The sequence below is a fragment of the Burkholderia sp. MSh2 genome, assembly GCF_000731655.1.
In the GTDB taxonomy this organism is placed as follows: Bacteria; Pseudomonadota; Gammaproteobacteria; order Burkholderiales; family Burkholderiaceae; genus Burkholderia; species Burkholderia paludis.
Window position 1 is genome coordinate 56,828 of record NZ_JPGM01000020.1, and the last position, 91,972, is coordinate 148,799.

Genomic DNA, 91,972 nt, shown 5'->3' on the forward strand with positions numbered 1-91,972 from the left:
GTCGGTCAGCGCGTCGCGCACCAGCAGCACGCGCCGGAACGCCGCGTTCGTCAGCGCGCCGACGAGCGCGGCCGCGATGCAGGCCACGATCACGATGGCCACGAGCGTCGTCGTCGCCACGGCCCGCATGCCGGCCGTCACGTCCGCCTGATCGAGCGCCATCACGAGCGACCAGTCGGTACCGGCGATCGTGCGGGCGCGCAGCAGCTTGGTCACGCCGTCCACCTCGACCGCCACCGGCTCGGTCACGGTCTGCAGCCCGGCGAGACGCTCGGGCGTCAGCGCCGGCGACAGCTCCGTGGCCGGTTTCATGATCAGGTCCGTCTTCGCGCCGGCGATGAGGCGCCCGCTGCGGTCGACCAGGAACGCGAAACTCGCGGGCGTCGGATGCATCGACGCGACGATCGCGCTGGCGCGCTCCAGGTAGAGGCTCGCCGCCAGCACGCCCTTCAGCGCGCCGCCCCGGACGACCGGCGCCGCGAACGCGAACGCCGGCTTGCCGGTCGTCGCATCGCGGTACAGCGCGGTGACGACCAGCCGGCCGGCGTCGACGGCCTGCCGGTACCACGGCCGCGCGGTCGGATCGTATCCGGGCGCAAGCGGGACGTTCGAGAACGCGGTGCGGTCCGGCAGGCCGAGCGTCAGCACCTGGAAGCCGCCCGACTTGCCGAGCAGCGTCAGCGCCGGCACCGGATCGCCTTCGCCGACCGCCAGCGTGTCCGCGAGCGCCTGGGTCTGCTGCGCCCGGCTCGCGATCCACTCGTCGAGCGCCAGCGCATGGCCGGCCAGAACCGACTGCAGGTTCCGGTCGATGGTTTCGTCGTTGTGGCGCTTGACGACCTCGTAGACGAGGCCTCCCGTGACGGCGAGCGCCGTGACGACGATGGCGACGCAAGTTGCCAGGATTCGGGTGCGAATGGATGACAGCATGGTGACGGCGATCTCCGGTTGCGCGTTGTTATCGAACAGTCAAATGAGTACGCAAACGGATTTAACGACCTGCCGCCCCGCGACTTGAGGTTTGACAGGTCAGACCACTCAAAAAAAGTGGATGCCCCCGGCCACGGCCCCGGGAATCAATACCCCCGACGGGTTAACACGCCGGCAGGATGGGAAACCGGCGGGATCGGCGCATACTGGGCCCTCCTTGCCCACCCCTTCCGGCGCCCCGGCGACCGGCCCCAGCGACATCGCCCATGAAACTGAAGCTCGACATCGTCCAGCTCGCCGGCCGCGACGGCGACACGCACTACAACCTGCAGCGCACGCTCGAGGCGATCGCGACCTGCGCGCCCGGCACCGACATCGTGATGTTTCCGGAAGCGCAACTCACCGGCTTCCTCGATCCGTCGAACCTCGCCGAAGTCGCCGAGCCGCTCGACGGCCCGAGCGTCGGCGCGGTCATCGCGGCCGCCCGTGCACGCGACGTCGCGGTCGTGGTCGGGCTGATCGAGAACGACGGCGGCCGCTTCTACAACACGACCGTGTTCGTCACGCCGGACGGCGTCGCGCTGCGCTACCGCAAGACGCACCTGTGGGTCAGCGAGCGTGGCGTCGTGCTGCCCGGCGACCGCTACGCGACGCTCGAATGGCGCGGCGTGCGGATCGGCCTGCTGATCTGCTACGACAGCGAATTCCCCGAAACCGGCCGCGCGCTTGCCGCCCTCGGCGCACAGGCGATCCTCGTGACCGACGGCAACATGGAACCGTACCGCTACGTCCACCGCACGTCGGCAACGGCGCGCGCGATGGAGAACCAGGTGTTCACGGTCGTGGCCAATCGGGTGGGCGGAAGCGCGCACGATGTCGTGTTCGCCGGCGGCAGCCTCGCGGCCGATCCGTTCGGCAACCTGATCTTCGAAGCCGGCGCTGCCGAATCGCGCCATGCGGTCGAACTCGATTTCGACCAGCTCGCCGCGGCGCGCGCCGTCTACGACTATCGCGACGACCAGCGCCTGCACATCGCCGGCGAACGCATCGAGCACGCGGACGGGCGCCGCGAACTGCTGATTCCGTAACGGACCCCGGCCCGCGCCGGGCAGCAACGCCCGCCGTCACGCCGGTCAAGTCGGGCACGTCGACCGCCGGCAGCGCCGAACCGGCCGGCCTGGCGTTGCCGTGCGCGCCGGGCGCGAGCGAGCGCATGACGCGGCCGCCGAGCGCATCGCACACCATGCCATTGAATGCGCCGAGCGCCGGCAATCCAATTCATCACGCACGGCATCGCCGCGCACGATGCCCGCGCGCCATTGCTTCGCCGCCTGCACATCCGGATTCCAGATGCGTGCGCAGACGATCGGAATGATGCGGAACGGCGCGCGTGAAGCGCACGCCCTGACGGAAAACGGCGGTGCGCCCGGCGCTTACTCGGCGGCCGGATCGATCTGCAGCGATTCGCCGATCGCATAGAAACTGCCGCCCGCGATGTAGTGCAGGCTGCGCAGCTCGGGATCGGCCGACTCGAAATGCCAGTGGCCGTCGCGAAACACGCGCGTGTCCGACCACGCCGCGACCACCTCGCCGATGAACAGGTCGTAGGCCTGCTGGTTGTGCGGCTCGGGAATCAGCCGGCACGCGAGCCAGGCCGAGCAGCCGGCGACGAACGGCAGGTCCTGGCCTTCGATGTCGAACAGCGTGACGCCCGCGTCGCTCAGCTTGGTCGGCCGCTCCGCGAGACTGTGGCTGCCGACCGCGTGCGTCAGCCGGATTTGCGCGGCCGTCGGCACCTGGATCACGAACATGCCGCTGCGCTCGACGAACTCGCGCGTCTTCGCGGACTTGTCGAGCACGACCGTCAGCTTCGGCGGCATGAAATCCAGCCCGCACGCCCACGCGGCAGCCATCACGTTGTCGACGCCGTCGTGACGGGCCGATACGAGCACGGTCGGGCCGTGATTGACAAGGCGGTAGGCTTTCTTCAGCTCCACCGGAGCGATGTGACGGTCCATACGGGTTCCTTGGAGAACGGCGCGCACGGCGGGGTGCCGTGCGGCGCGACGCCGGCCCGCGCGCCTGTGCGCGGCGCGGCCGAAGCCGGCATTCTCGCACCCAACTTCGATCGGCGCAGCGCGGTTACTTCGCGAACAGCTGGCCGATGTCGCGGAACGCCTTGAATTCGAGCGCATTGCCGCACGGATCGAAGAGGAACATCGTCGCCTGTTCGCCGACCTGCCCCTGGAACCGCACGTACGGCTCGATCACGAACGTCACGCCGAACGACCTCAGCCGCTCGGCCAGCGCTTCCCAGCTCGCCCAGTCGAGCACGATCCCGAAATGCGGCACCGGCACGTCGTGGCCGTCGACGGCATTCGTGTGCGCGCTTTCCTGCGACGCGGTCTTCGGATGCGCATGGATCACGAGCTGGTGCCCGTAGAAGTCGAAGTCGACCCATTGCGCGCTCGAACGCCCCTCCTCCAGCCCGAACACGCGGCCGTAGAAATCGCGCGCGGCCGGCAGGTCGTAGACCGGGATCGCCAGGTGAAACGGGGAAAGACCCATGGTTGCCTCGTGATGGAACGCTCGCATGACGCGAGGACGGCACCATGGTAGACAACGTCGAGCAAAAATAAAATCAATATATAGTTGGCTGATTCACAAATGGAATCGATGAATGATCCGCGAACTGAAAACCCTCGTCGCGGTCGCCCGGGAAGGCACGTTCGCGGCGGCCGGCAACCGCATCGGGCTGACGCAGGCGGCCGTGAGCGCGCAGATGCAGCGTCTCGAAGCCGAACTCGGCTTCGCGCTGTTCGACCGGCAGGGCCGCTCGGCGCGCCTGAACGAGAGGGGCCATCACGTGCTCGACCAGGCGCAGGCGCTGATCGGCCTGTACGAGAGCCTGAGCTCGACGGCCCCCGGCTCGCCGGCCGCCGTGCGCGTCACGATCGGCGCGATCGCGTCGGTGCAGAACGCCCTGCTGCCGGCCGCGCTCGCCGATTTCCATCGCCGCCATCCGGCATGCCGCACGCGCGTGATACCGGGGCTGTCGATCGAACTGGTCAACCGGGTCGACGCGGGCGACATCGACATGGCCGCGATCATCCGGCCGCCGTTCGCGCTGCAAAGCGACCTGCACTGGACGACGCTCGCGCAGGAGCCGTTCCGGCTCATCGTGCCGCGCGGCGTGACGGGCAAGGACTGGGCCGCGCTGCTGGCAAGCGAGCCGTTCGTCCGCTACGACCGCGCCTCGTTCGGCGGCCGCCAGGTCGATCGCTTCCTGAAGAAGATGCACATCGCGGTGCGCGACACATGCGAACTCGACGAGCTCGATGCGATCGTCAAGCTGGTCGAGCACGGCGTCGGCGTCGCGATCGTGCCGCAGACCGCCGCGTATCGCCGCTGGCCGGCGGGTGTGCGCGCGATCGATCTCGGGCGCCACACATTCCACCGCGACATCGGGCTCGTGCATCGCGCGCCGCACGCGATGTCCGAGCCGGCGCAGGCGCTCGCGCGGCTGATCGAAGCGGCGGCGCGGCGGCGCGGGTCGCCGCGGGCCGCGAGGCCGGCGTAAGCGTGCGCGCCGCCGCTCAGCGCCGCCCGGCCGCCCAGTCGACGGCCGCGTCGAACAGCGCGATCCCGGCCGGCGACAGGTTCGCGAACGTGTCGTTGTCGAGGAAGAACATCACGCGGCTGGCCGGCGCGAGCGCTTCGCAGTCCATCGTCGCGCCCTTCTCGTACGCGAAGATCGCGGCCTTCCCGGGTTGGCCGTACACGGTCGCGATCGCGATCGCGCCGAGCCCCGGCTCATCGGCGCCTGCCTGCCGTACACGTTCGTCGCGCCGGCCGGCAGCCCGGCCGAGATCCGGTGCGGCGCATCGACGAGCCACAGGCAGCGCTCCTGGCCCGTTTCGCCGAAGTCGACGTCATGACGCTTGCCCGTCATCGCGAGATCGTCGAGCAGGTCGTTTTCCCAGGTCACGAGCGACCCGGCATCGCGGGCGCAGCCGGGCGCGCGGCTGCGCCGATATGTGAGACGGATGGAAACCATGATCGGGAAGTCGGTGGACGATGGGCCAGTGCTGCTTTCACTTCCCATGTCACGCGAACCTCGAAAAACAGCTCGGGCCGGCGTCGATTTTTTCGCCACGCTCACGAACGGGCCGGCACGACCGTCGCCCAGTAACGCGTCACGTAGCGGACGTCGATCGGCAACGTCGCCTTCAGCGTGTCGAGCACGCGCGCGGGATCGTCGAGCGGATAGGTACCCGACACGCGCAGGTCGGCCACGGCCGCATCGCAGCGCAGGCTGCCGCGACGATAGCGGTCGAGCTCGGCGACGAGGTCCGCCAGCCGCATGTGCGACGCGACGAGCATGCCGTCGGTCCATGCGGACGCGGACGCATCGAGCGGCGCCGGCGCGCCGATCGCGGCGCGCGTGAAATCCGCGCCCTCGCCCGCCGCGATCACGCGCGTACCGGCCGCCGCATCGACGGGCCGCACGCGCACCGCGCCGGCGAACACCTCGAGATGCGTCGCGCCGTCGCGCTGCCGCACCGCGAAGCGCGTGCCGAGCGGCTGCAACTCGCCCTGCGCGGTCGCCACGACGAGCGGCCGCACGGGCGCGCGATCGTCGTGGCCGCTCGTCACCATGATCGTGCCGCGCAGCAGGCGCAGGCTGCGCACCGCATCGTCGAAGCGCACGTCGAGTGCCGTATCGGTATCGAGCACGACGACCGTGCGATCCGCGAGCGTCACCGTGCGCCGCTCCCCGAGCGCCGTGCGCAGGTCGGCCGGCCAGATCGCCGCGCGCCGCGCGGGCTCCGCCATCCATTCGGCACCGCCCGAGAACAGCAGGACGATCAGTACCTTGATGACCGCCTCGCGACGCCCCTCGCGCGCCGGCAACAGCGCCGCGCGCGCGGCCTGCGGGTCGAGCCCGGCCGCCAGCCGGCCGAACCCGCGCTGCATTGCTTCGATATGTCGCCATGCCGCGTCGTGCGCCGGATCCTCCGCGCGCCAGCGCGCGAGCGCGGCGACGAACGCGTCGTCGGTGCGGCCGGCCTGCCGGTCGACCCACCATTCGACCGCGCGGCGCGCAACGTCCTGCGGCACGGCCGGCGCTCCCGGGGCGGCCATCGGTCAGGCCGCCATCGCGAAGAAGCACTGCGTGCCGGCTTTCACGAGATAGCGCTTCGCCGTTGCGAGCGACACGCCGAGCTCGCGTGCGATCTCCGCCTGCGTGAGGCCGTCGAGCTGCGCAAGCAGGAACGCGCGCTTCGCCGCGAGCGGCAGGCCGTCGAGCATCCGGTCGATTTCGAGCAGCGTCTCGAGCACGACGGCCCGCTCCTCGGGCGACGGCGCATATGTCAGCGGGCGCTGCGCGAGCGCGTCGAGATACGCGCGCTCGATCTGCTCGCGCCGCCAGTGGTTGCTCGGCACGCGCTGCGCGACCGTCGTCAGGAACGCGCGCGGTTCGTCCGCGCCGATCGGCTCGTCGCGCGCGAGCAGACGCATGAACGTGTCGTGCGCCAGATCGGCCGCGCGGTGCGCGCAACCGAGCTTCCGGCTCAGCCAGCCGCGCAGCCACGCGTGGTGGCCGGCATGGAGGGCGTCGATTTCTCGATGGAGAGACAGCTTGTCAGCGGACATGGCCGGGTTCCGGAGGCGCAGGCGTCAACGATTTTGTAAATGCGAATGATTATTATATACAAAAGTAAGCTTGCGCCTGCGGTTTCGATGCGCGACGACGACGGTGCGGCGCGGCCGGCGACGCCACCGCGCCGTCGCGCCGTCGCGAGCGACGAGTCATGCCGCTAACACATCCCTTACAGCCCGGTCGATTCAATTCGTTCAATAATCATTTGACGGATCGATAACAATATTCCGGCCGCCGTCGTTTTCCCGGAAATCGCGGGAAATTATCTCGGGATCTGCAAGACCTCATTCAAAAAATGGCGCAATGAAAAATCATTGATGCGCGATTGCCAACAATTCAAATCCTTCAATGGCGAATTCCGGAGGAGATCCCTGTCTTCATCAGGCTACAAGAGAGAATTTCATTTTTGCCGTTTCAGGCGGCCTCGGTAGTCTCCTGCCATTCCGGATCACGAACACCAACGAATGCGCAAGGAGATGAAATGAAACGCACGGCCCTCTCGCTGATTTCGCTCGCGTCATGCGCGACGATACCCGTCGCGCATGCGCAGTCGAGCGTCACACTGTATGGCGTGATCGACACGTCGCTCACCTACGTGAACCATGCGCAGGGCAACGACAACGCGTGGATGCTCGGCAACAGCAGCGCGGGCAACCTGGCAGGAAGCCGCTGGGGCGTGAAGGGCACCGAGGATCTCGGCGGCGGGCTGAAGGCGCTGTTCCAGCTCGAGGACGGCTTCGACCCGAGCAACGGCCGGCAGGGCCAGGGCGGCCGCCTGTTCGGCCGGCAGGCGTTCGTCGGCCTGACGAGCGACCGCTACGGCACGCTCACGTTCGGCCGCCAGTACGATCCGCTCATCGATCTCGTACAGGGCATCACCGCCGACAACACGCTCGGCAGCGTGTTCGCGACGGCGGGCGACGTCGACAACTACGACAACAGCTTCCGCGTCGACAACGCGGTGAAATTCACGTCGGCCGTGTATGGCGGCCTGCAGTTCTCGGCGATGTATTCGTTCGGCGGCATCGCCGGCAGCACGGGCGCCGCCAATTCGTATTCGGCTGCCGTGTCGTACAACAACGGGCCGTTCAGCGTCGCGGGCGGCTACTTCCACGCGACCAACAGCCCCGCGTCGAACGGCCTGCGCAGCGACTGGGCCAGCTCGTCGGACGGCACGTTCGACGGCCCGGTCAACAGCGGCTACGCGAGCGCGCACTCGATCGGCATCGCGCGCATCGCGGGCCAGTACGCCGCCGGCCCGTTCACGTTCGGCGTCGGCTACAGCAACGCGCAGTACCGCCGCGACGCCAGCTCGGCGTTCGGCTCGAACGAGCACTACGACACGGGGCAAGGCTTCGTGAACTACCAGGCGACGAACGCGCTGCTGGTCGGCCTCGGCTACAGCTACACACGCTCCGGCGGCGATACGTCGGCCACCTATCACCAGGTCTCGGCCGGCGCGGACTACACCCTGTCGAAGCGCACCGACGTCTACCTGAGCGCTGCGTATCAGCACGCAAGCGGCCGGACCGGCGACGGCCAGGGCGGCTCGATGGCCGCGCAGGCGTCGATCGGCTCGTACGGCTATGCGGGCACGAGCTCGCAGACGATGGTCAATCTCGGCCTGCGTCACCGCTTCTGATCCGCAACGGCCGGCCGCGCGGCCGGCCGGATCCGCGTCGAACGGCATGGCGGTTTCGGCCGCCGAGGTTTTTCGCACGGCCTTTCATTGCCCTTTTCCCTTTTATTGCTCTTTTCGGCCGTTGCCCTTTTCGGCCTGAAAACCGGTTGCCGTGAAATTTCCGACGTATTTGATTCAACCCGGTTTTCCCGGCACGCATGACCTTGTGCGCCGTTATTCCCGGCGCCGCCATTAAGCCGGCATTCGCCGAAACAACCGGGCATTCTTGCCGATTGCGCGTTGCCGCTCCCCTCACCGGACACGATTCCGATGCGTCGCAAGCGCACCGGCAAATGCAAAGGAAAGTTCGACGCGAGCCATTTACCTGCCCGCTATGGCAAACTTCGCGTCTGCGTAATTTCCTTGCACCGGGCGGCCGGATTCCGCCCCATCCTGCCATGCCGCGTCAGACCACCTGTTCGATCAGCCACGAAACGCTGAAAATCGCCTCGACGATCGCAATGTCGTGCGTGCTGCACGGCGTCGCGCGGGCCGATTGCCTCGACGACGCGGCCGCGTTCCAGCACGTGAGCGTCAGCCTGATGCGCGGGATCGCGCAGGTCGAATCGGGCATGAATCCGAACGCCGTCAACACCAACACCAACGGCACGGTCGACATCGGCCTGATGCAGATCAACAGCACGTGGCTGCCGACGCTCGCGCGCGAAGGCATCACGCGGGAAAGCCTGTTCGACGCATGCACGAATGCCTATGTCGGCGCATGGATCCTGTCGCAGAACATTCGCCAGCTCGGCCCGAACTGGAACGCAATCGGCGCGTACAACTCCGCGTCGCCCGACAAGCGCCTCGCCTATGCGCGCAAGGTCTATGATGCAATCCGGACCATGCCGGATTCGCCGGATACTCCCATGCCCATCCTTCCACCTTCCTTTACGCCGCCGCAGCAGGCACAGGCGTACAACCCGTTCGCGAGCCTGAGCGTGTCCGCCCCGCAGCAGATCACCCGCCCGCGCACGATCTCGCCGGCCGCGCCGCCCCCTCAACCGCCGCAGGGCGGCCCCGCCGGCCCGGCCGGCACGTACAACTTCGGATGGACGGTCACGGGGGCGGACCAGGCCAAGCCGACCCAGGTCTTCGACGACGGTGCGCGGATCTACGTGCAGTTCAGCGACATGAAGCACGTGCCGGCGATCTTCACCGAGACGTCGGCCGGGCGCGTGCTGATGTCGTGGGAACTGCAGTTTCCGTATGCCGTCCTGACGCGCCCCGCGCAAACGTTAATCTTCCAGCTCGGGCCGTTCGAGGCGCGCGCGCAGCGCGGCGCGGGCGGCGACGCCGGCATGACCGCTCAGGCCGGCGCGACCGGCGCGACGACGGCCGCGGGCGCCCCCGCGACGAAGAAGCCGGGCAACGCGGCAGCGAATGCGGCAACGACGACGGCGGCCAGTCCGCCGGCAAAACGCACGGCATCGGCCGATGCGCTGTGGTATCTGAATACGCCGTCGACGTCGGGAACGGCCACGACCGCGAACACGGCGAACACGCCGACGCCCTCGCCCGCGTCGAACGCGCCGGCCACATGGCCCACCGCGGTGACGTCAGCCACGCCGCCCGCCGCCACGCCCCAGGCGCCGGCCGCGACGCCGCCGGCCACGCGCGTCAGCACCGACGCGCTCTGGTATATCTCGAAGTAACCCGCGGGCCGGTACGACGGTCCCGTGCGCGCGGGCCCGGTTGCTCACCCGCGCCGCACCCAGATCACCTTGCCGTCGCGAATGCCGAGATTGCGGCGTTCCTGACGGTAGTCCATCGTCCCCGGCAACGCCTTGCCGTCCCGCTCGAGCACGCGCCACAGGCAGCCGTCCAGTTGCGCCGCCGCGTCCGCCTCGGTCGTTCCGACCAGCGCATCGTCCGGCCCCGCGTCCGCCTTGCACGCCTGCCCGCCATTCGTGGGCGGACCGCCCGCGCTCGTGTTCTTCGCGTCCATGTTCGCGCATCCCGCAAACGTTGCGCTCGCAACCAGTGCCGTCAGCATCGCGATCGTCTTCTTCATCGGTTTCTCCCTTTCGTGCCCGGCGGAACGCGGGCGATGCGCCGGCCGAGCGGGCGGCGCATGGGCGACGGCTGCCGTCGCACGAAGCCAGGTCGGCTCGGCGCACCCCGGCCGCGACTCCGGCATTTGAGCCGTAGCCGTAGCCGTAGCCGTAGCCGTAGCCGTAGCCGTAGCCGTAGCCGTAGCCGTAGCCGTAGCCGTAGCCGCCAGCATGTTACCGCACGCGGCACGGCGCCACGGTGCGTGCATGCGGCATGCGCGCCTGCCGCGGCAATCCGCTCAGAACTTGTAGGTGGCGCCGGCGATCCCGTAGTAGTTGCTGCGCGACTGGACGATCGGGCTGTCGCCGTAGCGGCCGAGCAGCCGGGTCACGCCGCCGGTCGCGTGCACGGACCAGTGCCGCGACAGCGTCCAGTTCCACGCGACCGCCATCGATGCGCTGTCGATCCCGCCGCTCGTCGAATACGGCCGGAACCGGCTCGTCATCGACTGTGCGTCGGTCACTCCGTAGAACGTCTGCGTGTAGCGCCCCGAGCCCGCGTGTACGGTACCCGTCACGACGATCTCGTGCTGCGAGGTCTTGAAGACGGGCACCGCGAGATCGACGTGGCCCGACACGCCGCGCGACGTGTGCGTCACCGGCGTATCGATCGTGACGCTCAGTTCGGCCGCGTCGAACAGCGTCACGCCCGCGCGCACGCCGACCAGCACCGAGCCCGGAATCCGGCCCATGCCCTTCAGGTAGTCGGAGCCCGGCAGGTCGAAGCGGTTTTCGTCCGCACGGCCGGCGTCGTAGCTCACGGCCGCCGACACGAACACGCCGTGCGGCAGGTTCAGCTTGTAGCCCGCCCCCTCGGTGCTGTCGATGAAGAAGCCGTTGCCGAAGAGCGCGGAGAACGACGGCGCGACGACGCCGCGATACTGGTTGCTGCCCTGGTAGCGCGGCGCGAAACCGCCCCCGAGCGACAGCGAATACTGGTTTTCCGCATGGGCGGCGGCGGCGAGGGTCAGCCCGGCAAGCGGCATGCAATAGCGGTAACGGCGAAGGATTGGGCGCACAATATTGAGATAAGAGTGACGGAGCCCGCAGTCTAGGTGCCGCCTTGCGCCAAGACTGTCCCGAATCTGCGCAGAATCTGTGCTCAATTGTGTTCGATTGTCCGAGATTGTCGTACCCGTCCCCCGGCCCTCCACGCGCCGGATAGAATTTGCGTGCCGCGCCGCCCTCCGCCTGCCGGGCGGTGAGATCGCGCGTGCATTCTGAGGAGACCATGAACGACAATCCGCTCAAATACCGCGTGCTGCTGATCGAGGACGACGACCGCCTCGCGCAGCTCGTCCGCGAATACCTCGACGGCTATGAATTCGCGGTGACGGTCGTACGGCGCGGCGACCTCGCCGTCGCCGCGGTGCGCGAGCACCAGCCGGCCCTCGTGATACTCGACCTGATGCTGCCGAACCTCGACGGGATGGAGGTGTGCCGGCGCATCCGCGCGTTCACCAATATCCCCGTGCTGATCCTCACCGCACGCGCGGATGTCTACGACCAGATCGCGGGCCTCGAGACGGGCGCCGACGATTACGTGACGAAGCCGATCGAGCCGCGCGTGCTCGTCGCGCGCGCCCGCGCGCTGCTGCGCCGCGCGCAGCCGGCCGCCGCGGAAGCGCCTGCCGTCGCACCCACGGCGCTGGTGTTCGGCGAGCTGACGATCTCGCCGCCGAACCGCACCGTCACCTGGCGCGGCGAGCCGGTCGACCTGAAGACCGCCGAATTCAACCTGCTGCTGATCCTCGCGCGCGCGGCCGGTACCGTGCTGAGCCGCGACGATATCCTGAAGCAGTTGCGCGGGATCGAGTTCGACGGGCTCGACCGCTCGGTCGATTCCGGCATCTCGAAGCTGCGCCGCCGTTTCGAGGATGCGTCGTCGGAGCCGCACAAGATCAAGACGATCTGGGGCCGCGGCTACCTGTTCAGCCCTTCCGCGTGGGACGAATAAATGCTGCGTCCGTTGATCAGGCTGTACCTCGTCGTGATCCTGTTCGTCGGCGCGTCGATCATGTTCATCCAGCTGACGTTCGACCGGATCTTCTACGAGCGCGTCGCGCAGGCGCAGCGCGACTCGCTGTCGACCTACGCGTTCGTGCTCAACGACTACCTCGAACGCCATCCGGGCGGGCAGCGCGCGCTTGCGCTGCGCGAACTCGCGCAACACGGCAACGAGGGATTCGGCTTCATGTCGATGCCCGCCGCCCGTGCGCAGCTGAGCGGCACGCCGCTGCGCGATCTCGATGCCGGCCGCATCGCGATCAGCTACAACGGCAAGGACTACTACATGCCGCTCGCCGACGGCTCCGTGCTGCACGCGCGGCCGAACGAAGCTCCCGATCTCGACATCAAGATCTACGCGTACCTGCTGCTCGCGCTCGGCACGCTGTTCGCGGTCGTGCTGTGGCTGCACTATCACTGGCGCGACCTGCGCAAGCTGCGGGACGCCGCGCACGCGTTCGGCGCCGGCACGCTGTCCACGCGCGTGAAGCTGTCGGGCAAGTCGAACATCTTCGAACTGTCGCAGCAGTTCAACGACATGGCCGAGCGCATCGAGGCGTCGATCAAGCAGCAGCGTGAAATGATGCACGGCATCTCGCACGAACTTAAGACGCCGCTCGCACGGCTCGAATTCGGGCTCGCGCTGCTCGCCGAACCCGACGAGACGGGCCGCATGCGCGAACGCCGCGACGCGCTGCGGCGCGACGTGCGCGAGCTCGACGAGCTCGTCACCGAATTGCTGACGATCGGCCGGCTCGAACAGGGGGCGAGCCAGCTCGCACCGATGGAAGTCGGCATCGATGCGCTGATCGACAGCGTCGCCGGCAGCGTCGCGAACGACGTTGCCGATCGCGGCATCGCGCTCGACGTGTCGACGCTCCACGCGCCCGCGACCCATGTGTGCGACCCGAAACTCGTCGCCCGCGCCCTGCTGAACCTGATCCGCAACGGCGCGCGCTATGCGTCGCGCACGGTGCTGCTCGCCGCCGAAAGCGACCGGGCCGGCGCGCTCGTGCTGAGCGTCGACGACGACGGCCCCGGCGTTCCGGTCGCCGAACGCGCCCGCGTGTTCGAGCCGTTCCAGCGGCTCGACTCCAGCCGCGACCGGCAGACCGGCGGATTCGGGCTCGGCCTCGCGATCGTGCGACGCGTCGCGCAGGTACACGGCGGCGACGTGCGGCTCGAGGATTCTCCGCTCGGCGGCGCACGCTTCGTGATCACGCTGCCCGCGCGAACGCTGCCGGAAGGTCTCTTCGACGTGACGGGCGCGCTCGTCCATTCAAACGCGCCCGGTCGCGGTACGGGCACGGCCATGCCGCGGCCATAAAGCGTGCGACGGGCGCCGCTGCCGCCCTCGCTTGATCGCCTGATCGCTTGAGCACTTGAGCACCTGCCCCAAGCCGCCGCATGCGCCCCACTCACCGGCGCCGCAGCAGCGCGACGAAGAACAGGCTGCCGAACATCGCGGTGACGACGCCGATCGGCAGATCCTCCGGCGCCGCGAGCGTACGGGCGGCGACATCGGCCCACACGAGCAGGATCGCCCCCGTGAGCGCGGCCACCGGCAGCAGCCTGCCGTGCTCGGCGCCGACGACGCGACGGCACAGATGCGGCGTCACGAGCCCGACGAAGCCGATCGCGCCGCTCACCGCGACCATCGCCCCCGTCGCGAACGACGCGACGACGAACACCTCGCGCCGCATCCGCGCGCTCGGCACGCCGAGCGCGGCCGCCGCGACATCGCCCGACATCAGCGCGTTCAGTTCACGACGCCGCGCGTACAACGCGCCGCCGGCAAGCACCGCGCACACGGCCGGCACCGGCAGCAGATCCCAGCGCGCGAGCCCGACGCCGCCGAGCATCCAGAACAGCACCGACGACGCGGCGCGCTGATCGCCGAGATACAGCAGCAGGTTGCCGAACGCGGCCATCATGAACGACACCGAGACGCCCGCGAGCAGCAGCCGGTCCGATTCGAGCCGGCCGCGCCGGTAGGCGAGCGCGACGACGCAGGCGGTCGCCGCGAGCGCACCCGCAAAGGCGGCGGCCGACAGCGTAAACGGGCCGAACGCCGCCCCGGCCAGCACCGTGACCGCGACGGCGCCGAGCATCGCGCCCGCGCTCACGCCGAGCAGGTGCGGATCAGCCAGGCGGTTCGCGGTCGCCGCCTGCAACGCGACGCCGACCGCCGCCAGCGTCGCGCCGACGATCGCGGCCAGCAGCGCACGCGGCATGCGGATCAGCCACACGATGCTGTCGTCGCCCGCGGCGGCCGCGAACCCGCCGGCCGCGCCGAACGCCGACGCGACGTGCGCGGCGACGATCCGCACGGCAGCCGGCATCGCGATCGGCGCCGGCCCGAACGCGGCCGACACGACGATCGATATGGCCAGCAACAACGCCAGCGCAGCCACCGTCGTGCGCAGGCCGGGCCGCGTCGCCCGCACCGGCACGCTCATCGCGCGGGCCCGGCGAACGCGGCCGGATAGAAGGCGCGCGCGAGCGTCTCGACGGCCGCGACGTTCTCGGGGCCCGGCGTCGCCGCATCGTACGGAACCACGACGAAACGCCGGTCGCGAATCGCGGCCACGCGCGCGAGCGACGGCTGGCTCAGCAGGAACTGCTGCTTCTGCCCGGCCGTCACCGCCGAGTAGTCGACGATCACGATCACCTGCGGATCGCGCGCGACCACGCTTTCCCAGCTCACCTGCGTCCAGCTGCGCGGCACGTCGTCCATCACGTTGCGCGCGCCGGCCGCCGTCAGCAGCGCGGTCGGCATCGCGAGCCCGCCTGCCGTCATCGGCTTGTCGGTGCCGCTGTCGTAGACGAACACGCGCAGCGGCGCCGGGCGCCCGATCGCGCGCGACACCGCCGCGAGACGCGCACGCATCGCGGCGACGACCTGCGCGGCGCGCGCCTCCACGCCGAAGATCCGGCCGAGATTGTCCAGGTCGCGAAACACGTCGTCGAACGACGCGGCCGACTGCTTCATCACGTGCGAACACGATTCGGTCAGCTCATACGTCCGGATGCCGAACGGCGCGAGGGTCGCGGGCGTCACCGGTCCGCCGACGTGCATCCCGTAGTTCCAGCCCGCGAGATAGAAGTCGGCGCGCGCGGCGGCCAGCACCTCGAGCGACGGATACTGGCTCGCCAGTTCGGGCACGCCGCGCAGCGCGTCGCGCACGTGCGCGGTGCCCGTCTTCCAGCCCCCGATGCCCGTGTAGCCGACGAGCCGGTCCTTCAGGCCCAGCACGAGCATCATCTCGGTCAGGTTGACGTCGTTGCTGACCGCGCGCGACGGCGCGCGCTCGAACGTCACGTCGCGATCGCAGCTGCGCACGGTGACGGGATATGCCGCCGCGTGAACGGCGGCGCAACCGAGCGCCGCGGCAACGAGCAGCCGGCGGGATACGGCGGACAAGGCGGGAAAGCAGAGCATGGCGGTCATTCCGGATGAAGCGGCGTGATGCGCGGCCGGCCCGTGACGGGGTGGCGGTCGACGAGCGCGGCGACGCCGAACACGTCGCGCAGCAGCGCGTCGGTCAGCACGTCGGCCGGCGCGCCGGACGCGACGATCCGGCCGTGCGCGAGCACGTGGAGCCGGTCGCAATACGCGGCCGCGAGATTGAGGTCGTGAATCGTCGCGAGCGTCGCGATGCGCAGGCGTCGCACGCGCGCGAGCAGTTCGAGCTGATGCCGCAGGTCGAGGTGATTGGTCGGCTCGTCGAGCAGCAGCAGCTCGGGCTGCTGCGCGAGCGCGCGGGCCAGCAGCGCGCGCTGCTTCTCGCCGCCCGACAGCGACGCGAAACGCTGCGCGCGACGCTCGACGAGACCGACGTCGCGCAGCGCGGCGTCGACGATCCGGCGATCGTCCGCCGATTCCCCGTCGAGTGCCCGCTGGTGCGGCGTGCGGCCCATGCCGACCAGCTCGTCGACCGTCAGCCCGAAATCGTCCGGCGTCTCCTGCTGCAGCACCGCGATGCGCTGCGCGACCGCGCGCGGCCGCATGCGCCACACGTCCCGGGCGTCGAGCGCGACGCGGCCCGCGTCGGGCCGGGCGTAGCGGAACACGCAGCGCAGCAGGCTCGTCTTGCCGCTGCCGTTCGGGCCGATCAGCCCGACGAACTCGCCTTCGGCCACGCTCAGCGTCACCGAATCGAGCACGGCGACCGCGCCGCCGGGGGACCAGCTCACGCGTTCGATGTCGAGCATGTGCGCCACGGGATCTTCGCCTCGCTCAGAAACGCATCGTCGCGACGAGCTCCGCCGAGCGCGACGGACCGAGCAGCCATTGCTCGCCGCCGTTCGACGTCGTCACCGCATACGTGCGGTTCGCGAGATTGCGCAGGTACAGCGCCAGCTCGGTGCGCGACGTCGGCTGCCAGCGCAGCGATGCGTCGAACACCGTGTACGACGGCACCTGCACGCGGTTCGCGTCGTCGCCGTACGTCGCGCCGACGTAGCGCATGCCCGCATTCGCCTGCCAGCGCTCGGCGAACGCCCAGCCGAGCCACAGGTTCGCCGTCTGCTGCGGCACGCCGGACGGCACGTTGCCGGCGCGCGACACGATCGCGCCGCCGACCTTCTGGTCGAACACGTCGTAGCGCGCGCGCAGCAGCGCGACGTTCGCATCGATCGTCCAGCCGTACGGCAGCCGGGCGCCGCCCGTCAGTTCGGTGCCGCGCGACGACTGCCTGCCGACCTGCTGGCGCAGCGCCGGATTGAACGGATCGGTGCTGAGCAGGTTGCGCTTCGTGATGTCGTATACGGCGAAGGTCCAGTACGCACGGCCGTCGAGCAGCGTCTGCTTGACGCCCGCTTCCCACTGTTCGCCGGTCGCGAGCCGGTAGCCCGCCTGCGACGCGGACAGCGTCACGAGCGAGCCGAGCCCCTCCGCGCCCGTGGTGTACTGCGCATACGCGCTGAGCGTCGGCGCGACCTCGAACACGAAGCCCGTGCGCCAGCCGACGTTCGCGAATCGCTTGTCGAAGCCGGCGCCGGTGGCCGCCTGCTCGCGGCTGAACGCGATGTGGTCGTAACGCAGGCCGCTCACCCACGCGAGCCGCGGCAGCACCTCGAGCCGGTTCTCGGCGAACACCGCGGCCTGCCGCGCCCGCGTGCTGAACTGCGGCACCGTCGGGTCGGGGCTCGCGAACACGCCGGGATCGAAGCCGTGCGCGGCCACGGTCGATTCGCCGCCGTACGGCGAATTGTTGGTGCCGTCGAACGTGATCTGGCTGAATTCCGTCCCCACGACGAAGCGGTTCGCGCGGCCGAACAGCGTGCCGTCGACGCGCGCGCTCAGCCGGTCGCCGATCTGCCGCTGGTGGTGGCCGATGTCGAGATAGTCGCTGCGCGTCACCTGTCCGGTGGCGGGTTCGAGCACATACGATTCCGCATTGCGCCAGTGGCGGTTCGACGTCAGGTAGTAGAGCTGGTTGTCGATCGTCACGCCGGCCGTCGGCCGGTAGCTCGCCGACAGTCGCGTCCACTGGTCGTAGTACGCAATCGTCGCATCGCCGACGTTGTAGTTGAGCTTGCGCAGCGACGGATCGAGCACGCCGTTCGGCGCCGGCACGCCGTAGTACGTCGCCGGCATCTGGCGGCCGTAGTCGTAGTCGAGCGTCAGCGTGAAGCGCGGGCTCACGTCGAACTTCAGTGCGCCGCCGACCGCCGTCGTATGCGTGTCGGCTCGCGCCGCGAGGCCGTTGGCGCGCGCATCGCTCGCGTAGAAGCGGTACGACAGCCGCGGGCCGAGCGCGCCCGTCGTGTCGACCGCGACGCGCTTCGCGCCGTCGGGGCCGACACCGACCTGCAGCGTCGTCTCGCGGGCCCGCTGCGGCCGCTTCGGCACCACGTTCACGACGCCGCCGATCGCCCCTTCGCCGTACAGCACCGACGCCGGGCCGCGCAGCACCTCGATGCGCTCGACCGACCAGGTATCGAACGGAAACGTGATCGTGCCGGCGGCCGGCATGAGCCGCACGCCGTCCAGCAGCGTCATCACCGATTCCTGCCCGCTGAAGCCACGCACGCTCAGTGCGGTGCCGCCGGTGCCCGGCGCCATCGCGCTCGCAAAACCGGCCGTGCGCGTGACCGCGTCGAGCACCGTGCGATCGCCGCGCGCCTCGATCGTGTCGGCCGTCACCGTCTCGACGCTCGCGGGCGTGTCGAGGCTCGCGAGCCCGAGCCGCGAGCCCGTTTCGAGCGGCAGCGTCAGCGGATCGGGCGGCGCCGTGCGCGCGGCGACGCTGATGGCGGGCAGCGTGTGGCGTTCGTCCGGTGCCGGCGCCGCCGTTTCGGCGGCCAGCGCGCCGGAGGTCGCCATCGCGCAACCCAGCAGGGTCGCGCATCCGTGCGCGGCGTGCGCGCGCCAGCCCCCGTCGTCGCGACGCGACGGGGCATGCCGTCGTGCGTCGCGAGTCCGCATGTGTTTCGTCTTCGTCACTTCGTATCGGTCGTCGTGTGGTTCCATCGCCTGCGGCCTGGCCTCCCCTGCAACCGCGGCCAGCCGGCGACGCAAACGTCGGATGATACGTTATATCAAATGAATCGTCAGGGTTTTGTCAGGAATCGCGGCCCGATGCGCCCGGTGTAACCGCGAACATGCATCGCCCTATCAGTTTCTCTGCAATCGTTCAGTACTCCAGCACACTTTCAAACGATTCCCGTACCCCGGTGAATGGACTGGCAGCGCCCCGGATGCGCATCGCTGCCGACAACGACGACGCCGCACATGCGATACCGGAATCGCACGCACCCGTCCGGCATGCGACTCGCGGCCCCTGCGCGAGGGCCCCGCCGCATCCGCCGCATTACGCCCCGTTACCCCGCCGGACGCCACCCGCATCGCATCGAGCCGCGCCCGCGCGGCGCCTGCCCGCTACCGCCGGCCGAATTCCGCGGCGACGTTTGCTTACACACCGCAAAGGCTTTTCATCATCGACCCCGTTAGCCTTGAATCACCGCGCAAACGATCGTTCCGCGCCACCCGATCCAACCTTCGATACGCTGGACTGCTCATCATGAAAACACTCACCGCCCGTCGCGAAGCAAGCGCCCCGTACCGTCGCATCGCATTCATGCTGGCCGCCTGCGGCGCCGTCGTGGCAGCCTGGTGCGGCGACATCGCGCCGGCCGCCGCGCAAGTCGTGGTGCTCGCGCCGCCCGCGCCGGTCTATGAAGCCGCACCGGCGCCGCGCGCCGGCCATGCCTGGGCACACGGCTACTGGGGCTGGCAATACGGCCGCTACGTCTGGGTGCCCGGCCACTGGAACGAGGTCGAACGCCGCGTCGTGGTCGCGGCGCCCGCCCCGCCGGTCGCCCCCGTCGCGCAGGTGATGCGGCTGTCCGCCGACGCGCTGTTCGCGTTCGATCGCGGCGATCTCGCCGACATCCTGCCGGGCGGTCGCGCCGACATCCGCGAGATCGCGGCGAAGCTGGACGCCACCCGCATCGGGCGCATCGAAGTGCGCGGCTACACCGACCGGCTCGGCGCGTCGGCGTACAACAAGCAGCTGTCGCAGCGGCGCGCGGACGCGGTGAAGGCGCTGCTCGTCGAGCAAGGCATTCCGGCCGACCGCATCGACGCGCGCGGGCTCGGCGAACAGGATCCGATCACGCAGTGCACCGACAATCAGTCGCACGATCGCCTGGTCGCGTGCCTGCAACCGGATCGCCGCGTCGAGATCGTGACGTTCGCGCACACGGACGACCGCTACGCGCCGCCGCCGCGGTCGTGACGCGCGCCGCGCCCGGCCGGCGCGGCGAACCCGCCTACAGCGGAAAGCTGAACTGCACCCACAGCTTGTCGCCCTGCGACCGGTTGCGCACCGCGAACTCGTGCTGGTACTTCACGACCACGCCCGAAGCCGGCCCCCACATGTAACGCAGTTGCGGGCCGATGGCGACCGACTGTCCGCGAAAGCCGTCCGACGCGACCTTCACGCCGTCCTGCGTATCGTCCGTGAACTGCTTCAGCACCGTGCCCTGCACGCCGAGCTGCACGCGCCGGTCGATCGAATAGCCGATCAGGTAGTCGAGCACCGCCACTGCGCCCGAGTGGTACTGCGTCGCGTGGTTCGGCGAATTCAGCTCCAGCAGCGTGGTCGTCGAGATCTCCCAGTCGCGGCCCGGAAACCACGTCGTGCTGACGTACGGCAGGAACGCATAGGTGTTCAGCCCCGGGTTCGCGATCCGGTTCACCGCATACGCGCCGGTCGGCACCGCGAACGACGGCGAGAAGAACGCGAAGAAGGTCTTCGATGCGTTCGCGTAGTTGATCATGAGCGGCTCGAGGATCACGTCGCCGAGCGACGTATGATTGCCGGTGCCGCCCGGCGTCGACAGGTGCAGATGCACGATCGGCACGATCGCGCTGCTCGACAGCGAGAACGGCCCGAGCGTCGCGTCCCAGGTATGGACGACGCGCGGCGTTTCCGCGACCAGGCTCAGGTGGAAACCCGGCACCGCGCTGCCGCCGTCCGGCCCGGCGAAGCGGTTCGACGTGTAGTAAAGCGAATAGTTGAAGTACTGCGTGCCGCCCGGCGGCGGCAGCAGCCCGTTCATCACCGTGTTGACGCCGAACGGATAGCTGATCTGCCCGCCTTCGGTGGCCGATGCCGGAACGTGAACGGCTCCGGCGATCAGGAGTGCCAACGGCACCCGTCGCAATGCGTGTTTCATGTCGTCTCCAAACCGGATTGTTGTCGTGTGATCGCGAGCCGCACACTGCCGGCCCGGGGAGACGGAATGTAAAACGCCAGGCGGCGGCGAAAAAGCCGACGCCCGGGAGAACAGTTCTCCGTTACGCGGAGAAATGGGCCGCGGTGCGGCGCGGGCGCGCGCTCAGCCGCCGACTTCCTGCCATTTGCGCGCGAGGCCGAGACGCTCGAAGCGCTCGATCAGGAACTCGGTGAAGACGCGGATCTTCGCCGGCTGGTGACGGCGGCTCTGGTACGCGATATTGACGGTCAGCGCCGGCAGTTGCCAGTCGGTGAGCACCGGCACCAGCTTGCCCGCGACGATATCGTCGTGAATGATGTAGAGCGGCTGGATCAGGATGCCGAAGCCGGCGAGCGCGGCCGCGCGGATCACCTGCCCTTCGTTCGCATCGAGCACGCTCTTGATCGTGACCGACTGCTTCTTCGCGCCCTGGCGAAAATGCAGCACGTACGGATCGTTCGCGAGGTTGTAGACCAGCATCCGGTGGGAGCCCAGCGCGTCGGGGGTCGCGGGCGCCCCGTGCTTCGCGAGATACCCGGGCGACGCGGCCAGCACGCGCCGCGTCTCGGCGAGCTTGCGCACGGTGATGCCCGAATCGGCCTCGTGCTCGCGCGTGCGGATCGCCACGTCGATGCCGGCCTCGATGAAATCCGGATAACGGTTCGCCGCGACGATCTGCACGTTCAGGTTCGGGTAACGCCGATGAAACTCGGGCAGCGCCGGCGCGATGTAGATCGACGCGAACGACACCGATGCCGTCACCCGCAGCGTGCCGGCCGGATTGACGCTCGCCTCGTTGACCGCCGCGTCCGCCTCCGCCATCTCCGTCAGGATCGCCACGCAGCGCCGGTGGTACTCGTGCCCCGCATCCGTCAGCCACAGACGGCGCGTGGTCCGCTCCACGAGCCGCGCCGCCAGGCGCTCCTCCAGCGCGTTCAGGCAGCGGCTCGCCGCCGCGCTCGACATGCCGAGCCGCTCGGCGGCCTTCGACAGGCTGCCCAGTTCGGCCACCTGCACGAAAAATTCGATCTGCGTCCACTTGTCCATACGTCCGATTATTCCACCCAGCGGAGAACAAAACTCCTTTCAACCATCTTTTTTACGGCTTCGGGAGGAATTAATGTTACGTCAACGCGCCATCGAACGACATCAGGAGACAACCCCAATGCGCAATCTCAACGAAGACACCATCACGCAGGCCGTGATCGCGTCGCTGCGCGGCTGCCGCGACGAGCGGCTGCGTACCGTGATGACCAGCCTGGTCCAGCACCTGCATTCGTTTGCCCGCGACACCCGGCTCACCGAAGCCGAATGGCAGGCCGCGATCGAGTTCCTGACGGCGGTCGGCCACATCACCGACGACAAGCGCCAGGAGTTCATCCTGCTGTCCGACGTGCTCGGGCTGTCGACGCTCGTCACCGCGCAAAACCATGCGAAACCGGCCGGCTGCACGGAGGCGACCGTCTTCGGCCCGTTCTACGTCGAAGGCAGCCGCGAGTTCGGGATGTTCGACGACATCGCGAACGGCGCGTGCGGCGCGCCCTGCTTCGTATCGGGCCACGTGCGCGGCATCGACGGCACGCCGGTGCCGCACGCGTCGCTGGAAGTCTGGCAGGCCGACGAGGACGGGCACTACGACGTGCAGTTGCCGGCCGACGACGGGTCCGTCACGCATCGCGCGCGCGGCCGGCTGCGGACCGGCGCGGACGGCCGCTACGCATTCCGCTCGATCCTGGCCGAGCCGTATCCGATCCCGCACGACGGCCCCGTCGGCGCGATGCTCGAGGCGCTCGGCCGCCATCCGTGGCGCCCCGCGCACCTGCATTTCATGATCGAGGCGCGCGGCTACGAAACGCTGATCACGCACGTGTTCCGCGACGGCGACCGCTATCTCGACTCGGATGCGGTGTTCGGCGTCCGCTCGACGCTCGTCGCCGACTGGGTCCGGCACGCGCCGGGCACCGCGCCCGACGGCTCGCGCATGGACACGCCGTTCTACACGCTCGATTACGACTTCGTGCTGAATCCGTCGGAGCGTGCCGCATGATCCGCCACGTCGTGATGTGGAAGGTTGCCGGCGAGACCGATCGCGAGCGCGCGGCGGCGCGCACCGACGTGAAGGCGGCCTTCGAGAGCCTGCGCGGCCGGATTCCGGGCATGACGCACCTCGAGGTCGGCGCGGATTTCAGCGCGGCCGACTACGCGTGCGATCTCATTCTCGTGGCCGAATTCGAATCGCGCGCGGCGCTCGACGCCTATGCGACGCACCCTGAACACGAACGCGTGCGCGATGCGCTGACGGGCTTGCGCATCGCGCGCCACCAGGTCGACTACGCAACGGAGTAACGGCGACATGAACTTCATCTACCAGGCGCGTCCCGCACGCGTGATCTTCGGCGCGGGCAGCCTGCAGCATCTCGAACGCGAAGTGCTGGAACTGGGTGCGCAGCGTGCGCTCGTGCTCTGCACGCCCGAGCAGCGCGACCTCGCGCAACGCATCGTCGAGCGCCTCGGCGCGCGCGCCGCCGGGCTGTACGACCGCGCGACGATGCACGTGCCGATCGAAATCGCCCGGGACGCCCAGGCCTTCGCCCGGTCGCACGAGGCCGACTGCGCGATCGCGATCGGCGGCGGCTCGACGATCGGCCTCGGCAAGGCGATCGCGCTCGAAAGCAGCCTGCCGATCCTCGCGATCCCGACGACGTACGCGGGCAGCGAAATGACGCCGATCTACGGCCTGACCGAAGGCGGCGTGAAGCGCACGGGTTCCGATGCGCGCGTGCTGCCGAAAACGGTGATCTACGATCCCGAGCTCACCGTCACGCTGCCCGTCGAGCTGTCGGTGACGAGCGGCATCAACGCGATCGCGCACGCGGCGGAAGGCCTGTACGCGAGCAACGCGAATCCGGTCATGAGCCTGATCGCGGAAGAAGGCATCCGCGGTCTTGCGCGCGGGCTGCCCGGCGTGCGCAGAAACGCCGCCGATCCCGGCGCGCGCAGCGATGCGCTGTACGGCGCGTGGCTGTGCGGAATGGTGCTCGGCAACGTCGGCATGGCGCTGCATCACAAGCTGTGCCACACGCTCGGCGGCAGCTTCAATCTTCCGCATGCGCAGACCCATACGGTCGTGCTGCCGCACGCGCTCGCGTACAACGCGGCGCACGCGCCGGACGCGCTGCAGCGCATCGCCCGTGCGCTCGGCACGACCGACGCGGCGTACGGCATCCATGCGCTGGCGCGCGACAACGGCGCCCCGGTCTCGCTGAAGGCGATCGGCATGCAGGAGGCCGACCTCGACCGGGCGGCCGATCTCGCGGCCGCCAACCCGTACTGGAACCCGCGTCCGATCGAACGCGACGGCCTGCGCGCGCTGCTGCAGGACGCCTTCGACGGCAGCCCGCCCCGCCCGGCCGTGCGCTGACCCCGACGCACCCCACCCCAAAAAACGAACCCATCATGGAGACAACCCACATGAATTCCGCCCCGAGCGCCCACTGTGACGGCAACGTCGAACCCTGCGACGTCGCCATCGTCGGCTACGGCCCGACCGGCCTCGTCGCCGCCTCGATGCTGGGCCGCGCCGGCCATCGCGTGATCGTCCTCGAGCGCTGGCCGACGCCCTACGGCCTGCCGCGCCTCACGCACATCGACGGTGAAACCGCGCGCATCGTGCAGGCCAGCGCCGACGTCGATCACGCGCTGCGCCACGCGAAGGCCGTCGACACCTACCACTACCGCGACGCGAACGGCGACCTGCTGCTGGAACTGAACTGGACCGGCCGCGCGTGCGGCTACCCCGCCCATATCTCGATCTACCAGCCCGACATCGAGGATGCGATCGACGCACGCGCCAGCACCTTCGGGAACGTGACGATCCTGCGCGGCTGGGAAGTCGAGACGCTGCAGCAGGACGACGACGGCGTGACGCTCACCGCCCACCCGTGGCGCGGCGGTCAGGACGCGCAATGGACCGGCCAGCCGCGCACCATTCGCGCGCGCTACGTGATCGGCGCGGACGGCGCGAACAGCTTCGTGCGCCGCACGCTCGGCATCGAACGCTCCGATTTCGGCTACAACGAGCGCTGGCTCAACCTCGATTCGGAGAACCGGCGCGAGCTCGGCGACGCCTGCTCGCGCACGACGATCTACTGCGATCCGGCCCGCGCGTACATGCACATGCCGATCGGCACGAAGCGCACGCGTTTCGAGCTGCGCGTGCTGCCGAACGAATCGACGGCCGACTGGGAAACCGAAGCAGCCGGCTGGAAGTGGCTCCACGATCACTACGGCTACGGGCCGGACGACCTGACGCTGCTGCGCCACGTCGTCTACACGTTCGAGACGCGCATGGCCGAACGCTGGCGAGTCGGCCGCGTGCTGCTCGCGGGCGACGCCGCGCACACGATGATGCCGTACATGGGACAAGGCGCGTGCTCCGGCATGCGCGACGGCATCAACCTCGGATGGAAGCTCGACCTGGTGCTGAGCGGGCGCGCGTCCGCCGACCTGCTCGACAGCTACGAGGCCGAGCGGCGCCCGCACGTGACCGCGATCACGCAGATGTCGCTGTTTCTCGGGCAGGTCGTCAACGAGGACGATCCGCGCAAGGTGGCGGAACGCGACGCGGCGTTCCGCAGCGGCACCATGCCGCCGATGCCGCCGTTCCCGAAGATCGGCCACGGCATCGTCCATGCCGAATCCGACGGCACGCTGCTGCCGGCGACCGGCGCACCGGCTCCGCAAGGGCGCGCACGGCGCGGCGCGGCCGAGGGCCGCTTCGACGACGTCGTCGGCCAGGGGTTCCAGCTCGTCACGCGCGAGCATCCGTCCCGCCATCTCGACGACGCGCAACGCGCGTTCCTCGCCCGGCTCGGCTGCCACGTGGCCGTGCTGGCCGACGACGTATGCGCGCCGGACGCGGTGGTCGATCTCGACGGCGAACAGCACGCGTTCATGAACGCGCACGGCATCGCCGCGTATCTCCGGCGCCCCGATTTCATCGTGTTCGGTTCGGTGGCCGACCTGCGCGACCTCGGTGCGCTCGTCGATGCGCTGCGCGACACACTGCACTGGTCCGCGGCTTCGGCGGACGTCACCCATGCCTCATGAAGGAGATTTACGCATGACGACCGAACTGTCACCGTTCGCGCTGTCGCTGCAGCGCGCGATGCCCGTCACGCGCCTGCTCGATTGCGGGATGGACTACGCGGACGCGATCGCGCTGCACGCACGCACGTCGGCCGGCGAACCGTGGGACGTCGCGGCCGAAGCGCTGGCCGACGCGCAGCTCAGGCGCGCCGCGCAGGCGGCAGATGCCGGCCACCTGGTCACGGCCGCCGACGCGCAGGCGATGGCCATCGCGAACCTGCTGTTCGCGCAGATGGCGTTCAACCACGACGAACCGCGCAAGCGCGCGCTCTATGCGCGGCTCGTCGACGCGTCGCACGGCCTCGCGCGCTGGTCGGACAAGCGGATCGAACGGGTCGAGGTCCCGTTCGGCGACGCGCACCTGATCGGCTGGCTGGTGCGACCGCCGACCGAACGCGTGCGCGGCACCGTGATCGTGTTCGGCGGCCAGAGCGGCTGGGGCTTCGCGTACTGGCCGATCGCACGCGCGCTCGCCGCGCGCGGCATCGCCACGCTGCTCGCCGAAGGGCCCGGCCAGGGCGAGACGCGGCTCGAACAGCGGATCTTCGTGGACGTCGACATACGCGCCGCCTACCAGCGCTTCGTCGATCATCTGGCCGGCCGCGCGGCCGGGCCGATCGGCATCTGGGGCAACAGCATCGGCGGCTTGTGGGCGGCGTCGACCGCCGCCGGCGACCGGCGGATCGCGGCCTGTTGCGTGAACGGCGCGCTGGCCGCGCCGACGCTGCTGCCGTTCCGCACGTTCGTCGAACAGGCGGCGGCGATGCTCGGCAACGACGATCCCGATGCGGTCGCGGCGAACTTCGCGCGCATGCGCTTCTCGCCCGAACACGATCGCATCGCGTGTCCGCTGCTGGTCCTGCACGGCGGTGCGGATCCGCTGATCCGGCTCGACGACCAGCAGCCGTTCCTCGACGCCGCGACGTCCGGCGATGCGACGCTGAAGGTCTGGCCGGACGGCGAGCATACGATCTACAACCACGCGTCCGAGCGCACCGCGTTCGTGTGCGACTGGTTCGTCGAGCGGCTGGCGCGCGCGTGACGCGACGCGGCGGCGGGCCGCGCTACTGCGCGCCGCCGCCGACCTTGAACGCCGGCAACTGCTGCCCGAGGCGCGCGCCCATCGCCGCGCCGAGCGCCTGCAGCGCATTGAACGGCCGAATCATCACCTCGAATTCGACGATCCGCCCGTCGTCGTCGAAGCGGATCATGTCGATCCCCTTCAACGCCTTGTCGCCGACCGACGCGCTGAACTCCAGCACGACGTTGCGGCCGTCGTCGGTGACGAACTGGCGGTGATACGTGAAATGCTCGAGGATCGTGATCACCGTGCGCAGCGCCATCAGCAGCGCGGGCGCCGGGCCGTACGGCCCGAACGCCATCGGCGAGCGGAACACGGCGTTCGGGTGAACGATCGATTCCAGCGCGCCGAAGTCCTTGCGCTCGATCATCGCATGCCACGCGTCGAGCGATTTCGCGACGGCGGGTTGAAGGTGCTGCGGTGAATGCGTCATCGAAGTCTCCTGTCTCGTCGGACGGAAAAACACCGGATCGGTGTCAGAGGGTCGCGGCAAGCGTCGTGCCCTGGTGGATCGCGCGCTTCGCGTCGAGTTCCGCCGCTTCGTACGCACCGCCGATCACGTGGACCTTGCGCCCGGCGGCCTCGAGCTGCACCGCCAGTTCGCGCAGCGGCTCCTGCCCCGCGCAGATCACGACGTGGTCCACCGGCAGCGTCTGCTCGACGCCGTCGATCGTCACGTGGAAGCCGTCGTCGTCGATGCGCCCGTACGTGACCGACGACGACATCCCGACGCCGCGCGCCTTCAGCGCCGTGCGATGGATCCATCCGGTGGTCTTGCCGAGCCCGTCGCCGACCTTCGACGCCTTGCGCTGCAGCAGATGCACGCGCCGCGCCGCCGGTTCGGGCCGCGCCCGACCCAGGCCGCCGGCGTTCGCATACGACGGATCGACGCCCCACTCGGCAAAAAACTGCTGCGCGTCGGCACGCTCGCCGTCGCCGCGATGAACGAGGTATTCCGCGACGTCGAAGCCGATTCCGCCGGCGCCAACGATCGCGACGTCGTCGCCCACCGCCTTGCCGTCGCGCAGCACGTCGAGATAGCCGAGCGCCTTCGGATGCCCGATGCCGTCGATCGGCGGCGTGCGCGGCACGATGCCCGTGGCGATCACCACTTCGTCGAACCCGCCCTGCAGCAGCATCCCGGCGGTTGCGCGCGTGTTCACGTGCAGCGTGATGCCGCGCAGTTCGATCTGTCGGCGGAAATAGCGCAGCGTTTCGTTGAACTCCTCCTTGCCCGGCACTTTCTTCGCGATGTTGAACTGGCCGCCGATCTCGGCGGCGGCTTCGTACAGCGTCACCGCATGGCCGCGCTCGGCCGCCGTGACCGCGAAGCCGAGGCCCGCCGGCCCCGCACCGACCACCGCGATCCGCTTGCGCTGCTGCGCGGGCCGAATCACCAGCTCGGTTTCGTGGCAGGCGCGCGGATTCACGAGGCAGGACGTGATCCGGCCGCTGAACGTATGGTCGAGGCACGCCTGATTGCAGCCGATGCACGTGTTGATTTCGTCCGCGCGCCCTTCCCGCGCCTTGCGGACGAATTCGGCATCGGCGAGGAACGGCCGCGCCATCGACACCATGTCGCAATCGCCGTCGGCGAGCAGCCGCTCGGCGACTTCCGGGGTATTGATCCGGTTGGTCGCGACGAGCGGGATGCCGACCTTGCCTTTCAGTTGTCGCGTCACCCACGCGTATGCGGCGCGCGGCACCTTGGTCGCGATGGTCGGGATGCGCGCTTCGTGCCAGCCGATGCCGGTATTGAGGATCGTCGCGCCGGCCGCCTCGATCGCCTGCGCGAGCCGGATCACCTCGGCCAGCGTCGAGCCGCCTTCGACGAGGTCGAGCATCGACAGCCGGTAGATGACGATGAAGTTCGCGCCGACGCGCTCGCGCACCCGCCGCACGATCTCGACCGCGAAGCGGATGCGGTGCTCGTAGGCGCCGCCCCACGCGTCATCGCGATGGTTCGTGCGCGCGGCGATGAATTCGTTGATCAGGTAGCCTTCCGAGCCCATGATCTCGACGCCGTCGTAACCCGCGTGCTGCGCCAGCGCCGCGCATCGCACGAAATCAGCGATCGTCTCGTCGACTTCATCGCCGCTCAACGCATGCGGCGTGAACGGGTTGATCGGCGCCTTCAGCGCACTGGGCGCGACGAGCGCCGGATGATACGCATAGCGCCCGAAGTGCAGGATCTGCAGCGCGATCCTGCCACCTTCCGCATGCACCGCGCGCGTCACGACGCGATGGCGCTCGGCTTCCGCCTCTGTCGTCAGCATCGCGCCGCCCGGCGCCGGACGGCCGCGCTCGTTCGGCGCGAAGCCGCCCGTGACGATCAGGCCGGCCTCGCCGCGCGCGCGCTCCGCGTAAAACGCCGCCATCCGCTCGAAGCCGTTCGGCGCCTCCTCGAGGCCGACGTGCATCGACCCCATCAAGACGCGGTTCCTGAGCGACGTGAAACCGAGTTCGAGCGGGGTCGTCAAATGCGGATAGCGGGCAGTCATGGGGCGTCTCCATTTTTTATGCAACAAGTTGCACGGATGGTAGCTCGTCGCATTTGTTTATGCAACATGTTGCATAAACAGGCTTGCGTGCTTGCGCCGCGACCGCGATATGGCAAGATGCGGGGCATTGCGCCGCCGCCTCCGATCCGACATGTCCTTGCCCCACGCCCTTCTCACCGCGCTCGCCGAACGCCCCGGTTCGGGGTCCGAGCTTGCCGACCGCTTCGACCGCTCGATCGGCTATTTCTGGCAGGCGACCCATCAGCAGATCTATCGCGAACTGGGCCGCCTGGAGGAAACGGGCTGGATCGAATCGCTTCCGGCCGAATCGGGGCGCGGCCGCAAACGCGCGTACCGGATCCTGCCGGCCGGCAAGAAGGAGTTGCGGCGCTGGATCGCCGAACAGGAAGATCCGACGCCGCTGCGCGAAGCGTTGATGGTGCGTCTGCGGGCGGAAGCGGTGCTCGGCCCGGCCGGGCTCGAGGACGAGATCAGGCGACGCATCGCCCTTCATCAGGAGAAACTCGATCTGTACCTGCAGATCGAGGCGCGCGATTTTTCGGCGGAGGCCGATTCGCGCGCGAAGCGCCTTCAGCACCTCGTGTTGCAGGCCGGCATCGCGAACGAGCGCTTCTGGGTCGAGTTTTCGCAGCACGCGCTCGACACGCTGCGTCTGCCGAAGGATTGAACCTGCGTCGGGCATGCGTCGGCGGCCCGACGCATGCCAGGATCACGCGCCGGGCAGGATCACCACCTTGCCCTTCACCTGCCGGTTCGCCATGCGCGCGATCGCGTCGGCCGCACCGGCCAGCGCCACCCGCTCGGTGATCGCGGGCCGTACCTTGCCCGCCGCGAACCATTCGGCAAGCTGGCGCATGTTCGCGGCATGCTGCGCGGGATCGCGCCGCACCGCGTCGCCCCAGAACACGCCGAGGATGTCGCGCTCCTTGAGCAGCGCGAGGTTCAGCGCGATCTTCGGGATCTCCCCGGCCGCGAAGCCGACCACCAGGAACCGGCCGCGCCACGCGGTCGCACGCAGCGCCGCTTCGCTATAGGCCCCGCCCACCGGATCGTAGACGACGTCGGCGCCGCGCCCGCCGGTCAGTTCGTCCACGCGGCGGCGCAGGTCCTCGGTCGCATAGTCGATCGTGTCGTCGGCGCCCGCTTCGCGGCACAGCGCCAGCTTGTCCGCGCTCGACGCCGCCGCGATCACGCGCGCGCCGAGCGCCTTCGCGATCTCGATCGCCGCGACCCCGACACCGCCCGCCGCGCCCAGCACGAGCAGCGTCTCGCCGGCCTGCAGCCGCGCGCGCTGCTGCAACGCGTGCAGCGACGTGCCGTATGCGAGCACGAGCGCCGAGCCCTGCTCGAACGTCATGCCCGGCGGCAGCGCGGCGATCTGGCGCGCGTCGGCCACGCACTGCTCCGCGAACCCGCCGTGCCCGGTAAACGCGACCACGGCATCGCCCGGCCGCCACGCGGTCACGCCTTCGCCGATCGCGTCGATCACGCCGGCAAACTCGGCGCCGGGTGCGAACGGCAGCGCCGGCTTCACCTGATACAGCCCCTGGACGATCAACGCGTCGGGGAAATTGAGCGACGCCGCCTTCACCTGGATCCGGACCTGGCCGGCGGCCGGTTCGGGAAGCGGCACGTCCTCGATGCGCAGGCTGTCGATCGGGCCGAATGCGTTACACAACAGGGCTTTCATGCGTTTCCGTCTCCTTGCCCGGCCTCGCCGGGCATCGATGATGTAGCCTGCGGATCTCCCGCGCGCGGCCGGTTCACGACAAGTACGCGATACCGCCGGAAGCGGCAGCGGCGAACTGCTTCCGCATTCCCGGGGATTGGCGATGCAACGTTCAGAACCACGCGTCGCGCATCTCGAGCGTCGTCGTGTCGACGCTCGACAGCAGATCGAGCTGCGCGTCCACCTTCGGCAGTTCCCAGCGGAAGAAATAGCGGGCCGCCGCACGCTTGCCGTCGTGGAAATCGCCGTCGTGCCCATGCGCGGCGAGCGTCACGTCGAGCCACAGCCAGGCGACGACGAGATGGCCGAACGCTTCCAGATAGACGCTCGCGTTCGCGAGCCGCGCCGGCGGCTCGTCGATCGCGCCCAACTGCCGCGTGACGTCGCCCAGCCGCGCCCAGCGCCGCGCCAGCGCATCGGCAAACTCGCGCGTGCCGGCATCCGGCGCCCGCGCGCGTTCGACGGTTGCCTCGATCCGCGCGTCGAGCGCGCGCAGCAGCGCGCCATCGTCCTGCGTGACCTTGCGGCCCAGCAGGTCGAGCGCCTGGATCCCGTGCGTGCCTTCGTGAATCGGATTCAGGCGGTTGTCGCGGTAGAGCCGCTCGACCGCGTAGTCGCGCGTATAGCCGTAGCCGCCGTGCACCTGGATCGCGAGGTCGTTCGCGGCGAGACACCACTGCGACGGCCAGCTTTTCGCGATCGGCGTCAGGATGTCGAGCAGGCGCCCGGCTTCGGCGCGCACCTCCGGGTCTTCATGCGCACGGACCTCGTCGACCCGCTTCGCGCAATACAGGATCAGTGCGAGACCGCCCTCGACGTAGGACTTCTGCGCGAGCAGCATGCGACGCACGTCGGGATGCGCGACGATCGGCGCCTGCGGCGCCGCCGCATCCTTGCCGGCCGGCCCGAGCGGACGCCCCTGGGGCCGGCTGCGCGCGTAGTCGAGCGCGTGCAGATAACCGGTGTAGCCGAGCGCCACCGCGCCCGCGCCGACCCCGATGCGCGCCTCGTTCATCATGTGGAACATGTACGCGAGGCCGTGGTTCGGCTTGCCGATCAGATAGCCGATCGCGCCTGCCCGCCCTTCCGGACGGTAGCGCGTGCCTTCGCCGAAGTTCAGCAGGCAGTTGGTCGTGCCGCGATAGCCCATCTTGTGGTTCAGCCCGGCGAGCACCACGTCGTTGTGCTCGCCCCGCGCGCCTTCGCTGGCGCCCGGCAGGTACTTGGGCACGATGAACAGCGAGATGCCGCGCGTACCGGGCTGCAAGCGGCCGTGTTCGTCGGGAATCTTCGCGAGCACGAGATGGACGATGTTCTCGGACAGCTCGTGTTCGCCGCCCGAAATCCACATCTTGTTGCCGGTCAGCCGATAGCGCGGGCCGAGCGGCGAGTCGCATTCGAAATCCGCGCGCGTCGCGATGTCGGACAGCGACGAGCCGGCTTGCGGCTCGGACAGGCACATCGTGCCGAGAAAGCGCCCTTCCAGCTCCGGGCGGGCGAACGCATCGATCTGCGCGCCGCTGCCATGCGCGACGAGCAGGTTCGCGTTGGCGGCGCTCAGGAACGGATACGCGGCCGTCGCGATGTTCGCGGCCTGGAAGTACAGGAACGACGCGGCTTCGACGAGCTTCGGCAACCGCATGCCGCCGAGCGCCTCGTCATGGCCCGCGGCGATCAGCCCGGCGTCCGCGAAGGCCCGCACCGCCGGTGCGACCTCCGGGATCAGCGTCACGCGTTCGCCGTCGAAATGCGGCTCCTCGCGATCGCCGCGCGCCGCATGCGGCGCGAACAGCGCCTCCGCCATCCGCTCGCTGGTGTCGAGCACCGCGTCGAAAGTCTCCCGACCGTGCTCCGCGTAACGCGGCAGCGCGGCGAGCGCTTCGGCGTCGAGCCAGTCATACAGCAGGAACGCGAGATCGCGTCGCGACATCAACAAGCTCATCGTGCTGCCTCCCGGGGTGCCGGCTTCGTCAGCCGAATGAAGGGTTGCGTGACTGCCTATGCCGGCACGAATTTAGCACGGTCGTTCGCAAACGACAACGACGGTCGAGCTAGTCCGCGTAGCCGGGATGATGCCGGTCGAGCCGGCGCAGCAGTCCGGGCCAGACGAGCGCGCCGGCCCCCATCCCGCGCGTGACCGCGGCGATCTGCTGCCGGATGCCGTCGAGAATCGGCTGCGCGATCGGCCGCAGCGCCGAGCCGCCGGCCTGCGCGCGGACCTGGATCATGCAGGCCGCTTCGAAGAAGTACATCGCGACGAACGCGTCGGCCGGCGTCGCGCCGACGGTCAGCAGCCCGTGGTTGCGCAGCATCAGGTTGGTGTTGCCGCCGAGGTCGCGCACGAGGCGCGCTTTCTCGTCCTCGTTGAGCGCGATGCCTTCGTAGTCGTGGTAGCCGAGCGACGCCAGCACGCCGAGCGACTGCTGCGACAGCGGCAGCAAGCCCGCGTCCTGCGCCGACACGGCGACGCCGTTGATCGAATGCGTATGCATCACGCACAGCGCGTCGTCGCGCGCCGCGTGGACCGCGCTGTGAATGGTGAAGCCGGCCGGGTTGATCTCGTACGGCGATTCCGACACCTTGCGCCCGTCGAGATCGACCTTCACCAGCGACGACGCCGTGATCTCGTCGAACATCATGCCGTACGGGTTGATCAGGAAATGATGTTCCGGGCCGGGCACGCGCGCGGAGATATGGGTGAACACCAGATCGTCCCAGCCGAACATCGCGGTGAGGCGATAGGCGGCCGCCAGATTGACCCGTGCATTCCATTCGGCGGGGGAAACCGACTGCTTCACACTGACATCGGATAAGGCCACGTCACGCTCCTTGTTCGGGGGTTGATGCGGGCCGGGCCGCACGATGCGGACCGGCGTGGCGCCTATTGTGCGTCAACTCGCCTGCGGCTTCGCGAGTTGACCGCCCACCGGCAGCGTGCGGATGCGCGTGCCGGTGGCCGCGAAAATCGCGTTGGTCAGCGCCGGCGCGACGGGCGGCAGGCCCGGTTCGCCCACGCCGCCGAGCGGCGCCGCGAAATCGTCCGGCGCGACGAGATGCACGCGGATCTCGCGCGGCGCCTCGTTCATTCTCAGCACCTGGAAGCCGTTGAAGTTGCCCTGCTCCGGATGGCCGTCCTTGAACGTGATCTCGCCGTGCAGCGCAATGCCGAGCCCCATCACGACGGCGCCCTCGAGCTGCGAGCGGACGCGTTCCGGATTGACCTGCGGCCCGCAGTCGATCGCGATGTCGACGCGCGGCACCGCGATCCTGCCGTCCGCATCGACCTGCACCTCGCACACCGCCGCCGTGTACGACACGAAGCTGCGATGCGCGGCGATCCCGAGCCCGCGCCCCTTCGGCAGCTTGCGCCCCCAGCCGGCTTCGCGCGCGACCGTCTCGACCACCCGCCGCAACCGCCCGGTATCGACCGGATACAGCGCCGGGTCCTCGCCGTAGTTCACGTTCTTCACCGTGATGTGCGGCTCGAAGCGCCGCGCGGGCCCGATCAGTTCGAGCAGGAAATCCTTCGGATCGCGGCCGGCCGCATGCGCCAGCTCCGACACGAAGCTCTGGATCCCGAACGCGTGCGGGATGTTGTAGACCGAGCGGAACCAGCCGATCCGCGTGTGCGCTTCCACGGCCGGGTTCTCGATCCGTACGTTCGGAATCGCGAACGGCAGGTCCGCGATCCCTTGCGCGAGTTCGCCGGGCTGCTCGTGCACGACACCCGCGCGGAACGTCGACTGGATCGACGGCGCGACCGTGCGATGCTGCCACGCGACCACCTTCCCCGCCGCATCGATCCCGCCGTCGAACGCTTCGAGCGACACCGCATGGAAATAGTCGTGCGCGATGTCGTCCTCGCGCGTGAAGGTCAGCTTCACGGGCGCGCCGACCGCCTTCGACAGCAGCGCGGCTTCCACCACGTAGTCGGGCTTCGACTTGCGGCCGAAACCGCCGCCGAGCAGCGTCACGTTGACCGTCACGCGCTCCGCCGGCAACGCGAGCGCCTTCGCGACCTCGTCGCGCGTGGTTTGCGGCGCCTGCGTGCAGGTCCACACCTCGCAGCGGCCGTTGGCCACGCGCGCGACGGCCGCCGGCGGCTCCATCGTCGCGTGCGCGAGATGCGGGATGTAGTACGTCGCGCGCACGCGCGTCGCAGCGCCGGCGAGCGCCGCCGCCGCGTCGCCGTCGTTGCGGATCACGTCGCCCGGCTGCGCGGCCGCGGCTTCGAGCGTCTTGCGATACGCGGCCGAATCGTAGGTCGCGTGGGGCCCGCGCCGCCAGTCCACCTTCAGTTGCGCGCGCGCCTGGATCGCCGTCCACGTATCGCGCGCGACGACGGCCACGCCGCCGAGCGGCTGGAAGCCGGACGGCAGCGGCGTCGACGCGAGCTGCACGACCTTGACGACGCCCGGCAGCTTTTCGGCGGCCGACGCATCGAAGGACGCCACCGTGTCGCCGTAGGCCGGCGGCCGCGCGACGACCGCGTACAGCATGCCGTCGACCCGCGTGTCGATTCCGTAGCGCGCGCGGCCGCCGACGATGTCGCGCCCGTCGATCAGCGCCGTCCTGCCCTTGCCGATGTAGCGGAATTCGGCGGGCGCCTTCAGCACGACGGTCCGGGTATCCGGCACCGGCAACGCGGCCGCTTTCGCCGCGAGCGCGCCGAAGCCGAGCGCGCGCCCGCCCTGCGTGTCGACGACTTCGTGCACCGTCGCCTTGACCCGCGCCACGTCGACACCCCATTCGATTGCCGCGGCCTGTTCGAGCATCGTGCGCGCGGCCGCACCGGCGCGGCGCAGCGCCGCGAAGCTCTGGCGCAGGCTGCGCGACCCGTCGGTATTCTGGTTGCCGTAGCGCGGCTCGTCGCCGACGGCCTGCTCGACCTTCACGCGCGCCCAGTCCGCGCCCAGTTCGTCGGCCACCACCAGCGCGACGCTCGTCCGCACGCCCTGCCCCATCTCCGAGCGGATGCAGGTGACGGTGACGGTCCCGTCGGGCGCGATCGCGACGAACAGGTGCGGATCGTCGCGCAACCCGTGCGGCATCCCGGCGCCGCCGTACTGCGGATTCGCGCTGACGGGCGGCTGCACCGGCGCGGCCGCGCGCGCGAGCGACGGCACGCCGAACGCGAGCAGCAGCCCGCCGGAAGCGAAGCCGAGCAGCAGCGCGCGCCGGCTTTCGTTGTGAACGGAGAGGTCGGACGCGCTCATGCGGCACCTCCGCGCCGCACCGCCAGCCGGATCGCAGCACGGATGCGCGTGTAGGTGCCGCAGCGGCAGATGTTGCCGGACATCGCATCGTCGATGTCGGCATCGCCCGGATGGGGATTCGTCTTCAGCAGCGACGCGGCCTGCATGATCTGCCCGGACTGGCAGTAGCCGCACTGCGCGACGTTCAGTTCCTGCCACGCCTGCTGCAGCGGGTGCGTCAGGTCGGCCGACAGGCCCTCGATCGTCGTCACGCGCTTGCCGGACGCCGCCACGACGGGCGTGATGCACGAGCGGATCGCGACGCCGTCGAGATGCACGGTACACGCGCCGCACAGCGCCATGCCGCAGCCGAACTTCGTGCCCGTGTGGCCGAGGACATCGCGCAGATACCAGAGCAGCGGCATGTCGGGATTGCCGTCGAAGTGCTGCTCGCTGCCGTTGACGGTCAGCGTGATCATCGTTCACCTCCTGGTCGAGGCGCCCGCGTCGCACAACGGGCGCCGTGTGGGGATTCGAATTGTGCGGCATGCAAACCGTCGCCCAGGCAACGCGGCCCTGTCCGGACTGCCAGCGAACGCCGGCCGGATAGCGCCGCCTGCGCGCCCGCCCGGGCGGCGTCGACATCGCCTCCGGGGCCGGAATCGTAGGGGGATCGAGTCAGGCTCCAACTTTAACCGAACCGTTGCGGGTTCGTGCCGCCGCGCCGGATGCGTCGCGACGGACGATCGGCGCTCGGGGGCGAGTGCTCCCCGGGGGCGGGAAACCACGTCCCGGACGGGCGTTCGGGAAGATGCGGGGGCCGGCATCCGTCGACGTACCGGTGCGGCGCACGACACGACGGAACGGGCGGTCGACGAGGACCGAACCAGGAAGGGAAACGCGTTCCGGGGGGCACACGAACGCGCATCCGTCCTCGCGGACGGACCGGGCCGCGTGCGACCGCACCGTACGGCCCTGGCAACGCTGCCGCGCCACCCCGCTTACGGCGAGCGCAGCGCCTGCAACCCGCGCGTGAGCGCGTTGTACGGCAAATCCGCGCCCCCCATCGAAAAGCTCGTCGTCTTCGTCGTCGCCCCGGGCGTACGCATCAGCGCGTGGACGATCCGCTCGCTCGCGTGACCGTCGCCGTACGGATTGCTCGCGCGCGCCATTTCCTCGTAGGCGCTCTCGCTGTCGAACAGGCGCGACGCCTCCCGCACGATCCGTTCGGGATCGGTGCCGACGAGCCGAGCGGTGCCGGCCTGGATCGCTTCGGGCCGCTCCGTCGTCTCGCGCGTGACCAGCACCGGCTTGCCCAGTGCGGGCCCCTCTTCCTGAATGCCGCCGGAATCGGTGATGATGAAGTGCGAGCGAGACATCAGGAATACGAACGATAAATATTCCTGCGGCTCGATCAGGTAGATGTTCGGCACGCCGCCGAGCCGGGCGCGCGCCGGTTCCCGCACGTTCGGATTCATGTGCAGCGGATAGACGAACTGCGCATCGCGATAGCGGCTCGCCAGCAGGCACAGCGCGTCGCAGAAATTCAGGAACGGTTCGCCGAAGCTTTCGCGGCGATGGCCGGTGATCAGCACCACGCGCCGCGACGGATCGAGAAACGGAAACTGCCCGGCGACCCGCTCCGTCAGCGCGGCGGTGCAGTCCAGCATGCGCTTGACCTCGTGCAACGCGTCGATCACGGTATTGCCCGTGAGCACGACCGCCCCGCCCGGTACGCCCTCGCTGAGCAGGTTGTCGCGCGCCTGCCCGGTCGGCGCGAAATGCCACGACGACACCGCATCGGTCACGCGCCGGTTCAATTCCTCCGGCCACGGCGACCAGATGTCGCCGCTGCGCAAACCGGCTTCCACGTGCCCGACGGGAAGATAGCGGTAGAACGCCGCGAGACTCACCGCGAGCGTGGTCGTCGTATCGCCGTGCACCAGCACGACGTCCGGACGCAATTCGTCGAAGACGACGCCGATCGCCTGAAGAATGCCGGTCGTCACGTCGGTCAGCGTCTGGCTTTGCCGCATTACGTTGAGATCGTAGTCGGGCTTGATGTCGAACAGCGTCAGCACCTGATCGAGCATTTGCCGATGCTGCGCGGTGACGCACACCCTGGCGTCGACATCCGCCTGCGCCTTCAGCGCGCGCACCAGCGGCGCCATCTTGATGGCCTCCGGGCGGGTCCCGAACACAATCAGAATCTTTTTCATCGTTATCCTCGTTAAGCCGCCGCGCACCGAACGACCCCGCTCGTGGCGCGAAGCATGTATTCAGGCGGCGCCTCCCGTACCCGCACCCGGTCGACACGTTGTCGTGTCGCGGAGCGAGCGCGCCATCCTGTCCGCGCGGACTGCGTCGCGCGAATCGTCGTATCACCGGCGTCCCGTTGCATTTGATCGGTCGAATCGGGCGTGGCGCCTCGCTGCATCGGGCATCGCGCCTGTTCGTCACGCCCCTTCCACTACAGCAATATTCAAACCAGCCGCCCTGTGCCCGCGCCCCGTTCATGCCGCACACGGGCCGTACTCGCAGCGCGCGGCGGAACGTTTCACAACTGCTACGCGCGCTGCATCGACGCGCAAGCGCGATACAGACGGACATCCGGGCGATCGCACCATTCGTTCGACAACGTCGTCGGACGAATCGCGCATGCACGTCCGGCACACGCTGCGCGTCGTCCGTCACGAATCCGCCGAGAGGCGTTGCGTCGTCTCGATTCACAGCTTTCGTCAGTGCAGTGCGCAGCGTGCGAGCGACCGCCCTTCCATCGCTTTGGCCGGACATGCAACGTCGTTCACGTCGCACGAATTAACGGGGCGGGAAATGTTGCGAATGTGTAACGCGGCTCGCGAACGGGCCGGTTGCATCGGAGTCCGGTTCATCCGATGCGTGCCACGGCACGCCATGCGCTCGCATCCGGGCCGATGCACACGCAACGAACGGCGCGCGACGCATCGCGACGCCAGGCCGCGCCGACAAGGCGGCACCGGTTCGGCAGACGAATCGCCCGGCACATCGCGCACGCGGCAAACGAAGCCGGTCGTGCACGGTCGCTCGACGCATGTGCAAGCTGATTCTTCGATGAATCAAAATGCGCCGCCGCCGCGCGGGCCGCACGCCCGGCCCGCGCCCCGATCCTTGCTGCGCGCGGCATCGCGACCGATGGCTCACGCCTTGCTTCATCACGCACAGGCAAGCCCCGACGCACGCGCACGACAGCGGACGGACGGGAACACCGAAGCAACGAAGCCGGATGACGACGCGTCCGCCGGGAACGAAGGGCAAGCGTTCCTGCACGTTCGACGTGTCGCCGCGCCCCGTCGAGATACGCGCGATCCGCGGGCCGTTTTCGGGCTCGCATGTGCAGAACCGGTTCGTGCGCGCGCCTATCGGCTCCAGCCTCGTGCTCACCGGCTCCAGGGTGAACCGAGCCACGACATCGACACGCCCGCCGGGCGCGACGCGGCCAACGCCGCGCGCGGCGACGATTGCACAGGACCGCCGCGCAGGCGACCAAGAACATGACCCGGCCCGAGCTGTTCCCGCCCGCACACGTGCGCGTGGCGGCCGCCGTCTCGCCGTGCCGCCTGTGGCACATCGCCTGCTGCATCGCCGCGTGCGGCTTCGCACTGCTCGCGAACGCCGCCGAACTCCGGCTCGACGGACCGTATCAACGCGCCGACGGTGCGATCACCGTCCGCGCGAACGGCGCCGGCATCGATCCTTACTTCGCCGCGAAGGCGCTGCTCGCCGCGTCCGACGCGCAACTCGACACCCGGGCGGCGGCCCTCGCCTGGATCGCCTGGTTGATGCCGCGCCAGCGCGACGACGGCAGCTTCGCGCGCTACTGCGTGAAGAACGACCAGTACAGCGCATGCGCCGAAGCGGAAACCGACGATGCCGTGATGGCCACCTGGATCGAACTGCTCGCCCGCTTCGCGCCCCCCGAAGGCCTGCCTGCCGCGTGGGAACTCAGCCTGAACCGCGCGGGCGAACATCTGGACACGCTGTTCGACAAACCCTCCGGCGTCTATCGGGTCTCCTCGTCCCTGCAGGTCGCGTGGCTGATGGACAACGTCGAGGTGCACAGCGCGTTCCTCGCACTGTCGACCTACTACGTCCGGCGTGCCGACTACGCCCACGCACGCCCCTGGAGCCAGCGCGCCGACCGGCTCGCGGCGTCGATCCTGAAGGTGTTCTGGCGCGGCCGGCAATCCGGCTTTCGCGCCAGCACGCAGCAGGTTGGCGAGACGAGTCTTTATCCGGCGAAAGTCGCCCAGATTCTCCCGCTCCTGTCGGACATCCAGGTCCCCGAACTCTCCAACGAGGAGATCTACGCGCAGTGGATGCGGAGATACGGCAAGCGCTGGCCGCAACTCGCCGACGCCGATTACCCGTGGAGCCTGATCGGGCTGGTCGCGCTCAAGATGAACGACGGGAACACGATGGCCTGCTGGCATGCGCGGTCGGGCACGTACCGGCAGGGCGCGCACTGGAACGTACTGGAGGAGACGCTCTATCTGGCATTCGAGAGCCGGACAGCCCCGCCCGTCGCACCCGCTCGATGCGGATTCACGACGGTGTCGGCAACGGCAACCGCATCGCACTGATGCAACGGTGCGCGCGGTCCATGATGATTGAACGGGAAGGAGACGTGTCATGTGTGGCATCGTCGGCGCGGTCGCGCAACGGGACATCGTCCCGATTCTGATTGAAGGTTTGCGTCGCCTCGAGTATCGCGGCTACGATTCGTGCGGCGTCGCGACGGTCGTCGACGGCCAGGCGCGCCGGGAGCGCAGCGTGTCGCGCGTTGCCGACCTCGACGCGCACGTGCGCACCGCCGGCCTGACCGGGAGCACCGGCATCGCGCATACGCGCTGGGCGACGCACGGCGCCCCGGCCACCTGCAACGCGCATCCGATCTTCTCGCGCGACGAGATCGCCCTCGTGCACAACGGCATCATCGAGAACCACGAGACGTTGCGCAAGCAACTTTCCGACGAACACTACGAATTCGACGGCCAGACCGACACCGAAGTCGTCGCCCACCTGATCCACAGCCAGTATCGCGGCGACCTGCTCGCCGCCGTGCGCGCCGCGACGGCGCAGCTGCACGGCGCCTACGCGATCGCCGTGTTCAGCAAGCACGAGCCGCAGCGGCTGATCGGCGCGCGCGCCGGCTCGCCGCTCGTCGTCGGCGTGAAGGACGGCGAATGCTTTCTCGCGTCCGACGCGCTCGCGCTTGCCGGCATCACCGACCGCTTCATCTTTCTCGAGGAAGGCGACATCGTCGAGCTGACGCCGGGCGGCGTACGGGTGCTCGATCGCGGCGGCGCGCCGGTCGAGCGCGCGGTACAGACCATCTCGTCCGAGCAGGGCGCGGTCGAACTCGGGCCGTACCGGCATTTCATGCAGAAGGAGATCTTCGAGCAACCGCAGGCCGTGGCCGCGACCATCCCGGACGCCGGGCTGTTCGATCCGGCCGTATTCGGCCCGGACGCCGCGCGGGCGTTCCGGCAGATCGACAATGTCCTGATTCTCGCGTGCGGCACGAGTCACTATTCCGGCCTGACCGCGCGCCGCTGGCTCGAAACGATCGCACGCGTGCCCGCGCAGGTCGAGATCGCCAGCGAATACCGTTACAGCGATGCGCTCGCGCTGCCGAACACGCTGGTGGTGAGCGTGTCGCAATCCGGCGAGACCGCCGATACGCTGGCCGCCCTCAAGTATGCGCAGGCGCTCGGCCATATCGACACGCTGGCGATCTGCAATGTGCCGACCAGCGCGATGATGCGCCAGACCCGCCTGCGCTTCCTCACGCGGGCCGGCCCGGAAATCGGCGTCGCGTCGACCAAGGCGTTCACGACGCAGCTCGTCGCGCTGTTCATTCTCGCGGTCACGCTCGGACGGCTGCGCGGCTACGTCGACGATGCGCAGCTCGCGCGCCATGCGACGCAGCTGCGACGGCTGCCCGGCGCGCTCGAAGACGTGCTCGCGCTCGAACCGCAGATCGAGCGCTGGGCGGCGGAATTCTCGCAGCACGAGAATGCGCTTTTTCTCGGGCGCGGCCTGCATTATCCGATCGCGCTCGAAGGGGCGCTGAAGCTGAAGGAGATTTCGTATATCCATGCGGAGGCGTATCCCGCCGGCGAGCTGAAACATGGGCCGCTGGCGCTCGTCACCCACACGATGCCCGTCGCGACGATCGCGCCCAACGACGCGCTGCTCGAGAAGCTGAAGTCGAACATGCAGGAGGTGCGGGCGCGCGGCGGGCAGCTTTACGTGTTCGCCGATGCCGATACGCGGATCGACAACGGCGAAGGCGTGTCGGTGCTGCGCATGCCGGATTACTACGGGTTGCTGTCGCCGATCCTGCACGTCGTGCCGTTGCAGTTGCTCGCGTATCACGCGGCATGCTTGCGCGGCGCGGATATCGACAAGCCGAGGAATCTGGCGAAATCGGTGACGGTCGAGTGAGGCAGTCGAGATCCGGACGATGCGCGCGTGCTGGCTCAAGTCCGGATCGGCTCGGGGCGACGGAGTGCGCCGGTGGTAACACCCGTCGAAACCTGCTCGGGTCAGGCGGCCAAGCTGAACGCTTCGGCGACGTCGTCTTGCCCTGCATGACGTCCAGCACCAGCGCGCTCTTGCGCTTCGCCGCCACCGACCGCCTGACGTAGTCGGCCATCTTCGCGCTCACCGTCTTTTCGCCCATTGCCGTATGAGCAGCCTTGCACCGGAGCATGACACGCGAGGCGCTGTCAGCGCTTCTCGCTCAACGCCCGCAATTCGTTCAGACGTGACAGGAACAGCTTGAGCGTCGGCGAGCGGTTCGCCTTGCTGTAGCCGACCGCGACGTCGATCGTCGGCGCCTCGCCTTCCAGCGGACGGCTGACGACCGACCACGGCAACAGATCCCTGGCATAGGCGGGCATCAGGGCGAGCCCGCGCGTGGAAGCCACGAGGGACATGGCCATTGCCATGTTGTCGACGTGGTGGTCGAGCGTGATGTCGACTCCCGAGCGGCGCAGGTATTCCATCGTGACGTCGTGCAGCACGCCCGCCTTGTTGGAGCCGCCGATGAAGATCTCCCCGACCAGATCGCGCGGATGAATCGCTTCCCTGGCGGTGAGCCGATGATCGCTCGGCATCAGGACGATGAGCGGCTCGTGATCGACAACCTCGTAGCCCAGATCGAATCCGGGTTCGACGCGCATGAAGGCCACGTCGATCCGGCCGCGAACGAGCGCCTCGGCCAGATCGGGCGAATAGTCGCTCGACACGTTGACCTCGATGTTCTGCAGTTCGTCGCGCAGCACATGCATCACCCGGGGCAGCCAGTTCATCTCGTGCCCGGTCTGGAAGCCGATCGCGAAGGTCTTCCTGGCCGGCTGCGCGGCACGGCGCGCGCCCTCCACGCCGGCCGCGACCTGCGCCAGTGCCAGGCGGGCATGGTCGAGGAAGACCTTCCCCGCGGCGGTCAGTTCGACGCCGTGAATGCTGCGCGTCAGCAGTTCGACGCCCACCTCGTACTCCAGATCGCGAATCTGCCGGCTCAGCGCCGGCTGGGAAACGTGCAGGCGCCGCTCGGCGGCGGTCGTCAGGCTGCCTTCCTCGGCCACGCCTATGAAGTAACGCAGATGCCGGAGTTCCATCGCCTATCCATGCTTTTAAGTTATGCCCCTCAGCTTACAAGGTATTTTTCAGGACCGGAATACCCGCCTACATTGACATCCATGGAAGCACGCATGCCAACCGGCAAGCTGCTGATCCTGAACGATGTTTTCGATCGAACGATCATCAGGAGCAAGACAATGAACACGCTGACGAACAAGGTAGCACTCGTAACGGGCGGCTCGCGGGGCATAGGCGCGGCGATCGCCAGGCGCCTCGCGGCGGACGGCGCGAGCGTCGCCATCACCTACGCCCGGGACGCCGCCGCGGCGGACGCCGTGGTCAAGGCAATCGAAGCCGACGGCGGCAAGGCGCTGGCGATCCAGGCCGACGCGGCGGACGCCGCGGCCGTCACGCGCGCGGTCGACCAGGCGGTGGCAACCCTCGGCCGGCTGGACGTGCTGGTGAACAATGCCGGCACGGCCATTCCGAAGACGTTCGAGGACACCACGCTCGAGGAAATGGACCGCGTCCTCGACATCAACGTCCGCGGCGTGTTCGCCACCACCCGCGCCGCGCTGAAGCACATGAGCGACGGCGGACGCATCATCATGATCGGCTCGGCGGTCGGCGAGCGTGCCGTTGCGCCCGGGCTGGTGCCTTACGCCGCCACCAAGGCCGCCGTGAAGATGTTCACCCAGGCGCTGTCCCGGGAAGTCGGACGCCGGGGCATTACGGTCAACAACGTTCAGCCGGGCCCGATCGATACCGACCTGAATCCCGCCTCGGGCGACTGGGCCGTACCGCAAAAGGCCGCGACCGCGCTCGATCGCTACGGCCGGGCGGACGAGATCGCCGCGGCGGTGTCGTTCGTCGCCGGCCCGGAATCGTCCTACATCACCGGTGCGAATCTGACCGTCGACGGCGGCATGAACGCGTGAACGCGCCGCGCGCCCCCATCCATCCTTCGAGCAAGCGTTGCGATCATGACTAATCTCTCCGGAAAGACCGCTCTCGTCACGGGAGCCTCGCGCGGCATCGGCCGCGCAATCGCCCTGGCCCTCGCACGGGCCGGTGCGCAGGTGCTGGTTCACTACAGCCGCGGCGAGCAGGAGGCCGATGCCGTCGTCGCCGAAATCCGCGCGCTCGGCGGCCGCGCCGGAAAAGTCGGCGCCGACTTGCGGCAGGCGGACGGCCCGCACGCGCTGGCCGGCCAGGTCCGCGAGACGGTCGGCGGCCGTCTCGACATCCTGGTGGCCAACGCCGGCATATCCCGGGCGGCGAGCATCGAGGACACCACGATCGAGGACTTCGACAGCCTCTTCGCCGTCAACGTCCGCGCGCCGTTCTTCCTGGTGCAGCAGTTGATGCCGGTCTTGTGCACGGGCAGCAGCATCGTTTTCACGTCTTCGCTGGCCGCCCACGCCTCGGTCGGCACGCTGTCCGCCTATGCGGCCACCAAGGGCGCCGTCGATACCCTGGTGAAGCACTTCGCCACGGCCCTGGGGCCGTGCGGCGTGCGCGTCAACGCCGTCGCCCCCGGCGTGGTCGAAACGGACATGTCCAGTTTCGCCAGGACCGATGCCGGCCGCGAGGTCACGCTCGGCATGCAGGCGCTCAAGCGTCTGGCCCAGCCGGAGGACATCGCTCCGGTGGTCGCCTTCCTGGCATCCGACGACGCACGCTGGATCACCGGCGACACCGTCAACGTCGACGGCGGCTCCAGGCTCTGAGCCGCCCTCACCTCCTCGTTCACGACTCCATGGGTATATCGCGATGACGCCCGATACGCTGAAGCTTTACCACGCTCCCGCCTCGCCGAATTCGCGGCGGATACGGATTCTCCTCGCCGAGAAAGGCCTGGACGTCCCGCTCGTCGCCGTCGATCTCGGCAACGGCGAACAACATTCGGATGCCTACCGGGCAATCAATCCGCGCCGGGTGGTGCCGACCCTCGTGCTGGAGGACGGCACCGCCATCGGCGAAGTGCCGGTCATCATGCGCTATCTCGACGAAGCCTTTCCCGACACGCCGTTGACGGGCACGACGCCGACGGACAAGGCGCTGATCGCGATGTGGGAGCGGCGTGCCGAGCTGGAAGGCTTCGCGCCCGTGATGGAAGGCATCCGAAACAAACTGGCCGGCTTGAAGGGCCGCGCCATTGCCGGCCCCCACGACTACGAGCAGATTCCGGCGCTGGTCGAGCGCAGCGTCCTGCGAGTACGGGACTTCTTCGCCGACCTGAATCGGCGGCTGGAGCAGACGCCGTTCGTGGCCGGCGCGCGCTATTCGGTGGCGGACATCACTGCGTTGGTGGCCGTCGACTTCGCCAGGTCGCTGGGGCTGTCCCCGTCAACCGACCAGGCCGCGCTCCAGCGCTGGTACGACGCGATATCGAGCCGCCCCAGCGCGGCAGCGTAACGCCTCTCGACGATCACTGGAGTTGCATCGATGAACAAACTCGACGGAAAAATCGCGGTCATCACGGGCGGCACGACGGGCATCGGTCTGGCCACGGCGAAACGCTTCGTCAGCGAAGGGGCCCATGTCTTCATCACGGGCCGCCGCCAGAAGGAACTCGACGAGGCCGTGGCGCAAATCGGCAGCCACGTCACCGGCGTTCAGGGCGACATTGCGAACATGTCCGACCTCGATCGCCTCTACGAAACCGTCGGCGCGAAAGGCCGGATCGACATCGTCTTCGCCAATGCCGGCGTCGGCGGCTTCGCTCCACTGGGACACATCACGCAGGAGCATTTCGACACGATATTCGACATCAACGTCAAAGGAACGCTGTTCACGGTGCAGAAGGCATTGCCGCTGCTGAACGACGGCGGATCCATCATTCTCACGGGCTCGGTGGCGAGCATGAAAGGCACGCCTGCCTTCGGCGTGTACGGCGCGAGCAAGGCCGCGATACGGAACTTCGTCCGTGCCTGGAGCGTGGAACTGAAGGACCGCCGCATTCGCTCGAACGTCCTCAGCCCCGGCCCGATCGACACGCCGATCATGGACGGCCAGCCGGTGGATCTCATCGCGAGGATGGTGTCCACGATTCCGATGGGACGCATGGGCGAAGCCGACGAAGTCGCCAGGGCCGCGCTGTTTCTCGCCTCCGACGACTCCAGCTTCGTGACCGGTATCGAACTCTTCGTCGATGGCGGCAGGGCGCAGATTTGATCGACGCCATGGTCAAAACCCATACTCCTTGGAACGGTTCTCTTCATTCCGCGTGACTCGCTACACGAATGCTCAGAACTTCCTGGAGTACTGGAGCGCGTAGAAGTTGATGGACGTATCGAGGTTCGTGCCCGTGGAAGCCCCGGTCCCGTACACCTTGTTCGGCAGCCCGTAGTCGAACGAGAAGCTGATGTCCTGCGTCTTGTCGACGTGACAGGTGAAGCCGCCGGTGACCGACCGGTTCTGCGTGACGGGGCCGAGCACGTTGGTCATCGTGTGAGCGGAATCGGACCACTGGCCGGATACCATGTAGCCCGTGCGTACCGTCCACCGGTTGTCGATGTCGTAGGAAGCACCGAATCGCCCGGCATTGATGTTCCTGTAGCCGAACGACTCCGGATTGCCGAATACCCGCGTGTTGCCCCAATTGATGCGGAGGTAGTCCGCCGCCAGCGTGAGTGCGGAAGTCGGACGCCACGACACGCCGACGCCGTATTCTTCCGGCAGATCTCCGCGGCCATCGCTCGACGCGAGCACATCACGGTTGTATCCGGAGAAGCGGCTGAGTGCCGTCTTCGATGTGTAGCTTGCGCCGACGGACAGGGTCGGCAGCACGTCCCACAGGGCCCCGAGCCTGAAACCGGCGCCATAGGCGAAGCGCATCCCGTGGCCGGGCAACTGCGAGAATCCGCTGGACAAGTCGGCGGCGATCGGCTGGCCATCGGGCACCGCGACGCCGCGTGCAAGGAACGCCGCGGACACCAGGTTGAGCGACACGCCCACGGCGAGGTTGTCCGTCAGTTTGCGCGTGACGGTTGGCGAAATGAAGTTCGCGACAAAGATCGTCGTCGAATGGCTCAACCCGGGAACCGGTACGCCCGACTGGTTATACAACCCTCCCGCGCCTTCGCCGGAGACCACCACGCCGAACGTCGTCTTGCTGTCGTACTGGAAATTGAAGCCGCCGCTCGGGATCACGAAGAACTTCAGTCCGGACAGCTGGTTTTTCGGAGACAGGTATGTGTTGTTCTGATCCGTCGTCAGCAGCAGTGTCGCGAAATCGGCCCGATTGCCGACCTTCGACAGGTTCGCCGGGTTCTCGGCGCCCGAGATCGCGTCCACCGGATTGGCAATCGATGCGCCCCCCATCCCCATCAGCAGCGGCGAATAGGAATCCGGCTGCGCACCGAGTGCTCCCCATGCCGACATGGGTATCGCAAAAGGCACGCACGACATCGCAAGCGGCGCCATGGCACGTCTGAATCGCTTCATTTGTCTCCACCCATTTAATTTCGTTATACTTATTAATAAACCGGAAATACCGGAATAATTCCGTCAATCCACTTTCAATCGCTCCCTTTCCCGCCGTTCGAATCGCTCGACACCACTGCCGCCCCGCCACCTTCGCATGTGGCTCTGGCACGGCAAAACCGCCCACCATCCCGGAGCGTCACCTCCGGGTACGGCTGGTTCGATCCGCCCCTCTCGCCTATTCGCCGAATCCCAGCTCGCGATTCAGCTCCTGCGTATGCTCGCCGAGCGTCGGCGCATGTCGCGGTACGGTCTTTTCAGCCGCCGAGAAGCGAACCGGCTGACCGACCTCCGTATAGCGTCCTTCGCTCGGATGTTCGCGTTGCGTGAACAGCCCCGACGCGTTGAGCTGTGGATCGTCGAGCAGATCGTCGATCGTGTTCACGCGACTGGCCGGAATGTTGTTTTCGGCCAGCAACGCAAGCCATTCGTCCGTCGTCCTTTCCGGCAACACCTGCGCCATGTACCGATACAGCCGGTCCGCGTTCGCGCGCCGCTCCATCAGCGTGGTCAGCCCCGGTTCCTGCGTCACGTGCGACAGGCCCGTCAGTTCGAGGAAGCGCAGCCATCGGCCGTCCTGGTAAGGCGCGATCACGATGTAGCCGTCCTTCGTCCGCATCGGCTGGCGCGTCGGGTCGAGTTGCCGCGCGTAGCCAGTGGATCCGATCGGCGGATCGAAGGTGCGCTCGTACAGGTGTTCGAGCAGGTTGAAGCTCGCCATCGCCTCCAGCATCGGCACTTCGACGAATTGCCCTTCGCCCGTTCGCAGACGGTGAATCACGGCCGCCATCGTCGCGTAGGCCGCATGCAATCCGGAAACCTTGTCCGCGAATGCCATCGGCAGGAATCGCGGCGCCGGGTTGCCGTCCACGCGCGGCAGCAACGATGCTGCGCCCGACGACGCCTGAATGATGTCGTCGTAAGCCGGCAGTCCGCTTGACGGGCCGCTGGTATCGAACCCCGTGCAATGGACATAGATGATGTCCGGACGCAATGCCCGCACGGTCTCGTAACCGAGCCGTGCACGCTCGACGGCGTCAGGACGGATGTTGTGGATGAGGATGTCGCTGGTAGCGAGCAGGCGTTCGAGCGCGTCGCGTCCTTCTCTGCTTTTCAGATCCCATACCACCGATCGCTTGCCGCGATTGAGGCGCATATGGAGCGGCCCCATGTAGGGCGTTCTGGCCGACTTCCCGATATTTCGCGACGCGTCGCCGATGGCATCCGGCTCGATCTTGATCACATCGGCACCGAGATCGGCGAGAATCTGCGTGCAATACGGGCCGAAGATGACCGTCGTCATGTCGACCACACGCAGGCCGCTAAGCAATGAAGGCTTCATCAGGCTGTCTCCGAAACTGGTTTATGACTGCGGGCGCACACTTCGCGCCATTTTTCGTGTGCGACGGGACAGGCCTCGGCGCCCCGTCCCGCGGCATGCGGGCACGGCACGCATCGAGCGAACCCGCACCCCTGCCGCCGAACGGTCAGAGCCGTTCGATGATCGTGACGTTGGCCAGTCCGCCGGCCTCGCACATCGTCTGCAACCCGTAGCGCTTGCCGCGTTGGCCCAGCGCATGGACGAGCGTCGTCATCAACCGCGTCCCGGACCCGCCGAGCGGGTGTCCGAGCGCGATCGCGCCGCCGTTGACGTTCAGCCGCTCCGGATCGGCGTCGAGTGCCTTCAGCCACGCGAGCGGCACCGGCGCGAATGCTTCGTTGACTTCGAAGAGGTCGATATCGTCGATCGTCATGCCGGCCTTGTCGAGCGCCTTGCGGGTGGCGGGCAACGGCGCCTCGAGCATGATCACCGGATCGTGCCCGATGACCGTCATCTGATGGATCCGCGCAACCGGTTCGACACCCAGGGCCTTCAATCCGCGGCGGTTGACGATCATCACGCCGCTCGCGCCGTCGCAGATCTGGCTGGCGTTGGCTGCGCTGATCACGCCGCCCTCAGCCAGCAGCTTGACCGACGAGATCGAATCCGGCGACGTATCGAAACGGATGCCTTCGTCGACGACATGCATCTCGCCGCTCGGCGCGCCGTCCTTTGTCTTCACCGCAACGGGTACGATTTCCGCGTTGAACAGGCCCGCCTCGGTCGCCGCAATCGCGTGACGATGGCTGCGCAACGCATAGCCATCGATCTCCGGCCGGGCCAGTCCGAACTTCCTCGCGATTGCCTCGGCACCCGCAAACTGGCTGAACTCGACGTCCGGATAGCGCCGCGCGATGCCGGGGCTGACGAAATGCCCAAGCCCGTGCTGCTGCGGCAGCGATACCGGTGTGAACATCGGTACGCGGCTCATGCTTTCCACGCCGGCGGCAATCACCACGTCCATGGCCCCCGACATCACGGCCTGCGCGGCGAAATGCACCGCCTGCTGCGACGACCCGCACTGGCGGTCGACCGTCGTGCCAGGCACGGCTTCGGGCAGCCCCGAGGCGAGAACGGCACCGCGAGCAATATTCATCGCCTGTTCGCCGACCTGGCCGACGCAACCCATGATGACGTCTTCGACGATCGCCGGATCCGCACCGGTGCGCTGGATGAGCGCGTCGATCACCGTCGCCGCGAGATCGACCGGATGCCATCCGGACAAGCGGCCATTGCGGCGCCCGCCCGCGGTGCGCGCGGCGGACACGATAAATGCTTCGGACATATGTTCTCCAAGGGGTTCCAACCGTCACGCCATTGTTGGCCCGATCCTCGGTGCGCGATTCGTCGGAACCGACGAATTTTCGATGGCGTCGAACCATGTGGAGATGCTTGCCCGGATTCGTCGGTTTCGACGAATCCGGCTCCGTTCCGCTCCGCGATAATCCATGACGACAGGCTTGCCGTTGCTCATCGACCTTCCGCTGGAAAACTCACACCATGTCACTCTCCCCGTCCACCCCCGTCATCGTCGGCGTCGGCCAGTTCACCGAGCGAATCGGCTCGCCGGCCTATCGTGCGTTGAGTGCCGTCGACATCGCGGCCGAGTCGGCAACACGCGCGATCGAGGACGCACGGTCGTTCGACCGGCTGCGCGCACATATCGACGCCATCGCAACCACTCGAACCTTCGACGATTCGAATCCGCTACGCGCACAACCGTTCGGCCGCTCGAACAATTTCCCGCGCTCCGTCGCCAACCGGCTCGGCATTGCACCGCGCATCGCGGTATGGGAACAAGGAGGCGGCGATTCGCCGCAAAAGCTCGTCAACGAATTCTGTGCGCGGCTCGCGGACGGTGAATGCCGCATGGTACTGATCGCCGGCGCAGAGAATATCTCCACCGCTCGGCAGCTCAAGGCGGAGGGTCGAACGGCGGACTGGTCGGAACAGGTGGACGGCAGCGTCGACAACCGCGGCATGGGACTGCGCGGCCTCGTTTATCGCTACAACACGAGCCACGGCCTGGTCGGTACGCCGCCGACATACGGACTGTGCGAAACGGCGCGGCGCAGCGCGCTGGGCCAGACAGCCGCCGAGTACGGCGTGGAGATGGGAAAGCTGTTCGCGCCCTTTACCCGCGTGGCCGCCGCCAATCCGTACGCGTCGTCCGCCGTGTCGCCGTACACCGCCGAAGAACTCGTTACCGTCGGTGAACGCAACCGCATGATCGCTTCGCCGTATCCGCAGCGACTTGTCGCACGCGACCAGGTCAACCAGGGCGCCGCGCTCCTGCTGACGACCGTCGGCGTGGCGCGCGAACTCGGCATCGACGAACGAAAATGGGTGTTCCTGGCCGGTCATGCCGCCACGGTCGAACGCGAAGTGATGGAGCGCCAGGCACTCGGCCGGTATCCGGCCGCGGTGCTCGCGTGCCGCGATGCGATGCGGCAGGCCGGCGTCACGACCGACGATCTCGCGTTCTTCGACTTCTACAGTTGTTATCCGATCGCCGTGTCGAGCGTCGCAATCGACGGTCTCGGCCTGACGGCCGACGATCCGCGCGGCCTGACCGTCACGGGCGGCCTGCCCTACTTCGGCGGCCCGGGCAACAACTATTCGATGCACGCGATCGCGACGATGGTCGAGCGTTTGCGCGCGCACCACGGCACGTATGGCCTGATCGGCGCGAATGGCGGCTACCTGTCGAAGTACGCGGTCGGCATCTACACGACGCGCCCCGCACCGTTCGTGCCGAACGATTCCGCCCACCTGCAGGCCGAGATCGACGGCTGGCCCGCACCGCCGCGGGCCACGAAACCCCGAGGCAGCGCGACGGTCGAGACGTTCACGGTCGTGTATGCGAAGGGAATTCCCGACTACGCGGTCGCCGTGTGCCGCAACGCGGACGGGGCCCGCTTTCTCGCGAGAACGGTGGCCGGCGACGCGAGCACGGTCGACGCCATGCTCGACGGCGATCCGGTGGGGCGTACGATCCATGTGCGGGCAACCGATCGCGGCAATCGCTTCGCGTTCAGCGAGGCGCGGCTGGACGAGCAGTTTCCACGGTGTTCCGCGGCGCTGCGCGCGGCGTACGATTTCGCGAAGGTCGAACGTCGGGGCCACCTCCTGATCGTGACGATCGACCGCCCGGAGGTGCGCAACGCACTGCACCCGGCGGCCAATGAGGAACTCGCCGGGATCTGGGATGCGTTCGACGCCGATCCCGACCTCTGGGTCGCGATCCTGACCGGCGCGGGAAGCGACGCGTTCTCGGCCGGCAACGACCTCAAGTACACGGCCAGCGGCAATCCGATGTGGATTCCGCAAAGCGGCTTCGGCGGCCTGACCGCGCGTGTCCGGACCAAGCCGGTGATTGCCGCGGTCAATGGTCACGCGATGGGGGGCGGCATGGAAATGGCCCTCGCGTGCGACATCGTCGTGGCGGACGAACGCGCGTCGTTCGCGCTGAGCGAGGTCAAGGTCGGCGTCGTCGCCGCCTGCGGCGGCCTCGTTCGCCTGCCGCGCGAGATACCGCGCAAGATCGCGCTCGAACACATCCTCACCGGTCGCGCGATTCACGCACGCCGGGCGGCCGAACTCGGCCTCGTCAATCGGGTGACGCCGGCCGGCGAAGCGCTGGCCGGCGCACTGGGCATCGCGGAAGAGATCCTGTCCGTATCGCCGACATCGGTGCGTGTGTCGATGAAGATCGTCAACGACGTCGATGCCGGCGACAGCACGACGCCGAGCCGCCACCTCGACGAACTGTATACGAGCGAGGACTACCTGGAAGGGCCGAACGCGTTCAAGGAGAAGCGCAAGCCGATGTGGAAGAACCGCTGATTCGCGCAGGCTGGTCGTGAGGCGGACCGGATCGGTCCGCCTCGCTCATGATGAACGGCAACACCCCGACCGCGCCGCCCTGCGCGTACGCGGCTTACGCGAGTTGCCCGGCTCGCATCGGCAGCACGGCGACGATCCTTCCCGGACCAACGGATACGCCCTGCGCGTTCTCCGACCACATCTCGAATTCGACGAAACCGGCGCCTTCGCACCACTTGCGCGCGACGCGCCCGTTGACGACGACCGTATCGCCCACCGTATTGAACAGGCGCATCCGGAAACCGTTCAGGCGCCGGATCGTGCCGGCCTCGCCGATGTACTGCCGCACCGTACGCTCCCACATCCCCTGCAGCAGGAAGTTGTTCGCATACATTTCGGGGGCACCCGTCGCCCGCGCGACTTCGCTGTTGTGATGGATCGAGTTGAAATCGCGGTTTGCGCCGGCGGCCATGACCAGCCGGTACACGGTGAGCGGAAACGCGACGCTGTCCAGCGACTCGCCTTCGATCACGTCCTCCCAATATCGCTGCACGTGCGTCATGATTCAGGGCTCGGGTTGTAGCGGAAGAATGTCGTGCGGATGCGCGCCACGACGTCAAGCCGCTCGTTGACAAGTTGCGACTGCCACGTGATGAATGCGCCGCGCCCGACCCGGGTTTCCTTCGGTTCGCAGGCGACGAGCCATGCTCCGTGCTTCGCCAGGCGATCGCCAACCGTCACCGGCAGCAGATAGTCGATGTCGAGATCGGTCGCGAAGAAGCCGGTCGTCGGCGGCTCCAGCCCGCATCGAATGCCGGACACCGCGCTGCGCGAGGGCTGCGCATCGCGCGCGTCGCTGTCGAACAGCACGTCGCCCGGGCGCCACATCGGTTCGAGCGCGAAGGTCGGCAACGCGGCGACCGGCACGACGACATCCTCATGGCCATGACGGCGCGCAACGTCGCGGTCGTAATGCAACGCGCAATCGAACTCCAACGGTTCGAGCCAGCGGCGCACCGCGCTGTATTCGATACGATCGGCTGCAAACACGATCGGGCGGTCGTCGAAGTTTCGACCTACGGCAGCGACCATCGGCTGCCAGTCGGCCTTCCAGGCGTCCGTGACAAGGGGCACGTTCATTCTCCCGTGATTGGGGCCGACGCGCCTGTCGCGCCGGCCTCGATACGTTTTCAAGGCTTACAGATCCAGCACGAGCAGCGAAGACCTGGCGCGCGAACAACACGGCGTAAACATCTCCCCGGCCGCGTGTTCGTCGTCAGTCAGGAACACGTCGCGATGCTCGACCTGCCCTTCGAGGACCCGGGTAAGGCACGTACCGCACGTCCCCTCGCCGCACGACGTATAGATGTCGATGCCCTCACCCGCCAGCACCGCCGCGACCGACCGGTCCGCCGGCACGTGGAAGGTCTGCCCCGTACTGGCGATCCTGACGTCGAACGCGCCGTCATGCGATGTGTCGACCGGCTTCGCGCTGAAATACTCGAACCGGACACGATGCTTCGGTATGCCTGCCCGTTCGGCGGCGGCGCAGACCCAGTCGATGAAACCGGACGGCCCGCAGACATAGATTTCGTCGTCGCCCATCCGGTTGAATTCGGCATCGATGTCGAGCTGTCCTGACGGCTCGCCGTCGTCGAAATGAAACACGACGCGCGACGCGAACGGCGCTTGCCGAATGCGATTCAGGAACGCGGTGCCGCTCGCACTGCGCGTGCAGTAGTGCATGATGAAATCGCGCCCTTGCGCTTGCAGTGCCTCGGCCATGCACAGCAGGGGCGTCACCCCGATTCCGCCCGCCATGAGGTGCACGCCCACGCCGGGGCTCATCGGGAAATGATTGCGCGGCAGGCCGATCTCCACCAGCGCGCCCTCCGCAAAGCCATCGTGAATCGCAATCGATCCGCCCCGCGACGCCGGATCGCGCAATACGCCGATCACGTAGCGGTCGCGCTCCGACGGCGGATTGCAGAGCGAATACTGCCGGACGATGCCGGGCGCCACATGTACGTCGATATGCGCGCCGGCGTCGAACGCGGGCAGTGGCGAACCGTCGGGCAAGCGAAATTCGATACAGACGATCTCGGGCGTTTCCAGGGTACGGCGTTCGATCCTGACGACGATCGTGTTGTTTTCGTTCATGATGTTTCCCTGACCGGGGATAAGGATTCCGTTCACTGCATCGTGCAGCGAACGGCAAGATGCTTGGGCCCGCTCACAAACGTGGATGCGATGAAATCCATGTCGCCCACAGGCTCGACCTTGCGCAACGCAGGAACAAGCTCCTCGAACAGGATGCGCATCTCCATCTTCGCGAGATGCTGGCCGAGGCAGACGTGGGCGCCGAAGCCGAACGCAAGATGCCGATTCGGCTTGCGATCGATGTCGAACTCGAACGGTTCGGGAAAAACCTCCTCGTCGCGATTCGCCGATCCGTAGCACAGCATCAGCCAGTCGCCCTTGCGGATCGTCCTCCCGCGAATCTCGGTGTCGGCCGTCGCCGTGCGCATGAAGTGACGCACCGGCGACGCATGACGCACCGCTTCGTCGATGAATTGCGGAATCAGCGCCGGATTCGCCTGAAGCCGTTCCAGAAGCCCCGGGAACCGACTCAGCGCCCACATCGCAACCGACGTCGACGACGACGTCGTATCGTGCCCCGCCGTCGCGATGATCACGTAGTAGCCAAGGCGGCTCATCTCGTCGATCGGCTTGCCGTCCACCACGGCGTTCGCGAGCAGGCTCGCGACGTCGTTGCGCGGCTCGCTTTTGCGCAATGCCGTCAGGCGCTCGAAATACGTCTTGAAATCGGCGACGACCGACATCAGCGCCTTGCCCATCGCGCTGTCGGAATTTCCTTCACGCCGTTTTTCGCGCTTGAATTCGGAGTCCTCGCTGCCGAACATCTCCTGCGTCAGGGACAGCATGCGCGGCGCATCTTCCTGCGGCACGCCGAGAATGTCCATGATGACGTGCAGCGGGTAATGCAGCGCAATATCGTTCGCGAAGTCGATCGTCTCCCCGTTCTGCTGTCGGAGCTTTTCAACGGTGGCGCGTGCCAGCGCGCGGATCCGGTCGTCCAGCTTGAGAATGCTGTTCGGCATGAACCACGACTGCGTCAGTGCGCGCAAGCTCTTGTGTTCGTCGCCATCCACGTGCACCAGCGATTTCACGACGTTCGGGCTGCCCGTCATTTCGATCAGGTGCTGGATCGACGCTTTCGGTCGACAGACGACGGAGTAGTCGCCGTTGCGGAACAGCGCGTTGTCCCGCGAGATCGCGGAAATGTCGGCGTGCTTCGTGACGACCCAGAACGGATCGTGCCCGTCGGCAACCGCGCGTGCGACGGGATTGTTCACACGTGCCCAGGTATAGGTCGCATGCAGGCGATCGAGATCGGTGTAGGCCTTCGGATCGACCAACTGGTTGGCCATGTCGCCAGGCAAGTCAAAATTCGTCGTGTTCATGATCGTGGCTCGAGAGTTCGTTGGTGAGAGCAGCACATTGCGTGGCCGACTGTCCGCATCGTGTGTCGTCCTGATGCGCGCTTTCGCGCGGAAGCGTCAACGCACGCATAAATCAGAATCAAAATTCTGTTTCTGAATTTTCAGTGCCCTTCTCCCGTCAGTCCAATGCGTGCTTTCCCCTAGCGCCGCAGCCGGCCTGGACGGCACCATGCCGAGCGCGCTACCCGCCGTCGCGCTACTGCATAATGCGAACCTGGTTCGCAACATTCGACAGTCCAGCGCCCATGACCGTATCCGAGAAGACCCCGGACAAGCCGAAAAGCCGGCGTCGGCACGCCACGCGCGCCCCGGCGACCGCCGAGCAGCGCGGCGACGTCTTGCCCGCATTGCGTCCGCCGCGTCAGTCGCGCAGCGAAGCGACGCTGGCCAACATGCTTCGGGCCGGGCGCACACTGATCGAACAGCACGGCGACTTCGACGATGTCGTGATCGCCGACGTCATTCGCGCAGCCGGCACCTCGACCGGTGCGTTCTATTGCCGCTTCAAGGACAAGGACGCATTCGTTGCCGCAGTCATGGACGCGACGTTCGTCGAGCTCCGCGCGGAAGCCGACAAGTCCGTCGCAGAAGACGCCGTCTGGCGCAGCGGCAACGCGCGCGCGATCGCTGCCGGCATCGTCCATCACTACACCGACATGTGCCGCTGCAACCGCGGCGTCTTCAAGGCCGTCCTGCGCTATATCGCACCGATCGCGCCCGACGCGCACCCCATGCGCCTGCTCGATCGTCACATCAAGGATCTCGTCGTGCCGATCCTCGCGCCGCTGCTCGCCGGCCGCTCGACCAAGGTCTCGACCCAGGAAATCAGGTCCGCCATCCAGATGATCTCCAGCACCCTCGCAATGGCCGTGCTGACCGATCCCGGCCCGATGCGTTTCGAGGACGGCACACTCGAAAGCCATCTGTCGCTGATGATGCAGCGCTACTTGCGCATCGACTGACGGAACGACGCCGCGACGGCGGGCACTCGACGACGGTCGCGAAGCGACCGCCGCCGGGCCCGCCTGCCGGCCGCATTGGCCGGATCAGTGGCGCTTGATCGTGATGGTCTGCGGTTCGGTGCATGCCAGCATCCCTTCGACGCCGTGTTCGATGCCCAGGCCTGACTGGCCGTGGCCGGCGAACGGGACGTCCGGGGCCAGATACATGCTTTCGTTGATCCACACCGTCCCGCTGCCGATGCGTTCGGCGACTTGCGCGGCGAGCGCTTCGTCACGCCCCCAGATCGAACCGCCGAGCCCGTACGGGCCCGCATTGACACGCTCGACCACTTCGTCGATCGAGTCGTAGCGCAGGATCGGCAATACCGGACCGAACGCTTCTTCCGATACCACGCGAGCGTCCTCCGGCGGATTGTCGACCAGCGTGACGGGAACGAAATACCCCGGACCGCTCGGCACCTTCCCTTGAAAACAGATATTCAGACCGGCTCGGCGCGTCTCGTCGATCAGGTCGAGCACACGGCGATACTGTCGCGCATTCTGGATCGGGCCGAGCTGGCTGCGCGGGTCGGTTCCAGGACCGACCACCACGTCCTTCGCATAGGCAATCAGTCCGTCACGTACGGCGTCGTAACAGTCGCGATGTACGTACAGTCGCTTGGCCGCGATACAAACCTGCCCGCTGTTGGTGAAGGCTGCCCAGAACAGCGACGGGATCAGCGTGTCCACGTCGGCATCGGGCAGCACGATCGCCGCGTCGTTGCCGCCGAGCTCGAGCGTGAGCCGTTTGAGCGTCGGCGCCGCGCCCGCCATCACGCGTCGCCCGGTCTCGGTCGAACCGGTGAAGCTCACCTTGTCGACGCCGGGGTGCGCGCTGAGCCACGGCCCGAGATCGTCGCCGCCGCTGATCACGTTGATCACGCCCGGCGGCAATATGTCGGCCAGCAGCTCCGCGATACGCAACACCGTCAGCGGCGTCAGCGGCGACGGTTTCAGCACGACGGTATTGCCGGCGAGCAGCGCCGGAATGACTTTCCACCACGCCAGCAGCACCGGGAAATTCCACGGCGCCAGCGCCGCCACCACGCCAAGGGGCACACGCCGCGTGATGCTGCGGCGCTGCGGGCTGTCCTCGTTGACGACTTCCTGCGGGAACGTCAGCTTGCACTGGCCCTGCATGAAGCGCAGCAGGCTATGAAACTCCAGCTGCGCGAACGCAAGCGGCTTGCCTTGCTCCCGCGTCAGCAGCGCCGCGAGTTCGTCGCGTGCGGCTTCGACGCGTGGCGCGAACTGTTCCAGCAATGCCCGGCGCTGCTCGACCGGAACGGCGCGCCATGCCGGAAAAGCACGACGGGCAGCCGCGACCGCGCGATCCAGCTGGTCCCGCGAACAATCCGGCGCGTGTGCGAACACCTGCTCATCGGCCGGATCGACCACCGGCAGCAGCGTGTCTGCACCCACCCGCTCGCCGTCGATCAGCATGTGAAACGGATGCGACAGATCCATCATGAACTCCTCGTTTGAAATAGTCCGGCGGCCGGCTGCGTCAGGGCAGCAGGACGATCTTCGTACACAGGCCGCGATGCTGGTCTTCAAGGGCTTCGTTGATACGTGCGAGCGGGTAGGTGCGAATCATCTTGTCGAACGGAAACCGGCCTTCGAGATGCAGCGCCATCAGTTGCGGCAGGAACACGTCGGGCTCGCTGTCGCCTTCGATGATGCCGCGATAGGTGAACCCGCCCCGCATCAGCTGCAGGAGCGTTACGGGCAAGGGCAGTTCGCGCTCGCCGGCCGGCGGGACACCGACGACGCCGAACGTCCCGCGTGACGCCAGGATTCGCGGAACGGCCGAAATCACCGAGTGCCGCCCGCTGGTGTCGAGCACGTAGTCGATGCCGTCCGCGCGGATCGCACGTGCCGCATCGGCCAGATCGCCGGTCTCCGCCGGGTCGATCACATGGGTCGCGCCGAGTTCGAGCGCAAGTTCGCGCCGGCCTCGATGCGGCTCGACCACGACGATGGTCGTACATCCCTGGATCACCCCGCCCATCACCCCGCTGAGCCCCACCGCACCGCCGCCGATCACCATCAGCGACGCACCCGCGCGGCAGGCCATCGCACGCATCACCGCGCCGGCGCCCGTCTGCACGCCGCACCCGAGCACGCCGGCCAGCTCGAGCGGTACGCCGTCGGGCACCTTGACGAGATTGCGTTCCTTCGCGATCGCGTGCGACGCGAACGACGACTGGCCGAAAAAGCCGCCGGATACCGCGTCGCGTGCCGCGCGCAGCGTTTTCGAGCCATCCTCGCGCACGCCGCTGTAGTTGAGCGACGTGAATGCCTTGCAGTAAGGCGAGGCGCCTGCCGTGCAACACACGCAGCGGCCGCAGGACATGAAGGTCAGCGCGACGCGATCGCCCGGCTTGACCTTCGTGACGTGCAATCCGACCTGCTCGACGATGCCCGCGCCTTCATGCCCGAACACGGCCGGCAAGGTCATCGGGAAATAGCCTTCCTGCGCGACCAGGTCGGTATGGCACACGCCCGCCCCGGCGATCCGAACGAGCACTTCGTCGGCACGCGGCTCGTCCAGCTCGACCGATTCGAGCGCGAACGGCGCATTCGGCGCGTGCGTGACGGCTGCAATGATCTTCATCGTGATAACCCCTCGATCGGCAACGAATAAAAAGCTGCCCTCATGTGCGGGCATGTGCGGACGAGCCGACATCCGTGCGGCTCCGCACCGGCATGCTCAACGTGTCTTGCCGGGCAGCGTGCCCTCGTACTTGCAGATGATGGTGAGCATGATCTCGTCGGCGCCCCCGCCGATCGACGTCAACCGGCCGTCGCGATAGAACTGCGACACCAGGTTTTCGCGCGTGAATCCCATTCCGCCCCAGTACTGCAGGCAACTGTCCGTGACTTCCCGCATCAGCCGGCCGGCCTTGAGCTTGGCCATCGACGCCAGCCTCGTGACGTCCTCGCCCGCGGCATACTGATCCACCGCCCGGTAGGTGATCGACCGCAGCGCCTCGACCTCGGCCCGCAGTTCCGCCAGCCGAAAATGCACGATCTGGTTGTCCAGCAGGGATTTGCCGAACACGTTGCGTTGCCGCGTGTACTCGATGGTCGCATCGATCACGCGGTCGAGCGTGCGGAGTGCCCGGGACGCGCCCCACATCCGCTCCTCCTGGAATTGCAGCATCTGATAGGTGAAACCCTTTCCCTCTTCGCCGATCACGTTTCGCCGCGGCACCCGTACGTCGTCGAAGAACAGCTGCGCGGTGTCGGAAGCGTGCATCCCGATCTTGTCGATCTTCTGGCGCGTAATCCCGGCGGCGTCCATCGGCACGACGATCAGACTCTTGTTGCGATGCGCGGGACCGTCCGAGGTGTTGGCCAGCAGGCAGCACCAATCGGCCTGCATGCCGTTGGTGATCCACATCTTGGTGCCGTTGATCACGTAGTCGCCGCCCGAGATTTCCGCCCGCGTCTTCAACGACGCCACATCGGAGCCCGCACCCGGTTCGCTGACGCCGATACAGCCGACCGCTTCGCCGGCAATCGCCGGGGCCAGATACTGCTGCTTGAGCGTGTCGCTGCCGAATTGCGCAAGCGCCGGCGTGCTCATGTTGGTCTGCACGCCGATCGCCAGCGGTATGCCGCCACAGTCGCATTCCCCCAGTGCCTCGGCCATCGCCAGCGAATAGGTAAAGTCGAGCCCCAGTCCGCCGTATTCCTCCTCGTACGTGATACCCAGCAACCCGAGGGCACCCAGTTTTCTGAAGACCTCGTGTACCGGAAAGGACTCGGCCCGCTCCCACTCCTGCACGTGCGGATTGATCTCGTTCCTGATGAAGCGGATCAGCGTGTCGCTGATCTGGCGATGCTGTTCGGTATATGGCATGTGGCCTTGTCTCCTGTGAATCGTTGTTCGATGTCGTCCGCGCGATCATTCAGCCCGCATCGGCGGGCTGCATCACGCGCCATCGGGCGAACGCGTCGTCGAGCGTGACGCGTGTCTGCGATTGAGGCAGCCCGGCAGGGGTGCGCGAGAGGCGCGGTGCCGGCGCAGGCTGCGCGATGCCGTCCACCTCGACGAAGGCGCCGCGTGCGCGATGATGCGGATGCGCCGGGACCTCGTCCCAGTCCAGCACCGGCGTGACGCAAGCATCGGCGCCGTCGAGCATTGCGCACCATTCGTCGCGCGTGCACATCCGGAACAGGTCGGCCAGCTTCACCTTCATCAGCGGCCAGCGCGCACGGTCCATCTGGTCGTCGAACAGCGGATCCTCGATCCCGCACCGCTCCATCAGCGTCCGGTAGAACTTCGCCTCGAGCGGGCCAACCGCGATGTACTTGCCGTCGGCGCAGGCATACGTGTCGTAGAACGGCGCGCCGCCGTCCAGCAGATTCTCGCCGCGCGGGTGACTCCATTCCCCGGCGCCCTTCATTTCGTAAATCATCGTCGACAGCAGGCTCGCACCATCGCTCATCGCCGCATCGACAACCTGCCCGCGTCCGGAGCGGCGAGCCTCGAACAGCGCGGCCAGCAGGCCGAACGCCAGCAGCATCGCGCCGCCGCCGAAATCGGCGACCAGATTCAGCGGCGGCACCGGTGCGTCGCCGGGCCGGCCGATCGCATGCAGCGCACCGCTCAGTGCGAGATAGTTGATGTCGTGGCCCGCCGCATGCGCGAGCGGCCCGTACTGCCCCCACCCCGTCATGCGACCGTAAATCAGCGACGGACGGCGCTCGAGGCACGCTTGCGGCCCCAGGCCGAGGCGTTCCATCACGCCGGGGCGAAACCCCTCGATCAGCACATCCGCCCGGGACACGAGATCGAGTACGGCGCCCGCCGCTCCGGGCTGGCGCAGATCCAGTTCGAGCGTGTGCCGGCCGCGGGTCAGCCTGTCGTCGACCGCGGCCCCATCGCGGCACGGCCGCACGATCCGGAGCACATCCGCGCCGTGATCCGCCAGCATCATCGAGCAGAACGGCGCCGGCCCCAGCCCTGCGAATTCCAGCACTCTCAATCCCGTCAGGGCGCCCGCCATGTGTCTTCCCCGTTCGCGGACGTATGCCGTCCTCACCGGAATCGATGATGCGGCAACCGCGACGCCGTTCAAATCGTCCGAAACGACGAATTGGCGAACCCGTCGGCAAGCAGTTCGTCGGATGCGACGATGTGGATCGGGCCGTCCGCCTCCAGAATCGGGCGTAATCGTGGCATCCACGGACGATCGACGGCAGGCGATGCGAAAGCACGGCCGCAGGCCGTGCCGAGCCGTCACCAGCCCACCCGAACAACATTGGAGACAGACCTGTGCAAATCGATCTTTCAGCGGTAATCGACGACGCGAGATTCGGCCCGTTCCAGGTCGCGATACTCGCGCTTTGCTGTCTGATCGTGACGATCGACGGGTACGATCTCGTCGTGATGGGCGTCGCGTTGCCGACGATCATTTCCGACATGAAAATGGATGCCCACGTGGCCGGGATGATCGCCAGTTGCGCCCTCGTCGGCATGATGGTCGGGGCGATCGCCATGGGTGCGCTGGCGGACCGTATCGGCCGGATCCGGACGATCGCGGCATGCGTGGCGCTCTTCAGCCTCTTCACCGCCGCGAGTGGCCTCGCACGCGACCCGGTGTCGTTCGCCGCGCTGCGCTTGATCGCCGGCGTCGGCCTTGGCGGCGTGATCCCGTGCGTGACGGCCACCGTCGCGGACTACGCGCCCCGGCGTCTGCGCGCCAGGCTGACAACGATCGTGCTTGCCGGCTACCCGCTCGGCGGCGTATTGGCCGCATGGCTCGGCAAGCACCTCGTGCACGCATTCGGCTGGCAGTCGGTCTTCTTCGTCGCCGGCACGTCGCTCCTGCTGCTGCCGGCCGTCTTCAAGCTGATGCCGGAATCGCCCGCGATCCTGCAGAGGCGGCGGGACACGGCGACCCTGCGCGCGGTCGTGCGCCGAATCGCCCCCACGCGCAACGTTTCGGATACCGACGAGATCCGTGTTCCATCGCCCGTCCATCGCGCCAAAGCGCCCGTTGCGCTGTTGTTCCGCGACAACCGCGGCTTCAGCACGCTCATGCTCTGGCTCGGATACTTCTCGGGTCTGTTCATGCTTTACGGCCTCAACGCCTGGCTGCCCAGACTGATGGCCCTCGCGGGCTTCAGTCTCGACGCCGCGCTGACCTTCCTGCTGTTGATGAATGCCGGCTCGATCGCGGGTTCCTTCGCAGGCGGGTGGCTGGCCGATCGATTCGGCCTGAAGCGCATCATGATGGTCATGCTGACAGGCGGCGCAATCGCGATCGCGATTGCTGCACACACACGTGACGCCGCAGCGCTGTCGATCGTCATCTTCATCGTCGGCATGACCGCGTCGGGCGTGCAAGGTGTCGCCAACGCCTATGTCGCGCAGTTCTATCCGGCCGACATTCGTTCGACCGGCATCGGCATGACGCTCGGTATCGGGCGCCTCGGCGGAATCGCGTCGCCGATCGCGATCGGTTTGCTGTTGTCGCTCCACCTGCCCGTTCAGCATGTCCTCCATGTGGTCGCCGCGTTCTGCATCCTGCAGGCGATCGCGATGTGGCTCGTCGACGACCGGGCAGCCGATTTCGCGCGGGCCCGGTCGACGAGCGCGTCCGCGGCGCACGACACGCCCGGCTACTGCGCCGCCGGCAATGCGGTCGACTGATCGACGTTCCGGCGCCACGCATGCCGTGCAAGCGCACCGGGTTCGACACCCGGCCCGCGGGCAGTCCGGTCGATAGCGGATCGCCCTTCCCTCATCTTTTCACCATCGCCATGAACTTCGATTTATCTCCCGAACTGGTCTCCCTGCGAGATCGCACGCGCCAATTCATCGCCGAGCAGGTCATCCCGCTCGAGGCCGAAGCGGCATCGGAAGTCGCATCCGGCGCCCACGGCCCGAGCGAAACGTTGCGCCGCGAGCTGATTCAGCGCGCACGCGTTGCCGGCCTGCTGACGCCGCACGCGTCGGTCGAGACGGGAGGACTCGGTCTCAGCCACGTCGCCAAGGCGGTCGTGTTCGAAGAGGCGGGCTACTCCTGGCTCGGCCCGACCGCGCTGAACATCCACGCGCCCGACGAAGGCAACATTCACCTGATGGAAGCCGTCGCGTCGCCCGAACAGAAGGCGCGCTGGCTGAGCCCGCAGGTCGCGGGGCTGACCCGCTCGTGCTTCGCGATGACCGAACCGGCACCGGGCGCCGGCGCCGATCCGTCGATGCTGCAAACCCGCGCGGTACGCGACGGGGACGACTACCTGGTATCCGGCCGCAAATGGTTCATTACCGGCGCAAGCGGGGCGGACTACGCGATCGTGATGGCGCGGATGGACGACGGTTCGGCCACGATGTTCCTGACCGACATGGATCGCGAAGGCATCCGCCTCGAGCGCAGCATGGACGCGATGGATCGCTGCTTTACCGGCGGGCACGGCGTGCTGTCGTTCGACCGGGTCAGGATTCCTGCCGCCGACGTGCTCGGCGAAGTCGGCAAGGGCTTCCGCTACGCCCAGGTCCGCCTTGCGCCGGCGCGGCTCACGCATTGCATGCGCTGGCTCGGCCAGGCGCGCCGCGCGCACGACATCGCAACCGGATACGCGCGAGCGCGTCACGCGTTCGGCAAGCCGCTGGGCGAGCATGAAGGCGTCGGGTTCATGCTCGCCGACAACGACATGGATCTGCAGACCGCCCGCCTGCACATCTGGCATACCGCCTGGCTGCTGGACCAGGGGCATCGCTGCAATGTCGAATCGAGCCGCGCCAAGGTGATCTGCTCCGAAGCACAGTGGCGCACCGTCGATCGCTGCGTGCAGATCCTCGGCGGCCAGGGGGTCACCGGCGAAGCCGCCGTGATGCGCATCTTCATGGACATGCGCGCGTTCCGCATCTACGACGGCCCGAGCGAAGTCCATCGCTGGAGCATCGCCCGCAAGATCCTGGCCGGCACGGCAAGCCACGCACGCCCCGACGCGGATGCCGCCGCGCACAACGCAGCGGGAGACGCACGATGAACACGTTTGCCCCTGCCTCCCCCGCACTCGATGCATGGCTGCGCGACGCCGGCATCGCCGGTTCAGGCGACATCGCCGTCGCGCCGTTGTCCGGCGGGCAATCGAATCCGACCTTCGTCGTGCGGACGGGGCGCGGCCGCCTCGTGCTGCGCAAGCAGCCGCCCGGACCCTTGCTGCCGTCCGCCCACGCAATCGACCGGGAATATCGCGTGATGCAGGCACTGCGAGACAGCGCGGTCCCGGTGCCGGACATGGTCGCCTATTGCGACGACGCATCGATCGTCGGCACGCCGTTCTATCTGATGGATTACGTGGAAGGCCGCGTGATGGTCGACCAGTCGCTGCCCGGCATGCAGCCTTCCGAGCGTGCGCGGATATACGGCGAGATGAACAGGGTCATCGCGGCATTGCACGCCGTCGATATTGCCCAAGCCGGGCTCGACAATTTCGGCAAGAGCGGCAACTACTTCTCCCGCCAGATCGCCCGCTGGTCGAAACAGTGCCTCGCATCGGCCGTTCCGGTCAGCGAACCGATGAACCGGTTGATCGCGTGGCTGCCCGACCGTATCCCGGACGACGATGAAACCACGCTCGTCCACGGCGACTTCCGACTGGACAATCTGGTGCTTCATCCGACCGAACCGCGCGTGCTGGCGGTACTCGACTGGGAACTGTCGACGCTCGGCCACCCGCTTGCGGATTTCGCGTATCACTGCATGAGCTGGCGCATCGCGCCGACCGTCTGGCGCGGCATCGCCGGGCTGCCGCTCGACACGCTCGGCATTCCGGCGGAAGCGGCCTATATCGACCGATACGAAGCCGCGACCGGCCGCCGCGCACGCGAACACTGGGCGTTCTATCTGGCCTACAACCTGTTCCGCATGGCCGCGATCCTGCACGGGATCGGCGAGCGCGCGGCGCAAGGCAATGCCGCCGCGGCCGACGCCGTCGAGACCGCCGCGAAGGCGCTCCCGCTCGCCGAACTCGGATGGGCGTGCGCGCAGCAGTACGACGCGACCCGCCGCTGACGCCCCCCGGCGCGCCGGTAGCGTTCACGCTACGCGTGCGTGGCCCGATACCACGCGACGCCGTGCTCGTCCGTCACACACGTCGCCTGCCCTTGCGCGATCAGGTAATTCAGGCACGCGACGGCCTCGCCCGTCGCCATATGCAGCAGCGACGAGCGTGTCTCGTCGATCGGGCGCGAGAACAGCGCGGAGAATGTGTCGATGACGCGCTGCGGTTCACCGAGCAACGCCAGCAATCGTGCGAACGCACGCTGCTGGCTGCCGGCCAGTGCGTCGATGCGCGCGTGCAGCCCTCTGAAGCACTCGCCGTGCGCCGGCAGTACCAGCACGTCGTCGGGCACCTCACGCCGGAGATTGCCGAGCGAGTCGAGCCACTCCGCCATCGGATTCGCGTCCGGCTCGGTCGCCGTCACGGACACGTTCGATGAAATGCGCGGCAACACCTGATCGCCGGAAATCAGGATGCGCAACGCCGGGCAGTACAGGCACGCATGCTCGGGCGAATGCCCGCTGCCCACGATCACGCGCCACGCGTGCGTGCCGATCGTCAGCGTCTCGCCGTCGCGCAATCGCCGATAGCTGTCGGGCAACGCATGGACGTGCTTGCCGAACGATCCGAAGCGGGCCCGGTACGTTTCGACCGACACGTCGCTCCAGCCCGCGCGGCGCAGAAACGCGACCGCATCGGCCGGCGCCTCGCGCCCGGTATCCGATACCAGCATCCGGCACGACAGGTATTCGAGGCGGGTCATCCACAGACGGATACCGAACTTGCGCGTGAGCCACCCGGCCAGACCGACGTGATCGGGATGCAGATGCGTGACGAACACACGCGTCATCGGTCGTCCGTCGCTGCGCGCGAACAGTGCCCGCCACGCGACGATCGCATCGTCGGTGCAGGCGCCCGTATCGACGATCGCCCAACCGTCGCCGTCGTCGAGCGCCCACAGGTTGATATGGTCGAGCGCATACGGCAGCGGCATGCGGAACCAGTGAACGCCGGGGGCGACCTCGACCGTCTGCGCGGCGGCAGGCGGGGCGTCGAACGGATAGTCGAGCGCGTCTTTCGGCCGCGTCTCGAGCGTTTCTTCCTGGGCCATCGTGCTCCCTCCTGGCGAATCCAGTGCATGTGCATTGCTCGCCGCCATGCGACGCGCGGCGCCGGACGCGCCGATCCCTCCGCGCTATGCGGCTTGTACGAGCCCCTGCAAGGACGCTGCGTGACGCCGCACGCGGTCCGGCGTGCCGTACAGCGTCCGGTCGAACGCGATGCGCTTGTACCAGTAATGCAACCCGAGTTCGTCGGTAATGCCGATCCCGCCGTGTACCTCGATGGCCGTGCGCGCGACGAACTGCGCGGCGTCTCCCGCGAGTGCCTTCGCGTGCGCCGCATACAGCGGCGCATCGTCCGGCATCACGTCGAATGCGTGGGCGGCGTACCAGACCAGCGCCCGCGCCGGTTCCAGCTCGGTCGCCATCTCGGCGCACATGTGCTTGACCGCCTGAAACGTTCCGATCAACCGGCCGAACTGGCTGCGTTCCTTCGTATACGCCACCGCATCGTCGATCAAGCGCCACCCGGCGCCCAGCGCGTCGGCGGCCAGCATGATCCAGGCGGCATCCCGCAGCCGCGCCAGCACGCGGGCGTCTGCTCGCGGCAGCGTCCGCGCCTCGACACGGTCCAGCACGAGCTCGACGGTCGGCCGCGTGCCATCCGCCGTACTCAGTGGCCGGCACTGCACCCCGGCCGCCTTCGCGTCCACCATGTACAGTGCCCCGGATGCATCGGCGACGAGCCACGCGTCGGCCTGCATCCCGTCCACGACGAACAGCGCGGTACCGCTCAATCTGCCATTCACGCAGCGCAGCCCCGCCGCGTCGCGCGAGCCGCTCCATGCCTCGCCGAATCCGACACCGACGATGCATTCGCCGGTCGCCATCCGCGGCAACCATTCCGCCTGCTGACTCGCGCTACCGGTTTCACGCAGCGCCAGCGTTGCGAGCGCCGCGCTGCCGAGAAACGGCACCGGTGCGGCGGCACGCCCAAGCGCCTCGGATACCAGGGCGGCATCGAGCAGCGAGAGTCCGAGCCCGCCGAAGGTCTCCGGCACGAGCAGCGCCGGAATGCCCAGCTCGCACACCGTGCGCCAGACATCCCGATTCATCGGGCCCGCACCGTCGACGGTCGCACGGATGCGCGACAGCGTGCATTCGCCCTCCAGCGCACGTCGCAAACTGTCGGCCAGCATGACCTGGTCTTGTGAAAGCGCAAATTCCATGATTCGTCTCCTGTCGCTCAATTCGCCAGCTTCGGCTCGCGCGGCATCTCGAGGCCGCGCTCCGCAATGATGTTCTTCTGGATCTGCGCGGTACCGCCGCCAATGATCAACCCCAGGTCGAATCCTTCACGATGCCGCCATTCGCCGCCGGACCGCACGCGCGCGTCCTGCTCCGTCAGCATGCCGATTTCGCCGAGCGCGTCGAGCGCGAGGACATCGATCTGGTAGCGCGTCTCACAGCCGTACAGCTTTGTCACCAGCCCCGGCAACCCCGGATTCTCGTTGCGGCTCGCATGCGTGAGCAACCGCATGCCGTGACAATGCTGCGCCAGCACCCGGCCCTGAAGCCGCATGAGCCGGTCGCGCAGGAGCGGATCGCTCAACACCGGCTCGCCATCGACCGTCTCGCTGCGCATCAGGTTCGCCAGCTCGCTGTAACGACCGAGCAGCGCGGCCGGATTGGCAAGGTAAGCGCGTTCATGGCGCAGCGTCGCATTGGCGACGGCCCAGCCCTCCCCGCGCTTCCCGACGATCTGCCGCTGCGGCACGCGCACGTCGGTGAAGAAAACTTCATTGAATTCCGCGCGCCCCGTCATCGTCTTCAACGGACGGATCGTGATGCCGGGGGTCTTCATCGAGAACAGCAGGTAGCTGATGCCCGCATGCTTCGGCGCATCCCGTTCGGTGCGCACCAGGCAGAAGATCATGTCGGCCTCGTGAGCCGTCGATGTCCAGATCTTCTGGCCATTGACGATGAAATCGTCCCCGTCGTCGACACCCCGCGTCTGCAGCGAAGCAAGATCGGATCCCGCGTTGGGTTCCGAATAGCCCTGGCACCACACCAGTTCGCCTCGCAGGGTCGGCGCGATCAGTTCGCGCTTCTGCGCATCGGTGCCCAGCTCGAGCAGCGTCGGAACCAGCATCGAAATCCCCTGGCTGCCGAGGCCGGGCGGCACACCGGCCCGTGCGAACTCCTCGGTGATGAGGTGCTGCTCCATGACGTCCGGTTCCGCGCCGTAGCCGCCGTATTCCCGCGGCACCGTGCGACCGGCATAGCCGTGCTCGAGCAACAGCTTCTGCCATGCGATCTGCGCCGGCCCGGGGCGGCGGCCATGCTGCAACGTCGCCGCCTGATGACCGTGGCGCGCGAGAAATGCACGGACTTCGCCGCGCAACGATTCGTGTCTGGGGTGAGGTTTGAGGTCCATATGAAGGCCTGTCGTATCGTTCCGAAGCATTGTTGAATCGTGTCGCGCCGGTCGAAGAACGACATCCGGTCCGAACGACGGCGGTACTGTCCCGTCTGTCAACCACGAACCGGCGCGCGTACCCTGCTATTCCAGCCTGTCCGACAATCCGAGATCGCGCCCGATGATTTCGAGCATGATTTCGGACGTGCCCGCGAAGATCCGCGACACGCGGGCGTCGCGATACATCCGGCTGATCCGGTATTCCTCCATGTACCCGGCACCGCCGTGCAACTGAAGGCAATCGTCGATCACGCGGTTTTCCAGCTCCGACGTGAGGAGCTTGGCCGAAGCCGCGGCCGCGGCCGTCAGACGTCCGGCGTTATGCTCGATGACGAGCGCATCGATCCACGTCTGCATCGCATCGAGTTCCGCGCGCCGGCGGGCCAGCACGAACCGCGTGTTTTGGAGCGCACCGATCGGGCGCCCGAACGCACGCCGCTCTTTCACGAACGGCAGCGTCAGGTCGAACGCCACCTGTGCGTGCGCGATCGACTGACACGCGCTCAGCAGGCGCTCCTCGGCCAGACCTTCGGTCAGGTAGGCGAAACCGCACGCGGGATCGCCCAGCACGTTCGAGCTGGGCACCCAGACGTCCTCGAAGAACAGCTCGGCCGTATCCTGTGCATCGAGCCCCAGTTTGCTCAAACGCTCGCCGCGCTCGAATCCGGGCATCCCGCGCTCGACGACGAAGATCCCGAACGCGCGCCGCGCGTCGGGATTCGTCCGCGCCACGACAAGCACGGCATCGGCATTCAGGCCGTTCGATATGTACGACTTCGCGCCATTGATCAGCCAGCCGCCGTCCCGACGCTCCGCGCGTGTCCGGATTCCGGCCAGGTCGGAGCCTGCCTGCGGCTCCGTCATCGCGACGGCGAGGATCGTCGTTCCCCGTGCCGCCCCCGCAAGCCACCGGTGTTTCTGTTCGTCGTTGCCGAGGCGTCCGATGTAAGGCGCCACCAAGCGCGAATGCAGCGTCAGATACACACCGATGTCGCCGTGGCGGATCATCTCCTCGTACAGGATCTGCTCGTAACGGAAATCGGCCATCCCGGCGCCGCCGTACGCTTCGTCGGCCCACATCAGCAACAGGCCGTTCGCGCCGGCCTTCTCGAAGATCGCCCGATCGCAACAACCCCGCGCACGCCAGTCATGCACATGCGGCGCAACTTCCTTCTGAACGAACCGGGAAACCGCGTCCCGAAACTGTTCGTGTTCGGGATCGAATGCAAGGCGGCGTGTCGAGTACGGGGACATGGTGTTCGACCGTGATCGTGGAGGTTGCCGGCAGCGACTCGCTGCCGGACATCAATCTGGGGTAGGCCGGCCCGGAAGCGCTTCGTGTCGCCGCCGGGACCCGCGCGCGAGGCGGCCGGCGCGGCAGGTGCCGGTCGCCTCGCCATTCTTGGTCAGCGCGGCGCCATGCGGATCGCGCCGTCCAGCCGGACGCACTCGCCATTGAAATAGCCGTTCACGATCATCGTCTCGACGAGTTGCGCGAATTCCGCCGGCTGGCCGAAGCGCTTCGGAAACGGCACCGCCGCGGCCAGTGCCTCCTTGACGTTGTCGGGCGCGGCCTGCATCAGCGGCGTATCGAAGATACCGGGCATGACCGTGTTGACGCGAATCCCTTCGCCCATCAGATCGCGCGCGATCGGCAACGTCATGCCGGTCAGCGCGGCCTTCGACGCGCTGTATGCCGCCTGTCCTATCTGCCCGTCCTGTGCAGCCACCGAAGCCGTATTGACGACGACCCCGCGTTCGCCGTCCCCCAGCGGCGCCAGCGTCAGCATGCCGGCTGCCGATTTGGCGATGCAGCGAAACGTACCGACCAGATTGATCTGCAGGATCCTGTCGAAGCTGTCGACCGGGAAGTGCCTGATCTCGCCGGTCTTCCGGTCTCGTCCGGCGGTCTTCGCGGTGAAGCCGGTGCCGGCGCAGTTGACCAGTATGCGCTCCTGACCGTGTGCGACTCGCGCGGCAGCGAACGCCGCATCCACCTGCTCGTCGGACGTGACGTCGACTTTGCAAAACAGGCCGCCGATATCCCGCGCCAACGCTTCGCCCTGTTCGACATTCATGTCGAACAAGGCGACCTTCACGCCGTGCGCTGCCAGTCGTCGTGCGGTCGCGGCGCCGAGGCCCGATGCGCCGCCCGTGACGACGGCGGCCGTGTGTGAGTTCAGTTGCATAGCGTCTCCTCGAATCATTTCAGTGTGAACCGAATGTCGATCGGTTCAGAACGGTTGTCTTTCGCCCGACGCTTTTGCCGACACGCAAAGGCAAGGTCGAACGACAGTGCAATTCCATGCGCGTCACGCCGGGTAGTAATACGCGCCGGCCACTGCCATCGCGCGCATGCTCTCCGTCGGGACATAAGGCGCGCCGAGGTCGGCATGGCTGTCGCACATGGCAACGACGCGATCGAGACCGAGCCAGTCGGCATACTTGAGTGCGCCGCCCGCGTGCGCGGGGAAACCGAGCCCCAGGACGAGTGCCATGTCCAGTTCGGCCGCGGACGCAACCACTCGCTCGTCGAGAACATGCGCCGCCTCGACGATCATCGGCAGCATCATGCGTTCGACGATCGCGTGATCTGAAAAGGTTGCCGGGCCGTCGAATTGAAGGGCCGCCACCAGCGCATGCGCATCCGGCGACGCGTGTCTCGACGGCCTGCCCGTGCCGGCGGCTTCGTAACGATAGAATCCCTCGCCTGATTTCCGACCATAGCGCTGCCGCTCGACCAGTCGCCCGATTGCGCTGCCCTCGACCGGCGGCATCCGGTCGCGATATCCGGCACCGACCACTTCGACGACGCGATCGAGAACGTCCATCCCGATCGCGTCCAGCCAGTACGCCGGCCCCATCGGCCAACCGAACGCCTCCATCGCGCTGTCGACCGCTTCGAAATCGGCCCCCTCTTCCAGCAAACGCAGAAATGCGTTGACGTAAGGCGTCAGCACGCGGTTGACGACGAAACCCGTGCAGTCGCGCACGACGATCGGGGTCTTGCCCAATGCCACCGCGTAGCCCGCTGCGGTCGCCACGGCCGCATCGCCGGTCCGGCTGCCGCGTATGATCTCGACCAGTCTCGTCGTCGAGACGGGATTGAAGAAATGCATGCCGACCAACTGTTCCGGACGCGTCAGCGCGGAAGCAAGCTCGTCGATACGCAGGCTCGACGTATTCGAGGCCAGCACCGCGTCGGCGGGCACCCGCTGTTCGAGTTCGGCGAGTACGCCGCGTTTGACGTCACGCTGCTCGACCACTGCCTCGATCGCAAAATCGACATCGGCCAGGCCCGTGTCGTCGAGCTGGGGCGTGATCGACGCGTAACAGGCGTCGGCCTGCCGAAGGTCGAGCCGGCCACCCTGCACCTGCTGCTCGATGTGCTTGCGCGCCGAGTCCATTCCCCCGTCGAGCCGTGCTTGCGTGATGTCCTTCATGCGCGTCGCGATGCCACGCAGTGCGCTCGCGCATGCAATGCCGCCGCCCATCGTGCCGGCACCGATCACCGCGACCCGCGAGACCGGCCGCGCCGCCCGCGCGATACGTCTGGCCTGCTTCTTCAGCACCTGCTCGTTGAGGAAGACCTGGACCAGCGACGCGGCCGCTTGCGTACGCGCGACACGACCGAACGCATCGGCTTCCTGATCGAGCGCCTCGTCGAGATCGCACACCGCGGCGCGCGCCATCGTGTCGGCCGCGATGGCAGCGGCCGGCCGGTTCCGGTCGTGCAGCGCGCCGAGCGTGGACCGGGCGCGGTCGACCACGTCCACGGCCTCTTGCGCCGATATCGGCAGGCGCACCTTCTTGCGGCGTTGCGCCGCTCGCCAGTCGATTTCTCCGGCGGCTGCGCGCCGCAGCCGGACGAGCGCGGTCTCCCGCAGCATGTCGGGCGCGACGACTTCATCGACCACGCCGGCCGCAACCGCCGCGTGGCCGTCGAACGATTGCCCAGTCGCCACCCAGTCGATCGCGGCGGCCAGACCGGCCACCCGCGACAGCCGGGCCGTGCCGCCCAGCCCGGGAATCAGCCCGAGCGAGACTTCCGGCAAGCCCACCCGTGCATTCGACGCCATCACGCGAAACGCGCCGAGCAGCGCCAGTTCGAGCCCGCCGCCGAGCGCATAGCCGTTGATCGCGACCACGCTCGGAACGGGAAGATTCTCGAACGTCGTCACATGCGCGTCGTTCGTGCGCACGGCGGTCGCAATCGCACCCGCGGATTGCCGGAACATCGCGGAAAACTCCGTGATGTCGGCGCCGACGATGAACACGTCCTTTGCACTCGTCACCAGCACGCCGCGCACCGCCGACATCGCTGCGATGCACGCCGTCGCCTGCCGGAATTCGTCGATCGTGCGTGCGTCCAGCTTGTTGATCGCCGCATCGTGTCGATCGAATCGCAATTCGACCAGCCCGTCGTCCAGCGACAGCACGCCGATGTTTTCACCCTGAAAAAGCAAATCTTCCTCCAAACGTCCGCTACGGCTGATGCGAACCAGTTTAGGGAAGCACATGCCCGAACTCATCGTCGGAAGCGACGAATCGCACGACACAAATAAAGACGGGCGTTCAACCGAACGCCCGCCTGTCACCGACCGCGTGCCGAACGCCACCGGCCCCGAGTCCTCCTCAGAGCGACGACACCAGGTGCCCGCCGTCGACGGCCAGCGCAGCACCGGTAATCCACGAGCCCGCATCGGTCGCCAGCAACAGCAGCGCCCCGTCGAGTTCTTCCGGCGTTCCGAGCCGTCTCATCGGAATGCGCTTGATCATCGCCTTGCCATGATCGGTGTCCCATAGCCCGTCCGTCATCTCGGTACGCACGTAACCCGGCTCTATCGCATTCACGCGAATCCCGTAGCGCGCCCACTCAAGTGCCAGGCTGCGCGTCATGTGCACGACCGCGGCCTTCGACGTCGAATAGGCCGCGATACCGGTGGCCACCCGTTCACCCTGTATCGAGGCGATATTGACGATCGCGCCGCCTCGCATCGTGTCCCGCCAGCGTCGCGCGGCTTCCGTCGCGACCAGCCACGCACCGCGCACGTTGATCGCCATCACTTCATCGAAGCGCTCGATCGGCTGGTCGATGGCGAGTCCGTCGCCGGAAATCCCCGCATTGTTGACGACGACATCGAGTGGCGCCCCGGTTGCCGCAATCGTGTCGAAGCCGGCCGATACGGATGCGGCGTCCGTGACGTCGAGCGGCAGCACCGTCACGTCCGGCGCGCCGAGTTCTCGCAGCGCGCCGGCCAGCGCCTCAAGTCGCGCGACGCGCCGCGCGCCGATCACGACCGACGCACCGCAGCGGGCCGCCAGACGCGAAAAATGTTCACCGAAACCCGACGACGCTCCCGTCACCAGTACGCGTCGCCCTTTCAGCTTGATACCCAGATCCATTCCTGCTCCCGGTCAGTCGGTTACTTCCACGGTCGCCGTCCCCGTCGATGCAGCGACGTACGTCGACAAGCCTGCAGGCTCACCCGGGCTGTCGCGCATAGCGTGCCCTGAGGCGCTTCTTGTCCAGCTTGCCGACACTTGTCCTCTCGATCTGCTCGACGAGCTCGAACGCGTCCGGTATCGCATACGACGGAATGACCCCGCGTTCGACCAGCCCGCTCATGTGCCGGCGCAACGTATCCGCATCGAGTGCGGCATCCGGTCGGGCTGCGACCACGGCCAGCGGCCGCTCGCCCCACTTCTCGTCGGGTATGCCGATCACCGCCACTTCGGCCACGCCCGGATACTGCCCGATCAGCGCCTCGAGCTCGACCGACGAAATCCACTCGCCGCCGCTCTTGATCACGTCCTTCGCACGATCGACGAGATGGAGGTACCCATGCTCGTCGAAACGGCCGACGTCACCGGTATGCATCCAGCCGCCGTCCCAGAGAGCCGCACTGGCTGCCTCATTGTCGAGGTACGACTGCGTCAGATACGGCGTGCGTACCACGACCTCGCCCACCGATACACCGTCGTCCGGCACCGACTCGCCTGCCGTGTCGACGACCCGCACCTGAGCCATCAGGATCGGCATCCCGGCGGTCGTGCGAATGGCGATATCGCGCTCTTCGCGCTCCGCGGCATCGTGGGTCTCGTCCAGAAGATCGGTTTTTACCTGCGCCAGCGTCAGCAACGGGCAGCTTTCCGACATCCCGTAGCCGGCATAGATATCGATATTGCGAGCGAGCGCCTGTCTGCATAGCGCATGCGGCAGCGCGCTCCCGCCGATCAGCACCTTCCAGCGCTTGAAATCCGCGCCGGATGCGCTAGGCGCCCCAAGCACCATGCTCAGGACCGTCGGAACGCAGTGCGAGAAGGTCACGCGCTCGCGCTTGACCAGATCGACGATCACCGTCGGCTCGTAGCGCCCGGGATAAACCTGCTGCCAGCCGCACAGCGTGGCGATGTATGGATAGCCCCATGCATGCGCATGAAACATCGGCGTGAGCGGCATATACACGTCGTTGCGCGAGAATCGACCGTTCTCGCCTGCCTGGGAAACGCTCGCCAGCACCGTCAGGCAATGCAGCACGATTTGCCGATGGCTGAAGCTCACGCCTTTCGGATTACCCGTCGTGCCCGTCGTGTAATACAGCGTCGCGCGCGTGTTCTCGTCGAACTCCGGAAACGCATGCACCGCGTCAGCAGCAGCCAGCATCGATTCGTACTCGCCCACCCACGCGAATCCGGGGCGCGCCACCTTGTCGTCGCTGAGACAGATGAAGCGCCTGATCTGCGGTAGTCGATCCTGAATCTCCTGAATCATCGGCAGAAAATCGACATTCAGCAGCATGGTGTCGACGCCGGCATGATCGAGCGTGTACGCAAGCTGCTCGGAGGACAGGCGGAAATTCGCGGTCATCAGCGTGGCGCCGAGCATTGGAACCGCGAAATACGCTTCCAGATAGCGGTTGGTGTCCCAGTCGAGCACGGCCACCGTACTTCCTTCGCCGACCCCGAGTCGCGACAGCGCGCTGCCAAGCCGGTTGATACGTTCGACCAGCGTCGAATAGCCGAAACGGGCGAGGTCACGGTAGACGATTTCCTTGCGTGAGCGCTGCGCGATCGGCGTGACCAGCAGTTGCTTGATCAGCAACGGAAAGGCGTACGGATTCATGTGTCTCCAGTTTTCTTGTGTTGCAAAGGCGCCTTGCACATATGCCCGACAGCCCGATCCGACTTTAAATCGAAGGCGGCGTACCGGCATCGTCGGATACGACGATTCGAGTCGGCGCAACGACGCCGAGCGCCGGAATGCCGCGCGACGGGAAATCCCCGAACGCGAAAATACGCCCGCTTTGCTAGACTACGTGGCCCGCTTTTCCCGCCTTCGCAGATGACTTCGCCTTCAGTCGAAGCTCGGCGCATCCCGAGCATGAAAGTCAGCCCCCCTGCCACATCCGCTTCCCAGGTGATTCGACAGGGTGTCCGTCAATTGCTGAACGCATCGACGTCGCCCCGGCTGGTTCTCGTTCGTGCGCCGGCCGGCTTCGGCAAGACGACAGCCATGTTGCAGCATCGTGCCCGACTCGAACAAATCTCCGTGTCGGCCGCATGGTTTACCCTCGACAGCGCGGACAACGATCCCGTCCGTTTCCTGCAGGGATTCAAGGTCGCCATCGCGACCGTCGTAGGCGACGACGCCTTTTCCGATCCGGGTTTCCCGCCGTCCGAGACGCTCGGTGAATCGGCATTGCGCGTGATGAACGCCGTCGCCGGCCTGAAAAAGCCGTTCGCGGTGTTCCTCGACGACTTCGAAGTGCTGCAGGATCCGGGCGTGCTCGCCTGGATACGTGAATTCATCGACCACTTGCCGCACGGAGGTCAGCTCGTAATCGGTTCGCGCAGCTTGCCGGATCTGCGGATGGGGCGGCTGCGCGCGCGTGGGCAACTGGTCGAGATCGATGCACAGGCGTTGCGATTTTCCCTCGACGAGACCGACGAGTTCTTCCGCCTCATCCAAGGCGCGTCGCTTGCGCAAAGCGAGTTGATACGCCTGCACAACAAGACCGAAGGATGGGCGGCGGCATTGTGGCTGGCGTCCGCTTCGCTACGTCGCAACGATCCGCACTCGGACTTCATCGACCGCTTCTCCGGTACCAATCGTTCGGTGGCGGAGTACCTGGCCGAGGACGTGTTCGCCCAGCAAGCCGAGCCGGTGCGCCAGTTCCTGCTGCGAACCAGCATCTTGCGTTATCTGAGCGCCCCGCTTTGCCAGAAGCTCCTGCCCGAGATGGATTGCGAACGGGTCCTCAACCAGCTCGAGGCATCCAGCCTGATTGCCCCCATCGAGAGCGAGGACAGAACCTGGCGATACCACAGCCTGATCGCCGAATTCCTGAAGGCACAGTTGCAGCGCGACGCGCCGGATGACCTGCCGCGATTGCATCGGACCGCATCCGATTGGTACCTGAGTCAGCAGCGCCCCGTCCCGGCCATCGACCACGCACTCGAAGGAAGCGACTTCCCGCGCGCAGTCGACCTGCTCGAGCAATACGCGCTGCCGCTGCTCGCGCAGGGAAGGATGCGCCTGCTTTCGCGGTGGTTCGATGCGCTGCCCGCCCGGATCCTGCACGACCATCCGATGTTGCTCGCGGCCCGCATCTGGTCCGTCAATTTCACGCGCGGTCCGTGGGAAGCCATGGAACTCCTCGAGTCCAGTCGCCTGGTGGAAGTGGACGATCCGCAAGTGCGCCCGCACGTGCTCGCGGTCCGCCCGGTGCTGCTCGCCATGATGGATCGCTTCGAGGAGGCGCTCGAGGTCGGGCGCGAGTGCCTGAAGCATTGTCCGACCGGTTCGGCCTTTGCCGACATGATGCTCGCCAACGTCATGGCAAACCAGTTCGCGGTGGCAGGCCAACGTGCGGAATCGCGCCGTCTGCTGGAAGCGGCCAGACGCTCGCAGGGCACGGATTTTAGTGCCTTCAACGTCATGTATTCCGAAACCAACGAGGCAATTTTCGACCTTCAGGAAGGGCGACTGCGCGAAGCGACCGCGCGGTTGCGCATTGCGGTGGGGAGTGGCAGCTCACATCACGACGGTTATACCGGCGGCAATGCGTGGGCCGGATTGATGTACGCGGCCACCGTGTATGAAACCAACGACCTCGCTCAGGCGGCACATCTTCTTCAGGTCTACGTTCCGCTCGCCCGTGACGTTCTTCTCCCCGATCACGTCATGCTCGGTCACGTGATGCAGTCTCGCGTCGCGTTCGCTCGCGGAGATGTCGACGAAGCATTCGAAATTCTCACGCAACTGGAATATCTCGGGCACGTTCGACGCCTTGCACGCATGGCGGCTGGTGCGAAACTCGAGCGAGCCCGTATTCTTTTGATGCAGGGGCATCATCGTGCGGCACAGGACGAACTGGCGCGCGTCGACGACCCCGAACTCTGGCGCCATGTCGGGCACCTGCACCTGATCGGCAACGACCTCGATTACCTGGCGCTTGCGAGACTGCGATGGGAGGCCCTCGCGGGCGATGCTCAAGCTGCCGCCCTGCAGCTGAACAAGGCCGCAGAGCTCGCCGACCAGGAAGCGCGCCACCGGCGTGCAATGAAACTGCGCCTGCTTGCGGCCATCGCGAAACACCGGGCCGGAGAGCCGGAGGCGGCTCAATCCATCCTTGGTCCGGTACTCCAGGCAGCATGCCGGGAAGGCTTCGTACGCTTGCTGCTCGACGAAGGCGAGCAACATATCGGACCGTTGCTACGACAGTTCTCCCGATCGCTCGATGCGAGCGGTGCTGCGTCACCGGATCCCATCCTGGCGGATTATGTGCTCAGACTGGGACGCATCTGCGGACTGACCGACGAACCGGTTGCGCCGAGCACGCCCGAACTGCCCAGGCTGCTCGATCCGCTCACGCCGAAGGAAATTCGTGTCCTTCAGCTTCTGGCGGAGGGTTACTCCAATCAGGCAATAGCTGAAAAACTGTTCGTGTCCGAGAGTACGGTTCGCACGCACTTGCGCAATATCAACACCAAGGTGAGTGCCCATAGCCGGACACAAGCCGTCGCAATCGCGCGCAAACTCGGGTTGGTCAGTTGAGCAAAATGCCGTGAGTACCTTGGTGGATTCGTCGCCCGGACTGTGCCGGCAATCGTGTCAACCGGTTGGTTCAGGCTGGTGCGGGCGCGATACCGGTATTGTCGATTGTCATGTAGTCGTTCGCCTTGACTTCGGCAGGCTGCCCGACGGTCGACTCCGACGCGAATCTTGCCGACAAGCCAAATGTGATCCGCTTGGCCAAGACGATCTGTGAGGATGTAAGTGCTGCCACAACCACCATCGCCACCAGACAAGTCACGGGCTGTTTTCGCCGTAGTGCTCTCAGCATCGCCTCAAATCTCAAAGCAATCGTCAACAGCGGTACACGCGAAGTGAGTAGTGCCCCAAAACACTGGCATCAACACTTCGCGCTCCCGGGTAGCTTCTTCGCAATGTTTAGTCACATGAATTGGAGAGCGCCCACCGCCTACCTCAGGGGCGCCCTGATGTTGGCAGACTAGAAAACAGAACGACGCCACACGAAGTTTTGTGACCGTGAAAAGCCGCGTGAGATCCCTCAACCTTCATCTCCGGGTCGCCCTCGACAATCACAACGTCTCCGCGCATCGGACAGACACAGTGGTCCCCGGTACGCCCCACGGCGCGACCCATGACTTTACTGTTGGGCGCACCCGTCTGTACGACTCCGCCGTGACTGTGTACGTCACCAACTCGAATGATTCCGCGCATACGTCCTTCTCGCGAATTGGATCACCACGAATAGCCCTGCATCCCGTAGTCGGTATCGTGACGACGCCCCCACCACGGAAGATAGGCATTGTTCTCTCCACGAGCCCGGAACCAGTCCTTGTTCGGGTCGATTGCGGTAAGTTTCGACGGCGGTCGCACAACAACGGCGACCGGATGCTGCGAATCCGTTGTACCGGCAACAAGCGCATTGCCACCGAAGTGGTTGATACGACCAATCGCCAACACGACATCGGTCAGTGCACCACCCGTCCCCATATCGCCGAGCAACGCCGCCGTATTGAACGTCTGCTTCATGTGGTCGTATTCAGGCAGTGTCTCCGTCAACGACTGCGAAAGCGCCCCCAAACGTGCCGACGCTGCGTCGCCCCCGTGCCCCGCATCGTGAACGATATACTGAAGGTCGGTCGGACCGATGCCGGCATTCTTGGCCGCTTGCTCGATCGTCGCCTTCCACGCCTGTACCGCGCGCGGTGCTCCGACCTTCGGCGTGAAATCCTGCGTGTTGCCGGTCACCGCTTTTCCAATCCACGCAAGCGGTTCACGCTCGGTATTGAAGTTCGGCCCAGCGAGGAACAGCACGACGAGATTTTCGTTGATCTGCCCATCCTTCGGAGGGAAGCTTGGTGCGTCCCAGTTCATCACCCAGACGCTCTTGTCGGGATTGGCTTCGAGGTATGCAAGTCCCTCATTCAACGATGTGAAGCCGGTATTTGCACCACCTTGCGTTATGCGCACGTCCGCCTGCGTGTCACGGCTCCAGACAGTTTTAAAATTTGGATTGCCGATCAAAAATGTCTCTCGGATCGCGTTGACTAAGTAGTCTCTCGCATTCGTCGCATTGAGGCGCGGGGGAATGGCAAGTTCAACATGAATTCCAGACAATTCACGCCACGCCTTGACGTCTTCTGGCTTCACTGTATAAAAATACTTCGAATTCGTTGCATAACGCGTTCGCATCAATAGAGGAAATTCGTCCATATACTTCTCATAGAACCCTTTGAACGTCTCGGTTCCGTTATTTCCATATGCGATTCCCGCGACGGCCTGTAACGACTTGAACGATTTTGGATCTGTCCGAACCATGTCGTCGTTCTTATTCGGTTGCACTAACCCCTGCGTCCACAATGTCTGCCATTCAGTCGGGTAGTCCTTACGCTGCAACGGATTCAACCAAATCAGACCAACGACTTGAGCCGTAAAAGGCATGGTCGGGGCGTCTGATGCGACCGTGACATTTGTTTTAGTCACTGGCGCCGCCTCAACAGAACGTGTAGCCGCCGTCGTCAAAAGCAGCACAGTCAGCGCGAGCAGTCCGGGTATCAATACTAGTCGTTTCATCCAATCTCCCGTATCAAGTGGAACCGATCGCGCTTGCCCCATCTGAACCGTCAGTAAGCCTAACAGGCCTGCCGCCATCACCCATACCACCAATGCAACAGCAATACGTCGCGAGCCAGTCGCAATCAGCGTCTTCATACTCCACCTCCGACGCTGAGATAAAACTGTCCTTCGCGCTCGTCCACGATCTTTGTCGGTATGGTACCTTCACTTTGAACCGCCCCGGGAATTGTGGAGGCCGGTTGGTTTAAGTTAATGCAGGCACGTCAGCGGCATTTCTGAGTTGCCTGTAGTAGTTTGCCTCAGCCTCGGCGGGCGGGATATAGCCGAGCGGTTCCATCAGCCGACAATGGTTGTACCAGGCGACCCATTCCAAGGTTGCCAGTTCGACAGATTCCCTCGTCTTCCACGGGGCGCGCCGATGAATCAGTTCCGTCTTGTACAGGCCGTTGATCGTTTCAGCCAGCGCGTTATCTTAGCTGTCGCCACGGCTGCCAACGGATGGCTCGATACTCGCCTCGGCCAAACGTTCGCTGTACCGAATGCTGACGTATTGAGACCCCTATCGGAGTGATGTATCAAGGTCCCGTCGTCGCCCGGTTGGCGTGCGTACAACGCCTGTTCAAGTGCATCAAGAACGAAGTCCGTGGTCATCGACGAACTGACGCGCCAGCCAACGATGCGACGGGCGAACACGTCGATTACGAACACCACTTACAGCCAGCCCTGCCATGTCAAGACATAGGTGAAATCCGAAACCCAAGCCGATTCGGCCGGTCAGCTTTGAACTGCCGGTTGACCCGGTCTAGCGGGCGCGGCGCGCTCGTATCGGAAGTCGTCGTGCGAAGCCGCTTGCCTCGAACTGCGCCTCGCAAGCCTTGCAGCTTCATCAGCCGTGCGACCGTACAGCGTGCCACCGCAATGCCTTCCCGGTTCATCTGCTTCCAGACCTTCGGCACGCCCTAGACCTGCATGTTGTCCTGCCAGACGCGCTTGATCTCGGGTTGCAGAATCGCGTCGCGTTTCGCGCGGGCACAGCGTCTGGACGGATCTCGAAGCTGTGCCGCATGGCGTCGGTAACCCGACGGGGCAATCTGCAAGACCTTGCAAATCGGCTCGCCCCCAAAGGTGTCGCGATGCTGATCGACGAAGGCCTTCAGGATTTGAAACGGTGGTCGAGCTCCGCCTGGGCGAAAAACGCGCTCGCGACCTTGAGAATCTCGTTGGCCCGACGCAACTCCTTGACCTCGCGCTCCAGGGCCTTGAGGCGCTCGCGCTCGTCTGTGGCCACGCCATCGCGCTCACCGTGGTCAACCTGGTCGCGCTTGACCCAATCATGCAGCGTCTGCGGCGTGCAGTTGATCATCGGTGCAATCGATTCGACCGCTGCCCACATCGACGGATGTTCGCTACGCTGCTCGCGCACCAGACGTACTGCACGCTCGCGAACCTCCGGGGAAAACTTGGTTGCCTTCTTGTTCATGGCTCCCTTGTCTCAAGAGTTGGAGCCTCCACAAAATCCGGGGCGGTTCAAGGGCGTCCTGATGTTGGCAGGCTAGAAAACAGAACGGCGCCACACGAAGTTTTGTGACCGTGAAAAGCCGCGTCAGATCCCTCAACCTTCATCTCCGGGTCGCCCTCGACAATCACAACGTCTCCGTGCATCGGACAGACACAGTGATCCCCGATACGCCCCACGGCGCGACCCATGACTTTACTGTTGGGCGCACCCGTCTGTACGACTCCGCCGTGACTGTGAACGTCACCAACTCGAATGATTCCGCGCATACGTCCTTCTCGCGAATTGAGTTACCACGAATAGCCCTGCATCCCGTAGTCGGTATCGTGACGACGCCCCCACCACGGAAGATAGGCATTGTTCTCGCCACGAGCCCGGAACCAGTCCTTGTTCGGATCGATTGCGGTAAGTTTCGACGGCGGGCGCACGACAACGGCGACCGGATGCTGCGAATCCGTTGTACCGGCAACAAGCGCATTGCCACCGAAGTGGTTGATACGACCGATCGCCAACACAACATCGGTCAGTGCACCACCCGTCCCCATATCACCGAGCAACGCCGCTGTATTGAACGTCTGCTTCATGTGGTCGTATTCAGGCAGTGTCTCCGTCAACGACTGCGAAAGCGCCCCCAAACGTGCCGACGCTGCGTCGCCCCCGTGCCCCGCATCGTGAACGACGTACTGAAGGTCGGCCGGACCGATACCGGCATTCTTGGCCGCTTGCTCGATCGTCGCCTTCCACGCCTGTACCGCGCGCGGTGCTCCGACCTTCGGCGTGAAATCCTGCGTGTTGCCGGTCACCGCTTTCCCAATCCACGCAAGCGGTTCACGCTCGGTATTGAAGTTCGGTCCAGCGAGGAACAGCACGACGAGATTTTCGTTGATCTGCCCATCCTTCGGAGGGAAGCTCGGTGCGTCCCAGTTCATCACCCAGACGCTCTTGTCGGGATTGGCTTCGAGGTATGCCAGCCCATCGTTCAACGACGTGAAGCCAGCATTTGCGCCGCCCTGCGTGACATGTACGTCCGGCGGGGTGTCACGGCTCCAAAGTGTCTTAGGCGAGGGGGGGCCGATCTCAAAATATTCAACGATAGCATTGGCCAAGTACTTTTTGGCCTCGTTTGGTTCCAACCTTGGCGGTATTGCTAGTTCGACGTGAATACCTGCCAACTCGCGCCAGTCTTTTGAGTCCTTTGGATTTACCGTATAAAAGTAATTAGGATTTGTCGCATAGCGTGTCCGCATCAATAGGGGAAACGAGTCAATGTACTTGTGGTAAAACCCTTTGAACGTCTCAGTTCCTCTATTTCCGTACACCAATGCTCCGATCGATTGCAGCGTCTTAAATGATTTTGGATCAGTACGAACCATGTCGTCATTCTTATTCGGCTGTGCCAACCCCTGTGTCCACAACGTCTGCCATTCTGTTGGATAGTCTTTACGCTGCAACGGATTCAACCAGATCAGACCAACAACTTGAGCTGTATAAGGCACGGCCGGGGCTTCTGCTGCGACCCCGACATTTGTTTTGGTCACTGGAGCCGCCTCAACAGAACGTGTCGCTGCCGTTGTCAGAAGCAGCACCGTCAGCGCCAGCAGTCCGGGTATCAATACTAGTCGTTTCATCCAATCTCCCGTATCAAGTGGAGCCGATCGCGCTTGCCCCATCTGAACCGTCAGTAAACCTAACAGGCCTGCCGCCATCACCCATACCACCAATGCAACAGCAATACGTCGCGAGCCAGTCGCAGTCAGCATCTTCATACTCCACCTCCGACGCCGAGATAAAACTGTCCTTCGCGCTCGTCCACGATCTTTGTCGGTATGGTACCTTCACTTTTTTCCGCCACCACCCATTCATGTAACGGCACTCGGTTCAGCGCCCCAGATTCGAAATATTTTGAGTATTTCTTGTTGGGACTACCGTCGGACATACCTTTCCCCATACGCCAGTCCGCCTCGATACGCAGCGCGTTCATCTGGTCGGGAGTCAGATAGCACGGCCCAATCGCCACATCGTACGCAAGAGCCAACTCCGCGTGCTTCGAATTTGTCATTGTGATCGAATGATTGGTCGGGTTGTTCGTCGCACCGCGATCGAGGATGTCCTTGACTTCCTTGTTGCGCCAATCCTTGTAACCCTCGGGCAATTCACTCGTTCCATCCTCACCCGTCACATGACCTGCATCATCGACCCATGTCGCATTCTTTGTGCGACGCGCCTCCATCCGCACAATCGCATGATCCTCATAGCGCTGAGATGTTTCGCTTTCCGCATCGCCCTGTGCCCGACCATCCGCATTCTTCGCCTTGTACTGATCGTAGGGATCGTCGGCCCGTTTGTCTTCATCCTTTTTGCCTGCGTCTCGCCATGCGGAGGGCGGATCGTTCCCTTCATTAAAATCACTGGTCAAGTCTCCATCTTGGATCTCGACCGGCTTTCCGAATTTTAATGCCTGCGGCGGAAACGGTTCGTCAAGCGTCGGGGCATCGGCCATCACGAACCATCCATGCTCCGGATTGGCGTTCACTCGCATGACGCCGCCTTTGGAGGTAAAGAACGTCACGATGGTAGCCGGTATTGCAGTGAAAAAGGTGGCGATCTCTCCCTTGATCGTCTCGTTGCCTTTCAGTGCACCGACGATTGTGTACTTTGCAGGCGGCGATGGCGGAAACCAAAATCCATGTTTTTTATTCCTTGTGTGCCGCCAATCGTTCTCCCAGTAATCGTATTTTTCTTGTACACCAACCTTGAATCCGGATGCAAAGACACGCTGCGTCAGCACGCCAGCCGCGCCTATCGCCTCGAGTTCCGTCTTGCCGATCCCGCGCCAGCCGATCCCCTGAACCGTCACGGCCGAAATTACCTGATCGTGCGGACAGCAGTACAACGTGACACGACCATATGTCGAGCCATTCAGTCCGTGACGTTCACGATCTGCCTGGGCTGTATAAGACTTTTGGCTCGTCGGTGATTCGCGCGTGTTGGCCATATCGTCATCGACCTTGTCTGCTGGCAACTCGAAGGCCGGGCGCGCACGAATAATGTCCAGAAACTTCCCGAATGTCGCCGTCCTCGCTGCATATGTCTCACGGCCGCGATTTCCCTTCGGGTCTTTCACCTCACGCTGCGACCACGTATCCATGAACGTGCTTGCCTTGTATACACCTTTGCCTTCGGCATTGGCGAAGCTGTATGGAGGGTTCGCGAGCACGTACGCATCCGCCACGCAACGCCCTTTGTTGCCCCAAGGATCTTCGACCTCCGGCAACGCATCACCGAAGAACGCCGCCGTCAGACCTACCATGTTCCCCTGGCTATGACATACGACGGTGATCGGCACGTTGGCCTGCATCTTGCGGATGGACTCGATCAGCTTTGCGAGCCGTAGCGCGGCCAACACGCCATACGCACGTGGCGGCGTCCGATAGAGCGGGCGATTGGTCGGATTCATACCCTGAATCGTGATCCACCCGAAAATCCGGTCGTCGACACCCTGATGCCAAAGATCAGGCAAACTCGAACAGCCGTTTGCGAACGGGCCACCGCCCCAGTAGTCTTGCTCGTTCAGAAAAATCTTGTCGCCATATTCCTTAAGCTCGTCGAGCGTCGCCCGGTAGCCCCAACGAAACGGGATGACGTTCGAAAACGATGGAACAGGTTTGACGTAGTTGTCTGCAAGCAGCTTCGGGTTCAAATAACCATCTGGTGTCAGGCTCTCGGTGTACTGGGCCGGCGTCAATTGACCTGCTTCGATACCAGGGTGAGACATCTGATCGGATAGACGGCCTAACCGGCGGTTGAGCCCCTTGCAAAGCCCGTCCTCGGCTGGCCGGTACCATTCGCCCTCGGAGTTGACACCGTGGACAAAGATAATCACGCCCGGCAGTGGCATCTGCTTGATACACAGCAGCTTGCTTTGCCAGTTAAAAATTGTCGGCCCCTCGCCTTGGGCGACGACGACGGAAGGAGCGTCAGCTGCCGCAGGCTGCGTGTTGTCGGCTTGAGTATCAGTCATGCAGATCCCCGCGAATCTCTCAAATATTCTTTTTGACGAATTGCACCGCCAGCTTTTCGAACTGGTCGCTGTGAATTGCCGGTAGCTCGCCGTTCGCATCGCTGGTCAAGTTCGATACCGTCCCCGACGCCTTCGTCAGTTGTGCTTCGAAGCCCTTGACCGGATTTCCGTCCGTCGGGCGAATCAGCTTGGGCACACGTCCGAGCGGCGCATGGTCGAATTTCGGCATATCCGTGCTCATGCTCGCCGGCCCGTCCCAGGTGTGGCCCGCCGACTTCACAATAAACTGCCCCGGACACCCTAGCTCAATATTGGAGCCACTGAGTTTCATGTAGGCGCCACCGGAGGTCATGAACGTTACTTCGTTGTTCGCCGCGCCGATCAACTTGCCGCCAGCAGCCGTGAACTGGATGTTCTTCGCCGAATCGATCTGCGTGTCGTCGTTCTGGCTCTGCAACGTCACCTTTCCCTGATTCGCGATCGCCGATACCCCGTCACTGTGAGCAAACATCGCAACACCGCGCCCACCGTGAAAATTGATGCGCTGGCCACTGGTCAACTGAACATGCTGTTGCGCAACCTGGTCGATGTTCTCGCCGGCATACGTCACGTGGGTCTTCGGGGTAATCGCAACAGAGCCGGCTTGCGCACCGAACGCCATCAGCGACTGCGCCCCGGCCGCATCGCCAGTTCCTGTGCCCGACGCCCCGCTGCCGCTACCCGGCGTCCAGCCCTTGAACGCCGCAGCAACCGCCTGCTGCCCCGCCGTATCGGTTGCCTGCCCGCCATGCTGACCCGCGTAATCACCCAGCGACTTGAATAGCTCGGTGCACTCGCCGAGCAGTCGCAGCAACTCGTCGCGATCGAGCTGACCACCGCTCGCTTGAGAGCGCGCGTAGGTCGTCAAGAGAATCCCCTGTGCCGCCCGCAACGCGGCTGCCGCGTCGGTGCGCAATTCCACGCCCTCGCCACGATCCTGACCTCGGCCGTCCTGCCGGGGTTGCGTCAGGTACCCCAGATTCAGCTGAGAATGAGCATGTTCACTCGCCAACTGACTGGAAATTTGCCCTGGCGTATCGTCGAGGCGCAGTTGGTTATAGCGACTCCCCTTGATTTCCTTGGTCTTGATCCCCGACACGTAGCGATTGCCGGGAAGGTTGCCAACATGGGTGAAGGCCGCCGGCGGGTTCACACCGTTACTCAGCACGTTGATGATGATCAGCCGGTCCGGATCGCCGCCGAGACTGCCGATCAAGACTTCCATGCCGACACGCGGCAGAAACAGCGCGCCAAAGCTTCCACCCGCAAGACTCGCCCCGACACGGATCGGTGCGCTGTCGCCGGCATTGTCGTTTGTGCCCGCGCCTTGGGCGTGTACATGGTCTGCCGGATCGAGACCATGGATTCGTACGCGTACGCGGCCATCGGCATCGCAAAACACTTCCTCGCCTTGCTGGCCAACGATCGTGCCAGTCAAAAGGTGCACGGGCGGCAAGTCGATCTTCGGATCGTACGCCGGCGTGAGCGGCACGCCTCGACGCACGCACGTAAAGCGGTTCTCGTAACGCGTGTCAGATTCAGGCTTGGCTGTCGCCGCTGGTGCCTGGACGGGTGATGGATAGGCAAAGTGCCGACTCGCTGCAAACAACGCCTGCACTCGATCGGTCAGTCCCTTCGGGAGATTGTTCCAGACGTCGTGGTCAATCGACGTGATCACGAACTGTCGCTGGTCCGTGGTCTGCATGTCCCATTCCGGGTCGCCGCTCAACGTGATCCACGCGCCGACAGCCAGGTCGCGCACGCTGCTCACGCCGTCGTAACGCTCGGCTTCGAATTGATGTGCAAGCATCCGTGCGCGTGTGAGGCGCTCGTGGTCATCCCAGGAGTCGCCGACATGCGGGATGTCAATCGCAACGTCGGTCAGTAGTTGCGCCAAATCGTTGCCGGCCTCGCCCTGGTTGAGGCTCGTCATGACCATCGACTCGTCGATGCGCGCCTTCTTGTAGTCCCACGACGGGCGCCCGACCTGCCCCGGCGCCAGCCTTTGATGCAGTGCGAACAGCGTGACGGTGTCGCGCTCCTCGGTGGCGGCGTCGCGCGGATGCAGTCGCACCGTACCGGCCGGGGCTTCGGGCAGCGAATTCGGATCGTCGCAGCACACGAGCGTATGCACAGGTGTATCGCCTTGCTGGTCGCGTGAACCTTTAGCCCGGCCAGCTTTGGCGAACACCGTGATACCTTCGCGCCGGAGCAGGCGCCGCACAAATTTTGCATCCGATTCATTGACCTGCCGAGTCAGCTCGCGCGCCGGATATCGGTCGCGGTTCAAGCCGGACAGATCGAATTCGAACGCGGCGGCCAGCGCAGGACTACGCTGACGCCATTCGTTGAACAGCGCTGTGATGATGTCGACAACGCTGCTCTGACGGAATACGCGGGAATTCGTACGCTTATCCATCAACGACAATGCGTCGCACACCGTGAGCTGGTACACGCACAATTCGCCGTCGCTCTGACCGATCTGCACATCCTGGATAATCGCGTTGACGAAGTGCAACTGGCCCCGATCAGTGGCGAGCCGGATGGACACGGGAACACCAAGAAATAGCCGTGGCGGCAGATTGTGGCGGGGCGATACACAGGTTAGGTGTCCGTGAATACCGGTCATTAACCCCTCGTGCACGTGCGCATGTTGCAGCGCAAGCAAGTGCCCCAAAGCGCCTTGCGCCTTTCCGAAATTCAAGGCTACTGGTCGGCGATTCCAGTCGACTGCCCCAGATGCGAAGCTGCTTATTGTTTCTGATAAAGACACAGCTGCCCTCTCTTTTTTGTTGAATTCGTATCAACTCCGGCGATCGGTCCACGTATCCGGACGGGCAAACCGCCAACTTTCTGCTCTGAGAATACCAAATCCTCCAGCAAAGAAAGGAAAACGACAGATGTGTGACCTGACGTGCGGCGGGATTTTGTAGCCAGTTAAGCAGTGAGTCGCATGTCGATATTATCGGACTTCAGCCAGGCTCGACGGACCGTGGCCGGAGGTTGGTAACGATGGGCGCTATGCGGCCGCTTCTCGTTGTAGAACTGACGCCATGGCTCGATGAGCACCCTGGCTTCAGCACGGCTGCGGAACCACTCGCGATTCAGCAGTTCGTCGCGCAGCTTGCCATTG

73 protein-coding genes, 2 pseudogenes and 1 other annotated feature (1 of these 76 only partly in view) are annotated in these 91,972 nt (G+C 66.3%); of the genes and pseudogenes, 25 read left to right on the forward strand and 50 right to left on the reverse strand.

Annotation, left to right across the window (positions count from 1 at the left end; all coding sequences use genetic code 11):
* Window positions 1-930, reverse strand: partial view of a methyl-accepting chemotaxis protein gene (locus tag GQ57_RS13680; RefSeq protein WP_034198102.1) — the 5' portion only. Its footprint begins 897 nt before the window's first position; the window shows 930 of its 1,827 coding nt (coding positions 1-930); the start codon lies at window positions 928-930; its stop codon lies off the left edge, out of view.
* Window positions 931-1,196: 266 nt separating this feature from the next.
* On the opposite strand from GQ57_RS13680, the gene GQ57_RS13685 reads away from it, so the two are divergent.
* Window positions 1,197-2,018 (forward strand): nitrilase-related carbon-nitrogen hydrolase, encoded by an 822-nt coding sequence (locus tag GQ57_RS13685; protein ID WP_034198103.1) that lies wholly within the window; start codon window positions 1,197-1,199, stop codon window positions 2,016-2,018.
* Between the two features lie 345 nt (window positions 2,019-2,363).
* Here the strand turns inward: GQ57_RS13685 and GQ57_RS13690 are convergent, their stop codons facing one another.
* Window positions 2,364-2,948, reverse strand: a complete 585-nt coding sequence (locus tag GQ57_RS13690; RefSeq protein ID WP_034198104.1) for a flavin reductase family protein — start codon at window positions 2,946-2,948, stop codon at window positions 2,364-2,366.
* Window positions 2,949-3,072: 124 nt separating this feature from the next.
* Entirely contained in the window at window positions 3,073-3,498 is a 426-nt protein-coding gene (locus GQ57_RS13695; RefSeq protein WP_031401264.1) for a VOC family protein, read from the reverse strand.
* A 112-nt stretch (window positions 3,499-3,610) separates the two neighbouring features.
* Between GQ57_RS13695 and GQ57_RS13700 the strand changes: the two genes are divergently transcribed.
* On the forward strand, window positions 3,611-4,510 hold the full coding sequence (locus tag GQ57_RS13700; RefSeq protein WP_031401265.1) for a LysR family transcriptional regulator: 900 nt from the start codon (window positions 3,611-3,613) through the stop codon (window positions 4,508-4,510).
* 16 nt (window positions 4,511-4,526) lie between these two features.
* Here GQ57_RS13700 and GQ57_RS13705 read toward each other — a convergent pair.
* The 3 genes and pseudogenes from GQ57_RS13705 to GQ57_RS13715 form a co-directional block, all read right to left on the reverse strand.
* Window positions 4,527-4,924: pseudogene (locus tag GQ57_RS13705) on the reverse strand (hypothetical protein); the annotation flags it as partial.
* 164 nt (window positions 4,925-5,088) lie between these two features.
* Window positions 5,089-6,075: a FecR domain-containing protein gene (locus GQ57_RS13710; protein ID WP_034198105.1), complete on the reverse strand. Its 987-nt coding sequence runs from the start codon at window positions 6,073-6,075 to the stop codon at window positions 5,089-5,091.
* 3 nt (window positions 6,076-6,078) lie between these two features.
* Window positions 6,079-6,588 carry a sigma-70 family RNA polymerase sigma factor gene (locus tag GQ57_RS13715; RefSeq protein ID WP_034198106.1) on the reverse strand — a complete coding sequence of 170 codons (510 nt, stop codon included), beginning with the start codon at window positions 6,586-6,588 and terminating at the stop codon, window positions 6,079-6,081.
* A 488-nt stretch (window positions 6,589-7,076) separates the two neighbouring features.
* On the opposite strand from GQ57_RS13715, the gene GQ57_RS13720 reads away from it, so the two are divergent.
* Entirely contained in the window at window positions 7,077-8,237 is a 1,161-nt protein-coding gene (locus GQ57_RS13720) for a porin (protein WP_034198107.1), read from the forward strand.
* Window positions 8,238-8,674: 437 nt separating this feature from the next.
* Window positions 8,675-9,931 carry a lytic transglycosylase domain-containing protein gene (locus GQ57_RS13725; RefSeq protein ID WP_031401269.1) on the forward strand — a complete coding sequence of 419 codons (1,257 nt, stop codon included), beginning with the start codon at window positions 8,675-8,677 and terminating at the stop codon, window positions 9,929-9,931.
* Between the two features lie 44 nt (window positions 9,932-9,975).
* On the opposite strand, the gene GQ57_RS13730 is transcribed toward GQ57_RS13725, so the two are convergent.
* Together GQ57_RS13730 and GQ57_RS13735 are read right to left on the reverse strand one after the other, a co-directional pair.
* Window positions 9,976-10,290 carry a hypothetical protein gene (locus tag GQ57_RS13730; RefSeq protein WP_031401270.1) on the reverse strand — a complete coding sequence of 105 codons (315 nt, stop codon included), beginning with the start codon at window positions 10,288-10,290 and terminating at the stop codon, window positions 9,976-9,978.
* A 279-nt stretch (window positions 10,291-10,569) separates the two neighbouring features.
* Window positions 10,570-11,316 carry a MipA/OmpV family protein gene (locus GQ57_RS13735; protein WP_031401271.1) on the reverse strand — a complete coding sequence of 249 codons (747 nt, stop codon included), beginning with the start codon at window positions 11,314-11,316 and terminating at the stop codon, window positions 10,570-10,572.
* 245 nt (window positions 11,317-11,561) lie between these two features.
* Between GQ57_RS13735 and GQ57_RS13740 the strand changes: the two genes are divergently transcribed.
* Window positions 11,562-12,287 carry a response regulator gene (locus GQ57_RS13740; RefSeq protein WP_031401272.1) on the forward strand — a complete coding sequence of 242 codons (726 nt, stop codon included), beginning with the start codon at window positions 11,562-11,564 and terminating at the stop codon, window positions 12,285-12,287.
* Entirely contained in the window at window positions 12,288-13,664 is a 1,377-nt protein-coding gene (locus tag GQ57_RS13745; RefSeq protein ID WP_031401273.1) for an ATP-binding protein, read from the forward strand.
* A 91-nt stretch (window positions 13,665-13,755) separates the two neighbouring features.
* Here the strand turns inward: GQ57_RS13745 and GQ57_RS13750 are convergent, their stop codons facing one another.
* The 4 genes from GQ57_RS13750 to GQ57_RS13765 are packed head-to-tail and all read right to left on the reverse strand — an operon-like array spanning window position 13,756 to window position 18,668.
* Complete coding sequence (locus GQ57_RS13750) at window positions 13,756-14,796, reverse strand: FecCD family ABC transporter permease (protein ID WP_034198108.1); 1,041 nt, start codon at window positions 14,794-14,796, stop codon at window positions 13,756-13,758.
* Window positions 14,793-15,788: an ABC transporter substrate-binding protein gene (locus GQ57_RS13755; protein ID WP_034198109.1), complete on the reverse strand. Its 996-nt coding sequence runs from the start codon at window positions 15,786-15,788 to the stop codon at window positions 14,793-14,795. Before GQ57_RS13755 ends, GQ57_RS13750 begins: the two co-directional genes overlap by 4 nt.
* On the reverse strand, window positions 15,785-16,552 hold the full coding sequence (locus GQ57_RS13760) for an ABC transporter ATP-binding protein (protein WP_075123011.1): 768 nt from the start codon (window positions 16,550-16,552) through the stop codon (window positions 15,785-15,787). Before GQ57_RS13760 ends, GQ57_RS13755 begins: the two co-directional genes overlap by 4 nt.
* A 25-nt stretch (window positions 16,553-16,577) precedes the next feature.
* Window positions 16,578-18,668, reverse strand: coding sequence for a TonB-dependent receptor (locus GQ57_RS13765; protein ID WP_034198154.1), 2,091 nt, complete (start codon window positions 18,666-18,668; stop codon window positions 16,578-16,580).
* Window positions 18,669-19,365: 697 nt separating this feature from the next.
* Here GQ57_RS13765 and GQ57_RS38170 point away from each other — a divergent pair.
* Window positions 19,366-20,082, forward strand: coding sequence for an OmpA family protein (locus GQ57_RS38170; protein WP_052001298.1), 717 nt, complete (start codon window positions 19,366-19,368; stop codon window positions 20,080-20,082).
* A 34-nt stretch (window positions 20,083-20,116) separates the two neighbouring features.
* Here the strand turns inward: GQ57_RS38170 and GQ57_RS13775 are convergent, their stop codons facing one another.
* Both GQ57_RS13775 and GQ57_RS13780 read right to left on the reverse strand, forming a co-directional pair.
* Window positions 20,117-21,025 carry a SphA family protein gene (locus GQ57_RS13775; RefSeq protein ID WP_031401279.1) on the reverse strand — a complete coding sequence of 303 codons (909 nt, stop codon included), beginning with the start codon at window positions 21,023-21,025 and terminating at the stop codon, window positions 20,117-20,119.
* 162 nt (window positions 21,026-21,187) lie between these two features.
* The gene (locus tag GQ57_RS13780; RefSeq protein WP_034198110.1) at window positions 21,188-22,111 is read right to left on the reverse strand and encodes a LysR family transcriptional regulator; all 924 of its coding nucleotides are present in this window, start codon (window positions 22,109-22,111) and stop codon (window positions 21,188-21,190) included.
* Between the two features lie 118 nt (window positions 22,112-22,229).
* On the opposite strand from GQ57_RS13780, the gene GQ57_RS13785 reads away from it, so the two are divergent.
* From GQ57_RS13785 to GQ57_RS13805, 5 genes are read left to right on the forward strand one after another with little or no spacing between them, the layout of a single operon-like run.
* Complete coding sequence (locus GQ57_RS13785; protein ID WP_034198111.1) at window positions 22,230-23,111, forward strand: intradiol ring-cleavage dioxygenase; 882 nt, start codon at window positions 22,230-22,232, stop codon at window positions 23,109-23,111.
* Window positions 23,108-23,410: a Dabb family protein gene (locus tag GQ57_RS13790; RefSeq protein ID WP_034198112.1), complete on the forward strand. Its 303-nt coding sequence runs from the start codon at window positions 23,108-23,110 to the stop codon at window positions 23,408-23,410. Before GQ57_RS13785 ends, GQ57_RS13790 begins: the two co-directional genes overlap by 4 nt.
* Window positions 23,411-23,417: 7 nt before the next feature.
* Window positions 23,418-24,485: a maleylacetate reductase gene (locus tag GQ57_RS13795; protein WP_031401283.1), complete on the forward strand. Its 1,068-nt coding sequence runs from the start codon at window positions 23,418-23,420 to the stop codon at window positions 24,483-24,485.
* Window positions 24,486-24,535: 50 nt separating this feature from the next.
* Complete coding sequence (mhpA, locus tag GQ57_RS13800; protein ID WP_052001301.1) at window positions 24,536-26,173, forward strand: bifunctional 3-(3-hydroxy-phenyl)propionate/3-hydroxycinnamic acid hydroxylase MhpA; 1,638 nt, start codon at window positions 24,536-24,538, stop codon at window positions 26,171-26,173.
* Between the two features lie 13 nt (window positions 26,174-26,186).
* Entirely contained in the window at window positions 26,187-27,254 is a 1,068-nt protein-coding gene (locus tag GQ57_RS13805) for an alpha/beta hydrolase family protein (RefSeq protein ID WP_034198113.1), read from the forward strand.
* A 22-nt stretch (window positions 27,255-27,276) separates the two neighbouring features.
* On the opposite strand, the gene GQ57_RS13810 is transcribed toward GQ57_RS13805, so the two are convergent.
* Both GQ57_RS13810 and GQ57_RS13815 read right to left on the reverse strand, forming a co-directional pair.
* Window positions 27,277-27,726, reverse strand: a complete 450-nt coding sequence (locus GQ57_RS13810; protein WP_034198114.1) for a nuclear transport factor 2 family protein — start codon at window positions 27,724-27,726, stop codon at window positions 27,277-27,279.
* A 43-nt stretch (window positions 27,727-27,769) separates the two neighbouring features.
* A complete protein-coding gene (locus GQ57_RS13815; protein ID WP_034198115.1) occupies window positions 27,770-29,794 on the reverse strand; it encodes an NADPH-dependent 2,4-dienoyl-CoA reductase in 2,025 nt (674 codons plus the stop codon).
* A gap of 151 nt (window positions 29,795-29,945) precedes the next feature.
* On the opposite strand from GQ57_RS13815, the gene GQ57_RS13820 reads away from it, so the two are divergent.
* Entirely contained in the window at window positions 29,946-30,482 is a 537-nt protein-coding gene (locus GQ57_RS13820) for a PadR family transcriptional regulator (RefSeq protein ID WP_031402408.1), read from the forward strand.
* 42 nt (window positions 30,483-30,524) lie between these two features.
* Here the strand turns inward: GQ57_RS13820 and GQ57_RS13825 are convergent, their stop codons facing one another.
* The 6 genes from GQ57_RS13825 to wecB form a co-directional block, all read right to left on the reverse strand.
* On the reverse strand, window positions 30,525-31,505 hold the full coding sequence (locus tag GQ57_RS13825) for an NADPH:quinone oxidoreductase family protein (protein ID WP_034198116.1): 981 nt from the start codon (window positions 31,503-31,505) through the stop codon (window positions 30,525-30,527).
* 151 nt (window positions 31,506-31,656) lie between these two features.
* Entirely contained in the window at window positions 31,657-33,486 is a 1,830-nt protein-coding gene (locus GQ57_RS13830; RefSeq protein WP_034198117.1) for an acyl-CoA dehydrogenase, read from the reverse strand.
* A gap of 109 nt (window positions 33,487-33,595) precedes the next feature.
* Window positions 33,596-34,363, reverse strand: coding sequence for a class II aldolase/adducin family protein (locus tag GQ57_RS13835; protein WP_031402405.1), 768 nt, complete (start codon window positions 34,361-34,363; stop codon window positions 33,596-33,598).
* A gap of 72 nt (window positions 34,364-34,435) precedes the next feature.
* On the reverse strand, window positions 34,436-36,760 hold the full coding sequence (locus tag GQ57_RS13840; protein WP_034198118.1) for a xanthine dehydrogenase family protein molybdopterin-binding subunit: 2,325 nt from the start codon (window positions 36,758-36,760) through the stop codon (window positions 34,436-34,438).
* Window positions 36,757-37,218 carry a (2Fe-2S)-binding protein gene (locus tag GQ57_RS13845; protein ID WP_034198119.1) on the reverse strand — a complete coding sequence of 154 codons (462 nt, stop codon included), beginning with the start codon at window positions 37,216-37,218 and terminating at the stop codon, window positions 36,757-36,759. Before GQ57_RS13845 ends, GQ57_RS13840 begins: the two co-directional genes overlap by 4 nt.
* Before the next feature lie 522 nt (window positions 37,219-37,740).
* Window positions 37,741-38,958 (reverse strand): non-hydrolyzing UDP-N-acetylglucosamine 2-epimerase, encoded by a 1,218-nt coding sequence (gene wecB / locus GQ57_RS13850; protein ID WP_034198120.1) that lies wholly within the window; start codon window positions 38,956-38,958, stop codon window positions 37,741-37,743.
* 1,311 nt (window positions 38,959-40,269) lie between these two features.
* Between wecB and GQ57_RS13855 the strand changes: the two genes are divergently transcribed.
* Window positions 40,270-41,358: a hypothetical protein gene (locus GQ57_RS13855; RefSeq protein ID WP_034198121.1), complete on the forward strand. Its 1,089-nt coding sequence runs from the start codon at window positions 40,270-40,272 to the stop codon at window positions 41,356-41,358.
* A gap of 49 nt (window positions 41,359-41,407) precedes the next feature.
* Window positions 41,408-43,225 carry a glutamine--fructose-6-phosphate transaminase (isomerizing) gene (gene glmS / locus GQ57_RS13860; protein ID WP_034198122.1) on the forward strand — a complete coding sequence of 606 codons (1,818 nt, stop codon included), beginning with the start codon at window positions 41,408-41,410 and terminating at the stop codon, window positions 43,223-43,225.
* Between the two features lie 284 nt (window positions 43,226-43,509).
* Here the strand turns inward: glmS and GQ57_RS13865 are convergent, their stop codons facing one another.
* A complete protein-coding gene (locus GQ57_RS13865; protein ID WP_034198123.1) occupies window positions 43,510-44,403 on the reverse strand; it encodes a LysR family transcriptional regulator in 894 nt (297 codons plus the stop codon).
* Between the two features lie 93 nt (window positions 44,404-44,496).
* On the opposite strand from GQ57_RS13865, the gene GQ57_RS13870 reads away from it, so the two are divergent.
* Genes GQ57_RS13870 through GQ57_RS13885 form a run of 4 tightly spaced genes read left to right on the forward strand, consistent with a single transcriptional unit; the run spans window position 44,497 to window position 47,542 of the window.
* Window positions 44,497-45,303, forward strand: a complete 807-nt coding sequence (locus tag GQ57_RS13870) for an SDR family NAD(P)-dependent oxidoreductase (RefSeq protein ID WP_321029208.1) — start codon at window positions 44,497-44,499, stop codon at window positions 45,301-45,303.
* A 45-nt stretch (window positions 45,304-45,348) separates the two neighbouring features.
* The gene (locus GQ57_RS13875; protein WP_031402397.1) at window positions 45,349-46,095 is read left to right on the forward strand and encodes an SDR family NAD(P)-dependent oxidoreductase; all 747 of its coding nucleotides are present in this window, start codon (window positions 45,349-45,351) and stop codon (window positions 46,093-46,095) included.
* Between the two features lie 43 nt (window positions 46,096-46,138).
* Window positions 46,139-46,783: a glutathione S-transferase family protein gene (locus tag GQ57_RS13880; RefSeq protein ID WP_034198124.1), complete on the forward strand. Its 645-nt coding sequence runs from the start codon at window positions 46,139-46,141 to the stop codon at window positions 46,781-46,783.
* Between the two features lie 30 nt (window positions 46,784-46,813).
* Window positions 46,814-47,542, forward strand: a complete 729-nt coding sequence (locus GQ57_RS13885) for an SDR family NAD(P)-dependent oxidoreductase (RefSeq protein ID WP_034198125.1) — start codon at window positions 46,814-46,816, stop codon at window positions 47,540-47,542.
* Window positions 47,543-47,614: 72 nt separating this feature from the next.
* Here GQ57_RS13885 and GQ57_RS13890 read toward each other — a convergent pair whose 3' ends face one another.
* From GQ57_RS13890 to GQ57_RS13900, 3 genes are all read right to left on the reverse strand, one after another.
* Entirely contained in the window at window positions 47,615-48,751 is a 1,137-nt protein-coding gene (locus GQ57_RS13890) for an OmpP1/FadL family transporter (protein ID WP_235215057.1), read from the reverse strand.
* A 280-nt stretch (window positions 48,752-49,031) separates the two neighbouring features.
* A complete protein-coding gene (locus GQ57_RS13895; protein WP_031402393.1) occupies window positions 49,032-50,195 on the reverse strand; it encodes a CaiB/BaiF CoA transferase family protein in 1,164 nt (387 codons plus the stop codon).
* A 145-nt stretch (window positions 50,196-50,340) separates the two neighbouring features.
* Window positions 50,341-51,519: an acetyl-CoA C-acetyltransferase gene (locus tag GQ57_RS13900; RefSeq protein ID WP_034198126.1), complete on the reverse strand. Its 1,179-nt coding sequence runs from the start codon at window positions 51,517-51,519 to the stop codon at window positions 50,341-50,343.
* Window positions 51,520-51,734: 215 nt separating this feature from the next.
* Between GQ57_RS13900 and GQ57_RS43705 the strand changes: the two genes are divergently transcribed.
* On the forward strand, window positions 51,735-54,080 hold the full coding sequence (locus GQ57_RS43705; RefSeq protein ID WP_034198127.1) for an enoyl-CoA hydratase-related protein: 2,346 nt from the start codon (window positions 51,735-51,737) through the stop codon (window positions 54,078-54,080).
* Between the two features lie 94 nt (window positions 54,081-54,174).
* Here the strand turns inward: GQ57_RS43705 and GQ57_RS13910 are convergent, their stop codons facing one another.
* The 4 genes from GQ57_RS13910 to GQ57_RS13925 all read right to left on the reverse strand — a co-directional run bounded on the left by GQ57_RS13910 (window position 54,175) and on the right by GQ57_RS13925 (window position 57,544).
* Window positions 54,175-54,621, reverse strand: coding sequence for an acyl dehydratase (locus GQ57_RS13910; protein WP_034198128.1), 447 nt, complete (start codon window positions 54,619-54,621; stop codon window positions 54,175-54,177).
* Window positions 54,618-55,193 carry an FAS1-like dehydratase domain-containing protein gene (locus GQ57_RS13915; RefSeq protein WP_200880659.1) on the reverse strand — a complete coding sequence of 192 codons (576 nt, stop codon included), beginning with the start codon at window positions 55,191-55,193 and terminating at the stop codon, window positions 54,618-54,620. The genes GQ57_RS13910 and GQ57_RS13915 overlap by 4 nt, the downstream gene beginning before the upstream one ends.
* A gap of 63 nt (window positions 55,194-55,256) precedes the next feature.
* Window positions 55,257-56,219, reverse strand: a complete 963-nt coding sequence (locus tag GQ57_RS13920) for a PDR/VanB family oxidoreductase (RefSeq protein ID WP_034198130.1) — start codon at window positions 56,217-56,219, stop codon at window positions 55,257-55,259.
* A gap of 32 nt (window positions 56,220-56,251) precedes the next feature.
* Window positions 56,252-57,544 (reverse strand): cytochrome P450, encoded by a 1,293-nt coding sequence (locus GQ57_RS13925; protein ID WP_034198131.1) that lies wholly within the window; start codon window positions 57,542-57,544, stop codon window positions 56,252-56,254.
* A gap of 143 nt (window positions 57,545-57,687) precedes the next feature.
* Between GQ57_RS13925 and GQ57_RS13930 the strand changes: the two genes are divergently transcribed.
* The gene (locus tag GQ57_RS13930) at window positions 57,688-58,545 is read left to right on the forward strand and encodes a TetR/AcrR family transcriptional regulator (protein WP_152603248.1); all 858 of its coding nucleotides are present in this window, start codon (window positions 57,688-57,690) and stop codon (window positions 58,543-58,545) included.
* An 84-nt stretch (window positions 58,546-58,629) separates the two neighbouring features.
* Here GQ57_RS13930 and GQ57_RS13935 read toward each other — a convergent pair whose 3' ends face one another.
* The 4 genes from GQ57_RS13935 to GQ57_RS13950 all read right to left on the reverse strand — a co-directional run bounded on the left by GQ57_RS13935 (window position 58,630) and on the right by GQ57_RS13950 (window position 63,602).
* Entirely contained in the window at window positions 58,630-60,054 is a 1,425-nt protein-coding gene (locus GQ57_RS13935; protein ID WP_235212796.1) for an aldehyde dehydrogenase family protein, read from the reverse strand.
* Window positions 60,055-60,091: 37 nt separating this feature from the next.
* Window positions 60,092-61,201 carry an NAD(P)-dependent alcohol dehydrogenase gene (locus GQ57_RS13940; protein ID WP_034198132.1) on the reverse strand — a complete coding sequence of 370 codons (1,110 nt, stop codon included), beginning with the start codon at window positions 61,199-61,201 and terminating at the stop codon, window positions 60,092-60,094.
* 96 nt (window positions 61,202-61,297) lie between these two features.
* Window positions 61,298-62,452, reverse strand: a complete 1,155-nt coding sequence (locus tag GQ57_RS13945) for an acyl-CoA dehydrogenase family protein (RefSeq protein WP_031402383.1) — start codon at window positions 62,450-62,452, stop codon at window positions 61,298-61,300.
* A 49-nt stretch (window positions 62,453-62,501) separates the two neighbouring features.
* Window positions 62,502-63,602 (reverse strand): CaiB/BaiF CoA transferase family protein, encoded by a 1,101-nt coding sequence (locus tag GQ57_RS13950; protein ID WP_034198133.1) that lies wholly within the window; start codon window positions 63,600-63,602, stop codon window positions 62,502-62,504.
* Between the two features lie 269 nt (window positions 63,603-63,871).
* Between GQ57_RS13950 and GQ57_RS13955 the strand changes: the two genes are divergently transcribed.
* From GQ57_RS13955 to GQ57_RS13970, 3 genes are all read left to right on the forward strand, one after another.
* Window positions 63,872-65,251, forward strand: a complete 1,380-nt coding sequence (locus tag GQ57_RS13955; protein ID WP_052001305.1) for an MFS transporter — start codon at window positions 63,872-63,874, stop codon at window positions 65,249-65,251.
* Between the two features lie 110 nt (window positions 65,252-65,361).
* On the forward strand, window positions 65,362-66,594 hold the full coding sequence (locus GQ57_RS13965; protein ID WP_034198135.1) for an acyl-CoA dehydrogenase family protein: 1,233 nt from the start codon (window positions 65,362-65,364) through the stop codon (window positions 66,592-66,594).
* Window positions 66,591-67,622 carry a phosphotransferase family protein gene (locus GQ57_RS13970; protein WP_034198136.1) on the forward strand — a complete coding sequence of 344 codons (1,032 nt, stop codon included), beginning with the start codon at window positions 66,591-66,593 and terminating at the stop codon, window positions 67,620-67,622. The genes GQ57_RS13965 and GQ57_RS13970 overlap by 4 nt, the downstream gene beginning before the upstream one ends.
* 29 nt (window positions 67,623-67,651) lie before the next feature.
* On the opposite strand, the gene GQ57_RS13975 is transcribed toward GQ57_RS13970, so the two are convergent.
* The 8 genes from GQ57_RS13975 to GQ57_RS14010 all read right to left on the reverse strand — a co-directional run bounded on the left by GQ57_RS13975 (window position 67,652) and on the right by GQ57_RS14010 (window position 78,367).
* On the reverse strand, window positions 67,652-68,722 hold the full coding sequence (locus GQ57_RS13975) for an MBL fold metallo-hydrolase (RefSeq protein WP_034198137.1): 1,071 nt from the start codon (window positions 68,720-68,722) through the stop codon (window positions 67,652-67,654).
* Window positions 68,723-68,806: 84 nt separating this feature from the next.
* Window positions 68,807-69,901 (reverse strand): acyl-CoA dehydrogenase family protein, encoded by a 1,095-nt coding sequence (locus GQ57_RS13980; protein WP_034198138.1) that lies wholly within the window; start codon window positions 69,899-69,901, stop codon window positions 68,807-68,809.
* A 17-nt stretch (window positions 69,902-69,918) separates the two neighbouring features.
* Window positions 69,919-71,139: an acyl-CoA dehydrogenase family protein gene (locus GQ57_RS13985; RefSeq protein ID WP_200880660.1), complete on the reverse strand. Its 1,221-nt coding sequence runs from the start codon at window positions 71,137-71,139 to the stop codon at window positions 69,919-69,921.
* Between the two features lie 96 nt (window positions 71,140-71,235).
* The gene (locus tag GQ57_RS13990; RefSeq protein WP_034198140.1) at window positions 71,236-72,405 is read right to left on the reverse strand and encodes an acyl-CoA dehydrogenase family protein; all 1,170 of its coding nucleotides are present in this window, start codon (window positions 72,403-72,405) and stop codon (window positions 71,236-71,238) included.
* 152 nt (window positions 72,406-72,557) lie between these two features.
* Window positions 72,558-73,340, reverse strand: coding sequence for an SDR family NAD(P)-dependent oxidoreductase (locus tag GQ57_RS13995; RefSeq protein ID WP_034198141.1), 783 nt, complete (start codon window positions 73,338-73,340; stop codon window positions 72,558-72,560).
* A gap of 123 nt (window positions 73,341-73,463) precedes the next feature.
* Complete coding sequence (locus tag GQ57_RS14000; protein ID WP_235215058.1) at window positions 73,464-75,770, reverse strand: 3-hydroxyacyl-CoA dehydrogenase NAD-binding domain-containing protein; 2,307 nt, start codon at window positions 75,768-75,770, stop codon at window positions 73,464-73,466.
* 16 nt (window positions 75,771-75,786) lie between these two features.
* Window positions 75,787-76,557, reverse strand: coding sequence for an SDR family NAD(P)-dependent oxidoreductase (locus GQ57_RS14005; RefSeq protein WP_034198142.1), 771 nt, complete (start codon window positions 76,555-76,557; stop codon window positions 75,787-75,789).
* A 79-nt stretch (window positions 76,558-76,636) separates the two neighbouring features.
* Window positions 76,637-78,367 (reverse strand): fatty acid--CoA ligase, encoded by a 1,731-nt coding sequence (locus tag GQ57_RS14010; RefSeq protein ID WP_326929158.1) that lies wholly within the window; start codon window positions 78,365-78,367, stop codon window positions 76,637-76,639.
* A 168-nt stretch (window positions 78,368-78,535) separates the two neighbouring features.
* Between GQ57_RS14010 and GQ57_RS14015 the strand changes: the two genes are divergently transcribed.
* A complete protein-coding gene (locus tag GQ57_RS14015; RefSeq protein ID WP_235212794.1) occupies window positions 78,536-81,211 on the forward strand; it encodes a LuxR C-terminal-related transcriptional regulator in 2,676 nt (891 codons plus the stop codon).
* 432 nt (window positions 81,212-81,643) lie between these two features.
* On the opposite strand, the gene GQ57_RS39325 is transcribed toward GQ57_RS14015, so the two are convergent.
* From GQ57_RS39325 to GQ57_RS39340, 8 genes and pseudogenes are all read right to left on the reverse strand, one after another.
* The gene (locus GQ57_RS39325) at window positions 81,644-81,901 is read right to left on the reverse strand and encodes a PAAR domain-containing protein (RefSeq protein WP_075123065.1); all 258 of its coding nucleotides are present in this window, start codon (window positions 81,899-81,901) and stop codon (window positions 81,644-81,646) included.
* A 21-nt stretch (window positions 81,902-81,922) separates the two neighbouring features.
* Entirely contained in the window at window positions 81,923-83,398 is a 1,476-nt protein-coding gene (locus GQ57_RS14025; RefSeq protein ID WP_174923086.1) for a virulence factor, read from the reverse strand.
* A gap of 109 nt (window positions 83,399-83,507) precedes the next feature.
* Window positions 83,508-84,743 (reverse strand): annotated as a pseudogene (locus tag GQ57_RS39330) (IS3 family transposase).
* Window positions 84,346-84,462 (reverse strand) — a sequence feature (AL1L pseudoknot). Its footprint overlaps the pseudogene before it by 117 nt.
* A gap of 47 nt (window positions 84,744-84,790) precedes the next feature.
* Window positions 84,791-85,048, reverse strand: a complete 258-nt coding sequence (locus GQ57_RS39335; protein WP_081896652.1) for a PAAR domain-containing protein — start codon at window positions 85,046-85,048, stop codon at window positions 84,791-84,793.
* A 21-nt stretch (window positions 85,049-85,069) separates the two neighbouring features.
* A complete protein-coding gene (locus tag GQ57_RS14035) occupies window positions 85,070-86,545 on the reverse strand; it encodes a virulence factor (protein WP_235215059.1) in 1,476 nt (491 codons plus the stop codon).
* A complete protein-coding gene (locus tag GQ57_RS14040; RefSeq protein ID WP_034198148.1) occupies window positions 86,542-88,800 on the reverse strand; it encodes a T6SS effector phospholipase Tle3 domain-containing protein in 2,259 nt (752 codons plus the stop codon). The genes GQ57_RS14035 and GQ57_RS14040 overlap by 4 nt, the downstream gene beginning before the upstream one ends.
* A 19-nt stretch (window positions 88,801-88,819) precedes the next feature.
* Entirely contained in the window at window positions 88,820-91,612 is a 2,793-nt protein-coding gene (locus GQ57_RS14045; protein ID WP_034198149.1) for a type VI secretion system Vgr family protein, read from the reverse strand.
* 164 nt (window positions 91,613-91,776) lie between these two features.
* Window positions 91,777-91,972 (reverse strand): integrase core domain-containing protein (locus GQ57_RS39340; RefSeq protein ID WP_081896653.1); only part of this gene is annotated, 196 nt, incomplete at its 5' end.

Excerpts from the sequence above, each read along its gene's own strand:
- GQ57_RS13685 (WP_034198103.1), top strand. The coding sequence starts at position 1,197 with ATGAAACTGAAGCTCGACATCGTCCAGCTCGCCGGCCGCGACGGCGAC.
- GQ57_RS13690 (WP_034198104.1), bottom strand. The coding sequence starts at position 2,948 with ATGGACCGTCACATCGCTCCGGTGGAGCTGAAGAAAGCCTACCGCCTT.
- GQ57_RS13695 (WP_031401264.1), bottom strand. The coding sequence starts at position 3,498 with ATGGGTCTTTCCCCGTTTCACCTGGCGATCCCGGTCTACGACCTGCCG.
- GQ57_RS13700 (WP_031401265.1), top strand. The coding sequence starts at position 3,611 with ATGATCCGCGAACTGAAAACCCTCGTCGCGGTCGCCCGGGAAGGCACG.
- GQ57_RS13710 (WP_034198105.1), bottom strand. The coding sequence starts at position 6,075 with ATGGCCGCCCCGGGAGCGCCGGCCGTGCCGCAGGACGTTGCGCGCCGC.
- GQ57_RS13715 (WP_034198106.1), bottom strand. The coding sequence starts at position 6,588 with ATGTCCGCTGACAAGCTGTCTCTCCATCGAGAAATCGACGCCCTCCAT.
- GQ57_RS13720 (WP_034198107.1), top strand. The coding sequence starts at position 7,077 with ATGAAACGCACGGCCCTCTCGCTGATTTCGCTCGCGTCATGCGCGACG.
- GQ57_RS13725 (WP_031401269.1), top strand. The coding sequence starts at position 8,675 with ATGCCGCGTCAGACCACCTGTTCGATCAGCCACGAAACGCTGAAAATC.
- GQ57_RS13730 (WP_031401270.1), bottom strand. The coding sequence starts at position 10,290 with ATGAAGAAGACGATCGCGATGCTGACGGCACTGGTTGCGAGCGCAACG.
- GQ57_RS13735 (WP_031401271.1), bottom strand. The coding sequence starts at position 11,316 with ATGCCGCTTGCCGGGCTGACCCTCGCCGCCGCCGCCCATGCGGAAAAC.
- GQ57_RS13740 (WP_031401272.1), top strand. The coding sequence starts at position 11,562 with ATGAACGACAATCCGCTCAAATACCGCGTGCTGCTGATCGAGGACGAC.
- GQ57_RS13745 (WP_031401273.1), top strand. The coding sequence starts at position 12,288 with ATGCTGCGTCCGTTGATCAGGCTGTACCTCGTCGTGATCCTGTTCGTC.
- GQ57_RS13750 (WP_034198108.1), bottom strand. The coding sequence starts at position 14,796 with ATGAGCGTGCCGGTGCGGGCGACGCGGCCCGGCCTGCGCACGACGGTG.
- GQ57_RS13755 (WP_034198109.1), bottom strand. The coding sequence starts at position 15,788 with ATGACCGCCATGCTCTGCTTTCCCGCCTTGTCCGCCGTATCCCGCCGG.
- GQ57_RS13760 (WP_075123011.1), bottom strand. The coding sequence starts at position 16,552 with ATGCTCGACATCGAACGCGTGAGCTGGTCCCCCGGCGGCGCGGTCGCC.
- GQ57_RS13765 (WP_034198154.1), bottom strand. The coding sequence starts at position 18,668 with ATGGCGACCTCCGGCGCGCTGGCCGCCGAAACGGCGGCGCCGGCACCG.
- GQ57_RS38170 (WP_052001298.1), top strand. The coding sequence starts at position 19,366 with ATGAAAACACTCACCGCCCGTCGCGAAGCAAGCGCCCCGTACCGTCGC.
- GQ57_RS13775 (WP_031401279.1), bottom strand. The coding sequence starts at position 21,025 with ATGAAACACGCATTGCGACGGGTGCCGTTGGCACTCCTGATCGCCGGA.
- GQ57_RS13780 (WP_034198110.1), bottom strand. The coding sequence starts at position 22,111 with ATGGACAAGTGGACGCAGATCGAATTTTTCGTGCAGGTGGCCGAACTG.
- GQ57_RS13785 (WP_034198111.1), top strand. The coding sequence starts at position 22,230 with ATGCGCAATCTCAACGAAGACACCATCACGCAGGCCGTGATCGCGTCG.
- GQ57_RS13790 (WP_034198112.1), top strand. The coding sequence starts at position 23,108 with ATGATCCGCCACGTCGTGATGTGGAAGGTTGCCGGCGAGACCGATCGC.
- GQ57_RS13795 (WP_031401283.1), top strand. The coding sequence starts at position 23,418 with ATGAACTTCATCTACCAGGCGCGTCCCGCACGCGTGATCTTCGGCGCG.
- mhpA (WP_052001301.1), top strand. The coding sequence starts at position 24,536 with ATGAATTCCGCCCCGAGCGCCCACTGTGACGGCAACGTCGAACCCTGC.
- GQ57_RS13805 (WP_034198113.1), top strand. The coding sequence starts at position 26,187 with ATGACGACCGAACTGTCACCGTTCGCGCTGTCGCTGCAGCGCGCGATG.
- GQ57_RS13810 (WP_034198114.1), bottom strand. The coding sequence starts at position 27,726 with ATGACGCATTCACCGCAGCACCTTCAACCCGCCGTCGCGAAATCGCTC.
- GQ57_RS13815 (WP_034198115.1), bottom strand. The coding sequence starts at position 29,794 with ATGACTGCCCGCTATCCGCATTTGACGACCCCGCTCGAACTCGGTTTC.
- GQ57_RS13820 (WP_031402408.1), top strand. The coding sequence starts at position 29,946 with ATGTCCTTGCCCCACGCCCTTCTCACCGCGCTCGCCGAACGCCCCGGT.
- GQ57_RS13825 (WP_034198116.1), bottom strand. The coding sequence starts at position 31,505 with ATGAAAGCCCTGTTGTGTAACGCATTCGGCCCGATCGACAGCCTGCGC.
- GQ57_RS13830 (WP_034198117.1), bottom strand. The coding sequence starts at position 33,486 with ATGAGCTTGTTGATGTCGCGACGCGATCTCGCGTTCCTGCTGTATGAC.
- GQ57_RS13840 (WP_034198118.1), bottom strand. The coding sequence starts at position 36,760 with ATGAGCGCGTCCGACCTCTCCGTTCACAACGAAAGCCGGCGCGCGCTG.
- GQ57_RS13845 (WP_034198119.1), bottom strand. The coding sequence starts at position 37,218 with ATGATCACGCTGACCGTCAACGGCAGCGAGCAGCACTTCGACGGCAAT.
- wecB (WP_034198120.1), bottom strand. The coding sequence starts at position 38,958 with ATGAAAAAGATTCTGATTGTGTTCGGGACCCGCCCGGAGGCCATCAAG.
- GQ57_RS13855 (WP_034198121.1), top strand. The coding sequence starts at position 40,270 with ATGACCCGGCCCGAGCTGTTCCCGCCCGCACACGTGCGCGTGGCGGCC.
- glmS (WP_034198122.1), top strand. The coding sequence starts at position 41,408 with ATGTGTGGCATCGTCGGCGCGGTCGCGCAACGGGACATCGTCCCGATT.
- GQ57_RS13865 (WP_034198123.1), bottom strand. The coding sequence starts at position 44,403 with ATGGAACTCCGGCATCTGCGTTACTTCATAGGCGTGGCCGAGGAAGGC.
- GQ57_RS13870 (WP_321029208.1), top strand. The coding sequence starts at position 44,497 with ATGCCAACCGGCAAGCTGCTGATCCTGAACGATGTTTTCGATCGAACG.
- GQ57_RS13875 (WP_031402397.1), top strand. The coding sequence starts at position 45,349 with ATGACTAATCTCTCCGGAAAGACCGCTCTCGTCACGGGAGCCTCGCGC.
- GQ57_RS13880 (WP_034198124.1), top strand. The coding sequence starts at position 46,139 with ATGACGCCCGATACGCTGAAGCTTTACCACGCTCCCGCCTCGCCGAAT.
- GQ57_RS13885 (WP_034198125.1), top strand. The coding sequence starts at position 46,814 with ATGAACAAACTCGACGGAAAAATCGCGGTCATCACGGGCGGCACGACG.
- GQ57_RS13890 (WP_235215057.1), bottom strand. The coding sequence starts at position 48,751 with ATGTCGGCATGGGGAGCACTCGGTGCGCAGCCGGATTCCTATTCGCCG.
- GQ57_RS13895 (WP_031402393.1), bottom strand. The coding sequence starts at position 50,195 with ATGAAGCCTTCATTGCTTAGCGGCCTGCGTGTGGTCGACATGACGACG.
- GQ57_RS13900 (WP_034198126.1), bottom strand. The coding sequence starts at position 51,519 with ATGTCCGAAGCATTTATCGTGTCCGCCGCGCGCACCGCGGGCGGGCGC.
- GQ57_RS43705 (WP_034198127.1), top strand. The coding sequence starts at position 51,735 with ATGTCACTCTCCCCGTCCACCCCCGTCATCGTCGGCGTCGGCCAGTTC.
- GQ57_RS13910 (WP_034198128.1), bottom strand. The coding sequence starts at position 54,621 with ATGACGCACGTGCAGCGATATTGGGAGGACGTGATCGAAGGCGAGTCG.
- GQ57_RS13920 (WP_034198130.1), bottom strand. The coding sequence starts at position 56,219 with ATGAACGAAAACAACACGATCGTCGTCAGGATCGAACGCCGTACCCTG.
- GQ57_RS13925 (WP_034198131.1), bottom strand. The coding sequence starts at position 57,544 with ATGAACACGACGAATTTTGACTTGCCTGGCGACATGGCCAACCAGTTG.
- GQ57_RS13935 (WP_235212796.1), bottom strand. The coding sequence starts at position 60,054 with ATGATGGATCTGTCGCATCCGTTTCACATGCTGATCGACGGCGAGCGG.
- GQ57_RS13940 (WP_034198132.1), bottom strand. The coding sequence starts at position 61,201 with ATGAAGATCATTGCAGCCGTCACGCACGCGCCGAATGCGCCGTTCGCG.
- GQ57_RS13945 (WP_031402383.1), bottom strand. The coding sequence starts at position 62,452 with ATGCCATATACCGAACAGCATCGCCAGATCAGCGACACGCTGATCCGC.
- GQ57_RS13950 (WP_034198133.1), bottom strand. The coding sequence starts at position 63,602 with ATGGCGGGCGCCCTGACGGGATTGAGAGTGCTGGAATTCGCAGGGCTG.
- GQ57_RS13965 (WP_034198135.1), top strand. The coding sequence starts at position 65,362 with ATGAACTTCGATTTATCTCCCGAACTGGTCTCCCTGCGAGATCGCACG.
- GQ57_RS13970 (WP_034198136.1), top strand. The coding sequence starts at position 66,591 with ATGAACACGTTTGCCCCTGCCTCCCCCGCACTCGATGCATGGCTGCGC.
- GQ57_RS13975 (WP_034198137.1), bottom strand. The coding sequence starts at position 68,722 with ATGGCCCAGGAAGAAACGCTCGAGACGCGGCCGAAAGACGCGCTCGAC.
- GQ57_RS13980 (WP_034198138.1), bottom strand. The coding sequence starts at position 69,901 with ATGGAATTTGCGCTTTCACAAGACCAGGTCATGCTGGCCGACAGTTTG.
- GQ57_RS13985 (WP_200880660.1), bottom strand. The coding sequence starts at position 71,139 with ATGCTTCGGAACGATACGACAGGCCTTCATATGGACCTCAAACCTCAC.
- GQ57_RS13990 (WP_034198140.1), bottom strand. The coding sequence starts at position 72,405 with ATGTCCCCGTACTCGACACGCCGCCTTGCATTCGATCCCGAACACGAA.
- GQ57_RS13995 (WP_034198141.1), bottom strand. The coding sequence starts at position 73,340 with ATGCAACTGAACTCACACACGGCCGCCGTCGTCACGGGCGGCGCATCG.
- GQ57_RS14005 (WP_034198142.1), bottom strand. The coding sequence starts at position 76,557 with ATGGATCTGGGTATCAAGCTGAAAGGGCGACGCGTACTGGTGACGGGA.
- GQ57_RS14010 (WP_326929158.1), bottom strand. The coding sequence starts at position 78,367 with ATGCCGGTACGCCGCCTTCGATTTAAAGTCGGATCGGGCTGTCGGGCA.
- GQ57_RS14015 (WP_235212794.1), top strand. The coding sequence starts at position 78,536 with ATGAAAGTCAGCCCCCCTGCCACATCCGCTTCCCAGGTGATTCGACAG.
- GQ57_RS39325 (WP_075123065.1), bottom strand. The coding sequence starts at position 81,901 with ATGCGCGGAATCATTCGAGTTGGTGACGTACACAGTCACGGCGGAGTC.
- GQ57_RS14025 (WP_174923086.1), bottom strand. The coding sequence starts at position 83,398 with ATGAAGACGCTGATTGCGACTGGCTCGCGACGTATTGCTGTTGCATTG.
- GQ57_RS39335 (WP_081896652.1), bottom strand. The coding sequence starts at position 85,048 with ATGCGCGGAATCATTCGAGTTGGTGACGTTCACAGTCACGGCGGAGTC.
- GQ57_RS14035 (WP_235215059.1), bottom strand. The coding sequence starts at position 86,545 with ATGAAGATGCTGACTGCGACTGGCTCGCGACGTATTGCTGTTGCATTG.
- GQ57_RS14040 (WP_034198148.1), bottom strand. The coding sequence starts at position 88,800 with ATGACTGATACTCAAGCCGACAACACGCAGCCTGCGGCAGCTGACGCT.